The organism is Mucilaginibacter sediminis (assembly GCF_051903035.1).
In the GTDB taxonomy this organism is placed as follows: domain Bacteria; phylum Bacteroidota; class Bacteroidia; order Sphingobacteriales; family Sphingobacteriaceae; genus Mucilaginibacter.
Genome location: NZ_CP170602.1, coordinates 3,457,369 through 3,572,711 on the forward strand (window position 1 = coordinate 3,457,369; position 115,343 = coordinate 3,572,711).

Annotated in this window: 123 protein-coding genes and 1 pseudogene (2 of these 124 only partly in view); 46 read left to right on the forward strand and 78 right to left on the reverse strand. The window is 42.5% G+C overall.

Features of this window, described 5'->3' with window-relative positions; translation table 11 throughout:
* The 11 genes from ACFGVS_RS13895 to ACFGVS_RS13945 form a co-directional block, all read left to right on the forward strand.
* Positions 1-2,887 carry the 3' portion of a tetratricopeptide repeat protein gene (locus tag ACFGVS_RS13895; RefSeq protein WP_274211905.1) on the forward strand. It extends 233 nt beyond the left edge of the window, so 2,887 of the gene's 3,120 nt are visible here — the last part of the coding sequence; its start codon lies off the left edge, out of view; the stop codon is at positions 2,885-2,887.
* 36 nt (positions 2,888-2,923) lie between these two features.
* Positions 2,924-4,798, forward strand: a complete 1,875-nt coding sequence (locus ACFGVS_RS13900; protein WP_274211904.1) for a TonB-dependent receptor — start codon at positions 2,924-2,926, stop codon at positions 4,796-4,798.
* Positions 4,799-4,832: 34 nt separating this feature from the next.
* Positions 4,833-5,966, forward strand: a complete 1,134-nt coding sequence (locus tag ACFGVS_RS13905; protein ID WP_439699082.1) for an SPOR domain-containing protein — start codon at positions 4,833-4,835, stop codon at positions 5,964-5,966.
* Positions 5,963-6,673 carry a MotA/TolQ/ExbB proton channel family protein gene (locus ACFGVS_RS13910; protein ID WP_090643596.1) on the forward strand — a complete coding sequence of 237 codons (711 nt, stop codon included), beginning with the start codon at positions 5,963-5,965 and terminating at the stop codon, positions 6,671-6,673. The genes ACFGVS_RS13905 and ACFGVS_RS13910 overlap by 4 nt, the downstream gene beginning before the upstream one ends.
* Positions 6,670-7,071 (forward strand): ExbD/TolR family protein, encoded by a 402-nt coding sequence (locus tag ACFGVS_RS13915; RefSeq protein WP_439699083.1) that lies wholly within the window; start codon positions 6,670-6,672, stop codon positions 7,069-7,071. The genes ACFGVS_RS13910 and ACFGVS_RS13915 overlap by 4 nt, the downstream gene beginning before the upstream one ends.
* A gap of 108 nt (positions 7,072-7,179) precedes the next feature.
* Positions 7,180-7,998: an energy transducer TonB gene (locus ACFGVS_RS13920; protein ID WP_090644035.1), complete on the forward strand. Its 819-nt coding sequence runs from the start codon at positions 7,180-7,182 to the stop codon at positions 7,996-7,998.
* 79 nt (positions 7,999-8,077) lie between these two features.
* Entirely contained in the window at positions 8,078-9,406 is a 1,329-nt protein-coding gene (locus tag ACFGVS_RS13925; RefSeq protein WP_439699084.1) for a bifunctional folylpolyglutamate synthase/dihydrofolate synthase, read from the forward strand.
* 164 nt (positions 9,407-9,570) lie between these two features.
* Complete coding sequence (gene mgrA / locus ACFGVS_RS13930) at positions 9,571-10,563, forward strand: L-glyceraldehyde 3-phosphate reductase (protein ID WP_274211900.1); 993 nt, start codon at positions 9,571-9,573, stop codon at positions 10,561-10,563.
* A 103-nt stretch (positions 10,564-10,666) separates the two neighbouring features.
* Positions 10,667-11,638 carry a Gfo/Idh/MocA family protein gene (locus ACFGVS_RS13935; protein WP_439699085.1) on the forward strand — a complete coding sequence of 324 codons (972 nt, stop codon included), beginning with the start codon at positions 10,667-10,669 and terminating at the stop codon, positions 11,636-11,638.
* Positions 11,635-13,737, forward strand: a complete 2,103-nt coding sequence (locus ACFGVS_RS13940; protein ID WP_439699086.1) for a M48 family metalloprotease — start codon at positions 11,635-11,637, stop codon at positions 13,735-13,737. Before ACFGVS_RS13935 ends, ACFGVS_RS13940 begins: the two co-directional genes overlap by 4 nt.
* Before the next feature lie 3 nt (positions 13,738-13,740).
* Positions 13,741-14,244, forward strand: a complete 504-nt coding sequence (locus ACFGVS_RS13945) for a hypothetical protein (RefSeq protein WP_439699087.1) — start codon at positions 13,741-13,743, stop codon at positions 14,242-14,244.
* 69 nt (positions 14,245-14,313) lie between these two features.
* Here the strand turns inward: ACFGVS_RS13945 and ACFGVS_RS13950 are convergent, their stop codons facing one another.
* Positions 14,314-14,490, reverse strand: coding sequence for a DUF6496 domain-containing protein (locus ACFGVS_RS13950; RefSeq protein ID WP_167516215.1), 177 nt, complete (start codon positions 14,488-14,490; stop codon positions 14,314-14,316).
* 260 nt (positions 14,491-14,750) lie between these two features.
* Between ACFGVS_RS13950 and ACFGVS_RS13955 the strand changes: the two genes are divergently transcribed.
* Positions 14,751-15,056: a VOC family protein gene (locus tag ACFGVS_RS13955; RefSeq protein ID WP_274211896.1), complete on the forward strand. Its 306-nt coding sequence runs from the start codon at positions 14,751-14,753 to the stop codon at positions 15,054-15,056.
* A 214-nt stretch (positions 15,057-15,270) separates the two neighbouring features.
* Here the strand turns inward: ACFGVS_RS13955 and ACFGVS_RS13960 are convergent, their stop codons facing one another.
* From ACFGVS_RS13960 to ACFGVS_RS14015, 12 genes are all read right to left on the reverse strand, one after another.
* Positions 15,271-15,603, reverse strand: coding sequence for an MGMT family protein (locus ACFGVS_RS13960; RefSeq protein ID WP_439699088.1), 333 nt, complete (start codon positions 15,601-15,603; stop codon positions 15,271-15,273).
* A gap of 120 nt (positions 15,604-15,723) precedes the next feature.
* Complete coding sequence (gene trmB / locus ACFGVS_RS13965) at positions 15,724-16,374, reverse strand: tRNA (guanosine(46)-N7)-methyltransferase TrmB (RefSeq protein ID WP_439699089.1); 651 nt, start codon at positions 16,372-16,374, stop codon at positions 15,724-15,726.
* Positions 16,375-16,439: 65 nt separating this feature from the next.
* Entirely contained in the window at positions 16,440-16,886 is a 447-nt protein-coding gene (locus tag ACFGVS_RS13970) for a hypothetical protein (protein ID WP_439699091.1), read from the reverse strand.
* 5 nt (positions 16,887-16,891) lie between these two features.
* Positions 16,892-17,242: a phage holin family protein gene (locus tag ACFGVS_RS13975; RefSeq protein WP_090643554.1), complete on the reverse strand. Its 351-nt coding sequence runs from the start codon at positions 17,240-17,242 to the stop codon at positions 16,892-16,894.
* 69 nt (positions 17,243-17,311) lie between these two features.
* A complete protein-coding gene (locus ACFGVS_RS13980; RefSeq protein ID WP_090643549.1) occupies positions 17,312-17,578 on the reverse strand; it encodes a YtxH domain-containing protein in 267 nt (88 codons plus the stop codon).
* A gap of 152 nt (positions 17,579-17,730) precedes the next feature.
* Positions 17,731-18,774 (reverse strand): AI-2E family transporter, encoded by a 1,044-nt coding sequence (locus ACFGVS_RS13985; RefSeq protein WP_090643544.1) that lies wholly within the window; start codon positions 18,772-18,774, stop codon positions 17,731-17,733.
* A 153-nt stretch (positions 18,775-18,927) separates the two neighbouring features.
* On the reverse strand, positions 18,928-19,137 hold the full coding sequence (locus ACFGVS_RS13990; RefSeq protein ID WP_090643540.1) for a hypothetical protein: 210 nt from the start codon (positions 19,135-19,137) through the stop codon (positions 18,928-18,930).
* 4 nt (positions 19,138-19,141) lie between these two features.
* Complete coding sequence (locus tag ACFGVS_RS13995; protein WP_439699092.1) at positions 19,142-20,575, reverse strand: sigma-54-dependent transcriptional regulator; 1,434 nt, start codon at positions 20,573-20,575, stop codon at positions 19,142-19,144.
* Between the two features lie 180 nt (positions 20,576-20,755).
* Positions 20,756-21,361: a hypothetical protein gene (locus ACFGVS_RS14000; protein WP_090644027.1), complete on the reverse strand. Its 606-nt coding sequence runs from the start codon at positions 21,359-21,361 to the stop codon at positions 20,756-20,758.
* 560 nt (positions 21,362-21,921) lie between these two features.
* Positions 21,922-22,704 (reverse strand): enoyl-CoA hydratase/isomerase family protein, encoded by a 783-nt coding sequence (locus tag ACFGVS_RS14005; RefSeq protein ID WP_090643533.1) that lies wholly within the window; start codon positions 22,702-22,704, stop codon positions 21,922-21,924.
* Between the two features lie 12 nt (positions 22,705-22,716).
* A complete protein-coding gene (locus ACFGVS_RS14010) occupies positions 22,717-23,136 on the reverse strand; it encodes a cobalamin B12-binding domain-containing protein (RefSeq protein WP_090643530.1) in 420 nt (139 codons plus the stop codon).
* A 126-nt stretch (positions 23,137-23,262) separates the two neighbouring features.
* On the reverse strand, positions 23,263-23,670 hold the full coding sequence (locus tag ACFGVS_RS14015; RefSeq protein ID WP_090643526.1) for a hypothetical protein: 408 nt from the start codon (positions 23,668-23,670) through the stop codon (positions 23,263-23,265).
* 396 nt (positions 23,671-24,066) lie between these two features.
* On the opposite strand from ACFGVS_RS14015, the gene pdeM reads away from it, so the two are divergent.
* The 4 genes from pdeM (at position 24,067) to ACFGVS_RS14035 (ending at position 28,685) form a co-directional block, all read left to right on the forward strand.
* The gene (pdeM, locus tag ACFGVS_RS14020) at positions 24,067-24,732 is read left to right on the forward strand and encodes a ligase-associated DNA damage response endonuclease PdeM (protein WP_439699094.1); all 666 of its coding nucleotides are present in this window, start codon (positions 24,067-24,069) and stop codon (positions 24,730-24,732) included.
* A gap of 159 nt (positions 24,733-24,891) precedes the next feature.
* Positions 24,892-25,674, forward strand: coding sequence for a succinate dehydrogenase cytochrome b subunit (locus ACFGVS_RS14025; protein ID WP_439699095.1), 783 nt, complete (start codon positions 24,892-24,894; stop codon positions 25,672-25,674).
* Between the two features lie 181 nt (positions 25,675-25,855).
* A complete protein-coding gene (locus tag ACFGVS_RS14030) occupies positions 25,856-27,790 on the forward strand; it encodes a fumarate reductase/succinate dehydrogenase flavoprotein subunit (RefSeq protein ID WP_090643517.1) in 1,935 nt (644 codons plus the stop codon).
* A 109-nt stretch (positions 27,791-27,899) separates the two neighbouring features.
* On the forward strand, positions 27,900-28,685 hold the full coding sequence (locus tag ACFGVS_RS14035) for a succinate dehydrogenase/fumarate reductase iron-sulfur subunit (RefSeq protein ID WP_090643512.1): 786 nt from the start codon (positions 27,900-27,902) through the stop codon (positions 28,683-28,685).
* A 126-nt stretch (positions 28,686-28,811) separates the two neighbouring features.
* Here the strand turns inward: ACFGVS_RS14035 and ACFGVS_RS14040 are convergent, their stop codons facing one another.
* The gene (locus tag ACFGVS_RS14040; RefSeq protein WP_439699097.1) at positions 28,812-29,576 is read right to left on the reverse strand and encodes a hypothetical protein; all 765 of its coding nucleotides are present in this window, start codon (positions 29,574-29,576) and stop codon (positions 28,812-28,814) included.
* A 234-nt stretch (positions 29,577-29,810) separates the two neighbouring features.
* Positions 29,811-30,269 (reverse strand): hypothetical protein, encoded by a 459-nt coding sequence (locus tag ACFGVS_RS14045; protein ID WP_439699098.1) that lies wholly within the window; start codon positions 30,267-30,269, stop codon positions 29,811-29,813.
* Positions 30,270-30,521: 252 nt separating this feature from the next.
* Between ACFGVS_RS14045 and ACFGVS_RS14050 the strand changes: the two genes are divergently transcribed.
* From ACFGVS_RS14050 to ACFGVS_RS14060, 3 genes are all read left to right on the forward strand, one after another.
* Positions 30,522-31,970: a circularly permuted type 2 ATP-grasp protein gene (locus ACFGVS_RS14050; RefSeq protein WP_090643501.1), complete on the forward strand. Its 1,449-nt coding sequence runs from the start codon at positions 30,522-30,524 to the stop codon at positions 31,968-31,970.
* 181 nt (positions 31,971-32,151) lie between these two features.
* Positions 32,152-33,087, forward strand: a complete 936-nt coding sequence (locus ACFGVS_RS14055; protein WP_090643496.1) for an alpha-E domain-containing protein — start codon at positions 32,152-32,154, stop codon at positions 33,085-33,087.
* Positions 33,088-33,237: 150 nt separating this feature from the next.
* Positions 33,238-34,212, forward strand: coding sequence for a transglutaminase family protein (locus ACFGVS_RS14060; RefSeq protein WP_439699099.1), 975 nt, complete (start codon positions 33,238-33,240; stop codon positions 34,210-34,212).
* A 234-nt stretch (positions 34,213-34,446) separates the two neighbouring features.
* On the opposite strand, the gene ACFGVS_RS14065 is transcribed toward ACFGVS_RS14060, so the two are convergent.
* Positions 34,447-34,935, reverse strand: coding sequence for a TlpA family protein disulfide reductase (locus ACFGVS_RS14065; RefSeq protein ID WP_439699101.1), 489 nt, complete (start codon positions 34,933-34,935; stop codon positions 34,447-34,449).
* A 42-nt stretch (positions 34,936-34,977) separates the two neighbouring features.
* Complete coding sequence (locus ACFGVS_RS14070) at positions 34,978-35,997, reverse strand: Gfo/Idh/MocA family oxidoreductase (protein ID WP_439699102.1); 1,020 nt, start codon at positions 35,995-35,997, stop codon at positions 34,978-34,980.
* A 282-nt stretch (positions 35,998-36,279) separates the two neighbouring features.
* Here ACFGVS_RS14070 and ACFGVS_RS14075 point away from each other — a divergent pair, with 282 nt between their 5' ends.
* Complete coding sequence (locus ACFGVS_RS14075; protein WP_274209026.1) at positions 36,280-37,578, forward strand: IS110 family transposase; 1,299 nt, start codon at positions 36,280-36,282, stop codon at positions 37,576-37,578.
* A gap of 224 nt (positions 37,579-37,802) precedes the next feature.
* Here the strand turns inward: ACFGVS_RS14075 and dnaK are convergent, their stop codons facing one another.
* Entirely contained in the window at positions 37,803-39,704 is a 1,902-nt protein-coding gene (dnaK, locus tag ACFGVS_RS14080) for a molecular chaperone DnaK (protein WP_090643479.1), read from the reverse strand.
* Between the two features lie 544 nt (positions 39,705-40,248).
* Here dnaK and ACFGVS_RS14085 point away from each other — a divergent pair.
* Positions 40,249-40,785, forward strand: coding sequence for a GNAT family N-acetyltransferase (locus tag ACFGVS_RS14085; protein ID WP_274211877.1), 537 nt, complete (start codon positions 40,249-40,251; stop codon positions 40,783-40,785).
* Positions 40,786-40,874: 89 nt separating this feature from the next.
* Here the strand turns inward: ACFGVS_RS14085 and rplQ are convergent, their stop codons facing one another.
* The 29 genes from rplQ to rplC all read right to left on the reverse strand — a co-directional run bounded on the left by rplQ (position 40,875) and on the right by rplC (position 56,237).
* A complete protein-coding gene (gene rplQ, locus ACFGVS_RS14090; protein WP_090643470.1) occupies positions 40,875-41,420 on the reverse strand; it encodes a 50S ribosomal protein L17 in 546 nt (181 codons plus the stop codon).
* Between the two features lie 197 nt (positions 41,421-41,617).
* Complete coding sequence (locus tag ACFGVS_RS14095; RefSeq protein WP_090643464.1) at positions 41,618-42,610, reverse strand: DNA-directed RNA polymerase subunit alpha; 993 nt, start codon at positions 42,608-42,610, stop codon at positions 41,618-41,620.
* 95 nt (positions 42,611-42,705) lie between these two features.
* On the reverse strand, positions 42,706-43,314 hold the full coding sequence (rpsD, locus tag ACFGVS_RS14100) for a 30S ribosomal protein S4 (RefSeq protein ID WP_090643461.1): 609 nt from the start codon (positions 43,312-43,314) through the stop codon (positions 42,706-42,708).
* A 64-nt stretch (positions 43,315-43,378) separates the two neighbouring features.
* The gene (gene rpsK / locus ACFGVS_RS14105; RefSeq protein ID WP_090643458.1) at positions 43,379-43,768 is read right to left on the reverse strand and encodes a 30S ribosomal protein S11; all 390 of its coding nucleotides are present in this window, start codon (positions 43,766-43,768) and stop codon (positions 43,379-43,381) included.
* A 128-nt stretch (positions 43,769-43,896) separates the two neighbouring features.
* Positions 43,897-44,274, reverse strand: coding sequence for a 30S ribosomal protein S13 (gene rpsM / locus ACFGVS_RS14110; RefSeq protein WP_090643454.1), 378 nt, complete (start codon positions 44,272-44,274; stop codon positions 43,897-43,899).
* 93 nt (positions 44,275-44,367) lie between these two features.
* Positions 44,368-44,484, reverse strand: coding sequence for a 50S ribosomal protein L36 (gene rpmJ / locus ACFGVS_RS14115; RefSeq protein ID WP_074487407.1), 117 nt, complete (start codon positions 44,482-44,484; stop codon positions 44,368-44,370).
* 7 nt (positions 44,485-44,491) lie between these two features.
* Complete coding sequence (gene infA / locus ACFGVS_RS14120; protein WP_090643449.1) at positions 44,492-44,710, reverse strand: translation initiation factor IF-1; 219 nt, start codon at positions 44,708-44,710, stop codon at positions 44,492-44,494.
* Positions 44,711-44,773: 63 nt separating this feature from the next.
* On the reverse strand, positions 44,774-45,565 hold the full coding sequence (map, locus tag ACFGVS_RS14125) for a type I methionyl aminopeptidase (protein ID WP_090643445.1): 792 nt from the start codon (positions 45,563-45,565) through the stop codon (positions 44,774-44,776).
* 6 nt (positions 45,566-45,571) lie between these two features.
* The gene (secY, locus tag ACFGVS_RS14130) at positions 45,572-46,912 is read right to left on the reverse strand and encodes a preprotein translocase subunit SecY (RefSeq protein WP_090643441.1); all 1,341 of its coding nucleotides are present in this window, start codon (positions 46,910-46,912) and stop codon (positions 45,572-45,574) included.
* Positions 46,913-46,919: 7 nt separating this feature from the next.
* A complete protein-coding gene (gene rplO, locus ACFGVS_RS14135; RefSeq protein ID WP_090643436.1) occupies positions 46,920-47,366 on the reverse strand; it encodes a 50S ribosomal protein L15 in 447 nt (148 codons plus the stop codon).
* A gap of 4 nt (positions 47,367-47,370) precedes the next feature.
* Positions 47,371-47,550, reverse strand: a complete 180-nt coding sequence (gene rpmD / locus ACFGVS_RS14140) for a 50S ribosomal protein L30 (RefSeq protein ID WP_090643431.1) — start codon at positions 47,548-47,550, stop codon at positions 47,371-47,373.
* A gap of 6 nt (positions 47,551-47,556) precedes the next feature.
* Positions 47,557-48,075, reverse strand: coding sequence for a 30S ribosomal protein S5 (rpsE, locus tag ACFGVS_RS14145; protein WP_090643427.1), 519 nt, complete (start codon positions 48,073-48,075; stop codon positions 47,557-47,559).
* A gap of 12 nt (positions 48,076-48,087) precedes the next feature.
* Complete coding sequence (gene rplR, locus ACFGVS_RS14150) at positions 48,088-48,438, reverse strand: 50S ribosomal protein L18 (RefSeq protein WP_090643423.1); 351 nt, start codon at positions 48,436-48,438, stop codon at positions 48,088-48,090.
* A 5-nt stretch (positions 48,439-48,443) separates the two neighbouring features.
* Entirely contained in the window at positions 48,444-49,001 is a 558-nt protein-coding gene (gene rplF / locus ACFGVS_RS14155; RefSeq protein WP_090643419.1) for a 50S ribosomal protein L6, read from the reverse strand.
* 16 nt (positions 49,002-49,017) lie between these two features.
* Complete coding sequence (rpsH, locus tag ACFGVS_RS14160; RefSeq protein ID WP_090643415.1) at positions 49,018-49,416, reverse strand: 30S ribosomal protein S8; 399 nt, start codon at positions 49,414-49,416, stop codon at positions 49,018-49,020.
* A gap of 198 nt (positions 49,417-49,614) precedes the next feature.
* Complete coding sequence (gene rpsN / locus ACFGVS_RS14165; RefSeq protein WP_090643411.1) at positions 49,615-49,884, reverse strand: 30S ribosomal protein S14; 270 nt, start codon at positions 49,882-49,884, stop codon at positions 49,615-49,617.
* Complete coding sequence (gene rplE, locus ACFGVS_RS14170) at positions 49,877-50,440, reverse strand: 50S ribosomal protein L5 (RefSeq protein WP_090643407.1); 564 nt, start codon at positions 50,438-50,440, stop codon at positions 49,877-49,879. The genes rpsN and rplE overlap by 8 nt, the downstream gene beginning before the upstream one ends.
* A complete protein-coding gene (gene rplX, locus ACFGVS_RS14175; RefSeq protein ID WP_147052923.1) occupies positions 50,440-50,784 on the reverse strand; it encodes a 50S ribosomal protein L24 in 345 nt (114 codons plus the stop codon). The genes rplE and rplX overlap by 1 nt, the downstream gene beginning before the upstream one ends.
* A gap of 2 nt (positions 50,785-50,786) precedes the next feature.
* Positions 50,787-51,155, reverse strand: coding sequence for a 50S ribosomal protein L14 (gene rplN / locus ACFGVS_RS14180; RefSeq protein ID WP_073405786.1), 369 nt, complete (start codon positions 51,153-51,155; stop codon positions 50,787-50,789).
* A gap of 1 nt (position 51,156) precedes the next feature.
* Entirely contained in the window at positions 51,157-51,411 is a 255-nt protein-coding gene (gene rpsQ / locus ACFGVS_RS14185; protein ID WP_008506277.1) for a 30S ribosomal protein S17, read from the reverse strand.
* A 20-nt stretch (positions 51,412-51,431) separates the two neighbouring features.
* A complete protein-coding gene (rpmC, locus tag ACFGVS_RS14190; protein WP_090643399.1) occupies positions 51,432-51,641 on the reverse strand; it encodes a 50S ribosomal protein L29 in 210 nt (69 codons plus the stop codon).
* A gap of 125 nt (positions 51,642-51,766) precedes the next feature.
* A complete protein-coding gene (gene rplP / locus ACFGVS_RS14195; RefSeq protein ID WP_090643396.1) occupies positions 51,767-52,189 on the reverse strand; it encodes a 50S ribosomal protein L16 in 423 nt (140 codons plus the stop codon).
* 48 nt (positions 52,190-52,237) lie between these two features.
* Positions 52,238-53,149, reverse strand: a complete 912-nt coding sequence (gene rpsC / locus ACFGVS_RS14200) for a 30S ribosomal protein S3 (protein ID WP_090643390.1) — start codon at positions 53,147-53,149, stop codon at positions 52,238-52,240.
* A 6-nt stretch (positions 53,150-53,155) separates the two neighbouring features.
* The gene (gene rplV, locus ACFGVS_RS14205) at positions 53,156-53,584 is read right to left on the reverse strand and encodes a 50S ribosomal protein L22 (RefSeq protein ID WP_337993755.1); all 429 of its coding nucleotides are present in this window, start codon (positions 53,582-53,584) and stop codon (positions 53,156-53,158) included.
* Between the two features lie 6 nt (positions 53,585-53,590).
* Entirely contained in the window at positions 53,591-53,857 is a 267-nt protein-coding gene (gene rpsS / locus ACFGVS_RS14210; protein WP_076377419.1) for a 30S ribosomal protein S19, read from the reverse strand.
* Entirely contained in the window at positions 53,857-54,684 is an 828-nt protein-coding gene (gene rplB, locus ACFGVS_RS14215) for a 50S ribosomal protein L2 (protein ID WP_090643381.1), read from the reverse strand. Before rplB ends, rpsS begins: the two co-directional genes overlap by 1 nt.
* Positions 54,685-54,692: 8 nt before the next feature.
* On the reverse strand, positions 54,693-54,983 hold the full coding sequence (gene rplW, locus ACFGVS_RS14220) for a 50S ribosomal protein L23 (protein ID WP_090643376.1): 291 nt from the start codon (positions 54,981-54,983) through the stop codon (positions 54,693-54,695).
* Between the two features lie 2 nt (positions 54,984-54,985).
* Positions 54,986-55,618: a 50S ribosomal protein L4 gene (rplD, locus tag ACFGVS_RS14225; RefSeq protein WP_090643371.1), complete on the reverse strand. Its 633-nt coding sequence runs from the start codon at positions 55,616-55,618 to the stop codon at positions 54,986-54,988.
* Position 55,619: 1 nt separating this feature from the next.
* Positions 55,620-56,237 (reverse strand): 50S ribosomal protein L3, encoded by a 618-nt coding sequence (gene rplC / locus ACFGVS_RS14230; RefSeq protein WP_090643368.1) that lies wholly within the window; start codon positions 56,235-56,237, stop codon positions 55,620-55,622.
* A 554-nt stretch (positions 56,238-56,791) separates the two neighbouring features.
* Here rplC and ACFGVS_RS14235 point away from each other — a divergent pair.
* Entirely contained in the window at positions 56,792-58,213 is a 1,422-nt protein-coding gene (locus ACFGVS_RS14235; RefSeq protein WP_439699104.1) for a C45 family autoproteolytic acyltransferase/hydolase, read from the forward strand.
* A 78-nt stretch (positions 58,214-58,291) separates the two neighbouring features.
* On the opposite strand, the gene ACFGVS_RS14240 is transcribed toward ACFGVS_RS14235, so the two are convergent.
* A complete protein-coding gene (locus tag ACFGVS_RS14240) occupies positions 58,292-58,552 on the reverse strand; it encodes a Txe/YoeB family addiction module toxin (protein WP_439699105.1) in 261 nt (86 codons plus the stop codon).
* A 1-nt stretch (position 58,553) separates the two neighbouring features.
* Positions 58,554-58,808 carry a type II toxin-antitoxin system Phd/YefM family antitoxin gene (locus ACFGVS_RS14245; protein WP_274211874.1) on the reverse strand — a complete coding sequence of 85 codons (255 nt, stop codon included), beginning with the start codon at positions 58,806-58,808 and terminating at the stop codon, positions 58,554-58,556.
* A gap of 164 nt (positions 58,809-58,972) precedes the next feature.
* On the opposite strand from ACFGVS_RS14245, the gene ACFGVS_RS14250 reads away from it, so the two are divergent.
* Positions 58,973-61,441, forward strand: a complete 2,469-nt coding sequence (locus ACFGVS_RS14250) for a M1 family aminopeptidase (RefSeq protein ID WP_439699106.1) — start codon at positions 58,973-58,975, stop codon at positions 61,439-61,441.
* A gap of 111 nt (positions 61,442-61,552) precedes the next feature.
* Here the strand turns inward: ACFGVS_RS14250 and ACFGVS_RS14255 are convergent, their stop codons facing one another.
* Positions 61,553-62,773, reverse strand: a complete 1,221-nt coding sequence (locus tag ACFGVS_RS14255) for a serpin family protein (RefSeq protein ID WP_439699107.1) — start codon at positions 62,771-62,773, stop codon at positions 61,553-61,555.
* 56 nt (positions 62,774-62,829) lie between these two features.
* Positions 62,830-64,569 (reverse strand): ArnT family glycosyltransferase, encoded by a 1,740-nt coding sequence (locus ACFGVS_RS14260; RefSeq protein WP_439699108.1) that lies wholly within the window; start codon positions 64,567-64,569, stop codon positions 62,830-62,832.
* Positions 64,570-64,629: 60 nt separating this feature from the next.
* On the opposite strand from ACFGVS_RS14260, the gene ACFGVS_RS14265 reads away from it, so the two are divergent.
* Positions 64,630-65,871, forward strand: a complete 1,242-nt coding sequence (locus tag ACFGVS_RS14265) for an alkaline phosphatase family protein (RefSeq protein ID WP_439699109.1) — start codon at positions 64,630-64,632, stop codon at positions 65,869-65,871.
* Positions 65,872-65,923: 52 nt separating this feature from the next.
* Positions 65,924-66,772: a metallophosphoesterase family protein gene (locus tag ACFGVS_RS14270; RefSeq protein WP_090643338.1), complete on the forward strand. Its 849-nt coding sequence runs from the start codon at positions 65,924-65,926 to the stop codon at positions 66,770-66,772.
* Between the two features lie 521 nt (positions 66,773-67,293).
* Here ACFGVS_RS14270 and ACFGVS_RS14275 read toward each other — a convergent pair.
* The 6 genes and pseudogenes from ACFGVS_RS14275 to ACFGVS_RS14300 all read right to left on the reverse strand — a co-directional run bounded on the left by ACFGVS_RS14275 (position 67,294) and on the right by ACFGVS_RS14300 (position 72,729).
* Positions 67,294-68,259: a Gfo/Idh/MocA family protein gene (locus ACFGVS_RS14275; protein ID WP_439699110.1), complete on the reverse strand. Its 966-nt coding sequence runs from the start codon at positions 68,257-68,259 to the stop codon at positions 67,294-67,296.
* A 168-nt stretch (positions 68,260-68,427) separates the two neighbouring features.
* Positions 68,428-69,495, reverse strand: a complete 1,068-nt coding sequence (locus ACFGVS_RS14280; protein ID WP_439699111.1) for a hypothetical protein — start codon at positions 69,493-69,495, stop codon at positions 68,428-68,430.
* A 124-nt stretch (positions 69,496-69,619) separates the two neighbouring features.
* Positions 69,620-70,510, reverse strand: coding sequence for a class I SAM-dependent methyltransferase (locus tag ACFGVS_RS14285; RefSeq protein ID WP_439699112.1), 891 nt, complete (start codon positions 70,508-70,510; stop codon positions 69,620-69,622).
* A 260-nt stretch (positions 70,511-70,770) separates the two neighbouring features.
* Positions 70,771-71,122: pseudogene (locus tag ACFGVS_RS14290) on the reverse strand (four helix bundle protein).
* A gap of 126 nt (positions 71,123-71,248) precedes the next feature.
* Positions 71,249-72,001: an ABC transporter ATP-binding protein gene (locus tag ACFGVS_RS14295; protein WP_090643324.1), complete on the reverse strand. Its 753-nt coding sequence runs from the start codon at positions 71,999-72,001 to the stop codon at positions 71,249-71,251.
* Positions 71,998-72,729, reverse strand: a complete 732-nt coding sequence (locus ACFGVS_RS14300; protein ID WP_090643317.1) for an MlaE family ABC transporter permease — start codon at positions 72,727-72,729, stop codon at positions 71,998-72,000. Before ACFGVS_RS14300 ends, ACFGVS_RS14295 begins: the two co-directional genes overlap by 4 nt.
* A 214-nt stretch (positions 72,730-72,943) precedes the next feature.
* Between ACFGVS_RS14300 and ACFGVS_RS14305 the strand changes: the two genes are divergently transcribed.
* The 3 genes from ACFGVS_RS14305 (at position 72,944) to ACFGVS_RS14315 (ending at position 75,469) form a co-directional block, all read left to right on the forward strand.
* The gene (locus ACFGVS_RS14305) at positions 72,944-73,648 is read left to right on the forward strand and encodes an SDR family oxidoreductase (protein WP_090643312.1); all 705 of its coding nucleotides are present in this window, start codon (positions 72,944-72,946) and stop codon (positions 73,646-73,648) included.
* A gap of 232 nt (positions 73,649-73,880) precedes the next feature.
* Entirely contained in the window at positions 73,881-74,474 is a 594-nt protein-coding gene (locus ACFGVS_RS14310) for a PspC domain-containing protein (protein ID WP_274211864.1), read from the forward strand.
* A 2-nt stretch (positions 74,475-74,476) separates the two neighbouring features.
* Complete coding sequence (locus ACFGVS_RS14315) at positions 74,477-75,469, forward strand: LiaI-LiaF-like domain-containing protein (protein ID WP_090643304.1); 993 nt, start codon at positions 74,477-74,479, stop codon at positions 75,467-75,469.
* Between the two features lie 88 nt (positions 75,470-75,557).
* On the opposite strand, the gene ACFGVS_RS14320 is transcribed toward ACFGVS_RS14315, so the two are convergent.
* Positions 75,558-75,869, reverse strand: coding sequence for a HigA family addiction module antitoxin (locus tag ACFGVS_RS14320; RefSeq protein ID WP_090643300.1), 312 nt, complete (start codon positions 75,867-75,869; stop codon positions 75,558-75,560).
* Positions 75,870-75,883: 14 nt separating this feature from the next.
* Positions 75,884-76,162, reverse strand: coding sequence for a type II toxin-antitoxin system RelE/ParE family toxin (locus ACFGVS_RS14325; protein ID WP_439699113.1), 279 nt, complete (start codon positions 76,160-76,162; stop codon positions 75,884-75,886).
* A gap of 159 nt (positions 76,163-76,321) precedes the next feature.
* On the opposite strand from ACFGVS_RS14325, the gene ACFGVS_RS14330 reads away from it, so the two are divergent.
* On the forward strand, positions 76,322-77,023 hold the full coding sequence (locus ACFGVS_RS14330) for a carboxypeptidase-like regulatory domain-containing protein (protein ID WP_274211862.1): 702 nt from the start codon (positions 76,322-76,324) through the stop codon (positions 77,021-77,023).
* A 79-nt stretch (positions 77,024-77,102) separates the two neighbouring features.
* On the opposite strand, the gene ACFGVS_RS14335 is transcribed toward ACFGVS_RS14330, so the two are convergent.
* Both ACFGVS_RS14335 and ACFGVS_RS14340 read right to left on the reverse strand, forming a co-directional pair.
* Entirely contained in the window at positions 77,103-77,726 is a 624-nt protein-coding gene (locus ACFGVS_RS14335; protein WP_274211861.1) for an NUDIX hydrolase, read from the reverse strand.
* A 188-nt stretch (positions 77,727-77,914) separates the two neighbouring features.
* Complete coding sequence (locus ACFGVS_RS14340; protein ID WP_439699114.1) at positions 77,915-78,667, reverse strand: hypothetical protein; 753 nt, start codon at positions 78,665-78,667, stop codon at positions 77,915-77,917.
* A 127-nt stretch (positions 78,668-78,794) separates the two neighbouring features.
* On the opposite strand from ACFGVS_RS14340, the gene ACFGVS_RS14345 reads away from it, so the two are divergent.
* From ACFGVS_RS14345 to ACFGVS_RS14355, 3 genes are all read left to right on the forward strand, one after another.
* Positions 78,795-80,054: an NAD(P)-binding domain-containing protein gene (locus tag ACFGVS_RS14345; protein ID WP_439699115.1), complete on the forward strand. Its 1,260-nt coding sequence runs from the start codon at positions 78,795-78,797 to the stop codon at positions 80,052-80,054.
* 167 nt (positions 80,055-80,221) lie between these two features.
* A complete protein-coding gene (locus ACFGVS_RS14350) occupies positions 80,222-81,589 on the forward strand; it encodes a right-handed parallel beta-helix repeat-containing protein (RefSeq protein ID WP_439699116.1) in 1,368 nt (455 codons plus the stop codon).
* A 94-nt stretch (positions 81,590-81,683) separates the two neighbouring features.
* Entirely contained in the window at positions 81,684-81,815 is a 132-nt protein-coding gene (locus ACFGVS_RS14355; protein WP_439699117.1) for a hypothetical protein, read from the forward strand.
* A 155-nt stretch (positions 81,816-81,970) separates the two neighbouring features.
* Here the strand turns inward: ACFGVS_RS14355 and ACFGVS_RS14360 are convergent, their stop codons facing one another.
* Complete coding sequence (locus ACFGVS_RS14360; protein ID WP_439699118.1) at positions 81,971-82,504, reverse strand: hypothetical protein; 534 nt, start codon at positions 82,502-82,504, stop codon at positions 81,971-81,973.
* 219 nt (positions 82,505-82,723) lie between these two features.
* On the opposite strand from ACFGVS_RS14360, the gene ACFGVS_RS14365 reads away from it, so the two are divergent.
* From ACFGVS_RS14365 to ACFGVS_RS14385, 5 genes are all read left to right on the forward strand, one after another.
* Positions 82,724-83,029 (forward strand): hypothetical protein, encoded by a 306-nt coding sequence (locus ACFGVS_RS14365; protein WP_439699119.1) that lies wholly within the window; start codon positions 82,724-82,726, stop codon positions 83,027-83,029.
* A 32-nt stretch (positions 83,030-83,061) separates the two neighbouring features.
* Positions 83,062-83,601 (forward strand): hypothetical protein, encoded by a 540-nt coding sequence (locus ACFGVS_RS14370; RefSeq protein ID WP_439699120.1) that lies wholly within the window; start codon positions 83,062-83,064, stop codon positions 83,599-83,601.
* Between the two features lie 3 nt (positions 83,602-83,604).
* On the forward strand, positions 83,605-83,748 hold the full coding sequence (locus tag ACFGVS_RS14375; protein ID WP_439699121.1) for a hypothetical protein: 144 nt from the start codon (positions 83,605-83,607) through the stop codon (positions 83,746-83,748).
* 302 nt (positions 83,749-84,050) lie between these two features.
* A complete protein-coding gene (locus ACFGVS_RS14380) occupies positions 84,051-84,935 on the forward strand; it encodes a hypothetical protein (RefSeq protein ID WP_439699122.1) in 885 nt (294 codons plus the stop codon).
* Between the two features lie 6 nt (positions 84,936-84,941).
* A complete protein-coding gene (locus tag ACFGVS_RS14385; RefSeq protein WP_439699123.1) occupies positions 84,942-85,403 on the forward strand; it encodes a hypothetical protein in 462 nt (153 codons plus the stop codon).
* A gap of 44 nt (positions 85,404-85,447) precedes the next feature.
* On the opposite strand, the gene ACFGVS_RS14390 is transcribed toward ACFGVS_RS14385, so the two are convergent.
* Positions 85,448-86,041 (reverse strand): MltR family transcriptional regulator, encoded by a 594-nt coding sequence (locus tag ACFGVS_RS14390; RefSeq protein ID WP_439699124.1) that lies wholly within the window; start codon positions 86,039-86,041, stop codon positions 85,448-85,450.
* 379 nt (positions 86,042-86,420) lie between these two features.
* Between ACFGVS_RS14390 and ACFGVS_RS14395 the strand changes: the two genes are divergently transcribed.
* A complete protein-coding gene (locus tag ACFGVS_RS14395; RefSeq protein WP_439699125.1) occupies positions 86,421-88,328 on the forward strand; it encodes a hypothetical protein in 1,908 nt (635 codons plus the stop codon).
* An 878-nt stretch (positions 88,329-89,206) separates the two neighbouring features.
* Here ACFGVS_RS14395 and ilvA read toward each other — a convergent pair.
* The 14 genes from ilvA to atpD all read right to left on the reverse strand — a co-directional run bounded on the left by ilvA (position 89,207) and on the right by atpD (position 105,264).
* Positions 89,207-90,457: a threonine ammonia-lyase IlvA gene (gene ilvA / locus ACFGVS_RS14400; RefSeq protein ID WP_090643225.1), complete on the reverse strand. Its 1,251-nt coding sequence runs from the start codon at positions 90,455-90,457 to the stop codon at positions 89,207-89,209.
* 2 nt (positions 90,458-90,459) lie between these two features.
* Positions 90,460-91,626: a 2-isopropylmalate synthase gene (locus ACFGVS_RS14405; RefSeq protein WP_090643220.1), complete on the reverse strand. Its 1,167-nt coding sequence runs from the start codon at positions 91,624-91,626 to the stop codon at positions 90,460-90,462.
* A 172-nt stretch (positions 91,627-91,798) separates the two neighbouring features.
* On the reverse strand, positions 91,799-92,557 hold the full coding sequence (locus ACFGVS_RS14410) for a class I SAM-dependent methyltransferase (protein ID WP_439699126.1): 759 nt from the start codon (positions 92,555-92,557) through the stop codon (positions 91,799-91,801).
* Between the two features lie 87 nt (positions 92,558-92,644).
* Positions 92,645-93,718, reverse strand: a complete 1,074-nt coding sequence (gene leuB / locus ACFGVS_RS14415; RefSeq protein WP_439699248.1) for a 3-isopropylmalate dehydrogenase — start codon at positions 93,716-93,718, stop codon at positions 92,645-92,647.
* A gap of 49 nt (positions 93,719-93,767) precedes the next feature.
* Entirely contained in the window at positions 93,768-94,553 is a 786-nt protein-coding gene (locus ACFGVS_RS14420) for a methyltransferase domain-containing protein (RefSeq protein WP_439699127.1), read from the reverse strand.
* 67 nt (positions 94,554-94,620) lie between these two features.
* A complete protein-coding gene (gene leuD / locus ACFGVS_RS14425) occupies positions 94,621-95,211 on the reverse strand; it encodes a 3-isopropylmalate dehydratase small subunit (protein WP_439699128.1) in 591 nt (196 codons plus the stop codon).
* 71 nt (positions 95,212-95,282) lie between these two features.
* Positions 95,283-95,669 carry a GxxExxY protein gene (locus tag ACFGVS_RS14430; protein WP_439699129.1) on the reverse strand — a complete coding sequence of 129 codons (387 nt, stop codon included), beginning with the start codon at positions 95,667-95,669 and terminating at the stop codon, positions 95,283-95,285.
* 55 nt (positions 95,670-95,724) lie between these two features.
* Entirely contained in the window at positions 95,725-97,152 is a 1,428-nt protein-coding gene (gene leuC, locus ACFGVS_RS14435) for a 3-isopropylmalate dehydratase large subunit (RefSeq protein WP_439699130.1), read from the reverse strand.
* A 227-nt stretch (positions 97,153-97,379) separates the two neighbouring features.
* The gene (gene ilvC / locus ACFGVS_RS14440; RefSeq protein ID WP_090644004.1) at positions 97,380-98,438 is read right to left on the reverse strand and encodes a ketol-acid reductoisomerase; all 1,059 of its coding nucleotides are present in this window, start codon (positions 98,436-98,438) and stop codon (positions 97,380-97,382) included.
* Positions 98,439-98,662: 224 nt separating this feature from the next.
* A complete protein-coding gene (gene ilvN / locus ACFGVS_RS14445; RefSeq protein WP_090643201.1) occupies positions 98,663-99,265 on the reverse strand; it encodes an acetolactate synthase small subunit in 603 nt (200 codons plus the stop codon).
* Positions 99,266-99,317: 52 nt separating this feature from the next.
* Positions 99,318-101,072 (reverse strand): biosynthetic-type acetolactate synthase large subunit, encoded by a 1,755-nt coding sequence (gene ilvB, locus ACFGVS_RS14450; RefSeq protein WP_439699131.1) that lies wholly within the window; start codon positions 101,070-101,072, stop codon positions 99,318-99,320.
* Between the two features lie 105 nt (positions 101,073-101,177).
* A complete protein-coding gene (gene ilvD / locus ACFGVS_RS14455; RefSeq protein ID WP_439699132.1) occupies positions 101,178-102,887 on the reverse strand; it encodes a dihydroxy-acid dehydratase in 1,710 nt (569 codons plus the stop codon).
* Positions 102,888-103,399: 512 nt separating this feature from the next.
* The gene (atpC, locus tag ACFGVS_RS14460) at positions 103,400-103,654 is read right to left on the reverse strand and encodes an ATP synthase F1 subunit epsilon (protein ID WP_090643187.1); all 255 of its coding nucleotides are present in this window, start codon (positions 103,652-103,654) and stop codon (positions 103,400-103,402) included.
* A 104-nt stretch (positions 103,655-103,758) separates the two neighbouring features.
* Positions 103,759-105,264 carry a F0F1 ATP synthase subunit beta gene (atpD, locus tag ACFGVS_RS14465; RefSeq protein ID WP_090643183.1) on the reverse strand — a complete coding sequence of 502 codons (1,506 nt, stop codon included), beginning with the start codon at positions 105,262-105,264 and terminating at the stop codon, positions 103,759-103,761.
* Between the two features lie 275 nt (positions 105,265-105,539).
* Here atpD and ACFGVS_RS14470 point away from each other — a divergent pair, with 275 nt between their 5' ends.
* Positions 105,540-106,877, forward strand: coding sequence for an SGNH/GDSL hydrolase family protein (locus ACFGVS_RS14470; protein WP_439699133.1), 1,338 nt, complete (start codon positions 105,540-105,542; stop codon positions 106,875-106,877).
* On the opposite strand, the gene ACFGVS_RS14475 is transcribed toward ACFGVS_RS14470, so the two are convergent.
* Positions 106,862-107,860, reverse strand: coding sequence for an NAD(P)H-quinone oxidoreductase (locus tag ACFGVS_RS14475; RefSeq protein WP_439699134.1), 999 nt, complete (start codon positions 107,858-107,860; stop codon positions 106,862-106,864). The genes ACFGVS_RS14470 and ACFGVS_RS14475 overlap by 16 nt on opposite strands.
* Positions 107,861-108,154: 294 nt before the next feature.
* Here ACFGVS_RS14475 and hemC point away from each other — a divergent pair, with 294 nt between their 5' ends.
* From hemC to hemE, 7 genes are all read left to right on the forward strand, one after another.
* Positions 108,155-109,750 carry a hydroxymethylbilane synthase gene (gene hemC / locus ACFGVS_RS14480; protein WP_439699249.1) on the forward strand — a complete coding sequence of 532 codons (1,596 nt, stop codon included), beginning with the start codon at positions 108,155-108,157 and terminating at the stop codon, positions 109,748-109,750.
* A gap of 558 nt (positions 109,751-110,308) precedes the next feature.
* Positions 110,309-111,280 carry a porphobilinogen synthase gene (gene hemB, locus ACFGVS_RS14485; protein ID WP_439699135.1) on the forward strand — a complete coding sequence of 324 codons (972 nt, stop codon included), beginning with the start codon at positions 110,309-110,311 and terminating at the stop codon, positions 111,278-111,280.
* Between the two features lie 81 nt (positions 111,281-111,361).
* Positions 111,362-112,732 carry a glutamate-1-semialdehyde 2,1-aminomutase gene (gene hemL / locus ACFGVS_RS14490; RefSeq protein WP_439699136.1) on the forward strand — a complete coding sequence of 457 codons (1,371 nt, stop codon included), beginning with the start codon at positions 111,362-111,364 and terminating at the stop codon, positions 112,730-112,732.
* 113 nt (positions 112,733-112,845) lie between these two features.
* On the forward strand, positions 112,846-113,715 hold the full coding sequence (locus ACFGVS_RS14495; protein WP_090643168.1) for a sensor histidine kinase: 870 nt from the start codon (positions 112,846-112,848) through the stop codon (positions 113,713-113,715).
* Positions 113,716-113,867: 152 nt separating this feature from the next.
* Complete coding sequence (locus ACFGVS_RS14500; protein ID WP_090643161.1) at positions 113,868-114,575, forward strand: response regulator transcription factor; 708 nt, start codon at positions 113,868-113,870, stop codon at positions 114,573-114,575.
* 3 nt (positions 114,576-114,578) lie between these two features.
* Positions 114,579-115,103, forward strand: a complete 525-nt coding sequence (locus ACFGVS_RS14505) for a tetratricopeptide repeat protein (protein WP_439699137.1) — start codon at positions 114,579-114,581, stop codon at positions 115,101-115,103.
* 119 nt (positions 115,104-115,222) lie between these two features.
* Positions 115,223-115,343, forward strand: the 5' portion of a protein-coding gene (gene hemE, locus ACFGVS_RS14510) for a uroporphyrinogen decarboxylase (RefSeq protein WP_439699138.1). Its footprint extends 905 nt past the window's final position; only the first 121 of its 1,026 coding nucleotides appear in the window; its start codon is at positions 115,223-115,225; the stop codon falls past the right edge of the window.

The window sequence follows — 115,343 nt, forward strand, 5'->3', positions numbered from 1 at the left end:
CAGCCAGTATTACGAAGCCTTTTGCGCTCTTAACCTTAATAATGACGATGCCGAAAGCATGTTTCTGCGTTTCATTAAAGAACATCCTGAAAATCCGCTTACTAAACTGGCTTATTTCCAGATAGGCAAATCATATTTTAAGCAGGGCAACTACGAAAAATCAATTGAATGGTTTGATAAAGTACAGGCCGGCGAACTTAACGGCCATGATAATACCGAGTATAAATTTCGCAAAGGCTACGCTTATTTTTCGTTAGGTAATTATAAAGAAGCCCAATTGCTTTTTGCGGAAGTAAAAGCCAAAAAAACCGAATTTACCGAGGATGCAACTTATTACTTTGCCTACATAGCCTACCTCAACAAAGATTACCACCTGGCATTGGTAAACTTTGAGCGGTTAAAAAAATCAAAAAAATACGAAAACAGCTACCCTTATTACATTTCGGCAGTTTACTTTTTAGATAAACGCTATGACGATGTAATAAACTACGCGGTACCTATTGTTAATAACACCCACCAGCAAAACGAAACCGAAATGCTGCGCATCATTGCCGCATCGTACTTTGCCAAAGGCAATTTTGACAATGCTGTTAAGTACTACGGCCGTTTCCAGGACCGTGACCAGGGGCGTACCCAAAACACACAGGATAGCTATCAGATAGGTTACACCTTTTACAAGGTGGGCAACTACGCCCAGGCGGCCAGCGAACTTGAAAAACTGGTGGAGCAAAAAGATGTATACAGCCAAAATGGCAACTACACCTTAGGCGATGTTTTCCTGAAAATGAACAACAAGCAAAGTGCACGTAACGCTTTCCTTAATGCATCAAAGCTTAATTACGACAAGCAATTACAGGAAGATGCCTTGTATGAGTACGCCAAGCTATCATACGAACTGGATTTTAATACCGAAGCCCTTGCCGCCACGCGTTTATATCTTAAAAACTATCCGCGCTCGCGCCGTAATGATGAGATGAAGGTTTTATTAGGCGAAGAACTGCTAAACTCCCGTAATTATAAAGAAGCGGTTGACATCCTGGAACCCATCCCCAATAAATCAGAAAGTGCTCAGATAGCTTATCAAAAGGTTACCTATTACCGTGGATTGGAGTTTTATAACGAGCGCGCCTTTGAAAACGCCATAGGTATTTTTCTTCGGTCGCTAAAAAACCCTATCGACCCAAAAACCGCAGCCCTTACCACTTACTGGATGGCCGAAGCCATGTACGAGGTACGTAAATATGCCGAGTCGGTTGAAACCTTTGAGCGGTTTTTAGATATGCCCGAGGCTAAGGAAACCGAAGTGGCCAACTATGCCAACTACGCCGTGGGTTACGCTGCCTTTTATGGCGAGCAATACAAAAAAGCAGCTAACTATTTTGAAAAGTTCCTGGCCGGCGACGTAAAAGACGAAAGTACCCAAAACGACGCGGTAACCCGTATTGGCGATAGCTACTTTGTGCTTAAAAGCTACGGCAAAGCGCTTGATTACTACAACCGCATTATTGCCAGGCATAGCCAGGGCGAAGATTACGCATTGTTTCAGCGTGGCATGATCCAGGGATTGCAGGGCTCGTTGGATACCAAGATAAGCACGTTGAACGATGTGCTGAACAAATTCCCAAATTCTGATTATGCCGATGATGCGTCGTTCGAGATAGCCTACACTTATTTCCTGAAAACAAACGGCGATAAAGCCAAAACAGATTTGCAGGCCATGATTCAGAAATACCCGCGCAGCAGCTACATCCCGCGTGCGCTGGTTACTATTGGTTTAATTGATTACAATGCCGGTAATGATGATGTGGCCGTTGAATCATTCAAAAAAGTGATCCAGGATTACTCATCAACCGATGAGGCTAAACAGGCGCTTAAACAGATAGAAAAAATTTATACAGACAAAGGTGATGCCCAAACATTTATTAGCTATGCGGCTACCACACCAATAGGTAACTACACCGCTGCCGACCAGGAAAGCATTATGATAACTGCTGCCAACAACCTTTATTTAAAAAACGACTGGCAAGGCGCGTTAGGTGCCGTAAACGCTTACTTTGATAAGTTCCCGGGCAAGCAGATTTACGAAAAACAAGCAAGGTTTATAAGGGCGCAAAGCTTAACCAACCTGAACAGGACACAGGAAGCAGTAGTGGACTATAATTTGATATTAAACGACTGGACAAGCGCCTACAGCGAAAAATCATTAATAGCGATGGCCAAGCTTTACATTAGCCAGCAAAAATATAACGAAGCAGTGGTATTTCTGAAACGGTTGGAAACCAATTCAGAATATAAGGCCGATTATACCTTTGCCATTAATAACCTGTTGCTTTGCTATGCCGAAATGAAAATGCCGGACGACGCGCTGAACTATGTAAAACTGGTTAGAGAAAACGATAAAACCGCGCAGGAAGATAAATTCCGCACAGGTTTATATGCAGGTAAGGCTTATTTGCAAAGGGGCGATACAACCACCGCAATTAAGGAATTAAACTACACCATAACCAACACCAAAACAGTTGCCGCAGCCGAAGCAAAATACAATGTAGCACAGGTGGAGTATTTAAAAGGCCGGTACAAAACATCGCAAAAAATGTGTTTTGACCTGGCTAAGGAGATGCCAAACTACGATTATTGGGTAGCCAAAACATATATTTTATTAGCCGACAACTACCGGGCCCTGAAAGACAATTTCCAGGCTAAAGCAACCCTGCAAAGTATTATTGATAACTATAAAGCCGATGATGATATACTGCCAACGGCCAAACAAAAACTGGATGTGTTAAACGGTGGCAAATCAAGCAAAAATGCCGCACCTGTAGTACCTGATACCGGCGACAATAAAGCAGCGCCTGCGGATACCACCAAAACCCCAGCCCAAAACTAACAGGATAACGAAGAGTAATATAAAAGAAGACAAGCAATGAAATTAAGATACACCTATACGCTGCTTACCTTAATAATAGCATTATACTTTGTTCCTGCACAAGCGCAAACAAAGAAACATGCAAAAAAGGCAACAGTAAAAACAGTTAAAGCCAAAACGCCGGCCAAGGCACCCGCAAAACCTGCAACAAAAACTACTGTTAAGAAAACCGATGCCGGTGCAAAAAAACTGGGTGATGTAGTTAGCAAAACCAGCCAGGATACTACTAAAAAGGGTGGGGCCAACGGCAACAATCCCGCAAACGGCGGAAGTTTATCAGAAGAGATTGTGGTAACTACTGCCTATAAACCGGTTTTAGCCGATGCGGTAAAAATTCGCCGTAATCCTGACCTGGAAGATAAAGTACCTTTTAAGGCGCCGTTGGCCTATGCCCCGTTGGATAAAAAACTGGAGCAGGATTCGGAAATTAAACGCCTTGATGCCCAAAAACGGCCTGCCGAGCAGGACTCGGTATTGCTTAACAACTATGTTAAAGCAGGCGTGGGTAGCATGAAAACCTTGTTTGGCGAAGCGTATTTTGGTAACGGCCGCGACCAGGCTTTACAGGTTGGCGGTTTCCTGAAACACCTTTCGCAATCGGGTTCATGGGATAAGCAAACCGAAAGTAAAGACGAAGTTGGAGTATTTATCAAAAGCATCAATTCAGAAAACACCATTAGCGGCCGTATTAATTACAAACGCCGTGGAGTTTACTTTTACGGCCATCCGGATTCAATTCCTTTAACCTTTACCCCGCAAAAGCAATATTTTAATGATATCAGCGGCGAAGTTGAACTGGCCAAAAACTTTAAGAATGTTGAAAACGACTTTACCTACTCGGTAAAACTAAACGGTTATTCTTTTAGCAATGCGTTTAAAGCGCGTGAGAGTAATATTGTGCTTTCGGGCTTCGTAAACCAAACTATTAAACAGTTTTACACCGGCCTTGGCGCTTCAATTGATGTTGCCAATCCAAAAGATAGTGCTTATAACTTAAACAACAGCATTCTGCGGTTAAACCCTTATATTAAATTCCAGGGTACCAACTATAAAATAGACGCGGGCGTAACCATCGCTAAAGAATTTGGCGATTATGACCGCTTTTTTGTTTTCCCTGCAGCAAAACTCGAGTACCAGGTAATTCCTAAATATGTACGCCTTTTTGTTGAGGCCAAGGGTGATGTAAACAGGGCATCTATTCGCGATTTTGCAAATGTAAACCCATATATCAATCAAAATATAAAGCTTCAAAACTCCGTTGATCAATTGGATATCAGCGCCGGCTTAAAAGGCACGCTGGCACCCGGGCTTAGCTTTAAAGCTGCAGTGTTTCGCAACAGCGTAAAAGATATGGCCTTATTTGTAAGTACCCAAACCACTCAGGGTTACAAGTTTGATGTGATATATGATAAAGGACGGTCGCGTGTAAGCGGTTTTAATGGCGAGCTTGATTTTAAGGCAACTGAAGATGTAAACATTTTTGGCCGCGTGGAGTTTAAGGACTATAAAATGGCCACAGAAGCGCAAGCCTGGAACTTGCCTAAGTTTTTGTTAACAGCAGGTACTGCCATTCATATTAACAACAAAGTAAGCATTACCGGCTCATTATTGATAAGGGGAACCGCCTATGACAGGCCATTCGGCATAACACCGGGGCCGTTGGGAACGCCGACACCAAATACAACCCTGTTAATGAAAAACCGCGAAATTACGTCATTTGCCGATTTGAATGGCGGTGTTGAATACCGGGTTACACCCGTTATTACAGTATTTGCGCAGGCAAATAACATTTTAAACTCAGGTTATCAAAACTGGGTATACTATCCTAACTATGGATTTAATATCTTTGGCGGCGTTGGTTTCTCATTTTAAGATATCAACTTTGTAGTAAACCGTATTTTAGCAAATGGATATAGCCAATTACTTAAGCGAACTATTGGGCCAGCACGGCGAAATAAGCGTGCCTGGGCTGGGCCATTTTGTGCATGTTCGTGTAAGCGCATGGTATAACGATGCCGAACGCAAATTTTACCCGCCAGGCTATAAAATACAGTTCAATCCGCAAATAGTTGATGGTGATGACACTTTAACAAGGTACATCGCCGAAAAGAAAAAAATTTCCCTTGCGTCATCTAAGTACTTCACCGATAAATACATAAACTCCTTAAAACAAGAGGCTGCTTTGCAGGAAGTTCCGTTTGCCGATCTGGGTTGGTTTTTTATGGATAAAGGCAAAATTGCCTTTAAATCAAAGATAAGCAATGCTGATAATGCATCGTTTTACGGGTACGCGCCCGTCGGCATAAAAAAACTAAACCAGCCCGCTGCGCCAGAGGTAACAGTTGAAACGGGCACTGCCGCGCCAGAAGCTGTTGGCACGCCCCAGGCAACAACGGCCGCTGTACAATCGCCGGAGCCTTTGCCATTACCGCCACCAATCAGGGAAATCCTGTCAGAGGAAACTGTTAATCAACCCGAAGAATATTTTGATGCAGAGCCAGAACCAAGGCACAGTATAAGCACCTGGGCAATTGTATTAATAGCTATAATAATTTTGGCCAGCGCCGGTTTAACCATTTACAAATTTAAACCGCAATGGCTGCGCCTGAACAAAGGCCAGGAAATGCAGTTGCCGCCCGAGCCCAAAGCTACACCTGTTACAAAAAGCGATACCGACTCCGTAAAAAAAGCGGCACAGCCTACTGATACCATCAAAAAGGCAATTTTAAAGCCCGATTCTGCGTTAAAGACAGCAAGTGCTGCCACCCCGCCTGCCGATTCATCAACCGGCCCTGTTTTCGCCGTTATCCTGGGGTCGTTTAAAACGGTAAAAAAAGCCCAGGCAGAAGCAGATAATTACCAGAGAAAAGGGGTTGATGCCCGCGTTTACAGCGGCCCAGGTACCGGTAAGCTTATTAAGGTTGTAACCGGCAGCTTTGCAACTTATGATGAAGCAAAAGCCCAAAAAGATAGGCTGGTAAAAGAAAAGAAAATAGAAATAACATCGTATCCATATCAACTCGTTAAACATCAGAAATGACTTTATTATTAATACAGGCAGTAACAGATACAGCAAAGCATTTAGCAGATACCGCTAACCATGCAGCCACTCAATTAGCACCCGCAGAAGATTTACGTTTTGGCGACCTGCTGATAAAAGGCGGCTGGGTAATGATACCTATTGGCATACTTGCTGTACTGGGGCTTGTGATATTTTTTGAACGCTATTTTACTATCCGCAAGGCATCCCGTAATGAGTCGAACCTGATGGTACAGGTACGTGCAAGTATCCATTCGGGCAACCTGGAATCGGCCATCGCCATTTGCCGTAACAGCAATACGCCATTGGGCCGTATGCTTCAAAAAGGCCTGTTGCGCATTGGCCGCCCGATAAAAGATATTGAAGGCGCGATAGAAAACATTGGCAAGCTGGAAGTATCCAAACTCGAAAAAAACATTGGTATTCTGGGTATTGTTGCCGGTATTGCGCCGATGTTTGGTTTCCTGGGTACTATTGCGGGTGTAATCAAGATTTTTTACGATATTTCTAAAACAGATAACATCAGTATGGGTGTTATATCCGGTGGTTTATATGTAAAAATGGTAACATCGGCCGCCGGCTTATTTGTGGGTATTGTGGCCTATGTATGCTACCATATTTTAAATATGATGGTTGATAAGGTGATCCTGAAACTGGAAACTGATGCCATTGAATTTATTGACCTGTTAGAGGAGCCAAGCAAATGAATTTAAGAAAAAGACATAAAAGTGCATCTGCCGAGGTACATACCTCAGCTATGAACGATATCATGTTCTTCCTGCTTTTGTTTTTCCTCATCGCATCTACGGTAACCAACCCAAACGTGGTTAAGCTGGTTTTGCCAAAATCGTCAAGCGGGCAGTCTATCTCCAAAAAAACAATCAACGTAGCAATTACTAAAGATCTGGTGTACACCGTTGATAAAAAGGTTGTGCCTGTAGATAAACTCATGGACGAACTATCAACCTACAAGTCGGTGGCTAAAGAATTAACCATTGTTTTATCGGTAGATAAAACCGTAGCCATACAGGATGTGGTACAGGTATTGGATATAGCACAAAAATTGAACATTAAACTGGTTTTAGCAACGGAACCGAAGGGATAGTATCAAGTAGTAAGTATCAAGTATCAAGATTTATTGGCCTAAAATTGTTTGCAGCTATCTTGATACTTGATACTTGATACTTGATACCAACTACTACTTGATACTAAAATGGAATACAGGGAAGAGCAAAATAACTATCCAAAGGCGTTTTTAGCAACAGGCATTATCATGACCTTGCTGATAGCGGCATGTTATTTTATCGTGTTTAAAAACCCGCCTAAGCAGGAGGAAGGTACAGGTGGTATCCTGGTGAATTATGGCACCGTTGATGAAGGCATGGGTAACGATTATATGAGTACAGAAGAACCTTCGGTTGCCGAGAAAGCTAATCATACCAAACCCGACAAAGTTACCCCTGCCCCGCCGTCGGAGGACAAACCAACACCGCAGGCCAGCGAGAAAACCGTTGTTACCCAAAATACCGAAGATGCGCCCGAAGTGGCGGCCCCAACAAAAAAACCAACAACTGCAGTAGCTACGCCACAACCTACTAAAGCGGTTGCAAAACCCGTTGTGAATCAAAACGCCCTTTATAAAGGCAAAGCCACAACCGGAACGGGAGAGGGTGACGGAACGGGTAATAAACCGGGAAACCAGGGCAAAACTACAGGCACTACGCTAACTAACAATTATAACGGAACAGGATCTGGTAACGGAGGCAACCTTAACATGGCCCAGCGTAATTTTGTAAGCCGCCCCTCTGTTAGCGACGACAACCGCCAAACAGGCAAAATAATGGTTGATATAAGAGTTGATAAAGATGGCAACGTAGTATACGCGCGTGCCGGTGCCCGTGGAACCACTATAACCGATGCAGCGTTGTTGCAAAAATGTGAAGATGCTGTAAAAAACTCTAAGCTAAATCCCCTCGATTCGGCACCTGATACCCAGGTTGGTACTGTGGTATTTGTGTTTAAGGTAAATTAATCTTTTAGTTCATGGTCAATGGACAATAGACCATGGCAAAAGTTTATTTCATAAATTTTCATCCAAATTCACCATAGCTATGGACTATGGACCATGGACCATGGACTACAACGAAACCATCCAATACCTATATACCCAACTCCCCATGTTTATGCGCGATGGGGCTTCTGCTTATAAAGCTAACCTCGATAATACCGTCGAGCTTTGCAAACGCCTTGATAATCCCCAGCATAAATTTAAAAGCGTGCATGTTGGCGGCACCAATGGCAAAGGTTCTACGTCGCACATGCTGGCGGCGGTATTGCAAACGGCAGGTTACAAAACAGGCTTATACACGTCTCCCCACCTAAAAGATTTTCGCGAACGCATCCGCATAAACGGGCAAATGATCAGTGAGCAAACGGTGATTGATTTTGTTGAAGATCATCTTAAAGATTTTGATGAGATCCGTCCCTCGTTTTTTGAAATGACTGTTGGCCTTGCTTTTGATGTTTTTGCAAAAGAGAAAGTAGATATAGCCATCACTGAAGTTGGGTTAGGGGGCCGATTGGACTCTACCAATATCATCAATCCGCTACTTTCCATTATCACCAATATCGGCTGGGACCATATGAATATCCTGGGCGATACTTTACAACTTATAGCCGGCGAAAAAGCGGGCATCATTAAGCCCGGCGTCCCGGTTATTATTGGCGAAAACCAGCCGGAAACAGCTCACGTATTTGTTGACAAAGCGACAAAAGAACATGCCAACCTTTCATTTGCATCAGATACGTGGGAAATTCAAAATTCAAAATTCAAAATTCAAAAAGAAAACCAACTTGATTTAACCGCCACAAAAAACTCACAACTCACAACTCACAACTCACAACTCGCCATCCGGCTTGATCTTACCGGCTCATATCAGCTCAAAAATGTAAAAACGGTGTTAACCGCCATTGACGAACTACGTATTCAGGGTTTCAATATTAGTGACGATGATATCCGCACAGGCTTATCGCAAGTAAAAACCCTCACCGGTTTACATGGCCGCTGGGAAACATTAACAGAAAAACCCCTGACCATTTGCGATACCGGCCACAATCCTGACGGTATACAGGAGGTTTTACAAAACATTGCATCTGTTAATTACAAACACCTCCATTTTGTAATTGGTATGGTGAACGATAAGGATATTACCAAAGTTTTAAGCATGCTCCCCAAGGATGCTACCTACTATTTTTGCAAACCCGATATCCCAAGGGGTTTGGAGGCCGAGAGCTTAAGGCTGAAGGCTGAAAGCATTGGTTTGCAGGGATCGGCATATACATCGGTTAAACAGGCATTACAGGCAGCTCAAAACGCAGCTGGGGATAACGACCTGGTTTTTGTTGGTGGCAGTACTTTTGTGGTGGCCGAGGTTGTCTGAATCAGAATTCACAGAATTATACGATTAACAGAATTATAGGAGTGTATCCTGCTTAGATTCTGAAAATTCTAAAATCCTGTAAATTCTGATTCAGACAAAATATTCTGATTAAAATTCTATTTTTACTTCCGATACAATACACCCAATCCATACCTTTTATAAATATGACATATCTACCATCTGCAGACAGATACAAAAAAATGCAATACCGCCGCTGCGGTAATAGCGGCATTAAATTACCGGCTATTTCACTGGGATTGTGGCACAATTTCGGGCACGTTGATGTTACCGAAAACTACCGCAAAATTTTGCACCTGGCATTTGATAGCGGCATTACCCATTTTGATCTGGCCAACAACTACGGCCCGCCGCCGGGTTCGGCTGAAGAGAATTTTGGTCGCATTTTAAAAGAAGATTTTCGCGGTTACCGCGATGAGATGATCATCAGCAGCAAAGCCGGCTATACTATGTGGGATGGCCCTTATGGCGATTGGGGTTCAAAAAAGTACCTGGTTGCCAGCCTTGACCAAAGCCTTAAACGTATGGGCCTGGAGTATGTAGATATATTTTACCACCATCGCCCTGATCCTGAAACGCCGCTGGAAGAAACCATGGCAGCGCTTGATCTCATCGTTCGCCAGGGGAAAGCTTTATATGCGGGCATTTCCAACTACCCTGCCGATCTTGCAGCTAAAGCCATTAAAATATTAAAAGAATTGGGCACGCCATGCCTTATCCACCAGCCAAAATACTCCATGTTTGAGCGTTGGGTTGAAGGTGGCTTAATGGATGTGCTGGGCAACGAGGGTGTGGGCTGTATCCCTTTTTCGCCATTGGCCCAGGGTATGTTAACCAACAAATATTTACACGGCATCCCCGAAGATTCAAGGGCAGCAAAATCAACCGGCTTTCTACAGGCTTCGCAATTAACTGAAGAACGCCTGAGCCAGATAAAAAGACTTAACAACCTTGCCCTGCAACGCGGCCAAACACTGGCACAAATGGCATTGGCATGGTTGCTTAAAGATACCCGCGTTACATCGGTACTAATAGGCGCAAGCCGTGCCGAGCAACTGGCCGATTCATTAAAGGCGCTGGATAATATTATTTTTTCGGCCGATGAACTGGCGCAGATAGAGGCGATATTAGCCCCCTAACCCCCTGAAGGGGGAATAATAGTTAGATTATCAATTAATTAAAAATACAAGTTTCTTAAAAGTCTCCCCTTTAGGGGAGATTTAGAGGGGCAGAGGGGGCAATATGATCAATTGGGGCATAATTGGTTGCGGCAATGTAACCGAACTTAAAAGCGGGCCGGCATTTAAAAAAGTGGCCGACAGCGATCTGATAGCCGTTATGCGGCGCGATGCAGTTAAAGCAGCCGACTATGCCAGCCGCCACCTGGTGAGCAAATGGTACAGCGACGCTGATAAAATGATGGCCGAAGCCGGCGTAAATGCCATTTATATTGCTACTCCCCCATCATCACACCTGGAGTATGCTTTAGCTGCCTTAGAAAAGGGTTTTAATGTATATGTGGAGAAACCTGTTACCCGTAATGCCGATGAAGCCAGGGCTATGGCTGCGGCCGTAAAACAAAGCAATGCAAAACTCACTGTAGCACATTACCGCAGGGCCGTACCTATGTTTTTAATGGTGAAGGATTTGCTGGACAAACAAAAAATTGGCGAAGTGCGCACAGTACAAATCAGGATGTGGCAAAGCCGTAAGCCAAAATTGATTGCTGAAAGCGAAGCTAATTGGAGAGTGCTGCCTGAATTTTCGGGCGGTGGCTATTTTCATGATCTTGCCCCGCACCAACTGGACCTGATGTTATATTATTTTGGCGAACCTGAAAAATATCACGGCTTCTCACTCAACCAATCGGCATCAACACAGGCCGATGACCATGTTTGCGGCCAAATTCAGTTTAAAAACAAAGTGGTAGTTAATGGCTCCTGGTGCTTTAATGTTGCCGAAAGTTTAACCACTGATACCTGCGAGATCATCGGCACTAAAGGAAAAATAACTTTCCCGTTTTTTGGCAATTATGTGAGCTGGAAAACGGATACCGAAGATGAAACCGTAACTTTTAAACACCCGCAGCACATACAGCAACCCATGATCGAAAAAATTGTGGCTTACTTTAAAAACGAGGGCCCTAACCCCTGCTCCATTGACGAGGCCGTTGTTTTAATGGATATTATGGATTCATTTACTAAAACTAAATGAGCACAAGTGCCTTTACCTTTCCGCCGATGCCTGTACATGCCGATAAAGGTATTTTAAAGCCTTCGCGGGCTTTTACCAAACAGGTTTACAAATCCATCGGGGCAATATTTCTTTTTATACTCACCTACCTTTTACTACTCCTGGGTGCCGTTGCCATTGCAGGGGCATTTATCGCTTTGGGCGTAGTTATCATATCCGGGCTGTCGTCATTTATGGGATTGATAGCCGGAGTTGCTTTAATGGGATCGGGGTTGATGCTGGTATTTTTTACCATCAAGTTTCTTTTTAAAAGTACGCCTGCCGACCATTCAGATATGATGGAGATAACTCCGGACGATCAGCCTGCGCTTTTTGCATTTATTAAACAACTAACGGACGAGGCGCAGGCGCCTTTTCCAAAACGGATATTTATCTCGGCCGACGTAAACGCCGGTGTATTTTACGATTCCAGCTTTTGGAGCATGTTTTTTCCGGTTAAAAAGAACCTTAAAATTGGCCTCGGGTTGGTAAACTCCATTAACTTATCGGAGTTTAAGGCAATTATGGCGCATGAGTTTGGCCATTTTTCGCAACGAAGCATGAAGTTTGGCAGCTACGTATATAACCTTAACAAGGTTATTCACAACATGCTGTATGACAATGATGGTTACGGCAAGCTTTTAAACGGCTTTGCCCGCGTTCACAGCATATTCCGGCTGTTTGCCTGGATCAATATCCAACTGGTGATGGGCATGCAAAACATCCTTAAAAAGATATATGTGGTGCTTAATAAAACATATATGGGCTTATCGCGCGAAATGGAATTTCATGCCGATGCCATGGCAGCCTACGTAAGCGGTTCAAACCATGCCATATCATCGTTAAAACGGATTGAAGTTGGGCAGCTATGTTACAGCGGCCTGTTAAATTACTGGAATAGCCAATTGGCAGAAAACAAACGGTCACAAAATTTTTATCCGCAACAGTTGGAAATGATCAGTCATTATGCGGCCAACCATGGGCTTAAAGCCGATAGCATAGGGCTGCCAATAATTGATAAGCATACCAACATTGGCGAAACCAGCGAGGTGATTATTAATGACCAATGGTCGTCGCATCCGTCAAACGAGGACCGGGGAGCTGCATTAACAATTATCAACCTGAATGCTCCTGTAGTTAACGAGCCCGCCTGGGTGATATTTAATAACCCCGAACAGCTGCAGATACTGCTTACCGACGAGATTTATGCCGGGGCAAAACTAAACAAGGATTTTTCCGTTATCAACCTGGAAGGTTTTAAAGCTGATTTTTATAACGCTATTAGCCAAAACTCATTTAACGAGGCATATAAAGGCTACTATGATGGTCGTGGGATAACCCGGTTTGACGTGGAAGATGCAATTAACATGGTTACAGATACAACTTTTACTTTTGAGGAATTGTTTACCGATGCCAATTGCAGCCTGCCAAAAAAAATCGAAAGAATGGAGCAGGATATTAGCACATTAAATACACTTATAACTGCCCAAAACGACATTAAAACCTTTGATTACAAAGGCAATAAATACATAAAGAACGAGGCGCAAACAGTAAGCGGCCTTATTGATCATGAACGGCACGAATCCGTTAAAAAGCTGGAAAGTTTGGACAAAAATATTTTCATCTTCTTTTACAACAAAAGCAATACCGGCGAAGCCCGCGATTTACTTGCCGTTAAATACAACAGGCTATTTAAATACCAGGCCGATGCCGTACAGGATTATGATTTGTACAATAAAACCATGTTGGTTTTTAACCGGGTGTACAACACCATGACAGCCGACAATATTAACGCTACTTTAACCGAAGTTTATAATTTTGAACGCACACTGAAGCCAAGGATAGCGGTTGTAATAGCCGATGAAGAAACCCGCGCCTTTATGGATGAGGAGCAACTTGAAGCTGCAGATAAATACCTGGCATCAAAGTGGATTTATTATTATGAACCTAAATACGATAATGAGGCCATCGGCATTTTTAACAAAGGGGTAGGTGCATATATATCGGCAGTAGCCAAAAGGAATTTCGAAATAAAAAAAGACTTGCTGAACTTTCAGTATAGCCTGCTTAATAACAAATAACACATGAAATACATTTTAACACTTAGTATAACATTAACTATCTTTTGCCTTACGGCAACCGCACAAAAATATGATGTGCCCATGCATTACGAACTGCAAACCGATGCCGACTTTGACATGTACGAGCAGCAGGTAATAAACACAGCCGACTGGCTGCAACAAACCGGCTGGAAAGACAAACGCGAAAAAAGGCAGGCCGCCCGCTTATTTATCTTAGCCTGGGTACAAGGCTCGCACAGCGTTTCGGTATCCATCAATAAAGCCATAAATGACCTCAGCGATCTTAATCCCGAGCTGTTGTTTACCTATACTTCACAGTACGCCAAATTTGCATTACAACATAAAACCGATTTTGATAAAAACACGGCCAATCTGGTAGCATTAAGAGCCATGCTATCCAAATACAGCATGGAAGAATCTCATAAAAAGGATGATGAAGTTGAAAAACTGATAGAGATTAATAAAGAAGGCAACCTGGCCAGTTGGATAGCTACCGATTTTAAGTAGATATTTTTATCAATTAAAAGTAACAAAGCCATCGATTATTACAGCCGGTGGCTTTGTTACTTTTAAATATCAGCTTTTCTTTTTAGGCACCTTTGCGCCTTCCTTACGGGCTTCTGATAAACCAATAGCTACGGCCTGTTTCTTGCTGGTCACTTTTTTACCGCTGCCGCTTTTAAGTTTCCCCTCTTTCATTTCGTGCATGGTTTTCTCAACTTTTTCACCTGCTTTTTCTGAATACTTTGCCATAATATTTAGTTTTAAGTAGATATTTTAACCAAAGCAAAATAAAGGCCATTTTTTTTAAGGCCATTTGTTGTTTGCAATTTTTAGCCGACTTTTGATTGTTTTTCGTAACGCCACATCGATAAGCATATACCAATTAATAAGGTGAGGCAGGAACTGCCCATATCGCCGTGCTGTGTTGAATAAGTAGTTTTGTTTCTGAATATCCGATGATTAACTTTAAACGTGCCGACCATTTCCAGATTGTTGTACCTGCCGAGTGATTGGAGGAAGCACGGATTTTTTATGCCGATATTATAGGTCTTGAGCAAATTGAGCGGCCTAAGTTCAGGTCGAAAGGTTATTGGTTTAATATTGCCAATATCCAGCTGCATTTGAGTACCGAGGAGGCCATGCCACGCACCTCAAGGCACAATGCCTTTGAGGTGACCAATATTGCAGCAGCACGTGAACATTTAAAAAGTTATGAAGTAGAATTTATGGAAGAACCCGTAATCCCCGGCAGGGAACGGTTTTCTTTTATCGACCCATTTGGTAACAGGATAGAATTATTAGAGATGCTTAAATAATATTGTTATGAGTCACAGTTTCAGACAAGCCAAATTCGATTTCACACTGATCATGTTTGCCTTTATATTTAGCATCATTATTCCAGTCGGAATTTGCTGGTTAACTTACAAATGGTTGAGGGGTAAAAACCATCCTGTAATGGCAATTATAATACCTTTTATAGAGCTTTTTACCATACTGTATCTCTATTACACTATAATTCAAACCATTAACCTATAACGCCAACTCAATATTGGGGTCCCAATACACGGTTTTAAAATCCTGCACCTGGTCATCAGTTACTTTTACACCTTCGCTTTCCAACATCTCCTGCATGGTATTACCCCCGAAATGAAACTTGGCGGTAAGCAAGCCCTGCCTGTTTACAACCCGGTGCGCGGGTACCGGCGGATTGGCCCTGCCTGCCGCCTGCATAGCATAGCCCACCATACGCGATGATCCTTTGGTACCTAAATAAGCGGCGATAGCCCCATATGATGTTACTCTGCCTTTAGGTATTAGCCTTGCAACCTGGTATACTTTATCAAAAAAGTTAATATCATCCATTTTAAAAGCTTAGGGCCGGATGCTTAAGGCTAAAAGCTTTAAATCACCTGGTGTTATTATTGACAGATTTTGGCTTTCAAGGCTTTAGGCCTTCCGCTTTAAGCTTTTAGCCTTCATGCGTTACTCAAACGAAAACTTAAGATAATTAATGTTCTTGTTATCCTTCAAATATTTTTTTTCGTAATAGGTTTTTATCGATAGCACATCATCGGCATAAGGCGAATGATAAAGATCTTCGGTGCGGATGTGTAGTTTTAGTTTCAGCTCTTCAATCTTTTCGGCCGTGTAAGCATGCAGGCCATCGTTATCGGTTTTAAGGTTTACGCAGCCGGATGGTTTCAGGATCCTGATATATTTATCTAAAAACCGCGGAGAGGTTAACCGTTTTTTCTCGCGGCTTAGTTGCGGCTGTGGGTCGGGAAAGGTAATCCAGATTTCGTCTACTTCGCCATCGGCAAAATAATCAAGCAGGTTTTCTATCTGGATGCGTAAGAAAGCAACATTAGAAACGCCATCTTCGATAGCCGTTTTTGCACCACGCCAAATGCGGTTGCCTTTATAATCAATACCAATAAAATTTTTATTAGGAAAAAGCTGGGCCAGGTTTACCGTGTATTCGCCTTTGCCGCAGGCCAGCTCTAAAACTACCGGGTTGTCATTATTAAAAAAACCTTTGCTCCACTCTCCTTTAAAAGGTTTGCCCGCATCCAATTGTAATACATTGCTAAAGGTATCAATCTCTGCAAATCGTTTTAACTTATCTTTTCCCACTTTATAAAATAAAGTGCAAAAATAACTTTTTCTGCTAATTGAGCAGGGTGGGGTTTAAAATAGCATTAAACTACCGGCCCGGCGACTGGCTTTTTATAGGGTTCGGGCTTGTACTCATCCTTGCTTTTCTTTTTGGTAAACTTTTCAAAAAGACCTTTTACAGTACCCCAAATACCCGAAACAGAATCTTCATTAACATAGTTGGATGCCTTTTGCGACACCAGCCCCACCAATGTTTTAACCAGGAAATTTGAATTTCTAAACAGCGTTTTATTTAAAGTAAGCGGAATTACAAACCTTGATACCAGGTTTATAATATCCGGATGAAAAAGGCCGGAACTACGAACACCATCGCTATCAACCGAACGCGGAAACAACGACATAACAGATGAAAATATGGCAGAGGGGCTGCTCACCCGCGCCTTTAAAGCCGCGCTTTGATGGCTCTCCAGTGTCTTGAGCCTGAATATCTCTTCCTGCAAATCGTTTATACTTCTTATCTGGTAGCTCATGATGTTTACCTTTTAAATATTTTTTGAATAAAAATATTGGCCAGTGGTTTTTCTATACGGCTTTTATTCAACTTAATAATGATGGCAATAATTAAATAAATAAGGGCAACGCATCCAAAGCCCATCCAATTGGAGTTCCATAAATCGGCCAGGTAAAACGCTAAAGTAAGGCTGGCGAATATGAAGAAGAGCACCATACCTAATACCACAACAACATCGGTAATAACACTTGCCAAAATGGAAGTGCCATTTTCAATAGCCTCATATTTTAAAAGCTTAAACCGTGTTTCGGCGTATTCCCTTAACTGATCAATAATTGGTGGTAATGGTGGTGGTGTTTCTTTTTCGGCTTCCATAGGTTGTTTGTTTACTAATTTTATAATCCCGGATAACTCAATAATATGAATTATCCGGGCTATTTAAAATTATGCATGTTCCAAATCGTCCTGGTACTCTTCTTCGGCACCGCGGATTTTTGATTTAATGTTTCCAACCACTTTGTCTTTCAGGCCAACCAGGTTGTCAATTTCGGCCGCGGCGGTTTCTTTAATCGAATCGCCAAGGTTTTTTAATGATTCCGTAAGCTTATCGCGAGTTTCGTCACCTTTATCGGGTGCAAATAAAATGCCTAAAGCTGCCCCTGCTGCCAAGCCCGCAAGCAATGCAACAACTACTTTTGTGTTATCATTCATTGTAATATAAATTTAAAGTTGAACATTTGATTCATTAATACCAATACCTTGCCAAATATCATTAATTGTGTTATTTGTATACTAATTGCGTGTAAATGGCTTTTTTGTCAGTTATTTTTTTGTTCTGTGTTTACAAAACTGTTCAATGGCTGTCAGTTTTCTGCTGCTGTGTTAATCCGTTCAAGCCTGTCGGCAGCCATACGGTTAGTTTCATATATCTCCAGCAATAATAAAAAATAAGATAATAAAAGCGGACCAAAAACCAGGCCTAATATTCCAAAAAGCGGCAACCCTATAAACACGCCAATGATGGATATAATGGGGTGCGTATTGGCCACCCGCTTGTTGATAATCATCCTTAAAAAATTATCAACGTTGCCTATAAATAATAAACCATAAGCCAGCAATGCAACACCCTGCCAGTTATGCCCCTGTGCAAATAACAAAATACTTGCCGGTATACATAATGTTGGCGCACCTACTACCGGCAAAAATGAAATAAATATGGCTATAACCCCCCAAAAAACCGGGTCGGGAATGCCGAATATTAAAAAACCGTTGGCCAGCAGCGCACCCTGTGTAACAGCTATGATCCCTTGTCCTAAAACGTTCGAATAGGTAGAATCGCGTAGGGCGGCTGCAAATTTTAATGCGTGCTGTTCTCTGAATGGCGCGTATTTTAACAAACCCGCTTCAAACTCGCGCATTTGTGTAAGCATAAAATACAAAATAAAATACAAAACCAACAAGGTAAGTATAATGCTTGCCGCGCTGCTAAGTATAGATGGGAACAGGCTGGTACCAAATGAGCCTAATTTTTGCAGCGTTTCTTCGGCAAAATGGGGCTGATTAAGGTTGGCGGCAGCAAACGCGTCAATTTTTGTAGTCCATTGATCAATGGGTAAGTCTTTAATATTAATGCTGGATATTTTCCCTACTACCATAATGCTTAGGATAAGGAAGGGAATAACAATAATGATTAATGAAGTAAAAATAATGAGAAGCGCCACCAGCGATTTGGGCCATTCACGCTTCTCGGCCAGGTTCACATACAGCGGCCTGAAAATAACATACAATACAATAGCGCCAAGTATACTACTGAATAAGCCACTAAGCGCATACAGCAAAAAACACCCCAGTACTATAATACTGGCCAGGATAATATTGTTGCGTTGTTTGTAGTTAAAAATTGACATTGGTGATAAGAATCAAGATATTAGCATCAAGAAAACGAAATCGCAAACTGTGTCATTTCCGACTCCTGGGTTCTTGATTCTCTTCCCATTTCTGAGACAAAAAAAACGCTAAAAAGTTTCAGCGTTTTGAAAAGTAATTTGGCTGTAATTTGCCTACTCCGCACCATTTAACAATTCGTTTATCTTTTTGGCACTTGTGTCAATCATTTCTATATAAAACAAACACTCCTCGTTTATATCCGGCAATTCGTACTTTAGTTGTTCCAATGCCAGGTGCACGTTTGAAAGCTGGTTTCTAATATCGTGTTTCAGCTTGCGCAGCTGGTCATCTTCGCTATCCTTTTCCTGTTCATGCAAATCCATCGTATTACTTTAGGTTGATAGCCTTCATTTTATTATACAGGGTTTTCCTGTCAATCTTTAATATCTCGGCTGCCCTGGTTTTATTAAAGTTTACTTCCCGTAAAACGCGGATGATGGTCTCATACTCGGCCTCAAGTGCGGCATTTTTTAAATCATGCCTGTTTTCTTTAGCCTCTGGCGCATCAAAAGTCGACGGCACAGAATGAGCCGGGTACTCAAACGACGGCATTTTAAAGTTGGAGATTTCCAGCGGCAGGGCCTTCATGGTAATCTCGTTGTCCTCGGCCAGTAACGCGGCCCGCCTGATCACGTTTTTAAGCTCGCGGATATTACCTGGCCAGCGGTAGTTCATAAAGCAATCAATAACTTCGGGCGCAAATGACTCCACATTACGGCCCAATTCATTGGCGGCTATCCTTAAAAAATGCTCGGCCAACAACATGATATCAGCACCGCGATCCCGCAGTGGCGGCATGTAAATGGTAAACTCGTTAAAGCGGTGATATAAATCTTCCCTGAATTTACCCTTGCTTATACCATCCTGCAGGTTTTCATTAGTGGCTATAATGATGCGCACATCAAGATCAATCTCCTTTGTGCTGCCAATCCGTTTAACCTTGCGCTCCTGTACTGTGCGCAACAGGGCGGCCTGTATCTCGTATGATAAGTTGCCTACCTCATCCAAAAACAAAGTGCCACCGTTTGCCATTTCAAAGTGGCCTATTTTAGTATACAAAGCGCCGGTGAACGAACCCTTTTCGTGCCCAAAAAATTCGCTGGCTGCCAGTTCTTTGGTTAACGAACCGCAATCCATAGCAATAAAAGGCTGATTATGGCGCGGACTATTCAGGTGGATACTTTTAGCAACCGATTCTTTACCGGTACCGCTTTCGCCTAAAATAATTACACTATAATTAGTTGGCGCCACCAACTCAATTTGCCTCAGCAATTCTTTTGATGCCTTGCTGGTACCGGCCACAAATTCGCTGGCGAATACTTGTTTTTTAGCCTCTTTGCTTTTTGATTTGTCGGCGTTAACAGTTCCTGTAGTATTTTCGGTGGCCTCAACTAAAGCATAATGTGTTTCAAACGCTTTGTTGATGGTATTTAAAATTTCATCAGGATATAGGGGCTTGGTAATATAATCATAGGCACCCATTTTTATAAGCTCAACAGCCATTTTTATATCCGAGTAGCCGGTTATAATAATTACGCCGGTTTTTGGATATTGTGTTTTAATATTGCGGAGCATTTCCCGCCCATCGGTATCTTCCAGCCTGAAATCGCACAGTACCAGGTTATAATCGCCAACTTTAAGGGCTTCCATTCCGCCTGTACCGCTTGATGCAGTGCTTACATCAAAGCCGTTGCGGATTAAAAATTTAGATAGCAGTAAGGCTACATTAACTTCATCATCAATGATGAGGATTTTTTTCATATCGGTTACTACAGTGGTAAAATGTATTAAAGGCGTTAAATTACAAACAATGTAGCTATTTGTACGATTTTATTGAATTATAGTTGTCACATTGGTTAAAAAAATATCCACAAAAAGCAAAAAGAGGCGACCATAACCGGCCGCCTCTTTTTGCTTTTTTAGGTAAAAGTAGAGTCGATATTAAAAACCGTATGCTACCCGTACACCTATAAAATTCACTTTGCTTGCATCAACACCAGTGGCATATTTGGTGGTTGCTTCGTAACGCACGCCAGCATCAATAAAGCTGGTTTTGCTTACCGGGAACTGAACACCAATTTGTGGAGCATAAACAAAAGCGGTTGATTTGTTGGCGCCAAGATCAGATTTGTTTAGCAAAAAAGCCGCACCTGCTTCACCCTGTACATAAAAATTTTCGATAGGGAAGAATTTTAAACCGGCTTTTACTGGTAGCAATTTAAAATCGGTAACATCATTGGCAGCAACACCACCAACATTCTTTTTGCCAAAAACATTGTTGTATCCTGCGTTAATAGTTACAAATAACTGTTGTTTGTAAACCGGAATATCTGCCTGTACCGATCCGCCTAAGTTCCATTTGTAATTATCTTTAAAGTTGCCTACAGGAATACCCGCATCAACGCCAATGCTGTAACGAATGCCACCCGGGGTGGTTGTTGTAGTAGAAGTTGTTGTGGTAGTAGGTGTTGTTGTTTGAGCTGATGCGCCAAGACCTAAGCCGGCAAAAGCTAAAATTAAAGCTGAAATTTTGAATGAATTTTTCATAACCATTGTTGTGTTTTGATTTTGTTTTGTTTTAAACACAGGGCAAATTAAAGCACCAAAACACATATGATTTTTCATCCAAAAGTCATGAGTATTTAACCGTTTGATTGACAATAATTTATTTTTTGACCAATACAGTACAATGGTCAGGACACTGTAAAATAGCTTGACAATTGCTGTTTCAATGTCAGAATTAACACTGGCTTAACATCGGATTTAGGACTATCGAAAGGTATTTTCTGCGTAAAATGCCGCAATTGCGAAAAAAATCAAATTAAACTGCGTTCTTAATTCTGATTCTAACCGCTCGATTCTTTTTCCGGGCATTGCCTACGGCCGGGCTCTGTGCTCATACTACACAGGCCTTAGCCACTTTGGCCGGTATCCGCGACGATCCCTAATGCACTTGTCTGAACCGCGATTCGTCGGATTTATCAGATTTTTTTGGATTTTGATTTTTAGGATCTGATAATTCAATAATTCAATAATTCAATAATTCAATAATTCAATAATTCAATAATTCAATAATTCAATAATTCAATAATTCAATAATTCAATAATTATCTTCCCTTAAACTCCGCTTTACGTTTCTGTAAAAATGCGGCTACCCCTTCTTTAAAATCTTCGGTGCCAAAGCATTTGCCAAACTCTTCTATCTCTGTTTCATAGCCGTTAATACCATCGGTTAATCCTGAATTTACGGCGTGAATAGCAGACGCAAGGGCCAGCGGAGCCCTTGATATAATTTTCAACATCAACTCTTCGGCTTTTGCTAATAAAGCTTCCTGGCTAACTACATGGGTAACCAGGCCATATTGCAATGCATCGGCAGCGGTAATCATTTCGGCGGTTAATATCATCTCCAGCGCTTTGCCTTTGCCTATTAATTGAGTAAGGCGCTGCGTACCACCATAGCCGGGTATAAGGCCAAGCGTTACTTCGGGCAAACCCATTTTGGCAGTCTCGGCAGCTATCCTAATGTGGCAAGCCATAGCCAGTTCCAATCCGCCGCCCAAGGCAAATCCATTTATAGCCGCAATAACAGGTTTGTTGCCATTGGCTATCAAATCAAAAACCAGGGTTTGGTTATCACGGGCAAGAGCGGTTCCATTGGCAACATTCAAATCGGCAAATTCGCTAATATCGGCACCGGCAACAAAGGCTTTAGCCCCGGCACCGGTTATAATAATACCGCCGACAGCAGGCTCATTAAAAGCATCAAAAAACGCGGCATGCAGTTCGGCGAGGGTAGCCTTATTAAGGGCATTGAGCTTACTTTCACGATTGATTGTAATATATAGTATCCTATCTTTCGTTTCTGTTAATATGTTTTCAAATCCCATTGGTATAATTATTTAAAAATTGCGGTGCTGATGCACCCAATCGGTTATATATTTTACAATATCCTGCGTGCTTGTTCCGGGCGGAAAAAGCTCGCCTACCCCCTGCTCTTTCAGCGCAATCATATCGTCGTTTGGGATAATGCCTCCGCCGGTAACCAGCACATCATCCATCTGTTTTTCTTTAATCAGCTTTAATATCTTTGGAAAAACCGTCATGTGCGCGCCGGATAATATAGAGATACCGATAGCATCAACATCTTCCTGCAGGGCGGTGTTCACCACCATCTCGGGCGTTTGGCGCAAACCGGTATAAATTACTTCCATGCCGGCATCGCGCAGCGAAGTAGCTATGATGCGTGCGCCGCGGTCGTGGCCGTCGAGCCCTACTTTGGCAACAAGAACTCGGATGGGGCGGTTAAAGGTATTACTCATGTAAACCGTATTGGTTGCGGTAAAAGTAGTAAGAAAGAAGGGAATGTAATATCGAATAACGAATTTTGAATATCCAACATCGAAGTTTTTCCTTCATCATTCGATAAATCAATAATGCCGCCGAGGTTATTGTTTTTTAAGGGTGTAAATATAATTGTAAGTGCCCAGCGTTTTAGTCCATACCAGGCTATCGCCTTTGTTGCTTTGTTTAAACGTGCCGTTTAGGAGCAAACTCCAGTTAAAATCGGCAGTATGCATAAGGCTATCTGTAAAGGTTATTTCATTACCTGCTACTACATACCCCCCCTTGCTTTGTTGCACGGCTGCGCAACCACCCTGGTAATTATTACCGCTGATAACAATTTCGGCGCTGCCATTAAGCAAGCCCGCCCTATCGGTCATGGATGCCGTATTTACACTCCTGAATGACCCTTTGTATGTTCCCTGTAATTGTTGGGGTATAACCTTGTCATCCTTACAGGCGGCTATCATAAAACAAGCAAATGAAAAAACTAAAAAATGATGCGCTTTCATATAATTGGGTTTGATGTATTTACGGTCAATTATCGGGTTGTGTTACAAGTGGTTAAAAATATATAAGAAAAACCGTACGCTTTCATATTCAATTAAGCCAGGGAAGCTTTTAAAGATTTGACATCGAAATATAGGTAGCCCCTAACGGGGCAAAGATTTTTTTCTTTCCATTTCTACAAATATGTAGCCTCTACGAGGCAGAAAAATATGCTGATATGCCTCGTAGAGGCCACATATTTGTAGAAGTATCCATCTAATCTTTATTTTGCCTCGTAGAGGCTACCTGCCTTTTTTAAGTCGTGTATTTTCTTTATCTAAGAAAAGTTAAAAGTGATTTCTCTGATTACGCAAGCTTACCAGGTTGGCCCCAAATAAAATTTTTAACTTTGCTTTGTTATGATGATCGGTGTGGCTACTCCCTTTAATTTACTCAACCAGGATCTCTTATTGCTGCCTCAAAAAGCTATTTACTGGCAACAGCAAAAAGCTTTAATTGTTGCCGACGTGCACTTTGGTAAAGTGGGCCATTTCCGCAAGGCGGGTATTGCTGTACCCCGCGATATGGAACAAAGTGACCTGGCCACCTTATCCGACCTGATTCACGAATATAAACCCGAAAAACTTATTTTCCTTGGCGATTTGTTTCATAGCGACATGAATAATGATTGGGGTTGGTTTATCCTCTGGCGCAGCCAGTTTCCAGGGCTGGAAATCATCCTGATAAGAGGAAACCATGATATTATAGCCGATAGCAACTATCAAAAACTCGACATCGAACTGCATGACGAGTTATTGATTGGCCCATTCCTGATGCTGCACCACCCTTTGCCTGACGATAAACTGCAAAACGCGGGGGGCTATGTTTTTTGCGGGCACATCCATCCTGGTGTAAACCTGAGTGGCAAAGGCAGGCAAAGTGTTACCTTACCTTGCTTTGCATTTGGCAGCAGGCAGGCTATCTTTCCGTCATTTGGTAAGTTTACCGGCAAAATAGCCATCCATAGCCGGCAAGCAGATAAAATTTTCGCTGTATTGAAAGATAAAGTAGTAGCTATAGCCTGATATTTCTGGTTCAACCCGTATTTAAAGCCCAGATTTTGTGTAATTACATTGCAATTTCTTAGATTGATTCTAAATAACTTTTTCGCGGTTAATAAGCCGGATGCATTTATATCTTTTGGCATATAATAGATACTTTTGCCAAAATAAATCTAATTCATAATGAGCGAAATTAAACAAACCTTTAACTCATCGCTGGGCAAAAAGCTAATTATGGCTTTAACAGGCTTGTTTTTGTGTACTTTTATTATTGTACACCTTGGGGGCAACCTGCTGCTATTCAGCAACGATAATGGTTTTGGTTTTAATGTGTATGCCAACTTTCTTACACATTTTGCACCAATTGAAGTAATTGCGTATATCCTATACCTGTCTATAGCGGTACATGCGCTTTACGCATTAATTATTACGGTTAAAAACCGCAAATCACGTCCGGTAGGCTATGCTATCCAGCCAAAATCTGATGCTACCTGGTCTTCAAAAAACATGGGCCTTTTGGGTTCTATCCTGTTGTTATTTATCGTTATCCACATGGGCGATTTTTGGTTCAAGTATAAATACACCAACGATATTGCTTTTAAGGAGTACCGTACTGATCTGGCAACGGGTAAAACAACCGAGGCTGTTTACACACCGGTTTCAGAAGATTTTAACCATTCGGTATCGGTAGAAAACAATGTAGAAATTGTGCGCGTGAAAGATTTGCATGCACGCGTTGTATACAGCTTTAGCCAGTGGTGGTATGTTATCCTTTACGTTATAGCCATGGGGGCTTTATCATTCCACCTGTTGCATGGTTTCCAGAGCGCTTTCCGCACACTGGGCTGGGTACACCGTAAATACACGCCTATTGTATATGCTATCGGCACCTGGTTTTTTGCGGTTATTATCCCGCTGGGCTTTGCCGCTATGCCGGTATGGTACTATTTTGTAGTTAAAGGTTGATTAAGTTAATATTGAGTTGATTAAGTTAGATTGAGTTGAATGAGTTAGATTGGGTTGAACGGGTTAGCTTGAGTTGCATAGTATGGTTTTAAGACCAACTTAACTTAATCAACCACTTAACTTAATCAACTTAATCCAACCACTCACCTAATCAACTACTCAAACATAAAATATAAAAGAAATGAGTTTAGATGCTAAAATTCCAGAAGGCCCATTAGCCCAAAAATGGAGCAAGCATAAATTTGACCTGAAGCTGGTTAATCCGGCCAACAAGCGTAAATACGATATCATCGTTGTAGGAACCGGTTTGGCAGGCGCATCAGCAGCAGCCTCATTGGCCGAGCTTGGTTATAACGTAAAGGCTTTTTGTTTCCAGGATAGCCCGCGCCGTGCGCACTCTATTGCAGCACAAGGTGGTATTAATGCTGCAAAAAACTATCAGAACGACGGCGACAGTGTGTTCCGTTTGTTTTATGACACTATAAAAGGTGGCGATTACCGCGCCCGTGAAGGTAACGTGTACCGCCTTGCCGAAGTATCGGTAAATATCATTGACCAGTGTGTTGCACAGGGTGTTCCTTTTGCCCGCGAGTACGGCGGCTTGCTTGATAACCGTTCATTCGGTGGTTCGCAGGTATCACGTACTTTTTATGCACGTGGCCAAACCGGGCAGCAATTACTTTTAGGCGCATATTCGGCATTAAACCGCCAGATACATGCCGGTAAGGTAAAAATGTACACCCGTACCGAAATGCTTGATGTGGTTACTATTGATGGCCATGCCAAAGGTATTGTTACCCGTAACATGATAACCGGTTCTATTGATACTCACGCCGGTCACGCAGTATTGTTGTGTACAGGTGGATACAGCAACGTTTTCTATCTGTCAACCAACGCAATCGGCTCAAACGTAACGGCCGCCTGGAGGGCCCACAAACGCGGTGCATTCTTCGGAAACCCTTGTTATACCCAAATTCACCCAACCTGTATCCCGGTAACCGGCGATCATCAGTCAAAGCTTACGCTGATGTCTGAGTCGTTACGTAACGATGGTCGTGTTTGGGCGCCAAAAACTGTAGAAATTGCCGAACAATTGCGCAAAGGAACCATCAAAGCCGACCAGGTAAAAGAGGACGACCGCGATTATTTCCTTGAACGTAAATACCCTGCTTTTGGTAACCTTGTACCACGCGACGTAGCTTCACGCAACGCCAAAGAGATGGTTGCAGAAGGTAAGGGCGTAGGTGGTTCGGGTTTTGCGGTGTTCCTTGATTTTGCCGATGCCATCAAACGTTTAGGCGAAGATACCGTAAGGGCAAAATATGGCAACCTGTTTGATATGTACATCCAGATAACGGATGAAAACCCATACAAACAACCTATGCGTATTTACCCGGCGGTACACTATACTATGGGCGGCCTTTGGGTTGATTATAACCTGAGCACAACCGTACCTGGCCTATATGCTTTGGGCGAATGTAACTTCAGCGATCACGGGGCTAACCGTTTGGGTGCTTCTGCTTTGATGCAGGGTTTATCCGATGGTTATTTTGTGATCCCTTATACCCTTGGCGATTACCTGGCTAAAATTGGCCCTAAAAAGGTTGATACATCGCACCCTGCTTTTGAAGCTACAAAAAAGGATGTGATCACCTATATCAATAAGTTATTGGCTTTAAAAGGCAATAAAACTGTAAACGAGTATCACCGCGAGCTTGGCCACATTATGTGGGAATATTGCGGCATGGCCCGTACGGCAGAAGGTTTAACAAAAGCCAAAGGTTTGATTCAGGCGCTGAAAGCGGATTTCTGGAAAAACGCTATTGTAACCGGCGAAAATGAGGAAGTAAACGCTTCATTAGAAAGGGCCGGCCGCATAGCCGACTTTATCGAACTTGGCGAACTAATGGTTGATGATGCGTTGATGCGTAACGAATCATGTGGTGGCCACTTTAGGGTTGAATCGCAAACAGCAGATGGTGAGGCATTGCGCGACGATGAAAACTTTGCGTTTGTTGCCGCCTGGGAATTTAAAGGCGAAAACCAACCGGAAGAATTACACAAAGAACAACTGGTATTTGAAGCAGTTCATTTATCGCAACGAAATTACGCTTAGTAGCAAGTAGTTAGTATCAAGTATCAAGACAGAAAAAAAATCTTGATAACTGATACCGCCAACCTACTTGATACTTGATACTTACTACTTGATACAAAATCTTAAAGAGATGAGTAACGGAAATATGAACCTGACGCTGAAAGTATGGCGTCAAAAAAATGCTCAGACATCGGGCAAATTCGTGACTTACAAGGCCGAAAATATTTCGCCTGATATGTCATTTTTGGAAATGCTTGACGTTGTTAACGAAAGTTTGACCCATAAAGGCGATGAGCCTATTAACTTTGATCATGATTGCCGCGAAGGTATTTGCGGCATGTGCTCATTATATATCAACGGCCACCCGCACGGGCCAAAGCGTGGTGTTACCACCTGCCAGCTGCACATGCGTACCTTTCATGATGGAGAAACCATCACGATTGAACCATGGAGGGCTTCGGCATTCCCCGTTGTGAAGGATTTGGCAGTTGACCGTTCGGCTTTCGACAGAATTCAGCAGGCCGGCGGTTATGTTTCGGTAAATACCGGTGTAACTACCGATGGTAATGCTATCCTTATCCCTAAAGTTATTGCCGACGAAGCATTTAACTCAGCTACCTGTATTGGTTGCGGCGCCTGCGTTGCGGCATGTAAAAATGCTTCGGCAATGCTGTTTGTATCGGCAAAAGTTACTCAACTGGGCTTATTGCCGCAAGGCCAGCCAGAGCGTTACAGCCGCGTACAATCAATGGTAGCCCAAATGGACGAAGAAGGATTTGGCAGCTGTACCAACACCGGCGCCTGTGAAGCCGAATGCCCTAAAGAAATTAAGCTGACCAACATTGCCCGCATGAACAATGATTTCTTTAGCGCTAAATTGTTCAGGGAAGAAGAAGTTCATGATGTAAAACACTAAGCTATTTTAGCTTGAATATTTAAAATGCCCGTGGTTTCTTCCGGGCATTTTTTGTTGCCGGATAGCTACCACGCCCGGGACTTTTATTTGGTAAATTCAACAACAACAGGTTCGTTGGTTCATTGATTATTTGCTAACCAATGCGCCCTTCAACGGCCATGTAGGTTGGGAATCCAAACCTATAAAGGCAGATGATTGCTCCCTTTTTAAAGTTTGCCCGGTTAAAGTTTGAAGGTAGTTATTTAGAAGATTGCCTGCCTTTATAATCGCATTTTCACGACCATCTGCCTGATAATGATTATCGGTAAGCCAAATAGTCTGCACCCTGGTGCTTTGCCACCTGGTAATGCTGATCCTCATAAACCAGGAATAATAAAAAGTATAATTTATTCGAAGTAATTCCCACTGCGTGTTATACTGATTGGTGTCTCCGCCAAGTTCAAGCGTATATAACTGAAACTGCTGATCTGTTATTGTTTGTAAAACCAACGATGAATTATCGCCCCCGCAATCATTATACTTATCTTCATATTCCTTTTTAAGATCATTAAAGTCAATAAGATAATCATTATAAAGGTCATGGTATAGCTGTTTTGTTGCAACCAGGGCACGGCGGTTATGGGTGGCGCCATCGCGGATGTGCTGACTAAAACTTAAATGGGCACGTTCTTCAATTTCGCTCTTGGTGCGGCCGCATTCGCTGCAAAACAGGCCGTCCTTGTATTCCTGCACATTAAATTCGTATCTTTTTCGCCTGGCATCAATTTTTGATTTAATCTTTTCGAACTTTATTTTACAGCCGTCATCGGGATTATCAGCCAAAACAGAAGTCTGCGCCGATACATAGCGGTAACTTACCAGGAAAATGATAATACCTAAAATAGTTTTCATGTTTAAAAACCGAAAAGCTTGAAATAGGATGGTTTAAATATGGCAGGCTTTATTGTAAGCCTACTACCAAAGTAAGCAGAATATTTTTGATATGCTCAAAATAGGAATATTATTTAAAAAAGAAGGAAGACAACCTCGAAATCAACAACTTAAATGTTAGTATTGAAATGCCGGGTGCGCGGAGAGATATGTGAGTAAAGGCCTGTGGGGACTTGGGTGAAACGCTGTAAAACTTCAATCGGATTCATCTCTAATTGAAGTCATCCACCATTTTCCTCTCCTGCTGACAAATTGATAATAAACCGAAACGCCCGTATCTTCAATAAAAAAGTGAATATTGGCCATGCCTTTGCCCGTTTGAGCCGGCTTGGTGATTATTTTTTTCTCAGGCTGCGCATGCGCGAATGACCAATCTTTTTTTTGGAGAAATTTTGAGGTATCACTTTCACCTTCGCCGCCAATTATCGTTAACTTTAGCGGGAACTCGATCCTTGATATTTGAAACGCAGAATCGGTGCTAAACCTATTGAAGAATACATTAAAACTTTCTGACGCGGTATCAACTGCGTTGAACTTAACCGTTGCTTTAGCAGGCAATAAGCCTTTCGCTCGTTTGTTATTGTCGCAAGCCGGATGCAACAGCAATAGTGCTCCGCACAACAGGCCATACTTTTTAATGATTTGAGATAACATGAATAGTTGTATAAGGTTTATGCAAAGATACATCACTGACGATTGATATTTTAGGCGAAGACGACGAGACCTTTAAAACAACTTTTGCCTTCATAAATTACCATATCAATACATAAACTTTGTTAAAAATGAAAAATCAATTAAAATAATCGCAAAAAATTCAAAATAATTTGCTTTTTTATCAAAAACACTTCATAAATTACATTTTTAAAAAATAACTGATTAGTAATCTTCAAATCTTCACAATTTCATATGCAGGAATCAGCTTATTTTGATAAATATAACCCAATAAGTGGTGTTTGGGACGAAATGTATGGCCTGGACAGCAATGTTCGTGAACATTATCGTAAGGTAATAGAATATATTTCGCAGGAATCGGCCGACGATCTGAACAAAAAAGAGGAACTGGCCAAACGTCTTTTTATGAGTCAGGGTATCACCTTTACCGTGTACAACAGCGGCGAGGGCATTGAAAAGATTTTTCCATTTGACATTATCCCGCGTATTATTACCGCAAGCGAATGGGCTTTTGTAGAAAAAGGTATTAAGCAGCGTCTTACCGCATTAAACCATTTTCTGAAAGATATATACAATAACCAGTTTATTGTAAAGGATGGTATTGTGCCTATTGATATCATTTATTCGTGCCCGCACTTTTTGCGCGAGATGTACCAATTGAAGGTACCTTACGATATCTATGTACATATTTCGGGCATCGACCTGATCCGCGATGAGGACGGTACTTTTTATGTACTGGAAGATAATTTGCGCACCCCATCGGGCGTAAGCTATATGCTGGAAAACCGCGAAATAACCAAACGCTTATTCCCCGATTTGCTACCTCAGTGCGGTGTAAGGAGTGTTACAGAGTACCCAACGATACTGTATAAAAACTTGCTGGCGTTATCGCCAAGGCAAATTTCCAATCCTACTATCGTGCTGTTAAGCCCGGGAATTTATAACTCAGCTTATTTTGAACACACTACATTGGCCCGCCTGATGGGCGTTGAACTTGTGGAGGGACGCGACCTGGTGGTAAATAACCATAAGGTTTATATGAAAACCACAACAGGCCTGCAGCAGGTAGATGTAATTTATCGCCGGGTGGATGATGAATACCTTGATCCGCTGGTATTTAACCCCGCGAGTATGCTGGGTGTAGCGGGTATTATGGGAGCTTACCGCAAAGGCAACGTAGCTATTGTAAACGCTATTGGTACCGGAGTGGCCGATGACAAAGCGGTGTATGTATACGTACCGGACATGATAAGGTATTACCTGAACGAAGAACCGATACTTAAAAACGTGCCCACCCACCAGCTGGGCAACCCCGACGAGCGTGAGCATGTGTTTAAAAACCTGAATAAAATGGTAGTTAAAAAAACCAATGGCAGCGGCGGTTATGGCATGCTGATGGGGCACGCGGCATCTGAAGAGGAAATTGAAGAGTATAAAAAAGAAATCCTGAAAGATCCCCGTAATTTTATAGCGCAGCCTACCATCAGCCTTTCGGCAGCGCCATGTTACATGCAGGGCTCATTAAAACCCCGCCGTATTGATTTAAGGCCCTACGCATTGTACGGACCTGATGGCATTGAGATTGTGCCAGGCGGACTAACCCGCGTGGCGCTAAAAGAAGGCTCATTGGTGGTAAACAGCTCACAAGGTGGTGGCAGTAAGGATACGTGGGTGCTGGCGTAGGTTAGGATGAAGTATAAAAAGACAACGAAAAAAAGACTATTAACACCGAACATCGAATTTTGAATAATGAACATCGAAGTAAAACCTATCTTCATTAATAATTTAATTCATCATTCGATATTGGACATTCGATATTCATTATTAAAAAATCATTCCCCCTTCAGGGGGTTAGGGGGCTAATATGTTAAGCAGGGTTGCAGCAAGTTTTTATTGGTTAAGCCGTTACATTGAGCGCAGCGATGGTATGCTGCGGATGCTCAAAATTAATTATGCCTCATCGCAGGATACTGTACAGGAATTTACGTGGGAGCCGGTGATCAGAATTTTTGCCGGAATTAAAGAGGCAGAAGTTGATAAACTGGAAAATGATAGCCGGGCAGTTTTAAAATACATGGTTACGGGTAAAAACAATCCTAACTCGATATTGAACATTATAACCCTGGCAAGGGAGAACGCACGTGGGGTGCAGGAACACATCTCCAAGGATCTTTGGCAATGCCTTAACGAGTATTACCATACCGTAAAAGATCCGCGCCTGGAGCGTTCCTTACAGCGTGAGGACCCTATCGGCGTACTTGATATACTGATAAAACAAGTAATGCTTTACTACGGTACGGCCGAGATCACTATGGAGCGTGGCGAAGGGCGCAGCTTTATGAATATCGGCAAGTACCTGGAGCGGGCCATTCAATCGGTAGATATTTTGGATACCAAATTCAGTTCGGTAAGTGATAATCCGGACCTGCTGACAGACACCACCTATTGGAAACATCTTTTGCTTTCATTAGGCGGATATGAGCTGTACCTGAAAACATACCGCGAGGGTTTTGAGGCGGAGAATGTACTGGAACAGGTAGCATTGAATAACGACTTCCCCCGCTCGGTTATCTATTCGGTAAATAACATACACCGATATTTTGACAGGTTGAAAAATGACAGCAATGTAGATACCTTCCGCGAAATGTCATTCCAGATAGGCAGGTTGCAAAGCCGGATCAAATACAGTTCGGTAAAGAGCATCCGTGATGAGGGCCTGCATTTGTTTTTAACACAAACCAGGAAAGAACTTTATGGAATTGGTAACTCATTAAACGAATATTACTTTGCAAACTCATAATTTTAATTTGAGAATTTGAAGATTTGAGAATTTGAAAATTGCTTGTTTAAAAGATTACAAATGATGATTTACATCAAAGTCATTTTCAAATCTTCAAATTCTCAAATTTTCAAATTGTATCAGTCCTCAAATTAATTAATTCAAAAAAACATGCCCGACTTTAAGATACAGCATATTACCAAATACAGTTACGAAGGGATGGTACGTGACAGTGCTAACCAAATTGTACTTTACCCGATAAAGGACGAGTACCAGGATGTAACACAACATGAGTTATCAATAACCGGCAGCCCTGTTGTTGATACCCATATTGATTATTATGGAAATGAGATAGGTAGTTTCACCTACAGCGAACCGCATTCGGTGATGGTTATCAATTCAAAATTAAATGTAACCACCAGGCAACGACCACTACCTGTTACAGATATTTTTCCCGATCAGCAGTGGGAATATCTTAAACACATCCAATACATGGTGCCCTATATCGACTTTTTGAAGCAGGAATATTTTGAAGGCCTTCCCGAGCTACAAGTTATTGTTGAGCAGGAAAGAGCATTGGATGATACCCCGTTCCAGATAGCATTGCGCTTTTGCGGCTATGTGTACCAAAATTTTGAATATATTAAAGGAGTAACCACTGTTGAAACCACACTTGATGAGGTTTGGAAACTAAAGGCCGGTGTTTGCCAGGATTTTGCGCACATTTTAATGGTGATGCTGCGCCTGCTAAAAATACCGGCACGCTACGTAAGTGGCTATATATGCACCAATAGCAGCACCATGCGCGGTGAAGGCGCCACCCACGCCTGGGCCGAAGCCTATATCCCGGATTATGGCTGGCTGGGTATCGACCCTACCAATAACTGCATCGCTAATGAAACCCATGTGCGTTTGGCAGTTGGCCGTAATTTTTCAGATTGTTCGCCGGTAAAGGGCGTTTATAAAGGCACATCCGGCCATAAACTGGAAGTAGCTGTTAGCGTAGATGATAATGAGAATACGTTCAGAAGCATAGACGATAAAGCCCATCACGACAATTTGTATCAACCAACTACCGGCGCCCCCAAAAATAGCTACCAAAGACATTTGGAAATCATTCAGCAGCAACAACAGCAGCAACAGTAGATGTGCAGATGTGCAAATTTCAGATGTGCAGATGATGATCGGGTTTGATAGACGTTTTGATTTTTATAAATGGCTAATTTATTATACCTATGCCGTTGACAATAACAAAGCCTTACGAGTTTTAACATTGTAAGGCTTTGTTGTTTGCAGTAGAAGCAGACTTTTCGATATTGAAATCTATCACATCAAAAAATCATCTGCACATCTGAAATTTGCATATCTGCACATCTAAGTTTACACTTTCTTAATTGCATCCATCAGCACCGGAATTTTTGGCACTTTGTCATAAGCCTGGGCAAGTTTACCGTTTTTATCATAAATGGCAATGTATGGCGTGGTTTGTACGTGGTAATAACGCTGCACTACGTAAGTATACCCTTCGGTACCTATAATGATATTGTGATATTTAGCCAAATCAAAATCGCGCTGAAATACCTGTATGGCCTTTAGCTGGTTCACAAAGGTTATCATTACAATCTGCACCCCTTTAAGCTTATCCAATTCGGGTTTTAAATCATACATCAGGTGTTGGCAGTGACTGCAGTCCGGCGAGAAGTAAATCACCATCACCGGCTTGTTCTTTTTCAGGTCGGCAGGCGTAACATAAACACTGTCGGTGGTTAATATATGATATGGGGCAATTTTGCTATTTACGGGCATGGTTTGGGCCTGGCTGCAGCCAGCGGCTACAATAAGGCAAAGCAACAAACATATTCTTTTCATTATGTTGATATAATATTTCATTAAAGCATAGTTACGATATTTTTAGCTCTCCAGCAATTCCATCTGCCAGGCTATTTGTTCCTCAGTTATCGGGAATAACGCATTTTCACGCACAGTATGATACACGGCATCAAATAAACCATTATAATTACCCTTGTCTGACGGAACCCACTCTACAGTTTTCTCATTGTCAGGCCCCATCAGTACCAATTTACCCTCGCTTCCTTCAGGCTCAACTCCAAAACCTGCTGCATCCGGCATCATTCCTGCATCTAATTGTGCCTCTTGCACATCTGTACGCAACTTTACAAAACTGCCCAATGTGCCATGTACAACAAAGCCCGGCAGATGCTCGGCAATCAACAAGCCCGACGTTAAATACACATTTAATTGGTTGGGATAACTTAAATGAATGTGAAAATAATCATCAACCTGCGACCCGGGACGATGTGTGGCTGTAGTTTTCACATAACTTAACGGCCGGCCAAAAATACTGATGGCGTTGTCAACCAGGTGCGCGCCCAAATCGTACGTTAAGCCGTTACCCGGCGTTTCTTTAGTTTCCTTAAACTGCTTTGCCCCGATAGCCATACGGTACCTGTCGAGCCTGAAATTCACTTCTATCAGTTCGCCAAGCCGGCCGCTTTCAATAACTTTTTTTACCGAAATGAAACCACTATCGTACCGGCGGTTTTGGTAAATCATTACTTTCAAATCAAGTTGCCTGCCCAAATCAAATAATGCCTTTACTTCGGCAGAAGTAACTGCGGCAGGTTTTTCTATCAGCACATGTTTACCGGCATTAAGCGCCCGCATGGCATAGTCAAAATGAGTATCATTTGGCGTATTAACAACAATCAATTCAATTTCAGTGTCATTCAGCAATTCGTCTATAGTGTTATAGCTAATTACATCCGGGTATACTTTGCCGGCCTTTTTTTCATGGCGTTCCACAATAGCTTTAAAAGTAAAGCCAGGATTGGTTGATAAAAATGGGGCGTGAAAAATACGGCCCGACATACCGTAGGCCATCAGGCCTGCTACAATTGGTTTTGTTGACATTGAAATTTATTTGCCTTTTGTTATGGAGTAAAAATAAGAAAAATACTCTTGTCATTCTGAGTGTTAAAATTTCGCGAAATTCTGAAGGTGAAATGACATACTTTTGTTAACGCTGTGCAGTGTGGCCGGTCGAGTTATAGTGCTTCGTGCCTGTGTCTGAGTATGGTTCCGAAGATAGAGTCTGAAGGTATGGTACGATCCTGTTTACAGTGATTTGTCCGATGGGTAGCCTGTTTTTTCCTTATACTCCTTCGGGCACAGCTTATTTAAAACAAGCTTGATATGGAAAAAATGCGTACACATGCAGCCGGTATAGATATTGGCTCCCGTCATGTTTTCGTTGGCCTGGAAAGCGGCCCTGTCCGTAGCTTTGAAACCTTTACCGGCGATCTGGTAGCACTTAGTAAATATTTACTGGAGAACCGGGTAACTACAGTGGCGATGGAAGCTACAGGTGTTTACTGGTATGTACTTCATGATATCCTGTCAGATGCAGGGTTAGATGTGTGGCTGGTCGACGGCCGCCAAACCAAACAGTTGCCTGGAAGAAAGACAGATGTGAAAGACTGCCAGTGGATCCAGCAGTTACATAGTTATGGTTTACTGAACCGTTGCTACGTTTCTGAGGGGCTGCTCAAGGAGCTACGTAGTTACCAGCGATTACGTGAAGACCACCTCCGGAGTGCCTCGATGCATATTCAGCATATGCAAAAGGCCCTGATCGAAATGAATATCCGTTTACCGGAAGTATTAAGTCAGATACATGGGGCCAGTGGAAAAGCCCTTATAACAGCAATCCTTTCCGGTGAAAGAGACCGTTATAAGCTGCTTGCTCTCTGCCACAAAAAAATCAAAGATAAAAAGAGCGAAGAAGTATTAAAGGCTTTGGAGGGCCATTACACGCCACATGGGCTTTTTGCCCTGGAGCAGGCTTATAAGGCATATCTTTTTTATCAAGGCCAGATCTTGGAGTGTGACCGGAAAATAGATAGCACCTTGCAACAGATTAATAAAGACAAACAACTACCGCCCGGTACAAATACCGGAAATAGAAAACCGATCAGGCACAATAAGCCCCAGGTTAAAGACCTTGGCGGGCATTTGCTGAAAATATTTGGTGGCCGGGATGCCACCAGACTTCCCGGCTTTACAGATTATAACTGGTTACAGTTATATACAGAAATTGGAGCCGATTTAAGCCAGTGGTCGACGGAAAAACGGTTTGCCAATTGGCTTGGGGTATCTCCCGGTCAGAACCGTTCGGGCAAGAAAAACAAAAGTAAGAGCAAAGGAAAACCTACCGCCGGCCAGATATTCAAGGAGATGGCGTGCGGCTTGCTAAACAGCAAATACATTGGATGGGGAGCATTCGCCAGGCGGTTAAGAGGAAGAAAAGGTCCGGCGATAGCCATCAAAGCAACTGCCAGAAAATTGGCTATTCAATATTGGCGTTTAATGGTTAAAGGGAGCGATTTTGTAGAAAAAGGCATAGAGGCATATGATAACATGCTTAAAGAGCAGAAGCAAAGGTATTTACAAAAGCTCGCTATCGAATTTAATGTGGACTTAGTACCTATATAATTCGATATGTCATGGGTAGGTACGAAGAATCTATTCGCGAACTTTCCTATCGGCCGTGCATGGCGTAAAATAGATTCTTCGTACCTCAGAATGACAGGAGGAACAAGATTAAATGATGCACCTCTCGTCATGCTATGAAAGGACAAAAATTATCGCCCAAAAAAGCCCGGCTGAATTTCTTCAACCGGGCCCTTGTATTGTATTTAATTTAACGAAATTTAATATTATTTCTCGTCTTTTACTTCTTCAAAGTCAACGTCAGTTACGGTGTCGCCATGATCTTGTGCGCCTGCGTTAGCTTCCGGCTGAGGCTGACCACCATCTGCAGCACCTTTGTACATCTCTTCAGATGCGGTTGCCCATGCAGCGTTCAGTTCAGTTTGAGCGGCTTCAATAGCATCAAAGTTTTTAGCAGCGTAAGCTTCTTTTAACTTAGCTAAACCAGCTTCGATTGGAGCTTTTTTATCAGCGCCAATTTTATCGCCATACTCTTTCAGTTGTTTTTCTGTCGAGAAGATCAGGGCATCAGCACCGTTAAGTTTTTCAACTTCTTCACGTGCTTTTTTATCGGCATCTGCGTTAGCTTCAGCTTCATCCTTCATCTTTTTGATCTCGGCGTCAGTTAAACCTGAAGAAGCTTCGATACGGATTTTTTGCTCTTTACCTGTTGCTTTATCTTTAGCAGATACATGCAATATACCGTTGGCATCAATATCAAATGTTACTTCGATTTGAGGCACACCGCGAGGTGCTGGTGGAATGCCATCCAGGTGGAAACGGCCTATAGTACGGTTACCCGCAGCCATTGGGCGCTCACCCTGTAATATGTGGATCTCAACAGATGGCTGGCTATCGCTGGCAGTTGAGAAAGTTTCAGATTTTTTAGTTGGGATAGTTGTGTTCGACTCAATTAATTTGGTCATTACACCACCCATAGTTTCTATACCTAATGAAAGCGGGGTAACATCTAACAACAACACATCCTTAACTTCACCTGTTAATACACCTCCTTGAATAGCAGCACCGATAGCTACAACTTCATCAGGGTTAACACCTTTTGATGGAGTTTTTCCAAAGAATTTCTGAACAGCTTCCTGAATAGCAGGGATACGGGTTGAACCACCTACCAGGATAACTTCGTCGATATCTGATGTGCTGTAACCGGCATTTTTCAATGCTGTTTTGCAAGGCTCAATAGTACGTTTAATCAGGCTATCTGCCAGTTGCTCAAATTTAGCACGGGTTAAAGTTTTAACCAGGTGTTTAGGCATACCATCGGCAGCGGTAATGTATGGCAAGTTAATTTCTGTTTGTGCAGAACTTGACAACTCAATTTTAGCTTTTTCGGCCGATTCTTTTAAACGTTGCAAAGCCATTGGATCTTTACGCAGATCGATACCTTCGTCGCTTTTAAACTCGTCAGCTAACCAGTCAATAATTACCTGGTCAAAGTCGTCACCACCTAAGTGCGTATCACCATCGGTTGATTTTACTTCAAATACACCATCACCTAATTCAAGGATTGATACGTCATGCGTACCACCACCGCAGTCAAATACCGCAATTTTCATATCCTTGTGTGCTTTATCAAAGCCATAAGCTAAGGCAGCAGCAGTAGGTTCGTTAATAATACGGCGAACTTTTAAACCTGCAATTTCACCGGCTTCTTTAGTTGCCTGGCGTTGTGCATCGTTAAAGTAAGCAGGTACAGTAATAACGGCTTCAGTAACTTCAGTTCCTAAAAAGTCTTCGGCAGTTTTCTTCATTTTTTGAAGAATCATGGCCGAAATCTCTTGTGGAGTGTATTTACGGTCGCCAATTTCAACACGTGGGGTGTTGTTATCACCTTTAACCACTTTGTAAGGTACGCGTGCAGCCTCGCTGGTAACTTCGTTAAACTGGTTACCCATAAAGCGTTTGATAGACGAAATGGTTTTTGTAGGGTTAGTGATTGCCTGACGTTTAGCCGGATCACCAACTTTACGCTCGCCGTTATCAATAAAAGCTACAACGGATGGCGTAGTACGTTTTCCCTCGCTATTTGCTATAACTACAGGTTCGTTACCTTCCATTACAGACACGCAGGAGTTGGTTGTTCCTAAGTCGATTCCAATTATTTTAGACATATGATTGTTTTTTCTTGATTTTATTAATTTACTACAACTCCTATTTATCAACGTTTGTGCCAAACCCGTTTGGCAGGGCATATGGTCAGGATGACAATTATTGCGTCAGAAAAGTCATAAACTGTGGTGACAGGTTGGCAGAAATCGCTTCGTTGGAGGTGAAAGGAGAAAGGTAAAAGGCGAAAGGTGGTAAGTGAATAACATTTGAGTGTATAAACAATCCCTCATCATTCAACCAACAATGGCGTTGCCTACGGCCGGGTCATCCGCTCATACGCACACACGGCCTTAGGCTCGGGGCCGGTATCCGCTACTACCCCTAACGCAAATTCTGCGTCGCCAACAACGTTTCCATTATTAGTTATTTACAAACTAAATTCCCATCTTTATCCCAACAAACAAGACGCCTCTGTTACTCACAAATCAAATCAGGCTAATCACTACGCCTGGAATTGTATAACAAAAGCTTTGCCCGCAAAGCTTAACCTTCACTTTAAAAAAGAGAACCGGTTTACTATTGTTATTTAATTCCTAAACAAATCAAATGTTTTATTTAGAATCTGAACGGTTAACACTGATACCGTTAACACATCAGCAACTTTTATTGCTACGCCAGGACCGCACGCTGATGGAAATTTCCATGGGACTGACACCGTCCTTTATGCTCGTTGATCCATTTTATTATGCCGAAATCATTGATGCATTGGACAACTTCTGGCTGCCCAATACCCTCGCCTATCCCGACAAATACCTATGGTATACCGATTGGGAACTGGTGCTTAAAAGCACAAACACATCCGTCGGTGGCATGGGCTTTGCGGGCTATCCAAACGAAAACGGCGAAGCAGAAATAGGCTACATGATTGATGCCAACCAGCACAACAAGGGCTTCGCTACAGAGGCCATACAGGCGATGATTAAATGGGCATTTACGCATCCGTTTGTAAAAGCCATTATTGTGCATACTTATGCCGATAACCTGCCATCGCGCAGGCTAATGGACAAGTGTGGCCTTGAGCAGATGGAGGAGATAGAAGGATTGCTGACATACAAACTCACCAAACCGCCATCTGGTTTATAAATCCGTCATCCACGCATTCCAATTATCATGTCAAAAAAAACGCCCTGCTCAAATGAACAGGGCGTTTTTATATCTAAAAAAAAGAATAATTATTCTCCTTTTTCTTCAGTTTCCGGAGCGTCGGCTGCAGGCGCTTCAGCAACTGGTGCTTCTTTAGCTTCTTCAACAACTACTGCTTCTTCAGCTGCAACTGGTGCTGCTGTTTTAGCTTTTGCTGAACCACCACGACGACGTGTTGATTTTTTAGCAGTTGCGGCAGTATCAACACCGTAAACAGTGTTATAATCTACTAACTCGATGATCGCCATTTCGGCGTTGTCACCTAAACGGTTTTCTAACTTGATGATACGGGTGTAACCACCTGGGCGGTTAGCAATCTTCTCAGCAATCTCGCGGAAAAGGATAGTTGTAGCATCTTTATCTTGCAGGTAGCTAAACACTGTACGACGAGAGTGAGTAGTATCGCTTTTTGATTTAGTTAAAAGTGGTTCGATATAACCGCGCAAAACTTTTGCTTTAGCTAATGTTGTAGTAATACGCTTGTGTAGGATAAGCGAAGTTGCCATGTTTGACAGCATCGCCTTGCGATGGCTGGTAGTACGGCCTAAGTGATTGTTTTTGTTTCCGTGTCTCATTGTTTTAAATTATTTCACGTGCATACCGTCCGGCGATTTACTCAAGCCTTCGGAATTATGCCTTCGCTATTTAATAGTATTGAGTTTTAAGTGATGAGTAGTGAGTTTAAAACCCTAAAAAACCAACTACCCTATAAATGACTTGAGTCCCGAGTGACAGAGATAAACTCAACACTCAGAACTCAAGATTTAACGACTTATTCTTCGTCTAACTTAAATTTAGACAGGTTCATACCAAAAGATAAACCTTTTGATTTAACCAGGTCCTGGATTTCAGTCAGTGATTTTTTACCAAAGTTCCTGAACTTTAACATATCAGCAACATCGTACGATACTAAATCGGCCAGGCTGCGGATATCTGCAGCTTTAAGGCAATTTAATGCACGTACAGAAAGGTCAAGATCAACCAATTCAGTTTTAAGAATCTTGCGCATGTGCAAAATTTCCTCGTCAACTTCTTTAGTTTCTTCTTTAGCCTGCGCTTCTAACATCATGTTTTCATCGCTGAACAACATAAAGTGCTGGATAAGGATCTTTGCAGCTTCCTTCAAAGCATCTTCAGGATGAACAGAACCATCGGTAGCAATATCTAATACTAATTTTTCATAGTCGGTTTTTTGCTCAACACGATAGTTTTCGATGGTATATTTAACGTTCTTTATCGGCGTATAGATAGAATCGATAGCGATAACGCCAACATTTGCATCAGGGTTTTTGTTTTCTTCACTCGGCACGTAACCACGGCCTTTACCAACAGTAAGCTCAATTTCAAGCGTTACTGATGAGTCCATGTTACATAAAACCAGATCAGGGTTTAATACTGTAAAGTTGTTGGAGAATTTAGTAATGTCTCCGGCTTTAAAAGCATCCTGGCCATTTATAATAACAAATATTTTCTCGCTGTCGCCAGATTCACCAGTCTTTTTAAAACGAACCTGTTTAAGGTTCAAGATGATCTCGGTTACGTCTTCAACAACACCTTTGATGGTTGAAAACTCATGCGTTACTCCCGAAAAACGTACTGAAGTAATTGCATAACCTTCGAGTGATGAAAGTAAGATACGACGCAGAGCATTACCAATGGTTACACCAAAACCTGGTTCTAACGGACGAAATTCAAACGTACCATCAAAATCATTTGCTTTTTGCATGATAACCTTGTCTGGTTTTTGAAATGCTAAAATTGCCATTTATATCCTTTATTTATTGTTTACTAATTGAAATGATTTTAACCACGAAAATGATTGACAGAATATGCCAACCATCCCATGGATAATTATTTTTATTATTTTGAATACAACTCGACGATTAGGTTCTCCTTAATGTTTTCAGGAATTTCATCGCGGTTAGGATAGTTAAGGAATTTACCTGTTAAGGTATTTGCATCCCACTCCAACCAGCTGTATTTGTTGATTCTTCTGCCTGCTACTGATGTAGTAATAGCTTCTAATGATTTAGATTTTTCACGTACAGAGATAACGTCACCAGCTTTTAATGCATATGATGCGATGTTTACAACAGCACCGTTAACATTAATGTGTTTGTGGTTAACCAACTGACGGGCGCCTGAACGTGTAGGTGATATACCCAAACGATAAACAGCGTTATCTAAACGGGCTTCTAAGAATTTCAGCAAGTTTTCACCTGTGATACCTTCTTTAGCCGAAGCGCGGTGAAACAAGTTTTCGAACTGACGCTCTAATACACCATAAGTGTATTTAACTTTTTGTTTCTCCATTAACTGAGTTGAATACTCAGATTGTTTTCCACGACGTTTTGAAGCGCCATGCATTCCCGGTGGATAGTTTTTACGTTCTAACGCTTTATCCGGACCGAAGATCGGCTCACGGAAACGACGTGCAATTTTGGACTTAGGTCCTGTATATCTGGCCATTTTGTGTATTTTTAAAGTATCTTACAGCCTGTAGCTGTAGAATCTTAGCTTTAAAATCTGTTAATTAAACTCTTCTTCTTTTTGACGGACGGCAACCATTGTGTGGAAGCGGTGTAATGTCTTTTATAGTGGTAACTTCGATACCTGCAGTTTGCAAAGTACGGATAGCCGACTCACGACCAGCACCAGGGCCTTTTACAAACACCTCTACTTTACGCAAACCAAAGTCATAAGCAACTTTACCGCAATCGGCAGCAGCCTGACCGGCAGCATAAGGAGTGTTCTTTTTTGAACCTTTGAAACCCATTTTACCTGCAGATGACCATGAAATAGCCTGTCCGGTTTTGTTGGTAAGGGTAATGATGATGTTGTTAAAAGTAGCATTGATGTGTGCTTCGCCAACAGGCTCAACAATCACAATGCGCTTTTTGGTAACTTTTTTACTTTTAGCCATTTTTTTAATTATTGAATTAATGAATTACTGGGTTATAGAATAACCCTGACCCACTAATCGTGATTATAATTTTTATTCCTGGTAAGCTTAAAGTATATAACTACCCGCCGCTAACCAATCGTTATTTACTACTTAGTAGCTTTCTTTTTGTTAGCAACTGTTTTACGTTTTCCTTTACGGGTACGTGAGTTGTTTTTAGTACGCTGACCACGTAATGGTAAACCTTTACGGTGACGTGTACCACGGTAGCAACCAATGTCCATCAAACGTTTAATGTTCAATTGCACTTCTGAACGAAGTGAACCTTCCACTTTAATCTGATCGTTGATGATTCCACGGATTGAGGCTAACTGCTCATCGGTCCAGTCCTGTACTTTTGTATTAAAATCGATACCTGCCTCAGTCAAAATCTTTTGAGCTGTTGAGCGGCCTATACCGAAAATGTAAGTAAGTCCGATTTCTCCTCTTTTATTCTTTGGTAAATCAATACCTGATATCCTTGCCATATTCTTTATTTAGTGATTTAGTGATTTAGTGATTGTGCGAGATGATTTTTAATTCAATAACTCACTAATTCACTAATTCAAAATTAATTGTTCTTAGCCCTGGCGTTGTTTGTACTTAGGATTCTTCTTGTTAATAACGTAAAGTTTCCCGTTACGGCGAATGATCTTACAATCTGCGCTGCGTTTTTTAATGGATGCTCTAACTTTCATCTCTTTTTTATTTATATCTATAGGTTATTCTACCCTTACTCAAATCGTACGGACTCATTTCTAATTTTACTCTGTCGCCAGGTAAAATTTTGATATAGTGCATACGCATCTTGCCCGAAATATGGGCTATAATCTCATGACCGTTCTCCAGCTCAACCCTGAACATTGCATTTGACAATGCCTCTCTAATTGTACCGTCCTGTTCGATCGAAGATTGTTTAGCCATATTTTGTTGATTTTTACTTAATTATCCGCCCTAAAACCGGGATGCAAAATTAATAAAAATTATTTAATTATTATTCTTTTCTTTTAAAACATTATCAACATACTCAAACGTTGATAAAATGTCAGGTTTTCCTTTACCTATAGCAACAGTATGCTCATAATGAGCAGATGCTTTCTTATCTACAGTTGATACAGTCCATCCATCATCCCAAAACTTAACACCGGCGCGGCCGGCGTTTATCATCGGTTCAATGGCAATCACCATCCCCTCTTCAAGCTTAATACCCGATCCACGTTTACCGTAATTAGGCACCTCGGGCTTTTCGTGAAGTTTAACCCCCACACCATGCCCTACCAGCTCTTTAACAACTCCAAAGCCATTTTTCTCGGCGTGTTCCTGTATCGCGTAGCCTATATCACCTATCCGCATGCCTGCAACAGCTTTAGCAACTCCAAGGTCCAAACACTCACGGGTTACCCGCATGAGTTTTTTTACTGTGTCGCTTACTTCGCCAATAGCAAAAGTATAAGCCGAGTCGCCTACAAAACCGTTTAATATAGCACCGCAATCAACAGAAACTAAATCACCTTCTACCAGTACATGTTTTCCGGGGAAACCATGAACTACCTGGTCATTTAATGATATGCAGAGGGAGTAGGGAAACCCGCCGTAGTTTAAAAAAGCGGGGATACCGCCGTTATCACGTATAAAGGTTTCAGCAAGTCTGTCGAGTTCGATAGTAGTAACACCCGGGCCTATTACTTTAGCAACCTCTGCATGTGTTCTGGACACCAGCAGCGCGCTTTCCCGGATCAACTCTATTTCCTCGGCAGACTTGTAAATTATTTTTGACATTCCTTATTAGATCGCTGTCGGACTTGTTCCGGCAGCAGCAGGCATTGCTGTACGTCCTTTAATCCGTCCGGTTTTCATTAAACCATCGTAATGGCGCATCAACAGGTGACTTTCTATTTGTTGCAAGGTATCCAACACAACACCTACCAGGATAATTAACGATGTGCCGCCAAAAAATCTTGCGAAGATTGGAGATACACCAACCAAACTGGCAATTGCCGGTATAATTGCTATCATAGCCAGGAAAATAGACCCTGGTAAGGTAATTTTTGATATTACACCATCTATATAATCGGCAGTTGATTTACCTGGTTTAACACCCGGAATAAACCCGCCGTTCTTCTTCATATCGTCAGCCATCTGGTTAGGGTTAACCGTAATAGCAGTATAGAAGTAAGTAAACAGGATGATCAACACGCCAAACAGCGTATTATGCTGCCATGAATTATAATTTGATAACGCAATTAGTATACCGTTTGATGAAATGCTTGGCATGAACTGTTGTACAGTTTGCGGTATAAACATTAATGCCTGCGCAAATATAATAGGCATTACACCGGCAGCATTTACCTTTAACGGTATATACTGGCGCACGCCACCATATTGTTTATTGCCCACTATACGCTTAGCATACTGCACCGCAATTTTACGGGTACCCTGTACAATAAGGATAGTAAACATTACAACACCAATTAAACCCACAATTTCAACAATGAATGTAATTAAACCGCCTGTACCACTGGTACGCGAGTTAAATTCTGTTAAAAATGCGCCGGGCAACTGGGCAATGATACCCACCATGATGATAAGCGATATACCGTTACCAATACCTTTGTCTGTAATTTTTTCGCCCAGCCACATTACAAATAATGTACCTGCCGTTAAAACAAACATGTTAAGAACAGTAAAGAATGGGTTACTGATCATCATCGCATCAGCAGAGATCTGCGATTTTAAATAACCTATAGCCTGCAGGGCAGTTATACCTATGGTTAGGTAACGTGTCCACTGGTTTAGCTTATTACGGCCGCTTTCGCCCTCTTTTTGCAATTTGGTAAAATAAGGTACCGCGATGCCTAATAATTGCACCACAATTGAAGCCGAGATATAAGGCATTACACCCAATGCAAAAATAGACGAATGTGAAAACGCCCCTCCTGCAAACATATTCAGCAATCCTACTAATCCTTCTGCTTTCTGGTTAGCTACTAATGCAGGATTAACCCCTGGCAAAACAACGAAAGTACCAACGCGATATATTGCAAGAAATAAGAGTGTGTTTATAATACGCACTCTTAAATCTTCGATTTTCCAGATATTGGATAATGTGGTGAAAAATTTCTTCATCCTAAAATTATAGCTTAACTATGGTACCACCAGCTGCTTCAATAGCTTTTTGAGCTGTAGCAGTAAATGCATGTGCCTTAACTTCTAATTTGGCAGTTAATTCGCCACGGCCCAGAATTTTAACCAGGTCGTTACGTGATACCAAACCATGTAATTTCAAAGTATCAAAATCAACAACATCAAGTGTGTATTTTGTTACTAATTCTTGCAATACATCAAGGTTTACACCAGTATACTCTACGCGGTTAGGGTTTTTAAAACCAACCTTAGGCACACGGCGTTGTAAAGGCATCTGACCGCCTTCAAAACCTACCTTGCTGCTTGTACCTGAACGTGAACCGGCGCCTTTGTGGCCACGGGTTGACGTACCGCCACGGCCAGAACCTGTACCACGGCCAATTCTTTTCCTATTTTTAGTAGAACCTTCTGCAGGTTTTAAATTACTTAAATTCATGATATTAAATATTTTCTACCGCTACCAGGTGGTTAACTTTTCTAACCATACCAATTATAGCTGCAGTTGCCTCAACTTCCACACTGTGGTTAATTTTACGCAAGCCTAATGCTTCGATAGTCTTTTTTTGGCGCTCACTTCTGTCGATCACGCTCTTAATCTGTGTTATTTTGATTTTGGCCATGACTGATTATCCGTTAAATACTTTACCTAAACTAACGCCACGTTGCTGTGCTACGGTATGGGCATCACGTAATTGTGATAACGCAGATACAGTTGCTTTAACCACGTTGTGCGGATTTGATGAACCTTTTGATTTAGCTAACACGTTGTGGATACCTGCAGACTCTAACACTGCACGCATTGCACCACCCGCGATAACACCGGTACCGTTTGCTGCTGGTTTCAGGAAAACAAAACCACCGCTGAATTTGCCAATTTGCTCGTGAGGGATTGTGTTGTTGATAATAGGAACTTTAACTAAGTTCTTTTTAGCATCATCAATACCTTTTGCAATGGCTTCGGTAACCTCTTTTGCTTTGCCTAATCCGTAACCTACAACACCGTTTTCGTCGCCTACTACCACAATGGCAGAAAAGCTGAAAGTACGGCCACCTTTGGTTACTTTGGCAACACGCTGTATGCTTACCAAGCGGTCTTTTAATTCGATCTCGCTTGTTTTTACTCTTTTTATGTTGATTGTTGACATTTCTCTGTTCGATTAAAAGTTTAAACCACCTTCACGTGCACCTTCGGCCAGTGACTTAACACGACCATGGTACAAATAACCGTTCCTGTCGAAAACCACATCTTTAATACCTGCTGCGATAGCTTTCTGAGCTACCAGTTTGCCTACGGCTACTGATTGATCAGATTTTGTGCCATCAGCGGTAAAATCTTTTGACAAAGATGATGCTGATACGATAGTTTTACCGGTTAAATCGTCAATGATCTGCGCGTAAATACCTTTATTGCTCCTGTATACTGACAGGCGAGGACGCTCTGTTGATCCTGAAAGGCGTTTTCTGATACCTTTTTTAATCCTGTCTCTTCTTGATAATTTAGCTCCCATGACGATTATTTTTTAGATGCTGATTTACCTGCTTTTCTTCTCAATATCTCGCCTACAAACTTAATACCTTTACCTTTGTAAGGCTCTGGAGTACGTAACGAACGTATTTTTGCAGCTACCTGGCCAATTAACTGTTTGTCAATTGATTCAAGTATGATAGTTGGGTTTTTACCCTTATCAGCAGTGGTTGTAACTTTAATTTCTGTTGGCAATTCAAATACATAGTGGTGAGAGTAACCCAACACTAAATCTAATGTATTACCGGTATTGGTAGCACGGTAACCTACACCAACCAATTCCTGTTGGATTTTGTAACCTTCGGTTACGCCTACTACCATGTTGTTGATAAGCGCACGGTATAAACCATGTAATGCTTTGTGACGTTTTTGATCAGACGGGCGTTGAACCAGTAACTGACCATCTTCCTGTGCAATGGTGATATCGCTATCAACCGCTTGCTGCAATTGACCTTTAGGGCCTTTTACTGTAACAACATTATCTGCTGATACGGTAACAGTTACTCCTGCTGGCATTGCTATCGGTGCTTTTCCTACTCTTGACATTGCTTAATTTCTCCTATTAATAAACGTAGCATAAAACTTCGCCACCTACATTTTGCTGACGGGCCTCTTTATCAGACATTACGCCTTTAGAAGTTGACAGGATGGCGATACCTAAACCATTTAATACTCTTGGCATTTTTTCCATGCCTGCGTATTTCCTCAAACCTGGTTTACTGATGCGCGTAATGCTACGGATAGCAGAAATTTTAGTTATCGGGTGGTACTTTAAAGCAACTTTGATGCTGCCTTGCGGACCATTTTCCTCAAACTTGTAATTGGCAATGTAACCTTTGTCGAAAAGCACCTTAGTGATTTCCTTCTTCAGATTTGATGCAGGAATTTCAACAACCCTATGGTTGGCTTTAATAGCATTCCTTACTCTTGTAAGATAATCTGCGATTGGATCTGTATTCATTTTATTGGGTTATGATGGTGGTTTCCTTCCCGTAACATCCGGGGCGACCTTCCATCGGTTAATTCTTTTTTATAGTATCAAGTAGTTAGTATCAAGTATCAAGATTTTGTCTTGTTTTCTGATGCTAACTACCTCTACTCTTCAATACCGTTCGCAAGGTATGTCTTGCTACTTGATACTATATACTTGCTACTGAAATTACCAGCTTGCTTTCTTTACTCCCGGGATTTTGCCATCAAGAGCCATTTCACGGAATGTTACGCGTGAAATACCAAACTGACGCATATAACCACGTGGGCGGCCGGTTAATTTACAACGGTTGTGTAATTTTACCGGAGATGATGCCTTAGGTAATTTATCTAAACCAACGTAATCGCCGGCTTCTTTAAGGGCTGCTCTTTTCTCTGCGTATTTAGCAACCAATTTAGCGCGCTTTACTTCACGAGCTTTTACACCTTCTTTAGCCATTGCTATTTTGATTTTTAAATGGTAATCCAAATTGTTTCAACAACTCCAATGCTTCAACATCGTTTGTTGCGGAGGTTACAAAGGTAATATCCATACCTTGGATTTTATTGATTTTGTCAATATTTATCTCAGGGAATATAATTTGCTCTGTAATACCTAAAGTATAGTTACCTCTGCCGTCAAAACCTTTGTCGTTGATGCCTTTAAAGTCACGGATACGTGGCAGGGCAACAGCGATTAAACGATCTAAAAACTCATACATTGTGTTGTCACGCAAGGTAACACGTACGCCAACCGGCATATTTTTACGCAATTTAAAGTTCGAGATATCTTTTTTAGATTTTGAAGATACTGCCTGCTGGCCAGTGATGGTTGTTAACTCGGTGATGGTGTTCTCGATCAGTTTTTTATCGGTAGTAGCACCGCCAACACCCTGGTTAATGGCAATTTTTTCCAGTTTAGGAACCTGCATTACGCTTTTGTACTGAAATTTATCTTTCAGTGCGGTACGAATTTCGTCCTTGTATTTTGTTTTTAATCTTGGTACGTAAGTCATTACTTAATTTCCTCCCCTGATTTTTTTGCTACCCTTACTAATTTGCCGGCATCGTTCAATTTACGGCCAACACGGGTTGTATTACCTGATTTAGGGTCAACCAGCGCAAGGTTTGAAATATGTATAGCAGCTTCTTGTTTAACAATTCCGCCGTTAGGGTTAGCAGCATTAGGTTTGGTATGTTTTGATACCATATTGGCACCTTCAACAACAGCCCTGTTTTTTGCTATTATCACCTCAACTACTTTACCTTGCGATCCTTTTGAATCGCCGGCTATAACTTTTACCAGGTCGCCTTTGCGAATTTTCAGTTTGCCTGGTGTTGCAACTTTTTTCTTTTCCATGATTACAATACCTCCGGTGCTAATGATACAATTTTCATAAATTGTTTCTCACGCAGTTCTCTTGCAACAGGGCCAAAGATACGTGTGCCTCTTGGCTCATCCTGGTTATTTAACAAAACAGCTGCGTTATCGTCGAAACGGATGTATGAACCATCTTTTCTGCGGATCTCTTTTTTGGTGCGTACTACTACGGCTTTTGATACAGTACCTTTTTTCACGTTACCTGAAGGTAAAGCGCTTTTTACGGTTACTACTATCTTATCGCCTATAGATGCATACCTTTTGCCGGTACCACCTAACACGCGGATCACTAAAACTTCTTTAGCGCCACTGTTATCGGCTACGTTTAATCTTGATTCCTGTTGTACCATCTTATTTAGCCCTTTCTAAAATTTGAACTAATCTCCAGTTTTTGCTCTTGCTCAGCGGGCGGGTTTCCATAATCAATACGGTATCGCCAATGCCACAAGTGTTGGTCTCATCATGAGCCATAAATTTTGTGGTTTTTTTCACGAATTTACCGTAGATAGGGTGTTTCACTTTACGCTCAACAGCCACTACAATAGATTTTTCCATCTTATTGCTAACCACCAGGCCGGTACGTGTTTTTCTTAAATTTCTTTCCATTTTTCTGAATGCTTAAAAAATTAATTCTTTTCAGAAGCCGACGCCGCTTTGCGTTTTGTTAATTCAGTATTTAACTGAGCAATTCCCTTGCGTACCTTTGTTATACGGGATGGATTCTCGATAGCCGATACTGCGTGAGCAAATTTCAATTTGGTAAGGGTTGACCTTTCCTCGCCGATTTTTGCTACCAGTTCTTCTGTAGATAGTCCCAAAATTTCTGAGTTCTTCATCTTCTTGTGTTATTTGTTGTAATAGTAGAAAGTTTCAACGTTGTATTGTTTTGGTTTGATGGTTGAAAGTTCGGCATCTAACTTTACAACTTGTGAAAACTTTACAACTTTTCAACTCTTCCAATTTATGCTTCTACGTAATCCCTACGTACAATAAATCTTGTTTGTACCGGAAGTTTTTGTGCTGCAAGGCGCAAAGCCTCTTTAGCAACTTCCATAGGCACACCTTCGGCCTCAAAAATGATCCTTCCGGGGCGTACTACCGCTACCCAGTACTCAGGAGCACCTTTACCTTTACCCATACGTACCTCTGCTGGTTTCTTGGTTACAGGCTTGTCAGGGAAAATCCTGATCCACACCTGGCCTTCACGTTTCATAAAACGTGTTACAGCAATACGTGCAGCCTCGATCTGGCGGCTGGTAATCCATGCCGCTTCGAGTGATTTTACACCGAAAGATCCGAATGAAAGTTCAGCACCACGAGTGGCTAAACCTTTCATCCTGCCTTTTTGCATCTTTCTGAACTTCGTTCTTTTTGGCTGTAGCATTTTCTTAAGCTTTTATATCGTTACGATATTTGTCTTTCTATTTTATAATTATCTCTTTCCTGGGCCACCTGGACGGTTACCGCCACCTTGACCACCTGGACGGCTGCCACCTTGACCACCCGGACGGCTACCGCCACCACGAGGACCACCTTGACCACCTGCTCCAGGACCGCCTCTGCGATCGCCGCCACCTGGTTTCCTGTCATTTCTGCGTTCGCCACCACGTTCGCCACCGCGAGCGTTATCACGACCACCGAATGCCGGTGCACCATCTGGCCTGCCACCTTTACCGCTTGCGCTGCTTGCACCACCTATGTTTGGCGATAAATCGCGTTTGCCGTAAACTTCGCCTTTACAGATCCATACTTTAACACCTATTTTACCATAAGTAGTTAATGCTTCTGCTAATGCGTAGTCAATATCAGCACGGAAAGTGTGCAAAGGAATTCTTCCTTCTTTATATTGTTCGCTACGTGCCATCTCGGCGCCACCTAAACGGCCTGATGTCATGATCTTAATACCTTCGGCACCCATTCTCATGGTTGAAGCTATAGTAGTTTTCATGGCACGGCGGAAAGAGATACGTGCTTCTAATTGTTTTGCAATACCTTCTGCCACTAATTGTGCATCAAGCTCGGGGCGTTTGATTTCAAAGATGTTGATCTGAACTTCCTTTTTGGTAAGTTTTTTCAACTCTTCTTTAATCTTATCAACTTCGGCACCGCCTTTACCAATCACAATACCCGGACGGGCAGTGTGTATAGTTACAGTGATGCGTTTTAATGTGCGTTCGATAACCACTTTTGATACACCACCTTTAGCGATACGTGCTGAAAGGTATTTGCGGATTTTTTCGTCTTCAACTAATTTGTCGGCATAATGATTGCCACCGAACCAATTAGAATCCCAACCTCTGATGATTCCTAATCTGTTACCTATTGGATGTGCTTTCTGTCCCATTTCAAATTAATTGTTTTCGTTTTTACTATCCACAACCAGTGTTACATGGTTTGAGCGTTTACGGATACGGTATCCCCTTCCTTGCGGAGCAGGGCGTAACCTTTTTAGCTGACGGCCACCGCCTACCGAGATTTCTTTAATAAACAAGCCATGATCTTCGGCTTTTTTACCTTCGTTTTTTGCTTCCCAGTTAGTAATTGCCGATACTAATAATTTCTCTACACGGATGGCAGCTTCTTTATTAGTAAACTTTAAGATACTTAAAGCTGAAAATACATTTTTACCACGAACCAGGTCAACTACCAAACGCATCTTGCGTGGTGAAGTTGGGCAGTCCTGTAACTTGGCAACTGCAGGGCCGCCAACGATGGCTTTAGCCGCTTTTTTTTGCTGCTCTACTCGTACAGACTTTTTAATTTTTGTTGTTGCTTCCATTGCCTGTTATTTTTTCTTCTCTGCGTGACCGCGGAATGTACGGGTTGGAGCAAATTCTCCCAACTTGTGACCAACCATGTTTTCTGTTACATACACCGGGATAAACTTGTTACCATTGTGTACTGCGAATGTGTGACCAACGAAATCAGGAGAGATCATGGAACGACGTGACCATGTTTTTACAACTGATTTTTTGCTTGATTCATTCAAGGTCAGAACTTTTCTTTCCAGGTTATGATCAATATAAGGTCCTTTTTTAATTGAACGTGCCATTATTTTTTCCTTCTTTCAATGATATAACGATCCGACCCTTTTTTCTTATCACGAGTTTTGTAGCCTTTAGCTAACAAACCTTTACGTGAACGTGGATGACCACCTGAGGCTCTACCCTCACCACCACCCATAGGGTGATCTACCGGGTTCATGGCAACACCACGAACACGCGGCCTGCGGCCTAACCAACGTTTGCGGCCTGCTTTACCTAACACCGCGTTTGCTCTTTCGCCATTTGAAACGGTACCGATAGTTGCCAAACAAGTTGACAATATCATACGGGTTTCGCCTGAAGGCAATTTGATGATGGCATATTTACCATCGCGCGCCGAAAGCTGGGCATAAGTACCGGCACTGCGGGCAATTACACCACCCTGGCCTGGGTTTAACTCAATGTTGTGGATGATAGAACCTAACGGGATGTTCTTCAAAGGCATGGTGTTACCAACCTCTGGAGTAGCTGTCTCGCCGGCTACAACTACCGTTCCAACTGTTAAGCCTTCCGGAGCTATCATGTATCGTTTTTCACCATCAACAAAATGTAACAGTGCTATACGTGCCGAACGGTTAGGATCGTACTCGATAGTTGCAACTTTTGCAGGGATGTCAAATTTATTACGTTTGAAATCAATCAACCTGTATGCTTGCTTATGACCACCACCTAAGTAGCGCATAGTCATTTTACCGGTGTTGTTACGTCCGCCCGATCTTGTGTTGGATGATACAACCAACGACTTTTCAGGAACGTTTGTTGTAATATCTGAGTTAGATACGTCAACTCTGAAACGGGTACCGGGGGTAACCGGTTTAAATCTCTTTACTGCCATCTCTATAATTATATATTGCTGTAAAAATCAATTGTTTGACCGTCATTCAAAGTAATGATCGCTTTTTTATACGTAGCAGCACGGCCAGATACGGCGCCTGCCTTAGTATTGCGAGTTTTAAGTTTGCCGACGTATTTCATAGTGTTTACCGCCTTAACGTTAACACCGTACATTGCCTCAATGGCGCCTTTAATCTGAATTTTGTTTGCTCTGTGATCAACTTTGAAAGCATAACGGTTAAGTTTCTCGGTTAATTGAGTTACTTTTTCAGTAAGTAGGGGTTTCTTTAAAATTTCCATAATTACTTAGCTAATGCTTCCTCCAAAGTTTTTACAGCGCCTGTAGTTAATAACAGTTTACCAGCGTTTAACACATCATAAGTGTTTAGCTGCTCAACCGAAATTACTTTCGTTTTCTTCAGGTTTCTGCTTGATAAATACACATTGTTATTTTCGGCGCCTGCTACTACTAATAATGTTTTGTCATTAGTAACATTCAGGTCGGCCTCCATTTTAATGTAGTTTTTAGTTTTGATGCTATCAAAATTAAAATCTTCCAATACTAAAATGTTGTTATCTTTTGCTTTGTATGATAAAGCCGATTTACGGGCCAGTGATTTTAACTTCTTGTTTAATTTGAAGCTGTAATCGCGTGGTTGCGGACCGAAAACGCGACCACCACCATTAAATAATGGAGATTTAACGCTACCTGCACGGGCACCACCTGTACCTTTTTGTTTATATAATTTGCGGGTTGAACCTGCAATTTCGTTACGCTGTTTTGATTTGTGTGTACCCTGACGTTGGTTAGCTAAAAATTGCTTAACATCAAGATAAATCGCGTGATCGTTTGGCTCAATACCGAATACCGACTCAGGAAGCTGCACCTTGGCACCTGTTTCTTTACCTGATACGTTTAATACGTTTACTTCCATCTTATTTATCCACTATTACGAATGAACCCTTAGCTCCGGGGATGGAACCTTTAACAACCAACAGGTTTTGCTCAGCGTAAACCTTAATCACTTGTAAGTTCTGTGTTTTAACACGAACGTTACCGGTTTGACCTGCCATGCGCATGCCTTTAAATACACGCGATGGCCATGATGACGCACCTAAGGAACCTGGCGCACGTAAACGATTGTGCTGACCGTGAGTTTGCATACCCACACCACCAAAACCGTGACGTTTTACCACACCCTGAAATCCTTTACCTTTTGAAGTACCAACCACATCAACAAAATCTCCCGCGGCAAAAATATCAACGGTAACAGTGTCACCTAATGATTTTTCATCCTCGAAAGTTTTGAATTCAACAAGCTTACGCTTTGGAGTTGTACCGGCTTTTTGGAAGTGTCCTTTTAACGGACCGGAGGTGTTTTTTTCCTTTTTGTCGCCATATGCCAGCTGTACAGCTGCATATCCGTCTGTATCAACAGACTTAACTTGTGTTACCACGCAAGGGCCAGCTTCGATTACGGTGCAAGGAATATTCTTCCCTGTTTCGTCGAAAATGCTGGTCATTCCTACTTTTTTACCAATAATTCCTGACATTTCTTTAATTTATTTGTGTCCATCGAAGCAGTAGGGCTTCGTTCAAGACATATTATTCCCCCCGAAAGGGACGGCAAAGATAGAAACTTTACAGTAATAATCAAATAGTTAGTGAGTTATTTTTTTATAAATTTTATGTAGTTGTTTTAACGGAAGGTTTCGGGGTATTTAGTTGGGGGTTAAGCGATTTAATTGGAGTGTTACTTCCATCTCCGAAACACCAATGCAGGGCGCAGGAAAATGACCGTTTAACGGTCGGCGTAAATTTGCCTGAGCCTGATTTTTTTATTAGGGAATTACTCCCCCAGCGGGGGAAAAGCTTTGTAGTAAAAAACCCGGGATGGAGCTCCGTGCCAGAGGTACGTCACCTAAGGTTCCGTACCTCTGGCACGCAAAAACGTTAATCCATTTATGCTACAAAGCTTTTGCTCCTCTGGAGCATCCTGTCAATTGCTTAACTTAAAGTAATTTCCCCATTGGCAAAATAAGTTCTGTTGCTAAGCCCATTTTCTTTCCCTATATTCATCCATCTAACAATTAAGCAGTTAAACACGATGAAACAATTTGCTCAAACGCTTTCTATCATCTTTATCACCACCCTATTATTTGCCTGCAAGCAAAAAACCACAGAAAAAACAACCGTAGTACATGACCGCATGGGCAAAGCCTCCCGCGAAGACAAAAACGGATGGATTTACGTGCACCTGGCGGGTTCGCCTGCCGATATTGGCTATCAGCATGGTTACCTCCTCTCAAAAGAGATTGACACCTTAATAAAGGTGATGCAATATTACCTGCCTAATACCAGCAAAAAAGACTGGGCATTTTACCGTAAGGCATCAGCCCGGTTTATGTGGAATAAGATTGGCAAAGAATACCAGGACGAGATTCGTGGTATTACCGAAGGCCTACAGGCCAAAGGGATGAAATACGATACCCTGGATATCACCGCGCTTAACGCAAATATCGAGCTTGCCCAATATTATGTGCCGGGCCTGATGAATAAAGTAAAACCCGGTAGCGGCGATAACAAAGCGCCCGGTAATTGCAGTGCCTTTATAGCTACAGGAAAATATACCAAAGATGGCAAAATAGTAATAGGCCATAATAACTGGACAGATTATATTGTGGGCGAACGCTGGAATGTGATTGCCGATATCGTACCCGAAAAAGGCAACCATATATTAATGGATACAGCGCCAGGCTTTATCCATAGCGGCGATGATTTTGTAGAAACCAGCAGCGGCATTGTAATAACCGAAACTACCATCACCGGTTTTAAAGGTTTTGATACCACCCGTACTCCCGAGTTTGTACGCGCCCGCAAAGCGGCCCAGTATAGTAATAGCATTGATGACGTAATAAAAATAATGACTACCGACAATAATGGCGGCTATGCCAACGACTGGCTTATTGGCGATACCAAAACAAACGAAGTGGCCAAACTGGAGCTGGGCCTTAAAACCATGAAAGTATGGCGATCAAAAGATACCGCCATGATAGGCTCAAACTTCCCTGCCGACCCGAACCTGATTAAACAGGAAACCACTTTTAACGTAAACGATAAAACCAATTCGCCAAACGCACGTAAGCTGAGGATGGAAAAACTGGTTTGCGTGAATTACAAAGGCAAACTGGATGCTGCAAACGGTAAAACAATTGAAGGCGATACCTTTGATGCGCTTAACAATAAAACCGCGCTAAACCGTTGCGTTATTGATGGCCATATTGATAAAGACCCTAAAGGCTGCCCCGAGTGGAGCGAAGGCCCCTACTACCCCATGGGCGCCGTACAAGGCAAAGTTGCCACTGCCGATATGGTTAGCAAACTCCAGCTATGGGCACATATGGGCCACCCAAGCGGCGATGATTTCCTGGCAGCACCATTCCTGAAGCAACATCCCGAATATAACTACCAGGCCAAATATTTGCGCGATATGAAAGCCTATCCGTGGACGTTGTTTGCGGCACAATAAAATCAGAATTTGTAGAATTCAAAATGACTGAAAACAAAAAAGCCTTGCAGGTTTGAAACTTTGCAAGGCCTTTTTGTTTTAAATATGGTAATGGTACCGGCATTGCAAAATATGCAATCTGCCATCTTTAATTTTATAAATCAAACGGTGTTCGTCGGTTATCCTGCGGCTCCAGCAGCCAGCAAAGTTTCCTTTTAGCGGCTCAGGTTTTCCTATTCCCTTAAATGGCGAACGCAAGCATTCTTTAATAAGAGCGTTAATTCGCTCCAGCACCTTTTTATCGGCTTGCTGCCAATGCAAGTAATCGTCCCAGCCTTGGGTTTGCCAAACCAATTCCAAGTTAATCCTCTATTAATTTGTGCTGATAAAAGGCTCCGCTATCCATTTCGTCAATAGCATCCTGTAAACGTTTCCTGTTAGCTTCACTTTTAACAATATGTAATGTTTCGGTTATGGCATTGTATTCATCCAAACCAATAACCACAACGTTTTTCCCTTTGCTGCGCGATACAATAACAACCTCGGCATCGTCATTCACTTTATCCAAATTCCGGGCAAGGTTTTTCCGAAACTCTGTATAATTTAAAACCTCCATAGTTTAAGTACTTAATTAAGTACAAATTTAAGTGTTTTAAATTGAATTTACCAACCATTTATGTTACCGCAATAACATAATGAGTTAAATTACTAATAAATAGTACTATGTTATAAATAGTACTATACAATATCATATATTTGTTCGTATCAAATCGAATGAATATGAAAAAGCTTTTTGTAACCTTGCTGTTTTGCGCCGGTTTAGCTAACGTTGGCGCTTTTAACCGGGTATTTGCCCAGGAAAAGTCTGCAAACCCAATAGCAAATACCTACCAGGAAACCCCGGCTAAGATCAATGACATGGTACATACCAAACTGGCTGTAAGTTTTGATTATAAAAAACGCTACCTATACGGTAAAGAGTGGCTTACGCTAAAACCTCACTTTTACCCAACCGATACATTAAGGCTGGATGCCAAGGGGATGGATTTGAAGAATATTTCGGTTGCAAAAAATGGCAAAAACTATCCTCTTAAATTTAGTTACGACAGCCTTACCGTTGCCATTAAATTAGATAGGGTTTACCATAACAACGAAAGCTACACGCTATTCATAGACTACACCGCTAAACCAAACGAGTTAAAAACCTCGCGTAAACACGGGAAAGGCCTGTACTTTATTAACCCCGATGGAACAGAAAAAAATAAGCCAACCCAAGTATGGACAGAAGGCGAGCCGGAAAGCTCATCGGTCTGGTTCCCTACCATTGATAAACCCAATCAAAAAACAACCAGCGAAATAGCCATGACCGTTCCTGCAAAATATGTCACCCTATCAAATGGCAGGCTTGCATCACAAAAAATCAACGCCGACAAAACCCGCACCGATACCTGGAAAATGGAACTGCCCAATGCACCTTACCTGTTTATGATGGCCGTGGGCGATTTCGCGATTTACAAAGACAGTTGGCACGGCAAAGAGGTAAGCTACTATGTTGAGCCTAAGTATGCGCCTTACGCAAAAGATATTTTTGGCTTTACGCCGGATGCCATGAGCTTTTTTTCGAAAATTACCGGGGTGGATTATCCCTGGAATAAATACGCGCAAATTACCGTGCGCGACTATGTAAGCGGAGCCATGGAAAACACAACGGCAATGGTGACCGGCGAAGGCGCCCAGGCCACCAAACGCGAACTGGTTGACCGGATTCATAACGATTTTGGCAGCATCCACGAACTGTTTCACCAATGGTTTGGCGATTATGTAACTACCGAAAGCTGGAGCAACCTCACCCTCAATGAATCATTTGCCGACCTGGGCGAAATACTTTGGGCCGAACACCGCTACGGACAGGATGCTGCCGACGAACATATCCAGGAGGGTTTACAGGGCTACCTGGGCAGCACGCAAAATGCCACAAAAAACCTGGTGCGTTTTTATTACAACGATAGCCAGGATGTATTTGATGGCGTTACCTACCAAAAAGGTGGCCGTATACTGAATATGCTGCGCCATTATTTGGGGAACGATGCTTTTTACAAGGGACTGAACATTTACCTGACAACAAATGCATTTAAAAGTGCAGAAGCCCAACAACTTCGCCTGGCTATGGAGGAGGCCAGCGGACTTGATTTGAACTGTTTTTTTAACCAATGGTATTACGGCGCCGGGCACCCCGAACTAAACATTAGCTATAGTTGGGATGAAACCAGTAAAAAACAAAGCATATACCTGCAACAAACCCAAAGCGGGCAAATTTTCACATTTCCGTTTGCGGTAGATATTTACGTAGCTGGCAAAAAAGAACGTCACCAGGTTTGGATGCGCAGTAAGGCAGATACCTTAACTTTCACCCTACCGTTAAAACCCGACCTGGTAAACGTTGATGGCGACAAGCTGTTGCTTGCCAAAAAAACCGATCATAAAACACTGGAAGAGTATGCATTTCAATACCAACAGGCTCCTTTATATCTTGATCGTTACGAGGCTATTGAAGCGGCAACATCGTCGCAAAAAACACCGTTAGGCCAAAAGATATTACTTGGTGCTTTAAAAGACAAATACTTTGGTTTACGCCTTAAAGCCCTGCGGGCTTTAAACATGGACAACGATACCATCCGCACTGCGGCGTACCCATTGATTGCTGACATTGCCCAAAAAGACGACAACCCGTTGGCACAGGCACAAGCCATTGTGCTTTTGGGGAAATATAGAAAACCCACCGACCTTGAACTATTAAAGCAAGCGTTAAAAAGCCAGTCGTACACCGTACAGGGTGCCGCTTTGTGGGCGATAAACCAGATAAACCCCACCGAGGCTATGACGTTGGCACCACTGTATGAAAAAGATAATGAAGGAGATTTAACCAACGCCCTGTTCACCGTTTATACAGCAAATGCCGGGGACGACAAATGGGACTATATATTCACGTTTTATATGAGTCGTTTCCAGGAATCACGGTATAAGCTTACCGACAAATTTGCTGCTTACATAGGCAGGATAAAAAGCCAGGAACATGCACTGCAGGGGATTACCGAGATAAAAAAACTGGGCGTTGAATTTAAAAAGTACGTTGGCCCTCAAATTATAGCTGTATTAACCAAGTTAAAAACACAAAGGGCTGGGTTAAACGATACAGCATCGGCAAGCGCAATTGATGATGCAATCGCCGAAATTAATAAGGCAAAGTAATTGGTTATACTCTGTTTTAGATACTTTTAAGTTAATAGTACTAAGTCTTGAGTCAAAAGTTAAATTCCTTGTCTTTTTTGGCTTAGAACCTGAGACTAAGTACTTGTGACTCTATTTTGTAGGGTCATTTATAACTCCCGTAAACAATACCAGTCCGGTTTTCATTTCGCGAATAGCAAAAATAAAGGGGTGATCTAATTTAAAGTTGTAAGGCAAAACAGCAGTAGGGCCAATAGTTACCGAAGTTACGGCAGCAGCAGTTGTGCCTTCTTCATCTACTTCAATATAAGCTTTATGTTTTACTTCGGTAATGGTGAGGCCACCGCCAGCATTTATCCGGGTAAAATCGGCAAGGTCGCTAAATGCATTGGCCATACCCAGCGTTGATAAAACATCCTTTAGCTCCTTATCATAACTAAACTTAAATTTGGGCATGCTTACATCAACATAACTTCCGGACAAACCAGTCATCAGGCTTTGCCATTTGGCAGAATCGAGGCCGGCTGCATATTCCTGTACCGACTGAGAAGTTGGTGTTACTATTACCATACTAAATTTCTTATTGTTATAAGGTAATTCCAACACCCGGGCATCGTTAACAATATTGGTATTTAAAGGCACATCAGTTTGATTCATGAAATCGGCCTGCACAGTGCTGCCTGAAGGCAGGTAAAAAACACTTTTCTGGGTTTTAGCCGCATCAAATTTGTTTGCCCAGCTACCTTTGAAATAAATGGCGTTGATAAGGTACATTATTGCACCATCCGTCGATTTATCTATAATCTTAGCTATCTTACCGTCGGTGGCGTTACTTACCCAATTATTGATAATATCTTTTGTGCCTGCATTCTTAAAATCGACAGACTCTATCCTGGCGTTGTAATTAGCAGAATTTGTTTGCAAAAATGCAGGCACCGGGGTAAAGTTATTGGCATACCAAATGGAGTTGGCAAATTTCAATGTGGTTTTTGAGTCGAGTTGCGGCAGCTCGGTTATCATTTTGTGGTAATAACTATTTACTTGGTCTTCCGTAAAATTGTTAAAATCCATCGTGTTGCGGATATCATGCAGGGTTTGACCAGCTGCGCCGCTACTGGTCATACCTATGGCCATGCTCACGCTTAACGGAGATATAAAAAGGTTATCATTGCCGTTAATATTTAAAGCAGCCTTAAATAATTTAAGGGTAAAAGCATTATCCGCAGCAACCTTTTGCTGCTCTGTAGCGGTCAATACAAGGTCTTTACCGTTGTCGGGTTTGCTGTCAATTTTCTTACAGCCGGTAATTACAACGAGTGATAAGCTTAGGATGGTAAGTGTTTTACGGATCATAATGATAGGTTTATATCTACATTACGATAAACTATCCCCTAAACGTTACACCTGCTTTATTTTTTTGGCGATTGAATGATGGCTACCTCCATATCGTATAATTCCTTATCGCGGGTTGCCTTGTTTAAAAATGCCGGGGCCAGGTGGGTAATTGCGTAACTTTTAAAGATCTTTAGTGGCTTTACATTAAACCCTTTCTTAACATACTCTTTCAACAAGCCTGCATCGGCATACAGTATTGCCTGATTAGGGAGGTTAACCATATTTTCCGGGTTGGTTTCTTTAAAAGAAGCGTCCAGGTAAAAGTTGAAATCATCATGAAACTGGCCGGCAGCTACATATACGGGCAGTTTGTCCGGGTTATTATGGTTGATGTAGATAGCCGCCTCGCTGCCGCCCTGGTAAAGCAGTAAGGCAGGGTAAAAGCACAGGTTTAAAAATAGGTTTACAATAAATGATGCCAGTGCTGTTTTAAAAATGGTTTGCTGCATGCCTGTGGAAATGCGGCCGGGCAAAAACAATAGTAACAGCACAAACATCAAAATAATAGCCCCAGTTAGCCAGTTAAAGGCCGATGGCCTAAAAAAGTAGCCTAAAGCGCTTATAATAATCAGCATGATTGTTATAACCACCGTTTGGGTGACTTGTACAGCCTTAGTGTTTTTAGGTGATGCGAGGCCATAAAGATATTGGGCGGTAATGATGGCAAAAAAAGGGAATACAATATTCAGGTAATGCGGTAGCTGGAATTGTGATGCCGAAAATAGTAAAAACGTAAGTAAAGCCCCACAGATACAATACCACTCGTGTGCCTGCACATTTTTTGCCCCTTTTTTGATGAACTGGAATACAGCTACAAACAGCAAGAGCGACCAGGGCAAAAAGGCCCAAAGCGTTGTATGAATAAAAAACGATGGATCGCCACTTCCTTTAATCGGCCCGGTATTAAAAAACCTACCAAACTGGCTATCCCAAAAAAAGAACTTAACTCCCGATACACCGGTATGGCCAAATACAACCTTTTCGGGATGCAGGTCAAACTGTTGGTACAGGCACCATATCTCGGGCAAAATAAAAATAAGCACGAGCACTATCGCCAACAACCATCGCCAGTGAAACAGCTGTTTCCATTGCCGGGTAATAAGCAGATGCCCAACAATAGCGCCACCAATGGTGATTAGGGCAAACATCCCTTTTGTCATCACCGCGCAGGCTGTAAACAAACAGGCCAGCAGCAGGTGCCAGATGCTATTGCCGCTTTGTGCCTTATAAAAATGATATACAGATGCAATAATGAGCCCGGTTAAATAAGCTTCGGCCCGTACATCGGTATTGGATAGGATGATATGCTGCGCGGTAAGTAATATCGGCACCGCCCACAACGCAATCTGTTTATTGTATAATGCTTTTGCCAAATAGTAGGTATAAACTGCTCCCATCATCATAAACAATATGGCAGGTAACTTATAGGCCCATGTTTTAAAACCAAAACATTTAAAAAAAAGAGCAATTATCCAAAACGGAAAATGCGGCTTATCCAGCCAGTCGGTACCCCAGGCATACAGGTCAGCGTAATCATTACGTAGCACCATATTTTTGGCGATGGTTGCATAAAGGCTTGGGTCGGGGCCCATGATAGTGGTAAACAGCCCGGTAAAATTCATAGCAACTGCTGTACCTATAAACAGGTAAAGCCATTTTGTTTGGGTTGTGCTATTGCCGGGGGTCATTGATGACGTAAAGGTAAAGAAAAAGGCAATTGTACCATGCCAGGCGTTTATGTTGAGCCAAAACATAACAATTTATTAACTCAGCGGTTTTTTCTTCATCTTAGCTTAGCACATTAATATATTATAATGCAAAAGCGTACTCCAATATTATTCCTCAGCCTGCTTTGCCTGGCAACCATTACTTTAAACGCCCAAACGCGTGTTAAAAAAGCTGTATTTATTATTGCTGATGGCATTCCGGCCGATGTTATCGAAAAACTAAACACACCCAATCTTAAACTAATAGCCGCGCAGGGGGCTTATTTACGGGCTCATGTTGGAGGCGAAAAAGGCGGCTATTCACAAACGCCAACCATATCTGCCAACGGCTATAACAGCCTGCTTACCGCTACGTGGGTTAATAAACACAATGTTTGGGGCAACGATATTAAAGCGCCCAACTACAATTACTGGGACATTTTCCGGATGTTTAAAAACGCATATCCCAGTAAAAAAACCGCCATATTTTCAAGCTGGACAGATAACCGCACCAAACTCATTGGTGATAACCTGCCCGCCGCCGGCAACATCCACCCGGATTACGCTTACGATGGCTACGAATTGGATACCGTTAAATTCCCGCACGATAAAGCCGGTAATTACATGCACCTGATAGACGAGCAGGTAGCATCATCGGCAGCAACTTGTATTAAAGATAAAGCGCCCGATTTGTCATGGGTATACCTGGAATACACCGATGATATGGGCCACCGTTATGGCGATAGCCCGCAATATTATGACGCGATAGAAAAAATGGATGCCCAGGTTGGCCGCATTTGGCAGGCTATGCAATATCGCCAAAAAAACTTTAAAGAGGACTGGGTGATATTTGTAACTACCGACCATGGCCGCGATGAGCAAACCGGTAAAGGCCATGGCGGCCAAAGCACCCGCCAGCGCAGCACCTGGATGGTAACCAGCTACAGGCCTTTAAACAATTACGCTAAGTATTATACACCCGGTATTGTGGATATTACCCCATCCATCAATAGCTTTTTAAATGTAAAAGTCCCTGAAGCACAATTGCGCGAGGCAGATGGAATTTCGCTCATCGGCGCGGTATCTGTGGCCCAGCCCGAAGCCAATTTAGTTCAGGGTTTGCTTGATGTAAGCTGGAAAGCCATGGACGGCAAAGGCAAAGTAAAAATATGGGTAGCCGCCGCCAATAATTATAAAGAAGGCAAAGCCGATGAATATAAATTATTGGCTGAAGTCCCGGTTACTACCGAACATGCTTTAATCGATGTAAAAAACATGCCGTCTAACTTCTACAAAGTTGCTATTGAAGGCGAATTGAATACGGTTAACCGTTGGGTGATTGTGAAATAGATTCAAGGGAGAACATCATTATCTAAAAATTTTCAAATTCAACATTCATTAAATGAGCACACGCAGAAACTTCATAGGCACAAGCCTTACAGGCATGGCGGCTTTAACTTTATTACCGGCCGTTAACTCATTCGCCAATACAGACGGCAGCTATCTGCGCAAGCGTAATAGCAAACTTAAACTGCGCTTCGCTCTCGTGTCCGACATTCACTACGGCCAGCCCGGCACTGATTTTGCCACCAACACGGGCAATATGGTTAGATGGCTAAACCAGGATCACGATAAAAATCATTTGGATATGGTGATTATAAACGGCGATTTGGTGCATAACCGACCCGACCTGCTGCCCGAAATTAAATCACAATATTTTGATAAATTGAGTGTGCCCTATCATACCATCCCGGGCAACCATGATTTTGCCGATGCCTCGGTTTGGAAAAACAGTTTTGGTTACGAGGATAAGTACACCATTGAGTTTGGCGATATTGGTTTTGTACTGGCCAATACTGCCGATACTAAGGGAACCTACATTTGCCCCGACAACGTATTTATAAAAGCCGCCCTTGATAAGTTTACCGATAAAAAAATTGTGCTGGTGGTGCTACATATCCCGCCGATAAACTGGAATAAAAACGATGTGTTTGTGGATTGCCCCGAAACTATCGAATTACTTCATAAATATCCCAACGTAAAAGCCGCTTTTCACGGGCACGATCATTTACTGGATGGCGTGCGTTACACGGGCAACAAATTCCCGCATTTTTTCGACTCCCATATTGGCGGCAACTGGGGTACCGACTATAAGGGATACCGGATAGTGGAGATTGATGAGCAAAACGCTATTTATACCTACCAGGTAAATGCCAGCCAAAACCCGGTGCTGAATTCAAATAAATTTTAATCTCCCGCGAGGTTAGCGCAGCGTAACTCGTGGGTAAATCTGGCCGAAGCCTGTGGCTTCGCGGTTCAGCTGAAAGCTGAAACAATCTTGGTCACGGGTTACCCTCCACGACAGTTAGCGCTAACGGAATAAGCTTATAGCGTCGGGAATATATAAGCATCAAACGATACATTGTTTTTATTGCATGATACTTGTTAAATGATTGAGGTATCAAACGTACCCGTGTTGGCCAACAACCCGCACAAATAGTTGGATGCGCCTAAGTTGCGCGATCAGTACAGTGTTAACCATGATAAAATACAAAATATTGATTATCAATTATTTATAAAAAATACATCTAAAATGTGTTAAGTTATGTTAACCTTATCTCCCGCGAGGTTAGCGTAGCGTAACTCGTGGGTAAACCTGGCCGAAGCCTGTGGCTTCGCGGTTCAGCTGAAAGCTGAAACCAGGTTGGTCACGGTTTAAAACCCCGCGACAGTTGGGACACGGCTTAAAGTCTTCATTCTTAACTCTTGACTCTATTTTTCACAAGGATATTTCAACCCCACCTGCGCCCTTGCCTTATTTATCATATCAATCATCTGGCGCGACACTTGATGTGGGATGATCGGGCTTTCTGTTAGTCCGCTCCGTATCAAATTACAAAAGTGTTCCAGTTCGTAGTTCAAACCTCCCGCAGTAAAAGGTTCATTAATTTCAACCGAACGGCCATCCAAATAATCAATGGTAGCCCTCGCCGGGTTCCACCAGTTTTTGTGAATGGTTACGTGGCCAAGCGGACCAGCTATCAGCGCATCGCCCTTACCATGCAAATCGAAACCCGCATACAACTGTGAATACCCGCCTTTATGCATCGTCTGGAATATGGCAAACATATCAATACCCGTTTGCCCAAATCGCCCCATGGTTTGTACATCCTGCAAATCGCCAAGCCAGTCTATCGCCAAAAAAGCTTCATAAATACCTATACCCATCAAGCTGCCGCCAACAAGTTCGAGACTGTAATTTGGATGATCGGGCGGGCAATCGGCAACAGCCGACCCGGCTCTTACATAACCGGCCGCCCCAATGGGATCTGTTGCCAGGTATTCTTTCAGCTTGGTATATAAAGGATAGAAGGGCGGTTTCATTCCCTCCATAAATAATAAGCCTGTTGCCTTAACCACATCTAAAACCTCATCAAGTTCGGCTAAGTTTACAGTGGCTGGTTTCTCGCAAAGCACATGCTTCCCTGCCTTAAGGGCAGCAATGCTGTATGCTGCGTGGCTATCCGGCAGCGTTGCAATATAAACGGCATCGATATCACTTGCCAGCAAATCGTCAATACTATAACAGGCCACACCGCCATACTTGCTTACAAAGTCATCAACCGTAACAGCACGCCTTGAGTAAGATGCCATCAACGCCACGCCATCAACCGCCGCAAAGCCCTGCATAAACCGTTGGGCTATCCGTCCGCAGCCAATAATGCCCCATTTGATCATAATAGTTTAATAAGTAAAAAGTTGTACGTTTTATGTTGTACGTCGTACGTTATTAACAGCAAATATATATAATACAAAACCCGTAAACTGATGGGTTTACGGGTTTTGTATTGCTTACTGTGTAACGTACTACATAAAACGTACAACGTAAAACGTCACACTTACAACCTATTGATACTGAATATAAATAGGATACGGTTTATATCTTGATAAAACCTCCTCTGGTGTTAACATGTGGTGAGGGGCTTTTTTGATATCGTTTTTGTAAAACAATTTAAAGCCTGTAAACTGTACTGGCTCCTGGTTAATAAAATAACGGTACGTACCCGTTTTCAAATCAGGTTCGCCCCAGCCGTCCATATCCATTACCAGCTGCACTTCGGGATGTAACTTGATATTTTTGTAATTGGTCACCATCTTTTTGGTAAAGCGGTGAACTATTAAAATTTTTGCAGGCAGGCCGTTTTTCTTCACAATTTTTGCCAGGTGGTCTGATACGAAGTTGATATCTGCCGCGTCATAAGTCCCGATTTTACGGCCAGGCTTGCTGCCATCTTTCATCGAAAACTCAGGGTCCATACCAAAATGAACCTGTGGCATAGCCAGGTATTTATCTAATAAAGGCAACTCGGCCTGTATATTGCTTAAAGCAACCTGCACATCTAAAAATACAATGGCATGGGCTTTTTTTGCCAATACCAACACACTGTCAATTTGTTTAAACGGCATCCGGTAGCGGAATTTACCATCTTTACCTCCATCGCCCTGTGCTACTACTGCGATGTAGTGTAAAGCTGGCTGCACCGGTGTTTTAGGATCGGCCTTTTCCCAATGTTTTACTTCACCTTTTAATTTGGCAAGCATTTCATTTGGAGGTAATTCGCCCAAAATACCCATCTTTTTGCTATATAAGTTGCCATAAAAAGCTACTACACGTTTAAATGGCAAAATAGCACCGCCTATAGGGTATGGTGTGTTTTTTACCGGCCACCTGCCTGTAGTATCGCCATGAGCATTGAATTTCATTAGCGAATCGTACAATTTTTTATCAATCGGCGGATAATCTGATTTTTTTATGCTGAGGGTATCCGCAGCCTCGGCTTTGGCCGCATCGGTTTTAGCGGCGGCTTTCTTACTATCGGTTTTTCCGGTTTTGTCGTTTTGCGAACAGCCCGGTAATAGTATAATAGACGATAAGAGCAGGGTGGCAGATAGTAGGACGTTTTTTAATTTCATGTGTCTTTTGAAGTTCGGTAAATGGCAGGTGTATGTAAGATGTATTGTAAATGCAAACTAATTTTCAGCTACTTATAAAGCAATAAAAGCCGCTTTAGTTTGCGGCAAATATAAATATTGATAATTAATTACCTTTAAGTTTATGAAACTTTCCAAAAACTCCAAGTGGTAGTTTTGCCCCAGCGGTGGCCTGCAGGTAAAGCTCACCAATTTCAAGGTTTTGAACTTTGGGAAAAGCACTTTTGATCAGGTTTTCTATAATTACTGATGAAAAACCAAGCGAATAAGTATTCAGGATCAGGAAATGCTCTTCAGGATCAAGTAACTGCATCACATCGGCCATCATCTCATTTATGTTATCTTCCAGTTTCCACTTTTCGCCGTTAGGGCCATTGCCGTAAGCAGGCGGGTCAAGGATAATGCCATTGTATTTTTTGCCACGTTTTAACTCGCGCTTTACAAATTTAAGTGCATCCTCAACCACCCAGCGGATATTGCTCAAGCCCGATATTTCCTGGTTTTCATTGGCCCAGGTAACTACCTGTTTAATTGAGTCCACGTGTGTGGTATCCGCACCGGCAGCCTGCGCTATCAGCGAAGCCCCGCCTGTATAAGCAAACAGGTTAAGTACTTTGGGCTGCGGGGTTTTAAAACGCTTAATGTTTTGGGTTATGTAATCCCAGTTAACCGCCTGCTCAGGAAAAATACCCAAATGTTTAAACGAGGTTAAACCCAGGCGGAATTTAATGGCTGCATCATTGTTCTTATATTCAATGTGCCAGCGGTCGGGCGTTTTCTGGTCTTTTTTCACCCAGTCGCCTGCGGTTGCCGACCGACCTTTAAATTTGATATGGTGTAAGCGCTGCCACTCAGAAGCAGGCAAGCCTTTGCTCCAAACCGCCTGCGGCTCGGGGCGTATTAATATAATATTCCCAAAACGCTCCAGCTTTTCAAAATCGCCGCAATCAATCAGCTCGTAATCTTTCCAGTGCGTTGGGGTAAGTAGTTGAATCATTCTTTTTTAGTATCAAGTAGTTAGTATCAAGTATCAAGACCGCTGCACTTGTGTGGCGAAAATTATCTTTTTTAGTATCAAGTAGTTAGTATCAAGTATCAAGACTACTGCACTCGTCTGGCGCAAATTACTTTTTTAGTATCAAGACAGCTACACTTGTTTGGCGCAAATTTAGTATCTTTTTTTGGATAAGAGATTTGAATACTGAATCGCTTCATGGCCAATCCGATCAAAATCTTGTACTTGCGGCTCGATACTAACTAAACGTTGAGGCTTTTTTGAAAACCGTATATCATCTTTTGAATCTCGGTGATCTGAATACAGACAGCATCTAATGTTTCTTGGGTGATATAACCAAATTCTTTGGCAACTATAAATTGTGTTTCCAATTCAAAGGATGAACCTAAGGCAATACTTAAAAACTGATATAATTCCTTATTTGATTTTCTGCCGCATCCTTCGGCAATTTGAGGGGATAGAAATGCCTGCACGAACCATTTGTGAAATCAACCCATATTTTTCTTCGGATGGAAACGCTCTACACAATTGAAAGGTAATCTTCGATATCTCTATGCCTGCTTTCCAAACCTTTAGTTCTTTAAAATTGTGCATATCTTTTCTATTATCAAGTATCAACGCACCTGCGCTTGTATCGTTTTTAAAGATTGTATATTGGCAATTAATTCGAACTAACCATCAAAAAATCTTGATACTTGATACTAACTACTTGATACTCGCTTATAATTTCGCCTTCGCTGCCCGCATAAACCGGCTGGCAAATACAAAGTCGTTAAGTTCTTTGTTGTCGGTGTGGGCAATTTCCTTGTTGCTTCCCTCCCACCATTTTTTACCCTGGTGCAGGAAAACAATATGGTCGCCTATACCCATTACAGAGTTCATGTCGTGGGTTACTACAACCGTGGTCATGTTATACTCTACGGTAAGCTCGCTTATCAGGTCATCTATCAGGATAGAAGTTACCGGGTCGAGGCCCGAGTTTGGCTCATCAACAAAAAGGTATTTGGGTTGCATGGATATAGCGCGGGCAATACCCACACGCTTTTTCATACCGCCCGAAAGTTCGGATGGGTAAAGCTTGTTTTTACCGGCAAGATTAACACGCTCCAGGCAAAAATTGGCGCGGTCGCGTTTTTCGGCCTTTGATTGATTGGTGAACAGATTAAGGGGGAACATGATGTTTTGCTCCACAGTCATACTATCAAACAAAGCCGAGTTTTGAAAAAGCATGCCTATGTGTGTGCGGATTGGCACACGCTGCTCAAAACCCATATCGGTAAAGTTTTCGCCGTTAAAAAGCACATCGCCCTTGCTTGGTTCGTGCAGACCGACTATACATTTCAATAGTGTTGTTTTCCCCGATCCCGATCCGCCTATTATAAGGTTATTAATGCCAGGTTCAAAAGTGGAGCTGATGCCTTTAAGTACTTCATTTTCTCCGAATTTTTTATAGATGTCTTGTATTTCTATCATAAGAAGAGGCGGGAGATAATTAAATCGAACATGAGTATCATTACGCAGCTAAATACAACCCCGCGAGTTGCAGCCTGGCCTACCTCAAGCGCGCCGCCCGATGTATAAAAGCCCTGGTAACTGCATATGGTAGTAATAATAAAGCCAAACACAACTGCCTTAACCATGCATACGGTAATAATTACCGTGTTAAAGCCATCAGGCAAACCAATCAGGAAATCATCAGTAGTCACCTCGCTTGATGTAAAGCAGGCAACGTAACCACCAATAAAGCCCAATAATATAGATACAATTACCAATAATGGAAACATGGTAACACCCGCAATTACCTTGGGCGATATCAGATAACCGGGAGCATTTACCCCCATGATCTCTAAAGCGTCTATCTGTTCGGTAACGCGCATGGTACCTATTTGCGATGCCATGCTTGAGCCAATGCGGCCGGCCAGTACCAGCGATGATATAGTAGGGCTAAATTCCAAAATCATACTATCGCGGGTGATACCCCCCACAACCGATTTGGGGATTAAAGGGCTGATTAATTGAAAAGCAGTTTGAATAGTTACAGCTGCACCAATAAAAACCGAGATGATCATGATGATGCCCAAAGAACCGATGCCGGCCGAAACCATTTCGCGCATTACTTCGGCCCAGTACACCGAAAATTTTTCGGGTTTTCGAAAACTTAAACGTAATAAAAGTATATATCTGCCTAAACTTTGAATCATAGGTATATGTTAAAAATTGGATAAAATTACATTTTTAAATTTAGCATCCCAGCCGCTATTGTTTAATTGCCTAAAATAGGCGCTTTTTGCAAGCTATTAATATGGCTTACGTAAATTAGCGCCGTAAAGCTTTAACAAAAGCAAATAAAAGCGGTGCCACTAACCCGGACGCTGCAATAACGAACATTTAACTAAAAAAATATAGTACGCCATCATGAAAAATGCCCTCATCACCGGTTCAACAAAAGGCATGGGCCGCGCCATTGCCGTAGCCTTCGCCAATGAAGGATTAAACGTGGCAATTTGTTCACGAAATGAAAAAGAATTATTTGAATTCGCAGACCTGCTTAACAGGTCAAACCCTGGTATTAAAGTTTTTGCAAAGGTTGCAGATGGAAGCAATAAGGCCCAATTATTAGCCTTCGCCACCGCCGCGCAGCAGGAACTCGGTTTTATTGATGTGGTGGTAAACAACCTGGGCACTTTTATCCCATCGAGCATATTGGACGATGCAGATGACACATTTGATAAACAGCTAAAAACCAACCTGATGCCAACTTATGAACTTTATCGTTTTTTTGGCAAAACCATGATAACGGCACATAAGGGACATTTTTTTAACATCTGCTCGGTAGCTGCATTAAACCCCGTTGTACAGGCCGGCAGCTATAGCATAACCAAATACGCGCTACTGGGTTTAACAAAAATAATGAGGCTTGAAACGCAGGAGCATGGCGTAAAAGTAACGGCAATAATTCCCGGATCAACCCTGACAGATTCATGGAAGGATGCCGTGGTGGATAAAAATACCATGGTTTTGCCCGAAGACATATCATCGGCAATCATCAATATTTACAGGATGAGCCCCGGGGCCAATGTGGATGAGATTATCATTAAACCTGCGCCAGGCCAATTGTAGCTCTTAAGTCTGAAGTTTTGAGTTGAAGGTTAAAAGTTCTTCTCCCTGATTTAAGACTTAGAGCTTGAGACTTACGACTCAAGACTTCGGACTTAGAACTTTTTCACCGCTGAAACACGGCAGTTCACCGACTTGTTGACCCTGCTAACCTATAATATATAGGCGTTTTGAGCCACCATATATACCTTTATATCATCAAACAATCACAACTGAACGATATTTAAATAAAATTATGGAAAAGAAACTTTACCGGGATGAATACCGGAAGAAAATAGGCGGCGTTTGCGCCGGCCTGGCCGAGTACTTTGATATGGATGTTGCTATTATACGCGCACTATTTGTACTCACCTTTATATTTATGGGAACCGGCTTTATGGCTTATATTGTATTGTGGATAGTTATACCGAACAAAGGTGCAGGCTACTTTAACCCCAATGTTGATTATCGGGTACCGCCGCAACAGCCTTTTACCCCTTTTGACGCCAACGCACCTGCAAATCCGGGCACTCCTTTTGAACCTGCGTTCCCTAAAAAAACGTCAACACCAGCCGGTATCATTTTTGGCTGCATCCTTATATTTTTTGGGGCAGTTTTCCTGTTTCATGAATTGGGCATCTTTCGTTTCTGGCACGTGGCAAGGCTATGGCCCGCAATCCTGGTAGTTGGCGGCTTAGCGATGATAGTATCCGGACAAAAAAGGCAGCCATGGGAAAAAGAAGGCTGGCAGAATACAACTGCTGAGCCCGAAGTAAATGCAACTGAACAACCGCTGAATACAGAAGAGAAAAAAGACGATAATTTTAATAACACTCCTCCAACTATATAACCATGAAAACCGACAGACTTATTCCCGGAACAATCCTGGTATGCATAGGAGCTATATTCCTGCTCCATAACTTCCATATCTTCCATTTTCAATGGATGAATATACTTTACCTATGGCCTATATTTTTAATTATAGGCGGCGTAAACCTGGTATTTGCAGGTAACCGGTCGCCTTTGGCGACTGTAGTAAAACTGGCCGTAATAATTGGTGGATTCTCGCTGCTACTGTTTGGCAACTTTGGTAACCGCTATCATTTTTGGCCCAGCACTTTTATCAACTTTGACGACGACCATGATAACGACAACAACGACAGTAACGATGACAGCGACAGCACCAACACCGATCATGGCGTGACAAAAATTGAAGGCAGCAGTGTTTTTAATAAAGATTACACCGCCGATGCTAAATTTGCCCGCTTGAATATCAATGGAGGTGCTACTACTTATACTTTAAATGATACCACCAGCCAGCTATTTAAAGCAGAAACAAAAGAATTTTACGGCAAATATGAATTTAATGCCAACAAAGAAGATTCTGTGTATGTGTTGAACTTTAAAATGAAGGGCAATAAGGGCTGGCATTTTGACTCTGATAACAACAAATCGAACCTGGCAGATATCAAACTAAACCCGAACCCCATCTGGGACATTTATGTTGAAACAGGTGCAACAAAATTAGATTTCGATTTAAGTAAATTTAAAATAAAAAGTGTAACTTTAAAAGGTGGTGCAGCCTCATTTGAAGTAAAGCTTGGCGCACCGCTGGCAAGCACCAACGTAGAGGTATCTACAGGTGTATCAGAGGTTATTATTAATGTGCCTAAAGATGCCGCTTGCAGTATAAATGCCAACACAGGTTTATCATCAAATGAATTTGAGGGCTTTACCAAAAAGAATGATAACAGCTATGAAACCCCAGGTTTTGATGCTGCCAAAAACAAGATATACATCCACATGAATGGTGGCATATCTGATTTTAAAGTGAACCGTTATTAAACCTGCCCAACCATTACCGGGACAGAACTAATATATATTCTATTAACCGCTTCATGAAAATGAGGCGGTTTTTTTTTGGCAGAAATTTTTAAGCGACCTGCGGATGCCAAAAAACAGTAACCTTTTTTATGTCGAACTTTTTGCGGGCCTGGGCCAGATCATAATTTTCCTGCGCGTGCAGCCAAAACTCAGGTGTTGTATTAAAGGCTGCGCTCAGGCGCAATGCCATATCTGAACTAATACTCTGTTTGCCATTAATTATAGCCGACAATGTTTTACGGGTTGTTCCCAGGCCGGTGGCAACCTGCTCAACTGTTAATTTTTTTCCTGTTTCTTCCCTTATCCCTTCAAGGGTTTCACGGATTAATTCGCCCGGGTGGGCTGGGTCAAACATCTGCATTTTTTTTCTCCTTGTTAATGACAATCTAAATAATCAACTTCAAAAGCGTCTTCAGCAATAAACTGAAATATAATCCGGTAATTTTTATCAACTTTTACAGCCCAAAAGCCTTTCAATTCGCCGCTTAGCTGATGTAGTCCATATCCCGGAACATTCATATCGGCTATAGTTTTTGCAGCGTTTAAACGGGTAAGGATTAATCTGATCTTACTTACGTGTTGAGCATTTAACCTTGATGCATCCCCTTTTTCAAAAAATAGCCGCAACCCTTTATGCCGAATGCTAATGATCATTTACAAATGTAACGAGAAACGTTTCAGGTGTCAATATTTTGATAATAAATATTTATCTCTCACCCCTTTGTCATTAAACCACCATCCATATTTAAATATGTTAAATTGAAAACCATATGCTCAAAAAATAAGTTTATTTTACGGCATAATTCAACTACCATGAAACCGAACTACCTAATATTGATAATTGGCCTATTTGTATCTGCACATATACAAGCCCAGGATGTGTTAAAAGGATCGGTTTACGAAAAAAGCAAAAATGAAAAACTGGCTAACGTTTTTGTAAAAGATGTCACCAACAAACAGATCACAATTACTGATAACAACGGCAATTTCAGCATCCGCACGGCAACTGGCCATACACTGATATTTAATGCACCTGGCTATGTATCAGACACTTTGTACATTACAGATATGAGACCAAAACGGATAGATATGATATCGCAAACCATATCTTTAAGGCAGGTAAATGTAAGTGCCACCAGGGAAGCTTTCGATCCGCGTAAAGAATACCCCGAGGTTTACACCAAAAGCAGGGTATCTGTAATGTCTCCGTCAACCTGGTTCAGTAAAGAGGGTAAAGATGCGCGACGTTTAAAAAGATATTTTAAACGCGAAGAAGAAGAAAGGCAAATTGATGAAGCATTTAATGTAGATTATGTAAAAAGCGTAATACCGCTACGGGGTGCCGAGTTGGAAAACTTCATGTCGTTATATCGTCCAAGCTATGCTTTCCTTAAAAACAACAATGCCCCAAGCATGACGGCTTACATTAATGACGCTTATAAAAAATACCAGGCTTTGCCTGCTAACAAAAAGGTTTTACCTAAACTGGCACCGGCACCGGGCAGTTTGCAGTAAGCGGTTTGCAGTCGGCAGTTTATAGTCGATCATAGACTTACGAAGTTTTTGAAACTTCGTAAGTCTTAATAATCCGGAATCAATCAACCTCCGCCGCCAAATCCCCGTTGATGATCTTTTGATAAAGCAATTCTATCTGGCTTTTCAATATCCTGTCTTCTGACAGTTCGGGTAAGTTATCGACGTCAAAATATTCAACATCCAGCATGTCGAATCCTTGTTTTACGGCATTGGTTACCGCTTTGCAATGAAACACCATTTTGTAAACGTAAAAGGGCTGCGGTGGGTGAGGGTGCATTTTTTTGTCAAATACGGCCAATAATCTATCGGCAACTACCGTTAAACCAGTTTCTTCTTCAAATTCTTTAACAATTACCTCTTTGGCGCTATAGCCTACATCGGCCCAGCCACCCGGCAGGCTCCACTTGCCGTCGGCGCTTTCCTTAGCCAGCAATATTTTACCCTCGGCATTTAATAACATCCCGCGTACATCAACCTTAGCTGTAGGGTAATCATCCGGCATCGGGAAGTTAAACTTAATATCATCTTCGCCCCAACCGGTAACATTATCCAGCATTTCAATTGCTATATGCTGTAACTCGGCATAGCGTTCAATATCATATTCGTTTTTGGCATACAGCAAGCCCACATCGGCCACCGACCGCAGGCGGGTGATAAGTGTTAAAAGTTGGGTATTGTTCATCAAAGGAAATTATAAGAAAAGGTCATCCTGAATTTATTTCAGCATCCCATATGAAAGGTTGCCTACTTAATGAGTGTTTAGCACGTGGGATTCCAAAACAAGTTCGACGTAACAATGAGAAAACATCTGCACATCTGAAACGGCGCAGCCCTTAACGCAGTTAATTTGAAATCTGCACATCTAAAGGCCTATCCCCTTCCCAGCAACTCATCCAGCTTATTGCGTTCGGTTTGCAACTCGCGGGCCAGTTTCTTTTCTTTTTCGTTGGATTTCACTTTGTAGGCTTTGTATTCCTCATCAAGCTCGTTGTACAATTTTATGCGGTACTTTGCTTCGCGGCTGTGTGCGCCCGACCGGGCTATTACGATGGCTGCCGTTAGCCCAAAAACAATTACCAGGCCCCACATCATTAAATTATAGGTGGCTTTGGTAAAGCTTATGCCCGCGAGTTTTATCTCATCGCGTTTGGCGTTTGATTCGGAAAGGGTTTGGCTTTTAGTTGCCACATCGGTTTTAAGGCCGGTAATATCCTGTGTTTGCGCGGCCAATTTAGCCTGGGCTTCTTTCAGGTTACGGCGTTCCGTTTTTAAAGTATCCTGTAAGTTTTTCCATAAAGCCGATACCAATGGCTGTTGGTAATGGTATAATTTACTTAACAGGTATTGATATTGTCCGTTCAGGCTTTTGTCTTTGGCCAGGGCCGAATCGGCAGCTGTAGGGCGGGGTTGATAGTTGTATTTTGGGGGAGTGATGGCAGGTTTAGCAGTACCTGCGGGTGTGGCCGCGCCATATTTCACCACCGGTTTTACAATGGCAGGTTTGACGGCAGGTGGTTTAGCAGCAGCTTTTTTAACAGTATCCTGGGCAAAGCCCATACAACTGATGCCTAAAATTATGACCATTAAAACAGAGATACGGAATATAGAATGCTTGTTCATCATGTAAAATTAGGTACCTGTTATTAACAAAACAGGATTTTAATGGTTTTTATTTTATTATCCTGTACGTTTCTGATCGCTAATGTAAGGTTTCATACGGAATTTTGCTACTCATACTTATATTAGCAGCATGAATATAGGTATCATTGGGTTGGGCGATATGGGGCGTTTGTACGCAAAGGCTTTTGCAAAAGCAGGTTACACCGTTTGCGGCTGCGATTTACCCGAAAACCGCGACAAGCTGGAACAGGAACTTAGCCCCTTTGGCATCACTGTAATGGATAGCGCGCGCGATGTATCCCGCACAAACGACCTGGTTATTTACTCGGTTGAGGCCGACAAACTGGAACAGGTAGTAGCCGAGTGCGGCCCGCTCACCAAGTACGGGGCTATTGTGGCCGGCCAAACGTCGGTAAAACACCCCGAAATAGCCATATTTGAAAAATACCTGCCCGCCGATGTGCAAATCATTACTTTTCATGCCATGCACGGGCCGGGTTTTGAACCCAAAGGGCAAACACTTATTCTGATTCCGCACCGGGCCAAAGCGGATGCGTACCAGCGTATGTACGATTTATTTACAGCTATTGGGAGCGACATTGTGGAGATTGCCGATTACCACGAGCACGATAAAATTGTAGCCGATACCCAGGCTGTTACGCACGTAGGTTTTGAAAGTATGGGCACCGCCTGGAAAGCTGCGGGCTTTTTCCCCTGGGAAAACGCATCGTACCTGGGCGGTATAGACAATGTGAAGATACTGACCACCCTGCGTATTTTTAGCTATAAGGCGCACGTATACGCAGGCCTGGCCATTTTAAACCCGTACGCCCGCCAGCAGGTAAAACGCTACTCGGAGTCAGAGTCGGAATTATTTAAGTTGATGATCAAAGAAGAAGCGCAAACCTTCAGGGAGCGGCTGTATAAGGCACGCGATTTTGTTTTTCATGAAAGCCGCAAACCTATTATGCTGAGTGATACCGTGATGAAAGAGTTTTCGCTATCGCAACATGCCGATCACCAGAAACCCAACTCGCACCTGAGTATCCTGAGTATGGTTGATGCCTGGTACCACCTGGGGGTAAACCCTTATGATAACCTCATTTGCCAAACCCCGCCCTTCCGGCTGAGGCTTGGCATTGCCGAATACCTGTTTAAAAACGAAGAACTGTTAGAAGAATCCATCGAAACCGCCCTTTACGATAAAACCATCCGCGGCGATGACCTGGAGTTCCACTCGGCAGTAAGGGAATGGTCGGCCATTATTGGTTACGGCGATATGGAGGGCTACAAAAAACACTTCAACGAAGTACAATCCTTTTTCAGCCACAGGCTGGAAGAAGGCAAAGCCCAAAGTGCCGAATTGATCAGAAGACTAATGATGGAGTAGGTTTAGCTTCGTTAAGTCCTTTGCCGTTATGGATATCCCGATGCCCGCATCCAGGTAACTATTCACGAAATGTCACGTATAAGAACTTTCTTTTGAAAGCCAGGAATGCCTAAAATAGGATGATTCTTTGAATCTGGTATATTTTAAGCCCCATTTTTAATTTATACATGAAAAATAAAAGTTACCTGATACGTGCCATCGCCGGTATGTTAGTTGTGTCATCGTTCGCGATGTGTACCAAAAATAAAATTGACGGGCCGCTGAGCACGCCTTCGGTTACGAACGCCAAATTTTCGTCTTTAGCTATTACCGACTGCACCTATACCATTCAGCCCTCTGAATGGATGGTTGACGGCACTAACATACCAGCGGGATCAACCGTGTGTATCCCCGCCGGTAAAAGAGGCGCTTTACTGCTTAAAAACTTTAAAGGGACTGCGGCTGCCCCCATCGTTATTATTAATAAGGGCGGTAAAGTAACTTTTTCAACCGCTGTTACTGCTTCATATGGTTTTAAAACACAAAATTGCCAGTATTTTAAGATACTGGGAAATGGCGATCCCGATACCGAGTATGGGTTTGATATCAATGGCGGCAACATCGGCATGACGATGGATAACCTGAGCTCAGATTTTGAAATCGCGAATGTGGAGGTGCGTAATAGTGGCTTTGCAGGCATTATGGCCAAAACAGATCCAACTTGTGATGAAACAACATGGCGCGGCCATTTCACTATGCAAAACGTAATTCTTCATGACAATTATGTTCACAAAACAGGTGGCGAAGGATTTTATGTTGGTAATTCGTTTTATGCCAACGGCGTGTCGCTTTCCTGCGGTAAGGTTTGGCCGGGCGATGTGGTGAATGTTAAGTTATACAAAAATATAACCGATTCTACCGGCGCCGAAGGGATCCAGGTTGGCAGTGCTATTTTAGGCTGCGAAATTTATAACAATACGGTTAAAACACCTGGGGTAAGCCCTTTTGCCTCCTATCAAAATAACGGTATACAAATTGGCGAAGGTACCGGAGGAAAATGTTATAACAACGTGATTAAGGATGCACCCGGCAACGGAATTATTGTACTGGGACTTGGGGATAACCTGGTGTTTAATAACTACATCATTAATTCAAAAGCTTATGGCATTTTTGCAGATTCCAGATACACGCCGGGGCCCAATTTCCAGTTTATTAATAATACCATCATTGGTTCGGCGTTGGGTGGTATAAAATTAAATTCCGAAACTATCCCGATGAACACCGTAATCAACAACGCAATTATCCAGTCGGACCTGGTACTTCCAATAATTAAAAAAAGCAGCTATGTTAAGCTTACGGCTTCAAATAATTATGTAGCCAACGATGTAAGCGCATGTCAATTTGTAAATTATGCTGACGATGATTTCCATTTACTGTCTTCCTCTCCGCTTATTAATGCCGGGGCAAACGTTTTATCATATGGCGTAGAATTTGACTATTATGGCACCCAACGCCCATCTGCCGATGCTTTTGCCATTGGGGCCACCGAGTATTGATATATTCCGCGATAAACTAAAGGGATTTACTATCGCCTAAGCGGGAAGGATTGGGGGCGTTTTTTTAGCAGCAAGGTGTGTGTACCGGTACGGGATGAAACACCCTGGTACGCCATGGTGCACCCTGAAACGCCCTGGTACACCCTGGTACGCCCTGGTACACCCTGGTACGGGGTGGTACACCCTGGTACGGGGTGGTACACAACTGGTAGTTAACATTTTTTAAGTAAAACAAAATATTACGGCAATAAGTCGACAGTACTAAGTGGTAAATCTAAAGTTGTTGTTTTTTTCTTTTTTTGACTTAGAACTTAAGACTTTGGGCTAAAGACTACCCATCAATTTATCGTTGACACGTACGCCAGGTTAGCAGCAAATCAATTAACTCTTGATTCCTGGCTCTTGGTTCATTTCCGGAATGGATAACCTGTCAAAGCAAATCCCGCCCCTGGTTTTCAGCCCGATTTTTTGCTCGCGGATAAGAATTGGCGCCTGCCTAACATATTGCTTAAAGCCTGCCGACTTAAAGGTCATCTCCCCGTTAACCATCACCATATCCCAATCATATTCAAATTCCCTGCCCAGGTATTCGGCAGCTATGGTTGCTTGAGGGTTTTCCCTTTGGATAAAATCTATAATGGGCTGTCCGCCGTCCAATTCAAACTCAACCTGTTGAACGTTTTCGAAGATTAAGGTGCAGGGAGCAATCCAAAACTTATAATATTTACTTCCCTTTTTTGGTTGTACCCATTCAAACATATAGTCGATATCCAGCAATAGTTCATCATCGTCATTGAAACAGAATGAATGGACATGGCAGTCGTGCCAGTTCATCGTGTCAAAGTCGGCATCTGTGAACAGGTATTTTTCTAATTGATAGGCTCCCGGCATAGTTGAATAAGGTTGGTGCAACATGATGATTGATGTTTGCCAAGATAAGCAATAAGTTGGTTATGAATTTAACGACTGGCCGTGGTATGAGGGAAGCACCTTTTATCAGTATCTGTGACATTCTGCCTCGTAGAGACTACCTGTAAACAGGATTTCCCGTTATATCAGTTCGAAGTAGAACGGATCGCCGTTGAAAACAAACATTCGAAAAAAAAGAACCGTAGGTACGGGTTCTAACATTATTTGTTTGTAACCGACAACATTGGCCCGCTCAATTGCCGCGGGAGGGCTGTTACTTTTGTCGCCACAAAAGTAACCAAAAAGGCTGTCAGCAGAAAGGCTTTTGCCGCACGGGCCTTTGCCCTGCAAAACGGCCAAAACCTGGGCTGGATTTATTTTGCCCTTAAGCTCACGCCCCCCAACCGCAAAAACTTCCTATGCCCTGCAACCGCACATGCCACCATCGTTTTGGCCGTTTTCGCCCGAAGCTGCTCTGCTGACGGGAAGGGAACACGAGAACTTTGTTTTTTTTACCTTACCCCAAAATAACAATTCTTATATTGGTTTAAATTTAAACCCTCATGAGCGATAACAGTACCTCCATAGTTCCTAAACTTACCCAATATCCCGATAGATTGATAAAAGCCAAAACAATTGTCGACTGGCTCATTGGTATCGGGGCTGTGGAACCGGTAAAAACCGACTGTATTTTGGGCAAGGGCCTTGGCTATCCTATTGGCAAAAACGCCAAAGCTGTGGTTGACGAGCCCGGAGACCTCCCCTACGGCCTGATTGTTTGCGGCCTTGAAGTAATTACCGAAAATACCGTTTTTCATGCCGGTGCAAATGGCCTCGATAGCTTTGTTTGCCCCAATTGCGGCGATGATATTTTAGAAGCTGGCTGGGACCTTAATGATTTTCACGACCAAGGCAACCCCAGCCTAACCTGCCCGCTATGTAACCAGGTTGCCGACCTTAACGACTATGACATTGAACCAACCTGGGGCTTTAGCAACCTGGGCTTTACCTTCTGGAACTGGCCCGAATTAAAAGATAGCGTTATAGCCGAATTTGAAGACCGCCTTGGTTGCGAAGTAAAAATTGTGGATTGTCATATTTAAAAAATGATCCTACTCAGAAAAGAAGTAATTACGCTATCGTCCAAAGCCGTTCCCAAGCCGTTGTTGGAGTTGTCTCTAACAACTTCGGTTCCGGCGGCGTACTTGTGGAAACGTGCGCTTATAAAAACGCCTTTTGATAATGACTGACTTGTTGGTAACCTTATCAAAAAGGATTGGCGAATTTGGACAACACAATAAAATAACACTTCACGAGTTTGTTGGAGACAACTCCAACAAAGTGCGGGGAGAACACCAACAAGGGCGGAACGGAGGAGAACACCAACAAGGGCGAGCGGGAAGATCCAATTTCGAACAATGAATGAAAACTTCTGTGTTGGATATTCGAAATTCAGTGTTCGATATTATTTTTCATTCTGTTTCTGTTAACTTAATAGCTGTATATTGGCATAACAAACCCAACCTTTACACCCAAAACTGTATCACCCAATATGAGTTACGATTTATTTTTCTATAAACAAAAAGACAAAGAAATTTCAACCGATAAAATTTCTGATTATTTATCAAACAATTTAGTTGCGGCAAATGAAGGGAACACGCAATGGTTTTTTGAAAATAAAGACACCGAGGTATATTTTTCATTTGATTATAACGAGCCCGATGCAGATAATCAGCCGGAAGAAGAGGACATTACACCTATTGATGATTTTGACGATACGAATTTTTCATTCAACCTCAATTTTATGCGGCCGGCATTTTTTGGGACTGAAGCTTTCAAATTTGTTGAAAAGTTTTGTGCGGACCTGGGTTTATTTGTTTTAAATCCTCAAGCCGATTCTGACCCATATAAACCAAATGCGCATGAAGAAATCAGTATTTGGAATAAAACAAACTTATGGGCAAGTAAAGATCATTTTGACCCCATGCAAACCTGTTACCTGAGCGAGGAAGAATGTTATAAGGTTTGGGAATACAATTTTAACAGGCGGCAGCTGCAGGAAAAACTTGGCGATGGCTATTTTGTTCCAAAGATCTTCTTTTTCAAAAAGAAACAAAATAATGAACCGTTTACGTTAACTATCTGGACCGAGCATTTACCCATTGTGCTGCCAGCTACAGATTATATTTTGTTAACCAGGCAATACAAAAAGTTTTTCAGGAATATTAAAGACACCGTTTTGGTTTCGCGGGAAAAACTGTTAAATGAATTTGGCAACTACTTTGTTGAATTTGATTTTCCGGATTGCAAAATAATACATCCAAACAACGCCAACCAAGCTAAAAACAAATTCAACGCTATAAAGCCGGAAAAAGAACTTGCTGAATTTGCTGAAAGATTGGCCGTGGAAAATTTATTCAATGCAAAACCTATTTAAAAGCAAATGATCAGCGATACTGAACAGATGGGTTACGATTTTGATTGGTTTTTTACCAATGGCGAACATATTGGTCACGTGGCGTCGGGTGGTGGGCCATTACCGGCATCGGTAGCTATGTCTGCCGAAAATTTGGCGAAGCTTTGGGATTACTTCAGCGGCCTATTTTACAGATGTGCCGTAAACGTAAACCCCGAATTAAAAACCATAGAAAACCTAAAAACCAATCCTGATGTAACCGATCCATCCATATCCTCCTTCACCGGAATGGCCAGCCGGGGACTGTTTTCTTTTGATAAAACCACGGTTAACAATTTTAATAACCCTTATTACCATTTGGTAGCGTCACCGGTTGAACCTTCGACAATTGCGGAACTACCCGCCGAAATCCGGGATATTCTATCTGCTACTAAGTATGATGGTGAAATTAGCAGGTTTGGGAATGTTGGGGAAGTGGGGTTGTCTTAGTATGGGGGCCCAACATGCAGATTGCACCGATAACACGAAGTTTTTTATTGTGAAGACTCTGAATCGGTTTTATCCTTTATAATTTGATTCAATTGACTCAATATGTCATTTTTAATATCATCGCTTATTGGAGTATCAAAATGTTCGTCAAATTTTTTTGTTAGGCTTTTTTGGCTTTGAATTTTACCAACGATTCCTGAAGCAACATTTATAAAAACCCTTCTTGGAGAAACTTTAAGATCCATAAACATATGTTCTTTCAAATTTTTGCTTAGAGCAGCGATAGAAGTTGATTCGAAGGAAATAGGAGTGTACTGATGTCCAAACTCATTTCTAATTTTCCTTATTAGGTCCAAATCTGATTTGGTTTCCTTACTAATTAGGCCAATACTATATGCTATTTTAATTTTTGCTGAGAACGTACCTAAAGGGCCATTAAACTCAAACAAATCCTTTAGAAAGGATGATGTTCCGAGCATCTTTGTTTTAATTAGCAATTCTAGCTCATAATCTAATAGAGCTGCTGCCATTAGTGCAACTCCACGATCGGTTTCTTTAGATAACTCGCTTCTAAATTTTATGAACTCGTCATAGGATTTTTCGAAATTGGCAAGTTGCTCTTTTTTTAAGTCATCCATTATTGTATTCTATTTTAGAACCCTAATATTAGGATAAATATTATAATCCAATACCTTTATTAGTAGTTATTTTGAATGACTTCTGCAAAATATTGATCGATGAGCCTTTTATGCATTAATAAGCATGAAGGATATCTGACAAACTCAAGGACATCGTTAGCGCAAGTCCTGCGTGGAGGGGGGAGGGGGACTTGTGATCGACAAAGTAATGTGGGCTATAAGTCACAAGTCCGCCATCGCTCTATAACATAAGACTTGTGCCAAAGGGGGAGCAAAGTTATAATCAAATCAACTAATGATAGTTTTATTAACATATTTAAGTTACTCACTAATATGTTAGTTATGATAATTACCTTTGCAATAAAACCTAACCCAAATTATGCCTAAAAGCAAAAATAGACAAAAAAAGAAACCACATCCAATTCAAAGAGCTCCCAAAGCGAAAAAAACGCAATCATTTCGGGATGCGCTTATTGGCAAGTTTCGTGATAAACGCATTCCTTCGGCCTTAATATACAATTATCACACCCGTGCCTTTAACTATTTCCACAAAAAGATTGGCCATTTGTTAAAGCCATCCAATACTTATCGAAAGCTGTTTTGGTCATCTGTTACAAACGGGAGATATGATTCAAATCAAGGACAAGAATTGATCAAGAAATACAAGAACTTTCTCGAAGATAACTTTCAGAAGTTTATCAAACCGTATTCAGTTGAATTTTGGATTCACGTCAGTCGCAGAATCGCACCAGGAACAATGGGCATCGACGACCGACCTGAGACAATCATGATTTGCAGGAATATCATTACTGCTGCTATTCAAAAGTATGGAATTTTAGACCACTGCGGGAATCTCCGTAGATCCGATGAATTAACTATTGGGGATGTTTTCAATGGGTTATTCTTGCTGCCAGAATTCGCAAGCGACCTGAAGTTTCTCGCAGAAGCCCCTCCTCAGCTAGTATTAACGAACTTCGACGAAAATAACCTGCTTGAATATTACGAACTGGAGAGACTAGCCTACGAGATGTGGCTTGCCGGATCAAAAAGCCGGATTCTGGCCAAAGGAGCAAACCTAATTGTTAACAACGGAAATCAGGAGATTTTATTTGATGACAGAACTCAAGAATTAGGCTGGTTAATCAATAATTATGACAACCGGGAAATGTCCATGTCCGCCTCTGCAACTGGTGCTGTTTTTTTGCTGCCGGACATTAAGGCACCAAGTACCATTCTTTTGGTTCAAATTCTCTCCAAAAGGCTTGGAAAAGCTTTTAGTGATCCGATTACCGAGCACCTTGAATTGACATTTATGGAAGGTCAATTCCCCAATTACGAATTTTGTCAATTCGATATCAAAACCTATTTAACAGTACACCAGGAATTTGCCATCGATTTTGAAAATAAATGGAAAGTGAATTTAAATTATGTAGTCGCGGTATTAACAAATTTGTTACTGGACCTAATGGTTTCAGTGATTCATGACAAGGATACTATAGTTGCCTGCAATGCCATGTTTCGGGCCTACCGTATATTTAAAAAACAGGAACTAAAGGATGGTATTTTAGAAAATTGGAAGACTACGACTGATCATCTCGGCGTTTATTTAAAAGGTGACTCTGTCGAAATTGAAAAAGCAATTGCTTTTTTATCATTAACCAAAGAAAGGCAGACAGAAATTTTTATAGATAGTTTCGGTCCTTTGAAGGTTTTTCTACCCGCGACTAACGACGATGATGTGCTGGTGGATCATTCTATTATTGGTGACATTTTATATAACTTATTTGCAGGCCTGCCACTAAAAGACCGTGGGGCTAAAGGTGAATTACTGGAATGGGCATTAAAAAGTATTCCTAGTTACCTGCCGACAACCGAGTCCAAAGGATTGGATGGAACGGCTAAGCAAGTTGATTATTCAGTAGCTAAGGGCGACATTTTAGTTTTGGCTGAATGTAAAGCGATTGCCCGTTCATTTGGAATTTTCGGTGGGCAGGCAAAAGCTATTGATCACCGTTTGAAAAATGTGATTAATAAAGGACTGGACGATGTGGACGCTAAGGTTCAATGGTTTCTTACACACAAACAAGGAACAAACTATGATATCAGCGGCTTTAAGTTCATAGTAGGAATTGCCGTTTCAGCGTTTACTGAATTTATCCCATCAAAAGATGCCAAGTATTGGCTTAACGATAACGTTCCTAGGGTATTGACGATTGATGAATTTGAAAAATTAATGAACTCAAACTTGCACCAGACTATAACGAAAAATCTTATCCCACTGTCATGATCATAACTACTGAATTGATTTTCGTCAAAGCGAAACATTCTTCAAACCCCAATCCTCCATGTAGGGGTTGCAGCAGATACCTGCCAAGCGCCTAAGGCCTGTGCAGTATAAGCGAAAAACCCGGCCCGCAGGGAACGCCAGAAAAAGAGTTAAGAGATTAGAATTAAGACAGCTGCCCCCCCGCTGCCGCAGGCCTCCAGGCCTGTGCGCCCGTATGCAAATCACGATGCCATTCTAAAACGAAAAAGCCCACATTTACCTCCAATCTCCTCGTTACGGGGTGCAGCGGATACCTGCCCCGCGCCTAAGGCCATGTGCGCGTATGAGCGGAAAACCCGGCCCGCAGGGAACGCCCGTGTTAAATTCAAAAGGAAAAACTGCGAAGCACTCTTGAACACCTTAAAAAAACAATTTATTGGTGAAAAATTCAAAAGTCAAAATGATTTGCAGGTGGCTTACCTTTCCTGTGGTGTGCCGAAACAAGCATGACTTGGGTAAACAAAAAGCCTCCCGGAGTTTTTGGCTTCGGGAGGCTTTGATATTTTGGGGTAAGCAACTGGCTTGAGCGGCATGCGAGGAGGTTGCTTCGTGCCTTATAATGACATGATTGTAAGCTGTTGATTATCAGGGTTGTTTTTTTTTTAATGTAGAGACGCAATACTTTGCGTCTCCCCCAGGACATTCAAAATTTACAGGCTCAATTTGCATGTGTGATTTGCATGCGGGAGACGCAAAATGTTGCGTCTCTACAAAAGCCCCGTTTGCAATTATGTCATTACTGTTTTTTCAAGCATAGGCTGATGGATACTCGCAATGACATGGTGGGAGACAAGATCAAGACAAATCCCGATCCCCGACCCTCGCAACCCGAACCCGCTTTACACCAAATACTCAAACAACGTTTGATCTTTATTCAGCTCGATAACGTCGAAACGGTGGGCGGCCATGCGGTTGAGCAGGGCTGGGTAGTCGCTGGCGGTTTTTAGTTCGATGCCTACCAGGGCGGGGCCGTTTTCTTTTTCGGTTTTTTTGATGAACTCGAAACGGGTGATATCATCATGAGGGCCTAAAACGTTGTTTACAAACAGCTTCAAGGCTCCCGGGCGTTGCGGGAAACGGACAATGAAGTAATGTTTCAAACCTTCGTACAGCAGGGATTTTTCTTTGATCTCCTGCATGCGGGCAATATCGTTGTTGCCCCCGCTGATAACGCAAACTACTTTTTTGCCTTTAATTTTATCCTTGCAGGCATCAAGCACGGCTACAGACAGGGCACCGGCAGGCTCCACTACAATGGCGTCTTCGTTGTACAGCTTCAATATAGTGGTGCACACTTTGCCTTCGGGTACCAGCAGCATTTCGTCTAACACCTGCTGGCAAAGGTTGTAGGTGAGCTTGCCTACGCATTTTACGGCGGCACCGTCAACAAAGCGGTTAATCTCTTTTAAGGTAGTTGGTCCGCCATGTTCAAAGGCCTCCAGCATAGATGGGGCGCCTTCGGGCTCTACCCCTACCAGGTAAATGCCTGGTACGTGTTGCTTAAGGTAGGTGCCTGTGCCGGCCGCTAAACCGCCACCACCTATGGGCATAATGATGGCTTCGATATCGGGCAGGTCCTGCAGTATCTCTACCCCTACTGTTCCCTGGCCTTCAATGATACGGTAATTATCAAAGGGCGGGATAAACGTCATCTGGTGGGCTTCGGTGTATATCAAAGCCTCGCGCAGGCAATCGTCAAAGGTATCGCCGGTTAAAATGATCTCGATATTGCCCTTGCCGTGCATTTCGGTTTGGGTAACTTTTTGTTTGGGGGTAATTTCGGGCATAAAAATTACGCCTTTGGTACCTAAGCGGCTGCAGCTAAAGGCTACGCCCTGCGCGTGGTTGCCCGCGCTGGCGCATACTACGCCGCGGTCAAGCTCGTCCTGCGTAAGCTGGCTTATCATGTTATAAGCGCCGCGCAGTTTGTAGGAGCGTACTATTTGTAAGTCTTCGCGTTTTAAATATAGTTCGCACTCGTATTTGGCCGATAAGCCGGCATTATACTCCAGTGGAGTGCGTTTAACAACCCCTTTCAATCGTTCGTAAGCCGAATCGAAATCGAGCAGGTTTTTAGTTTCGGTTTCCATTATTAATTTTTTACCAGCCTGTGGGCCATTAAGCCTTGCAGGTCTTCGTCATTTATATCCAGCTTGACATCGGCAAGCGTTAAAAACTTGTTGTATACCTGGGCAAGTTCATCTTTATCCAAACTAAAGCCAAGGCGTTCCAGGTGGAACTTCAGAGCATGCCTGCCGCTGCGCGCGGTTAGCACTATTGTGGCGCTCGGAAAGCCTACATCTTCAGGGCGAATGATCTCGTAATTTTCGCGCATTTTCAGGAAACCATCCTGGTGAATACCCGAGCTGTGCGCAAAGGCGTTGCTGCCTACAATAGCTTTATTAGGCTGTACCGGCATGCGCATTTGCGTGCGGATCATCTGGCTTAGTTCATAAAACCGTTTTGAATCGATATTGGTTTTTAAGCCCAACACCTGGTGCACTTTCAGGATCATGACCACTTCCTCGATAGAAGTATTGCCGGCGCGTTCGCCAATGCCGTTGATGGTGCCTTCTATCTGGCGGGCACCGTTTTGTAAGCCGGCGATGGAGTTGGCGGTGGCCAAACCCAAATCGTTATGGCAATGTACCGAGATGATGGCTTTATCGATGTTTTTAACGTTCTCTTTCAGGAATTTGATCTTGGCACCATACTGATCGGGCAGGCAATAGCCATTGGTATCGGGGATGTTTACCACCGTAGCACCGGCGGCAATAACAGCCTCGACCATTTGGGCCAGGTACACCACATCGGCGCGGCCGGCATCCTCGGCATAAAACTCGATATCTTCTACCGCGCGTTTGGCATATTTTACGGCTTCAACGGCACGCTCCAAAATCTCCTCGCGGGTGCTGTTGAATTTATGCTTGATGTGCATATCCGACGAGCCGATACCGGTATGGATACGCGGATGTTTGGCATATTTTAGTGATTCGATAGCAGCATCAATATCGCCCTTGTTGGCACGGGTAAGCGCGCAAACGGTAGGGTTGGTTACTGCCTTCGAAATCTCGACAACACTCTGAAAATCTCCCGGACTTGAAACCGGGAAACCGGCTTCAATAATATCCACGCCCAGTAGTTCCAGTTCTTTTGCTATCTCAATCTTTTCGGGGGTGGTTAACTGGCACCCTGGTACCTGCTCGCCATCGCGAAGCGTGGTATCAAAAACATAAACGCGGTTGGGATCGTGTAACATATTCTTCTTTTTAGTAGTAAGTAGTTGTTTTAGTACATAGTAGCAAGTATCAAGTATCAAGATTTTTTGCTCCGTGTGCCTATATAACTACCCTTCGTGTGTTTAATTAATCTATAAATATCGTTAATTCAAGAATCAATTAAAAGTCTTGATACTTGATACTAACTACTTGCTACTGTTCTTTAACTGCCACAAACCTTAGCCTTTTATAATCGGCGTACCATTGGCCGCCTTCGTTATAATAGGGCTCCAGCTTGTGGGTTATTTCTTTTAGTATTTGTTCTTTTTCTTCTTCGGGGATGCCTTCTAAAAACTGGGCGCCAAACATGGTTACCCATTTGGCTACGCCCTGGTCGCCGTCCTGCAACGGGGTTTTACGGTCGTAATGAGCCGTAAAAGTTACCCGGAAGCCGTGGTCTTCCAATAGTTTGGCGTATTCGGCTGTGGATGGAAAATACCATACTTTGGTTTCGGCTTTATCAGGATAGCCATGATTTTGGAGTACCAGGCGGATGGCCTCCAATAGTTTGGCCACGTTGCCTTTGCCGCCCATTTCGGCCACAAAACGGCCGCCGGGTTTAAGGGCATTGTAAACACTTTTGATAGCGCCATTGGCATCCAAAACCCAATGCAGGGCCGCGTTGCTAAAAACGGCATCGTACTTTTCCTCAGTATAAAAATCGGCAGCGTTCTCTACCGCGAAATCAACACCGGGGAACAGTTTTTTTGCCTGCGCAATCATATCCGGCGAATAGTCGGTACCTTTTACAATGGCACCTTTATCCTGTATCTGTTTGGTTAGGTGGCCTGTGCCGCAACCAATATCCAGGATATGTTCGCCGGGTTTAACATCCAGCAAAGCCAAAACATCCTCGCCGTATTGAAATACAAAGGCATGTTTCTGGTCGTATAAATCAGCGTTCCACTTCATTTTATTAGTCATTAGTCATTTCGCTTCGCTGTCATTAGTCATTAGTCTTAGCAGGTTTTTCTGCCTTTCGCCTTTGACCTTTTGCCTTTAACCTAAATACTCAAGCACTTTTTGCCCCATTGCTTTGGTGCCTAAAATTTTGCTCTTGTCGGTTTTTGCATCGGCAATATCGCCGGTGCGGTAGCCTTCTTTCAGCGTTTTATCAATGGCCGATGTGATGAGTTTGGCTTCGTCTTTAAGGCCGAAGCTGATCTCTAACATCAAAGCTACAGATAATATAGATGCCAATGGGTTAGCCTTATCCATGCCGGCAATGTCATGTGCCGAACCGTGGATAGGTTCAAAAAAGCCGGTGCCATCACCAATTGATGCCGATGCCAGCATACCCATTGATCCTGCAATCTGCGATGCTTCGTCGGTTAAGATATCACCAAAAAGGTTAGCGGTTAATACCACATCAAACTTTTTAGGGTTTTTAACCAACTGCATGGCGGCGTTGTCAATAAACATGTGTTCGGTTTCAACCTCGGGATAGTTTTTGGCTATCTCCTGCACCACCTCGCGCCACAGGCGTGAAGCCTCCAGCACGTTGGCTTTATCTACCGAACATAATCTTTTGCCACGAACCATGGCAGCTTCGTAGGCTTTAATGGCGATGCGCTCTACTTCGTAGCGGGAATAGATCATCAGATCCGACGCAGTATTGCGGTCCTCGCTGCGTTTTTTCTCGCCGAAGTAAACGTCGCCGGTAAGTTCCCGGAAGAAAAGTATGTCGGTACCTTTCAAAATCTCCGGTTTAAGGCTCGATGCATCCAGCAGCTCATCAAATAACATGATAGGGCGCAGGTTGGCATACAAGCCCAGTTCTTTACGGATCTTCAATAATCCCTGCTCGGGGCGAACCTTGGCAGATGGATCATTATCATATTTGATGTGACCGATGGCGCCAAACAAAATGGCGTCGCTGGCTTTTGCTTTTGCCAAAGTTTCGTCGGGCAGCGGGTTACCCGTAGCCTCGATACCGGCGTGGCCCATCAGGGCCTCGTCGAAGGTAAATTCATGGCCAAAATCCTGGCCAATTTTTTCTAAAACCGCTTTACCCCAGGTGGTAACCTCGGGACCTATCCCGTCGCCGGGTATTACTAAAATGTGTTTCTGAATTCCCATAAGCCCCCTAACCCCCTGAAGGGGGAATTTTTTGAGTTAATTATTACTTAGTTCCTCTTATTTCTTTTAGTTTCATTGTCATGCGCTCGGCATCGGTTGCTACCCATTCGGTATATTCATCGATGGCCAGCAGGCGCAGTTCGTCGTCAATATAACCTTCCTCTACCATTTGTTTAGACTGTGCTACACTTGCCCAGATGCCTGCTTTGCGTATAAAGTTTTCCTCGCCTTTTTGGTAAACCTCGTCGGCGTTAAACACCTCAATATCTTTGAAGCCGGCCTCGGTAAAATAAGCTGGCAGGTCTTCGGCTATGTGGTTGTTCATGCCGGCATCACCGCGCCATCTTAAAAAAGTAGCGTAAAACCGCAGCATACTTGGCGGCGGTTGCGGCTGCCATTCCAGCGCTTCGTGGTTATAATCCAATATGGACACCATGCCACCCGGTTTTAAAAGCGAGTACATTTTCTTTAAAGCTTCCACCGGATTATTTAGCCATTGTAAAACCCTTGCGGCTACAATCAGATCGAACTGTTCTTCCGGTTCGTATGCAAACAAGTCGGTATAAATCAGATCGAGGTTTTTAACATCAGCATAAGTTTCCTTTCCGCTTTGGATAAAGAACTCCGTATTATCAATGCCCGTAACATGACCGGTATCCCCAACTTTAGCGGCTATATCTTTAGATATCGCCCCCGTACCGCAACCCACATCCAACACCCTTAGGCCGGGTTTAAGGGCAGACGCGAGCGTTGCATAATCATTCGCCAAACTACGTTCGTCAAATAACTTTGCGGTGCCTTTGCCTTCTCGTTGGATTGTTTTGTTCATTGGTTTATTAGTTTTAGTCCATAGTCCATGGTGTTTTATCCATGGTCTATGGACTATTGACCATCAACTATTTCGCTTCCTCAAATTTCTGGATCAATTCCTTTTTGCTCAGGATGTAGTCTATATCATCGTAGCCGTTGGTCATGCAAGCTTTTTTGTAGGGGTTAACCTCAAAGCTTTCCTGCTCGCCGGTAGTTACCAGGCGGATGAACTGGTCTACCAGGTCAATCTCAACTACCGCGTGTTCATCGGCATAAACCGCGTCGAAGATCTTCTTTAAAAAATCTTCGCTCACCTGTACCGGCAGCAAGCCATTGTTAAGGGCGTTGCCTTTAAAAATATCGGCAAAAAAGCTGCTTACCACGGCATCAAAGCCATAATCGGCTATGGCCCAGGCCGCATGCTCGCGGCTACTGCCGCAACCGAAGTTTTTGCCTGCAACCAGGATCTTGCCGCTATAGTTTGGGTTGTTGAGCACGAAATCCTGTTTAGGGTTATCATTCTCATCAAAACGCCAATCGCGAAATAAGTTATTGCCAAAGCCCTCGCGGGTAGTGGCTTTCAAAAAACGCGCAGGGATAATCTGGTCTGTATCGATGTTCTCGATAGGCAGGGGCACCACGCTGGTTTGTATGTGTTTGAATATTTTGGTTGCCATCTGAATCAGAATTTACAGAATTTAAGAATTTACAGAATACCTGTCATTTTTTTAAATTCTGGCTGTTAATGTCAATTAAATTTTATGTTGTATTTGGGGTTGAAGATTAATTTATATTGTAAACTTTGACTACCAAAATTTATGAGTAAGCCTATTGGAAAATCATAAGCTACTGTGTAGTTTTTTGCTTGTGCTAAATGAACATCCTCTAAATTTATTATTGCCTTTAATTCAACGGATATTTTTCCTTCCACTATAAAATCCGCCCTCCTTGACCCAACGTTAACTCCCTCGTAAAATATGGTGTGCTCTTCTTCACGTACAAATTTGATATCCAGTTTTGCCAATTCAATCGCCAAACATCTTTGGTAAATTACTTCCTGAAAACCATTACCTAAAGTGTTATGAACCTTCATTGCACAGCCAATTATTTTATATGTCAATTCATCTTTTTGCACCTATGAATCAGTCTTAATAATTTCTGAATTAACCTTTTAATTAATTTTTATTCTGTTAATTTAAAAATTCTGCAAATTCTGATTCAGACAAAAAGCTCCGTATATCCGTCACCTTCCCTGTAATGGCACTTGCTGCCGCGGTTAGCGGGCTGGCCAGGAAGGTGCGGGAGTTAGGTCCCTGTCTTCCTTCGAAGTTACGGTTAGATGTGGATACGCAGTATTTACCTGCCGGGATCTTGTCCTCATTCATACCCAGGCATGCGCTGCAGCCTGGTTCGCGAAGCGGGAAGCCGGCGGCATCAAATATTTTGTCAAGTCCTTCGCGGATGGCTTGTTCCTGTACCTGTTTTGAGCCGGGGACTACCCATACGGTAACGTTATCTGCTTTGTGTTTGCCTTTTACAAATTCGGCCACCTGGCGCAGGTCTTCAATGCGCGAGTTGGTGCAGCTGCCGATGAAAACGTAATCAATAGGTTTACCCAATAATTGTTCATCATCATGCAGCCCCATGTATTCAAGGGCTTTTTTGTACGATCCCTGTTCTTTTGCTTCAAACGAAGCAGTTTCGGGAACGTGTTGTGTTACGCCAATGCCCATGCCGGGGTTTGTTCCGTAGGTAATCATTGGCTCAATATCTTCGGCTTTAAAGGATAATACTTCATCAAAGGCTGCATCCGCATCTGAGTATAAAGTTTTCCAGTAAGCTACTGCTTTGTCCCACTCTTCGCCTTTAGGGGCAAATTCGCGGCCCTTTACATATTCAATTGTGGTGTCATCGGGGGCTATCAATCCGCAACGGGCACCCATTTCGATGCTCATGTTACAGATGGTCATACGGCCTTCCATGCTTAAAGCGCGGATGGTATCGCCTGCATACTCCACTGCATAACCTGTACCGCCGGCGGCCGAGATTTTGGAGATGATATACAGGATAATATCTTTGGCGCCAACACCTTTTTGCAGCTTGCCGTTTACTTCAATTTTCATGCGTTTTGGGCGCGATTGCAGTAAACACTGGGTGGCCATTACCTGCTCAACCTGTGAGGTGCCTATACCAAACGCTATGGCACCAAAGGCGCCGTGTGTTGAAGTATGGCTATCGCCGCAAACATAAGTACCACCGGGACGGGTGATGCCCAGCTCGGGCCCTATTACGTGCACTATCCCCTGAAAAGGGTGACCTAAACCATAAAGCTCGATACCAAACTCTTTGCAGTTTTTGGTGAGCATATCAACCTGGTAACGGGAAAGTTCTTCTTTTATGGGGAGGTGCTGATTAATTGTAGGAACGTTATGATCAGCAGTGGCCACTGTTTGTTTTGGCCTGAAAACAGGTAAACCCCTGGTGCGCAAACCATCAAATGCCTGCGGACTGGTTACCTCGTGAATGAAGTGTGTGTCGATGTATAAAATATCCGGAAAACCCTCGTTGCTACTGACGACGTGCGCATCCCATATTTTATCAAATAATGTTTGTCCCATGGTGTTATAGTATCAAGTAGTAAGTATCAAGTATCAAGACCGCTGCGTAAGCTGTCAGCTTGATTTTGATACGGCATATAGTATCGAGTAGTAAGTATCAAGTGTCAAGACAGGTACACGAGAGTCGTTGAGTTGATTTTGACACAGTACTGGTATTATAGCAAGTAGTTAGTACCAGTTTCAAATCAAAAATCTTACTACTTGATACTAACTACTTACTACTAAACCTACGCTTCTACAACCTGGTTTTCAGGGCGTAAGCTGCGTACAGTTTTACCGGCAAGCCATAATTCGCTTTCGCGTAATTCTTTCAGCTCGGCGTCTAATTTTTCGCGGTAATCCGGCTGGCTGTTCAAATCAATTGAACGTTGTGATTCTTTGCCGGTTGCAACGCTTTTGTATAATTCTTCAAATACCGGTTTAGTGGCATCACGGAATTTTTTCCACCAATCTAAAGCACCACGTTGTGCTGTAGTTGAGCAATTGGCATACATCCAATCCATACCATTTTCTGCAACTAATGGCATTAATGATTGGGTTAACTCTTCAACAGTTTCGTTGAAAGCCTCAGATGGTGAGTGACCATTTGCACGCAATACATCGTACTGAGCGGCAAAAATACCCTGGATACAGCCCATCAGCGTACCACGCTCGCCGGTTAAATCGCTGTATACTTCTTTCTTGAAGTTGGTTTCAAATAAGTAACCGCTGCCTACAGCAATACCTAATGAAATTACACGATCAAACGCTTTGCCTGTAGCATCCTGGAAAATAGCGTAGCTTGAGTTCAAGCCACGGCCCTGCAGGAACATACGGCGTAATGAAGTACCCGAACCTTTAGGGGCAACCAAAAATACGTCAACATCTGCAGGCGGAACGATGCCTGTCTGCTCGTTAAAAGTGATACCAAAACCGTGAGAGAAGTATAATGCTTTACCCGGAGTAAGGTGTTTTTTTACGGTTGGCCATAAAGCAATTTGTGCAGCATCGCTTAGTAAGTAGCAAATTACTGTTCCTCTTTGCAAAGCTTCTTCAATTTCAAAAAGGGTTTCGCCCGGTACAAAGCCATCGCTTACAGCTTTATCCCATGTTTTTGTGCCTTTACGCTGACCAACAATAACATTGATGCCATTGTCTTTTTGGTTAAGCGCCTGACCCGGACCTTGAACGCCATAGCCAATTACTGCTACAACTTCATCTTTTAGTACTTCCTGAGCTTTTGATAAAGGGAACTCATCGCGGGTAACCACATTTTCTTCGGTACCGCCGAAATTTAATTTTGCCATTGTTTTATTGTTTGTTTTTTGGGATTTCACCGTTTTATAGGTGATTTCACCGATTTTGATTTTATAATTATTTTAGGTTATCTAATTTAACCGTCATTGCGAGGCACGAAGCAATCCCCGATTAGCATATCCGCCCTGTATAGTTCGGGATTGCTTCGTGCCTCGCAATGACGTTTTTGGGTGGCCGACCTTTCGCCTTTCAGCTTTAGCCTTTCACCTCCTCTTTACATCGTAAATACTTTTTGTCCCTGGTTTAAATATTCGTTCTCAATAACGTCTTCGCCCGGTTCAAGGCGCTCAAACTCGCGCAATTTACGGTTAAATCCGTCACTATCTTTAATAATTGCAACACGGGCGCTGCGCACAAACTCAATCAGGCCGTAAGGCTGCAAAATACTGATCAGGTTATCGGTTTCCTCGCGGTGGCCGGTAGTTTCAAACACGGTGTAATCTTTACGGATCACAACCGCACGGGCACCATTTTCGCGCAATAAACGCTCAACACTTACCTTCTCGGCAATTACATCTGTCGATACTTTATATAACGCCATTTCCTGCCAAATCACATCTTCGTTGGTATGGTAGTATACTTTTAATACCTCTACCTGTTTTTCAATCTGGCGGGTAAGTTTGCGTACCACATCTTCCGATTCGGTGATCACAATATTGAAACGGTGAATATGCTCTATCTCTGATGGAGACGTATTCAAACTATCAATATTAATTTTACGGCGTGTAAATATAATAGCTATCCGGTTTAATAAACCAATCTGGTTTTCCGTATAAACCGTGATATTAAATTCCTGTTTTTCTGTATCCTGGGTCATGATTTTAATTTTCAAGTCCTCTCCTTTGGAGAGGATTTAGGTGAGGCTTCGTTTATTTTAACCTGATTTCGCTTACACTGCAACCTTGCGGTACCATCGGGAATACGTTATTCTCTTTGGTAACCATTACTTCTAAAAGGAACGATCCTTTGTTGCTCAGCATTTCATTTAATGCCGATGGAAGATCCTTACGGTCATCAATACACTTGCCGGGGATGCGGTATGCTGCTGCCAGCGCCACAAAATCCGGGCTTTGAATATCAACAAACGAGTAACGGCGCGAGTTAAATAATTCCTGCCATTGCCTTACCATACCCAGGAAGCGGTTGTTCAGGATGATAATTTTTACATCGATACCGCTTTGCATGATCGTACCTAATTCCTGGCAGGTCATCTGGAAACCGCCGTCGCCGATGATAGCTACCACAGTGCGGTGCTGCGCGCCAAATTTAGCACCGATGGCTGCCGGCAAGGCAAAGCCCATAGTACCTAAACCGCCACTGGTAACGTTGCTACGGGTGTTGTTAAATTGGGCATAACGACAGGCCACCATCTGGTGCTGACCTACGTCGGTTACTATTACTGCTTCGCCTTTGGTAATTTCGTTAAGTTGTTTAATTACTTCGCCCATCGTCATTTCAACTGTAGTCGGGTTAAGTTCTTTTTCAATTACCTGCTCCACTTCCTGGCGGGTGTATTCATTGAATTTAGCAAGCCATTCGGTATGCTGTTTTTCATCTACCAAGGCGGTAAGCAACGGCAACGTTTCTTTACAATCGCCCCAAACAGGTACGGTCGATTTTACGTTTTTGTCAATCTCGGCCGGATCAATATCCAGGTGGATAACCTTTGCCTGTTTGGCATATTTATCAAGGCGGCCGGTTACACGGTCGTCAAAACGCATACCTATGGCAATTAACACATCGCATTCGTTGGTTAATACGTTTGGCCCGTAGTTGCCGTGCATGCCCAGCATACCCACATTTAAAGGGTGATCTGTTGGGATAGCGCCTGCACCTAAAACAGTCCATGCTGCCGGAATCCCGCTTTTTTCAACAAAAGCTTTAAATTCCTGCTCGGCACTGCCCAAAATTACGCCCTGGCCAAAAAGGATAAATGGTTTTTTTGCTTCGTTAATTAAAGCGGCAGCTTCCTGTATATACTGCGGCCTAACTATTGGCTTTGGCCTGTAACTGCGGATATGATTGCAGGGTGTATAACCTTTATAGTTAAACAGCTGGATCTGCGCGTTTTTTGTAATATCAATCAATACTGGTCCAGGGCGGCCGCTTCTGGCAATGTAAAATGCCTTGGCAATCACTTCAGGGATCTCGTTGGCATCTGTTACCTGGTAATTCCATTTGGTTACCGGGGTAGTAATGTTAATTACATCGGTTTCCTGGAAAGCATCGGTACCTAAAAGATGCGCGAAAACCTGGCCGGTGATACATACCAATGGTGTGCTATCAATTTGCGCATCAGCCAGGCCTGTTACCAGGTTAGTTGCACCAGGGCCACTGGTTGCAAACACAACACCCACTTTACCGGACGTACGCGCATAACCCTGCCCCGCATGGATACCACCCTGCTCATGGCGGACCAGGATATGGTTCAGCTTATCATTGTAATCAAACAAAGCATCATAAATGGGCATAATTGCACCACCCGGATAACCGAAGATGGTATCAACACCTTCAACAATCAATGCCTCCAATAATGCTACCGATCCTGAAACTTCAACTACAGGTGTTTTTGCGGCTTCTTCTGCTGTTTCACCTATTTCCTGAACTATTGTCTGCGTCTCCATATTTTTTGACCTCTATCCCCCCTAAAAGGGGAGTGTTAAGTGTATATTTTAATTATTTATCTTTTTCCCTTGCTCCTGTTCCCCCTTCAGGGGGTTAGGGGGCTACTACATTTCGTCTGTTACGCAACCTTCAGCAGCCGAGCTAACTGTTTTGGCGTAACGGTATAATAAACCTTTGGTTGCTTTTAAAGCGGGCTGTTTCCAGGCGGCTTTACGTGCTGCCATTTCTTCGTCTGATAGTATTACATTGATGGTATTTGTTGTTGCATCAATAATAATTTTATCATCGTCGTTAATTAAGCCAATGGCGCCCCCGTCAAAGGCTTCGGGGGTGATGTGGCCTACCACAAAACCGTGTGTACCGCCGCTAAAGCGTCCGTCGGTAATCAATGCTACTGAGCTGCCTAAACCAGCACCAAAAATGGCCGATGTTGGCTTAAGCATTTCGGGCATACCCGGGGCGCCTTTAGGGCCTACGTTGCGGATAACCACCACATCACCTTTTTTGACTCGGCCGCTCTGGATGCCGGCAATCAGTTCAAACTCGCCATCAAACACGCGGGCAGGGCCTTCAAAATGAGTACCTTCTTTACCGGTAATTTTGGCTACGCTACCACCTTCGGCAATATTGCCGTAAAGTATCTGCAAGTGACCGGTAGCTTTAACAGGCTTTTCAACCGGCCATATAATTTTTTGTGTATCAAACTCCAGTTCGGGTACATCTGCTAAGTTTTCGGTAATTGTTTTACCGGTAACGGTAAGGCAATCGCCATGTAACCAGCCTTGGGCCAAACAATACTTCATTACAGCCGGAACGCCGCCAATGTTGTGTAAATCCTCCATCATGTATTTACCGCTTGGTTTCATATCGGCCAATACCGGGATGCGGTTACTTACCGATTGGAAATCGTCCTGGGTTAATTTAACATCAACACTTTTGGCCATCGCAATCAGGTGCAATACTGCATTGGTTGAGCCGCCCAATACCATAATAATCACCATAGCATTTTCAAATGCCTCGCGGGTCATGATGTCTGATGGTTTGATGTCTTTCTCTAACAATATTTTGATAGCCTTTCCTGCTGCCAGGCACTCGGCTTTTTTCTCTTCGCTTAGCGCCGGGTTTGATGATGAATAAGGCAAACTCATGCCTAAAGCTTCAATAGCTGCGGCCATCGTATTAGCTGTATAAATACCACCGCATGCGCCCGCGCTTGGGCAGGCATTTTTAATGATGCCCATAAAATCAACATCTTCAATAGTACCGGCCATCCTTTTACCTAAAGCCTCAAATGCCGATACAATGTTCAGGTCTTCACCTTTCCAATGCCCCGGTTTAATAGTACCACCGTATACCATAATTGACGGACGGTTTAAACGCCCCATGGCCATAATAGAACCGGGCATGTTTTTATCGCAACCAGGCAAAGTAATTAAGCCATCATAATATTGGGCACCTGTAACAGCTTCAATCGAGTCGGCAATAATATCGCGGCTCACTAAAGAATAACGCATACCTTCGGTACCGTTGCTCATGCCATCACTTACGCCAATGGTATGAAATATCAGGCCTACCATATCCTCATCCCAGATACCTTGTTTAACTATCTTAGCCAAATCGTTCAGGTGCATGTTACAAGTGTTACCATCGTAACCCATACTTGCCACACCAACCTGGGCTTTGCGCATATCATCGTCTGTTAAACCAATACCATAAAGCATGGCCTGTGCAGCCGGCTGTGTTGGATCCTGGGTAAAAGTTTTGCTATACTTATTCAATTCTATAGCCGCCGTGGTATCTGATGATGAACTCATTTTATTTTTTTAGTAGACTAACTTTATAAATTATTCTTGTTGTTGACCAGGTTTATTTGATTGCTTGAATCAATAAACGTAAGGTAGATATAGCAACCGCGAATAACAATAGTCAGGATTTATTTTTTCAAAAAGTATAATATATCTTGATATCATACTTTAACAATATAAAATTACGTATTTATAATATTTAAAGGAACATAATTTTTAACAAAATAGACCAAAGTTCAAAACGGTATTCGGTACATATTTTATGCATGCATAGTAAATTGCCGATTTTCTTCCTAAAATGGGGTTGGTGGCTAAAAAAGTTTGTTAAATGTGCAGATTCCAGATGTGCAGATATGCAGATGATGATACTGCATTATTTTTTGAATTTGCCATTTGACATAAATATTTCTGCCTTTTTACTCCCTATAATTCATTCTCTAAAAACCCTATTAAAAAAACATTCAAAAAAAAACGTCCGGGTGCTATACCCGGACGTTTTTTCTGAAAAATAAGGGTATAGTTTATTTATGCAGAATTCCTTCGGCTAAAATAATGACCTTATTGTTTAATGCTTCAACTACGCCGCCTTTGATAAAAAACACTTCTTCTTTACCGGCGTTGCCTCCACGTACAACCAGCTTACCATCCTGTAAGGTTGATATGATAGGCGCGTGGTGGTTTAATATCTCAAATAATCCCAAAGTACCAGGTACGGTAACCGATGTGGCTTCGCCCTCGTAGATCTTTTTATCGGGAGTAAGAATTTCTAAAGTCATTTCTTTATAGTATCAAGTAGTTAGTATCAAGTATCAAGTACATTTATGAAGATCAAGTAGCAAGATTAAAATAAGTCTTGCTACTTGATACTATATACTTGCTACTAATTATTAGCTTCTGCCAATAATTTTTTACCTTTTTCAATGGCATCTTCAATGCTTCCAACCAAGTTGAATGCACCTTCAGGGTACTCATCAACTTCGCCATCCATGATCATGTTGAAACCTTTGATGGTGTCTTTAATGTCAACCAATACACCTTTTAAACCGGTGAACTGCTCGGCAACGTGGAATGGCTGAGAAAGGAAACGCTGAACACGACGGGCGCGTGATACAACCAGTTTATCTTCTTCAGATAACTCGTCCATACCTAAGATGGCGATGATATCCTGAAGTTCTTTGTAACGTTGTAAAGTTTCTTTAACACGTTGAGCGGTATTGTAATGCTCGTCGCCCAAAATAGCCGGGCTTAAGATACGTGATGTAGAATCCAAAGGATCCACAGCGGGGTAAATACCAAGCTCTGCAATTTTACGTGAAAGTACGGTTGTAGCATCCAGGTGGGCAAATGTTGTTGCCGGTGCAGGGTCGGTCAAGTCATCCGCAGGTACATAAACGGCCTGTACAGATGTGATTGAACCACGTTTGGTTGAAGTAATACGCTCTTGCATGGTACCCATCTCTGTTGCCAGTGTTGGCTGGTAACCTACCGCAGATGGCATACGGCCCAATAACGCCGATACTTCGGAACCTGCTTGTGTAAAGCGGAAAATGTTGTCGATAAAGAAAAGGATATCGCGGCCTTTACCATCCTCATCACCATCGCGGAAATACTCGGCAATGGTTAAGCCCGATAAAGCTACACGTGCACGTGCACCAGGAGGCTCGTTCATTTGACCGAACACGAAGGTTGCTTTTGAATCTTTCATCATTTCGGTATCTACTTTAGATAGATCCCAGCCACCTTCTTCCATTGAATGCATAAATGCATCACCATATTTTATAATGCCTGCTTCAAGCATCTCGCGCAAAAGGTCATTACCTTCACGTGTACGCTCGCCAACACCTGCAAATACAGATAAACCTGCATAAGCTTTCGCGATGTTGTTGATAAGCTCCTGAATTAATACTGTTTTACCTACACCGGCACCACCAAACAAACCAATTTTACCACCTTTTACATAAGGCTCCAGCAAATCGATTACTTTGATACCTGTAAACAATACTTCAGTTTCGGTAGACAAGTCTTCGAAACGCGGAGGAGTATTGTGAATAGGGCGGCCATTGGTTTTGTCAAGATCGGGTATACCATCGATAGCATCGCCTACTACGTTAAATACACGGCCTTTAATATTTTCTCCAATTGGCATTTTGATAGCCGATTCCAAATCCAAAACTTTCATGCCACGTAGCAATCCGTCTGTTGAATCCATCGCAATCGCGCGTACGCGATCTTCACCTAAATGCTGCTGAACTTCTAAAATGATTTTTTGGCCATTATCTTTCGTGATCTCTAACGCGTCATAAATTTTAGGGAGATGAGCGTCATCAGCGAAACTTACGTCAACTACCGGACCGATGATCCGTGATATTTTTCCAATGTTTGGCATATATAACCTGGTGTTTAAGAATTTTCCTTTTTAATAGTATCCTGCTTGTAAAATATAAGATGCTATTTCAGAGGCGCAAAGATAAAGTTTCTATCCCAATTTTAAAATAGAAAGTCAACATTTAGAAACTGATTTTTAAGTGGCATAGCTAAATAAAAAAAATCCCGCCGAATAATCGCCCAAATATTCGTCGTATTACGCAACAAAACAAATAATTGCCTCGTAAAAATAACTCCTAATTAAAAATATATACTATTAATTACCAAAAACAAATTATGCGCTTAATACACGTCCTGCTTATTACTACACTGCTGTTTTTTTCGGCATGCCGGCTTGAAACTTCCATCAACCCCGAAAAACAAATTAATACCCCGGTTAACACAAGTGTTGGCTTTTACACCCGGTATATCGCCATCGGGGATTCACAAACTGCCGGTTACGCCAATGATGGCTTATATAACTGGGCAATTTACAACTCTTTCCCCAATATTTTTGCAGGCAGCCTGGAAGGCGCGGGTTTAAAAGCATTTAATCAGCCGCTGTTTAGCATTGCGCAAATGAACGGCACCGGCTTTATGGAGCTAAAAGGAACCGACGCCAACGGCCAGCCCCTGATTGTAAGAGATACCTTAAAAACTGCTATTCGCGAAAGCATCAATATAAGTGGTTCGGGCACCATACAATTGCTAAGCAAGTTCAGCGGCGATAATGACAATTTTGGCGTTGCCGGACTAAAAGTGGCCGATGTAACCAATACACAAGCCGGAAACACCAACAGGTATTTTGAAAGATTGCTGCCACTTAACGCCCCGGCGAATAATACCAGCTATGTTGATTTTGTTACGAGCAAACCATTTGGCTTTTTCACCCTTAATTTGGGTATCAACGATGTTTTTGGTTACGCGGCAGGCGGCGGAGTAAATCTGAATTCCCTTACCGACAAAACAATATTTAACGCCGCTTATGCAGCACTGGTCAATAAATTAACAGGCAACGGTGCAAAAGGTGTACTAACTACCATTCCTGACGTAAGCACCCTGCCATTTTTTACAACCAACAGGCTTACCGATATATTAAACAAGGCAAAACTTATTAACCCTGCATTTGATAAATTATATATTGAAGCAAAACAAAGTACAGATGCCGGCCAGGATGATCATGAAACGCGCACAGCTACTGCGGCAGACCTATTATTGTTAAGCCTTAATGTTGCCCAGATAGGCAAACCGGTGCAAACACAACATGGGGTTCAATATTATGGGCTATCACTTTACGCGCCTATTGAAAACAAATGGGTGCTTGACGCTAACGAAATAGCTATTATTGAAGATTATACCAATGCCTATAACAAGTATATTAAAGCCACCGCGCTAAGTAAATCGATGGCATTATTTGATGCCTTTACTTTTTTTTACAATGTTAAAGGTGGCATGGTTATACAAGGAATACCTGTTTCATCAAATTATTTAACCGGTGGTTTATTTTCTTTAGATGGCGTGCATTTAAGCCCGCGCGGCAACGCCGTTTTGGCCAATATGTATGTTGCGGTTACCAACGCAAAGTATGGCACGGCTTTAAAAGAAGCCAAACTATCAGATTACAGCGCCAACTGATCGCCAAAGTCAAGCACTATTTTGCCAATATGCCCACAGCTTTCCATAAGTTGGTGGGCTTTTGCGGCTTCGGCAATAGGGAAAACAGCATTTACAATGGGTTTGATTTGGCCGGATGCCAACAGTGGCCAAATAACCGTTTTTAATTTGTGTGCAATAGCACCTTTAAATTCTACCTCGCGCGAGCGCAGCGCAGAGCCGGTAATAGTCAATCTCTTTCGCATCACCTGTGCCAAATCAATTTGAACATTATTGCCGTTCATGGTGTTAATAAGCACCAACCGGCCCTCAACAGCCAGCGATTTAATATTGCCCGCGGTATAATCGCCCCCTATCATATCCAGTATCACATCAACGCCCTTGCCTGCGGTTACATCATTAATAACGTCTGCAAAGTTTTCTGTTTTATAGTTAATTGCCTTTGCCGCACCCAAAGCCTCGCAAAACCGACATTTATCTTCCGATCCTGCTGTTACATAAACCGTATGCCCCAACGCTTTGGCCATTTGTATAGCGGCAACGCCAATACCACTTGAGCCCCCATGAACCAGTAATGTTTCGCCGTCCTTTAAACCTGCACGATCAAACACATTGCTCCAAACGGTAAAAAACGTTTCGGGCAACGAGGCTGCTTCTGTAAATGAAAGATTTTCGGGTATCGGCAGACATTGTTCTTCGGGAGCATTACAATATTCGGCATAACCGCCGCCTGAAACCAGGGCGCAAACTTTATCGCCAACCATCAGATGGGTTACCGTTGTACCAATAGCCACAACGATACCGGCAATTTCTAAGCCCGGGATATCCTGTGGTGCGCCGGCGGGAGGCGGATAATTACCCTTGCGCTGAAAAACATCCGGCCGGTTAATACCCGCGGCCATAACCTTAACTAATACTTCGTTATCGGCATAAGCTGGCTGGGGCCGTTCCTGTACCTGTAAAACCGATGGTTCGCCGGGGCGGGTTATAATAACTGCTTTCATTTTGATGAAATGATGTATTCCTGTTTTAGTCTTAAGTGCTAAGTCTGAAGCCTGAAGCCAAAAGTGATAATTCACATGGAAAATTCAATACTTCGGACTTGCGACTTAGTTCTTAAGACTTAGACTCAAAGATAACTTTAATCAATGCAGGAATGTTTAATAAAAAAATGGCGTTAAAAGGTATTAATCGCACACTTAACCGTCATATTGTTGCAATCAGAAAAAATTCGTGATGTTGTTGTACCTTTTCATGCTGATAAAAAATTAAATTTGCAGCTGCAAACAATCATTCTTTTGGACAGAAAACTGATAATAGGAACACGTGGCAGCGAATTGGCGCTGTGGCAGGCCAATTTTGTAAAAGATAGCCTTGCTGCCATCAACATTACCGCCGAGTTAAAGATCATTAAAACACAGGGCGACCGTATCCTCAACCTCAGCTTTGATAAGCTGGAAGGCAAAGGTTTTTTCACCAAAGAATTAGAAGAAGAATTATTAGCCGGCACTATTGACCTTGCGGTACATTCGCATAAAGATTTGCCGACCGAAAACCCTCCGGGACTCATCATCGCAGCAGTTTCAGAACGGGAAGATCCATCTGAACTGTTGCTGATATTGAAAGATTGTGTAGATGTGCATCAAAAGCTATCTGTTAAATACGGAGCTATTGTTGGCACATCATCAAACAGGCGCAAGGCCCAGTTACTGGCCTACCGCCCCGACCTGGAGATAGAAGAATTACGTGGCAACGTACCTACCCGCATAGGTAAACTACGCGATGAAAAGTATGATGCCATTATGCTGGCCAAGGCCGGTGTAAGCCGCTTGAATATCGATTTAAGCGAATTTCACGTAGAGGAATTAACCCCTGCCGAGCTGATCCCTGCACCTGCACAGGGCGCTTTGGCCATACAGATACGTGAAGCCGACCAGGAACTTTTTGAAGCCCTGCAAGCACTGCACCACCCGGATGTAGCCGAGGAATTGGCTGTTGAACGTACCGTATTAAAGCTGTTTGGCGGTGGCTGTCACCTGCCCCTGGGCTGCTATTGCCGCAAGGAGGATGACGTGTACCAGGTATTTACCTCAAAAGCCGATGAAGGTGATGAATTCCCGGATAGGGTATTCCTGAAATCGGATACAACTGATGGCCTTGCCCAAAAGGTTGTCGCCATGTTTGATACCAACCGTAAACTGGCCCAAAGCGTATTTATCACCCGCGATCTTTCCGAGCAAAGCTATTTCCGCAAGGCGATGGAAAAACATGGCATTAATATAGATGCCCGTTCGCTTATCCGCACCGTACCTGTTATCAATAAGCTTGATCCTTATATTTTAAGAGATATCAACTGGATATTTTTCAGCAGTAAAAATGCGGTAGAGTATTTCTTTGCGCTGAAACCGCAGCTGTCTAATAAAGTAAAATTTGGTGTAATGGGCTCAGGATCTGAAGATACCTTGCGCCGTAACGGCCACTTTGCAGCCTACGTTGGCGAAAGCGGCGATACAGCCGAAGTTGCGGCTGATTTTGCAACATTAGCCAACGGCACTAAAGTATTGTTTCCCGGCGCCGAAGGTTCTTTACGCAGCATACAACAAGGCTTATCCGCCGAAACCAAAATAATCGATCTTACTGTTTACGAAACTGTAATTGAAGAGCAGGTAGAAGGGACCGGTGCTGATGTACTGGTTTTTACCAGCCCATCTAACGTAGAGGCCTATTTCCAGGATAACCTGTTAGAGCCCAACCAGCAGGTAATAGCCATTGGTAAATCAACTGGCAAAAAATTCGACGAAATGGGCACCAGGTACACATTACCCTTTTCGCCCGACGAAGTAGGCTTAGCCGAAGCCGTTTTTGGAACAACCTGTTTAACCAACAGGTGTTAAAAGCTTAATATGTTTCACTGGCAATGTAGGTAGTGTCATGTCAGGCATGAATTGACAAATGGTATTGCAGCAGCAACTTTAAGTTTATATCGGAAGAATACGAAAAACGCAAAAAATCATGGTTAACACATGTCAACCATGATTTTTTGTTAAAATACTAATTATAAGCTATTTAAGTCAAAATAAATCAAAATTATGTTAACCTTTGTTAACCATGTTTGCTTACACTCCCGCTCATTTTAATAGTATGTTTTCATTGTCAATTTATACATGACACAACACTAATGTGTTTAAACACACCGCCGTGAAGCCGGAGCAGAATTTCCGGCTACTAACACCATTGTCATGATCAATTTATGGGTTTCCATTGCTTATCAAACAGTTAGATGGGATGAAGCCCTGAATATTTTGTTTGTATTATACAATTCTGTAAAATCATCCTTACGCCATAAATTACCTTTAATAGGTTTAGAGGGGCCATAATTGTTTGGGTTTATATAACTTTGCGTGCCTCCGGCCATAAAGGCAATTCCCGGAAACCGGAGCATTAACTATAACATGTTACAACGACCACGTAGAAACCGTAAGAGTGAAATAATCCGCCAAATGGTGCAGGAAACGCATATAAGTGCGGCCAATTTGATATTCCCCCTGTTTATTATTGATGGCGAGAATCAGAAAAGCGAAGTATCATCTATGCCGGGTATTTACCGGTATTCTGTAGATAATTTATTGCGCGAAATTGAAAGCTGCATGAAGCTGGGTTTAAAATCATTTGATTTGTTCCCCAATATTGACGAAGCCCTGAAGGATACCATGGCGACCGAAAGCTACCGCGAAGAAAGCTTGTACCTGCGCGCTATCCGCGAGGTAAAAAAGAACTTTCCCGAGGCATGCGTTGTTACCGATGTAGCGATGGATCCTTATAGCAGCGATGGCCATGATGGCATTGTTAAAAACGGCGAAATATTGAATGACGAAACGCTGGAAGTTTTAGGTAAAATGGCGCTGGCACACGCACAATGCGGTGCCGATATTATTGCCCCATCAGACATGATGGATGGCCGTGTAGGATATATCAGAAATGTGTTGGACCAAAATGGCTTTACCAACGTTTCTATCATGTCGTACTCGGCCAAGTATGCAAGCGCTTTTTATGGTCCGTTCAGAGATGCCTTAAATTCGGCGCCCAAGTTTGGTGATAAAAAAACTTACCAGATGAACCCGGCCAACCAGCGCGAGGCATTGATAGAGGCTAACTTAGACGAGTTGGAAGGAGCCGACTTTTTAATGGTAAAACCGGCCCTGCCCTACCTGGATGTGATAAAACTAATAAAAGATAATACCGAACTACCCGTAGCCGCTTACAATGTAAGCGGCGAATACGCCATGATAAAAGCCGCTGTGCAACGCGGCTGGCTCAACGAGCAGCGCGCCATAACCGAGGTGCTTACCAGCATCCGCCGGGCAGGTGCCACAGCTATATTGACATATCATGCCAAGGAAGTTTTGGAGAATAAATGGCTTTAAAATAAGTCAAAATTCAAAAGTCAAAATTCAAAACAAACGCTGAATTTTTGACTTTTGAATTTTGATTTTTGACTTATAAAAATGTTAGATTCAATAAAAAAGATGTTTTCGGGCGAGGCTAATGAACCGGTGAATACTACGGGGAAGCCTGATATTAGCAGGGAGAAAAGTGCCGAGCTTTATGCCAAGGCTAAAACTTACTTTCCGGGTGGGGTTAACTCGCCGGTGAGGGCGTTTAAATCGGTATATGGTACGCCCTTGTTTATTCAAAAAGGCGATGGCAGTCACATTTGGGATGCCGACGGCAACGAGTTTATTGACTACTGCTGCTCCTGGGGCCCGCTCATCCTTGGTCATAACAATACCAAAGTACGGGAGAAGGTTATAGAGGTAATGCAAAACGGCATGTCGTTTGGTGCACCAACCGCCCTCGAAAATGAACTTGCCGAACTGATTCTGAAGAACAATAAATTTATTGAAAAACTACGCTTTGTAAGCTCGGGTACCGAAGCGGTTATGTCGGCCATCAGGTTGGCAAGGGGTTATACCAAACGCGATAAGATCCTGAAATTTGAAGGTTGTTATCACGGCCATACCGATGCTTTATTGGTAAAGGCGGGATCGGGCCTGGTTACCTTTGGCGAAACCTCATCTGCAGGCGTACCAAAGGCCTTTGTTGACGAAACCATCGTAGTATCCCTGAACGATAAGGAAGCCCTTACCCTGGCTTTTAATGAATTTAAAGACCAGATTGCAGCCATCATCATCGAACCTATCCCGGCCAATAACGGTTTGCTGTTACAGGAAAAAGAATACCTGCAGTTTTTGCGCGACATATGTACCCAAAACGGCACGCTGCTTATATTTGATGAAGTAATCTCGGGTTTCCGCGTTGGTTTCGAAGGCGCGGCAGGCTATTACCAGATTAAGCCGGATATTATTACCTATGGCAAAATCATTGGCGGTGGTTTGCCTGTTGGCTGTTATGGCGCATCGGCCGAAATTATGGGCAATGTATCGCCCGATGGCGGCGTTTACCAGGCCGGTACATTATCTGGCAACCCGGTAGCCATGGCTGCAGGTATCGCCCAACTGACCGAGCTTTTGCGCATGGGTTTTTACCGCGACCTGAATAATAAAAGAGAAGAATTTACCGAGGCCATCCAGCGTTTTGCTACAGCCCGTAACTATAAATTTAAGGTGTTTGGTATCGGATCGATATTCTGGTTTGCTTTTACAGATAAAGAGTATATTCGTAAAGCCGAAGATATTGATGCAGCAAGCATGGAAAAATTCAAAAAATTTCACCGCGAACTGATAAACCGGGGCATTTACCTGGGCCCATCAGGTTATGAAGTTGGCTTTATATCATCGGTACATACAAAAATTGATTTAGAAAAAACCAAACGCGCTATTTTTGATAGCTTAGATTTGGTATTTAACGGAAAATAAGTTGGCAGTTTTTAGTTGACAGTTAGCATTAAAAAAAAGCATAACTGCAAACTTACAACCGCCCAAGTTTAAACTGATAACTGCAAACTGGCAACTGCCCACTGATAACTGAAATGAAAAGGACATTTGTAATTTTTTATGCGCTCATCATCTATGCCGTTGCTCAACTGGTATGGTGGGGGTATATGCTGGTAACGCCTCACGCAAGGCCTATCAGTATGGTACTATGCGAGGGATCCATGTTTATATTGGTATTTACGTTGGGGGCCGTTAGTCTGCATAAAACCATTAATAAGGAACGTAAGCTGCAGGAGCAAAAAAAGAATTTTTTACTATCGGTGACACATGAGTTGAAATCGCCGCTGGCATCTATCAAAATATTACTGCAAACTATCCAGAAACGTAGCCTGACCAGAGAACAGGTGTTGGATTTTATCGATAAATCGCTTAACGATGTTGAGCGACTGGATGATATGGTTGAGAATATGTTGCTGGCCTCCAAAATAGAAAACCAGTCGTACACGTTCCCTAAAGCCAGCTTCAACCTTTCGGTTTTGGTAGATAGCATTGTAAACCGTTTGCAAATCAGCAAATGCGATTGCAACCAAATGATTATCGATGCCGAGATTGAACCCAAAATTGAAATCACCGGCGATAAGTTTGCGCTTACATCTGTGGTAACCAATTTAATCGAGAATGCTGTAAAATATTCCAGCCCGTGCTCGGCAGTGGTTGTTAAGTTATTTTCAAAAGATGATAAGGTATACCTGGAGGTAGCCGACCAGGGCATTGGCATAGCCGATAACGAAAAAGCCCGTATTTTTGACCGTTTTTACCGTGTAGGCAGCGAGGAAACCCGCAATACCAAAGGAACCGGCCTGGGCCTGTATATAGTAAAAGAGGTGCTGGATAAGCACCATGCCAGTATTAAGGTGAAAGACAACCGCCCTGCTGGTAGCATTTTTGAAGTTGTATTTGGATAACACCAATTGCACAAATTATATCAAATTTCACTAATCTGCTTATATAGTTTGAATAGTAAAATGGGTAAATAACTTGAACAGTAATTCGTGTAATTCGATTTAATGAGTGAATTAGCTTATCAAATTAGTGTATTAAAATTATGAGTCAGACGATGCCTAACAAAAAAAGAATTCTATTAGCCGAAGACGAAGAGCATTTGTTGGAAGCCATTAAACTTAACCTGGAGCTGGAGGGTTATAAAGTTTCGACAGCTAAAAATGGTAAAAAGGCTTTGCAATTATTTAAAGAAGAGCGCTTTAACCTGGTTATATTAGATGTAATGATGCCCGAAATTGACGGCTTCGTGGTTGCAGAAACCATCCGCCTTGAAAATACCGAGGTACCTATCATGTTCCTGACAGCCAAAAACACCAATGAGGATAAAATTTCGGGCCTTAAAAAAGGTGCCGACGATTATTTAACCAAACCGTTTAACCTGGAAGAGCTTATTTTACGGGTGAACAACCTGGTAAAACGCAGCCTGAAAGGCGATGACCTTAAGGAGTTTAACAGCTACAAAATAGGCGAAAAAACCATCCACTTTAACTCGTTTGAGCTGGTGAATGAAGATGGTTCTATTACTCCGCTTACCAAAAAAGAAACCATGTTACTGAAGCTTTTAATTGAGCGCCGTAATGATGCGGTATCGCGCGAGCAGATACTGGAAACTGTTTGGAACTATGATGTATACCCATCAACCCGTACTATCGATAACTTTATCCTAACCTTCCGTAAGTATTTTGAACCAGATCCTAAAAACCCGGTTTATTTTCACTCCATCCGTGGTGTAGGCTATAAATTTACCGATAATCAGCACTAATTAATGTTCAGTAACCGGGTGCGCATATTTATTGCATTTGTTTTCCTGCTATCGTTAGGCTTGTTGTTGTACCTGCACATTTATGAGCTTGCGGCTGTTGCTGTTTTGATGATTTTGTTACTAATATGGGATTACTTTAAACAGGGCACCCTGGTTGTTGCAGCCAAATATTTTCACCATAAAGAATTTGATAAGGCAGAGGCATCGTTAAAAGAAATCAGCAAACCCGAATGGCTCAGTAACAAGCGCCGGGGTTATTATGAATTTATTTACGGCGGTATTTGTGTGCAAAAACAGGATTTTAAAGCAGCCGAAAAACATTATGAGATTGCAGCCCAATACCCGCTGCGATCTGTAAATGACCATGTAGCCGCGTTGGTTACGGTGGCCAATATCAGTATAAGGCATAATGATTATGATAAAGCCCAAGCCTACCTGCAATTGGCCGAGCAGCATGCCGATAAAATTACAGCCAAAATGAAGGACGTTATAAACAAACTTCACAAGGAGATAAAAACAAAAAAATAGAGTCAAGAGTCAAGAATCAAGAATCAAGACAAGAACCTTGCACATGGCATCTAACTCTGCTATCTGCAATTCAAAAAGTCTTAACTCTTGACTCTTGATTCTTGACTCTCATATAAGATATGAGAGATTCGTTATTAATAAAAGCAGCTTTTTCCGAAAAAACAGAACGACCACCGGTATGGATGATGCGCCAGGCCGGCCGTTTCATGAAAGAATATTGGGATATTAAAAACAAGTATT

Excerpts from the sequence above, each read along its gene's own strand:
- rpsN (WP_090643411.1), bottom strand. The coding sequence starts at position 49,884 with ATGGCTAAAGAAGGTGTAAAAGCTCGTGAAGTAAAGCGCGCTAAATTG.
- ACFGVS_RS14280 (WP_439699111.1), bottom strand. The coding sequence starts at position 69,495 with ATGAAATTAAAAAACGTCCTACTATCTGCCACCCTGCTCTTATCGTCT.
- hemB (WP_439699135.1), top strand. The coding sequence starts at position 110,309 with ATGTTACAACGACCACGTAGAAACCGTAAGAGTGAAATAATCCGCCAA.
- ilvN (WP_090643201.1), bottom strand. The coding sequence starts at position 99,265 with ATGACCCAGGATACAGAAAAACAGGAATTTAATATCACGGTTTATACG.
- ACFGVS_RS14320 (WP_090643300.1), bottom strand. The coding sequence starts at position 75,869 with ATGCAGATGTTTGACCCAGCCCACCCGGGCGAATTAATCCGTGAAACC.
- ilvC (WP_090644004.1), bottom strand. The coding sequence starts at position 98,438 with ATGGCAAAATTAAATTTCGGCGGTACCGAAGAAAATGTGGTTACCCGC.
- ACFGVS_RS14060 (WP_439699099.1), top strand. The coding sequence starts at position 33,238 with ATGCCCGACTTTAAGATACAGCATATTACCAAATACAGTTACGAAGGG.
- ACFGVS_RS13920 (WP_090644035.1), top strand. The coding sequence starts at position 7,180 with ATGGAATACAGGGAAGAGCAAAATAACTATCCAAAGGCGTTTTTAGCA.
- ACFGVS_RS14305 (WP_090643312.1), top strand. The coding sequence starts at position 72,944 with ATGAAAAATGCCCTCATCACCGGTTCAACAAAAGGCATGGGCCGCGCC.
- ACFGVS_RS14310 (WP_274211864.1), top strand. The coding sequence starts at position 73,881 with ATGGAAAAGAAACTTTACCGGGATGAATACCGGAAGAAAATAGGCGGC.
- ACFGVS_RS14275 (WP_439699110.1), bottom strand. The coding sequence starts at position 68,259 with ATGATCAAATGGGGCATTATTGGCTGCGGACGGATAGCCCAACGGTTT.
- ACFGVS_RS13985 (WP_090643544.1), bottom strand. The coding sequence starts at position 18,774 with ATGTCAATTTTTAACTACAAACAACGCAACAATATTATCCTGGCCAGT.
- ACFGVS_RS13975 (WP_090643554.1), bottom strand. The coding sequence starts at position 17,242 with ATGGAAGCCGAAAAAGAAACACCACCACCATTACCACCAATTATTGAT.
- ACFGVS_RS14300 (WP_090643317.1), bottom strand. The coding sequence starts at position 72,729 with ATGATTCAAAGTTTAGGCAGATATATACTTTTATTACGTTTAAGTTTT.
- ACFGVS_RS14270 (WP_090643338.1), top strand. The coding sequence starts at position 65,924 with ATGAGCACACGCAGAAACTTCATAGGCACAAGCCTTACAGGCATGGCG.
- rplE (WP_090643407.1), bottom strand. The coding sequence starts at position 50,440 with ATGACTTACGTACCAAGATTAAAAACAAAATACAAGGACGAAATTCGT.
- ACFGVS_RS14085 (WP_274211877.1), top strand. The coding sequence starts at position 40,249 with ATGTTTTATTTAGAATCTGAACGGTTAACACTGATACCGTTAACACAT.
- rplB (WP_090643381.1), bottom strand. The coding sequence starts at position 54,684 with ATGGCAGTAAAGAGATTTAAACCGGTTACCCCCGGTACCCGTTTCAGA.
- rpsQ (WP_008506277.1), bottom strand. The coding sequence starts at position 51,411 with ATGGAAAGAAATTTAAGAAAAACACGTACCGGCCTGGTGGTTAGCAAT.
- ACFGVS_RS14245 (WP_274211874.1), bottom strand. The coding sequence starts at position 58,808 with ATGGAGGTTTTAAATTATACAGAGTTTCGGAAAAACCTTGCCCGGAAT.
- rpmJ (WP_074487407.1), bottom strand. The coding sequence starts at position 44,484 with ATGAAAGTTAGAGCATCCATTAAAAAACGCAGCGCAGATTGTAAGATC.
- ACFGVS_RS14070 (WP_439699102.1), bottom strand. The coding sequence starts at position 35,997 with ATGTCAACAAAACCAATTGTAGCAGGCCTGATGGCCTACGGTATGTCG.
- ACFGVS_RS14050 (WP_090643501.1), top strand. The coding sequence starts at position 30,522 with ATGCAGGAATCAGCTTATTTTGATAAATATAACCCAATAAGTGGTGTT.
- rplO (WP_090643436.1), bottom strand. The coding sequence starts at position 47,366 with ATGAATTTAAGTAATTTAAAACCTGCAGAAGGTTCTACTAAAAATAGG.
- ACFGVS_RS14315 (WP_090643304.1), top strand. The coding sequence starts at position 74,477 with ATGAAAACCGACAGACTTATTCCCGGAACAATCCTGGTATGCATAGGA.
- ACFGVS_RS14095 (WP_090643464.1), bottom strand. The coding sequence starts at position 42,610 with ATGGCAATTTTAGCATTTCAAAAACCAGACAAGGTTATCATGCAAAAA.
- ACFGVS_RS14035 (WP_090643512.1), top strand. The coding sequence starts at position 27,900 with ATGAGTAACGGAAATATGAACCTGACGCTGAAAGTATGGCGTCAAAAA.
- ACFGVS_RS14505 (WP_439699137.1), top strand. The coding sequence starts at position 114,579 with ATGTTCAGTAACCGGGTGCGCATATTTATTGCATTTGTTTTCCTGCTA.
- rplN (WP_073405786.1), bottom strand. The coding sequence starts at position 51,155 with ATGGTACAACAGGAATCAAGATTAAACGTAGCCGATAACAGTGGCGCT.
- ACFGVS_RS13990 (WP_090643540.1), bottom strand. The coding sequence starts at position 19,137 with ATGGATTTGCATGAACAGGAAAAGGATAGCGAAGATGACCAGCTGCGC.
- rpsS (WP_076377419.1), bottom strand. The coding sequence starts at position 53,857 with ATGGCACGTTCAATTAAAAAAGGACCTTATATTGATCATAACCTGGAA.
- ACFGVS_RS13945 (WP_439699087.1), top strand. The coding sequence starts at position 13,741 with ATGAAATACATTTTAACACTTAGTATAACATTAACTATCTTTTGCCTT.
- ACFGVS_RS14350 (WP_439699116.1), top strand. The coding sequence starts at position 80,222 with ATGAAAAATAAAAGTTACCTGATACGTGCCATCGCCGGTATGTTAGTT.
- ACFGVS_RS14340 (WP_439699114.1), bottom strand. The coding sequence starts at position 78,667 with ATGATGAACAAGCATTCTATATTCCGTATCTCTGTTTTAATGGTCATA.
- pdeM (WP_439699094.1), top strand. The coding sequence starts at position 24,067 with ATGATGATCGGTGTGGCTACTCCCTTTAATTTACTCAACCAGGATCTC.
- ACFGVS_RS14470 (WP_439699133.1), top strand. The coding sequence starts at position 105,540 with ATGCGCTTAATACACGTCCTGCTTATTACTACACTGCTGTTTTTTTCG.
- ACFGVS_RS14325 (WP_439699113.1), bottom strand. The coding sequence starts at position 76,162 with ATGATCATTAGCATTCGGCATAAAGGGTTGCGGCTATTTTTTGAAAAA.
- ACFGVS_RS14265 (WP_439699109.1), top strand. The coding sequence starts at position 64,630 with ATGCAAAAGCGTACTCCAATATTATTCCTCAGCCTGCTTTGCCTGGCA.
- ACFGVS_RS14075 (WP_274209026.1), top strand. The coding sequence starts at position 36,280 with ATGGAAAAAATGCGTACACATGCAGCCGGTATAGATATTGGCTCCCGT.
- ACFGVS_RS14360 (WP_439699118.1), bottom strand. The coding sequence starts at position 82,504 with ATGTTGCACCAACCTTATTCAACTATGCCGGGAGCCTATCAATTAGAA.
- ACFGVS_RS14475 (WP_439699134.1), bottom strand. The coding sequence starts at position 107,860 with ATGAAAGCAGTTATTATAACCCGCCCCGGCGAACCATCGGTTTTACAG.
- ACFGVS_RS14005 (WP_090643533.1), bottom strand. The coding sequence starts at position 22,704 with ATGGGATTTGAAAACATATTAACAGAAACGAAAGATAGGATACTATAT.
- ACFGVS_RS14030 (WP_090643517.1), top strand. The coding sequence starts at position 25,856 with ATGAGTTTAGATGCTAAAATTCCAGAAGGCCCATTAGCCCAAAAATGG.
- ACFGVS_RS14370 (WP_439699120.1), top strand. The coding sequence starts at position 83,062 with ATGAGCGATAACAGTACCTCCATAGTTCCTAAACTTACCCAATATCCC.
- ACFGVS_RS13905 (WP_439699082.1), top strand. The coding sequence starts at position 4,833 with ATGGATATAGCCAATTACTTAAGCGAACTATTGGGCCAGCACGGCGAA.
- ACFGVS_RS13940 (WP_439699086.1), top strand. The coding sequence starts at position 11,635 with ATGAGCACAAGTGCCTTTACCTTTCCGCCGATGCCTGTACATGCCGAT.
- leuD (WP_439699128.1), bottom strand. The coding sequence starts at position 95,211 with ATGGCAACCAAAATATTCAAACACATACAAACCAGCGTGGTGCCCCTG.
- ACFGVS_RS14250 (WP_439699106.1), top strand. The coding sequence starts at position 58,973 with ATGAAAAAGCTTTTTGTAACCTTGCTGTTTTGCGCCGGTTTAGCTAAC.
- ilvA (WP_090643225.1), bottom strand. The coding sequence starts at position 90,457 with ATGGAAACCGAAACTAAAAACCTGCTCGATTTCGATTCGGCTTACGAA.
- rplF (WP_090643419.1), bottom strand. The coding sequence starts at position 49,001 with ATGTCAAGAGTAGGAAAAGCACCGATAGCAATGCCAGCAGGAGTAACT.
- rpmD (WP_090643431.1), bottom strand. The coding sequence starts at position 47,550 with ATGGCCAAAATCAAAATAACACAGATTAAGAGCGTGATCGACAGAAGT.
- ACFGVS_RS14255 (WP_439699107.1), bottom strand. The coding sequence starts at position 62,773 with ATGATCCGTAAAACACTTACCATCCTAAGCTTATCACTCGTTGTAATT.
- ACFGVS_RS14055 (WP_090643496.1), top strand. The coding sequence starts at position 32,152 with ATGTTAAGCAGGGTTGCAGCAAGTTTTTATTGGTTAAGCCGTTACATT.
- ACFGVS_RS14260 (WP_439699108.1), bottom strand. The coding sequence starts at position 64,569 with ATGTTTTGGCTCAACATAAACGCCTGGCATGGTACAATTGCCTTTTTC.
- atpD (WP_090643183.1), bottom strand. The coding sequence starts at position 105,264 with ATGCCAAACATTGGAAAAATATCACGGATCATCGGTCCGGTAGTTGAC.
- ACFGVS_RS13910 (WP_090643596.1), top strand. The coding sequence starts at position 5,963 with ATGACTTTATTATTAATACAGGCAGTAACAGATACAGCAAAGCATTTA.
- infA (WP_090643449.1), bottom strand. The coding sequence starts at position 44,710 with ATGGCTAAACAATCTTCGATCGAACAGGACGGTACAATTAGAGAGGCA.
- ACFGVS_RS14285 (WP_439699112.1), bottom strand. The coding sequence starts at position 70,510 with ATGATTCAACTACTTACCCCAACGCACTGGAAAGATTACGAGCTGATT.
- rpsM (WP_090643454.1), bottom strand. The coding sequence starts at position 44,274 with ATGGCAAGGATATCAGGTATTGATTTACCAAAGAATAAAAGAGGAGAA.
- ACFGVS_RS14040 (WP_439699097.1), bottom strand. The coding sequence starts at position 29,576 with ATGAAAACTATTTTAGGTATTATCATTTTCCTGGTAAGTTACCGCTAT.
- rplP (WP_090643396.1), bottom strand. The coding sequence starts at position 52,189 with ATGCTACAGCCAAAAAGAACGAAGTTCAGAAAGATGCAAAAAGGCAGG.
- rplR (WP_090643423.1), bottom strand. The coding sequence starts at position 48,438 with ATGGGAGCTAAATTATCAAGAAGAGACAGGATTAAAAAAGGTATCAGA.
- ACFGVS_RS14420 (WP_439699127.1), bottom strand. The coding sequence starts at position 94,553 with ATGAACAAAACAATCCAACGAGAAGGCAAAGGCACCGCAAAGTTATTT.
- rplD (WP_090643371.1), bottom strand. The coding sequence starts at position 55,618 with ATGGAAGTAAACGTATTAAACGTATCAGGTAAAGAAACAGGTGCCAAG.
- ACFGVS_RS14330 (WP_274211862.1), top strand. The coding sequence starts at position 76,322 with ATGAAACCGAACTACCTAATATTGATAATTGGCCTATTTGTATCTGCA.
- ACFGVS_RS14345 (WP_439699115.1), top strand. The coding sequence starts at position 78,795 with ATGAATATAGGTATCATTGGGTTGGGCGATATGGGGCGTTTGTACGCA.
- ACFGVS_RS14335 (WP_274211861.1), bottom strand. The coding sequence starts at position 77,726 with ATGAACAATACCCAACTTTTAACACTTATCACCCGCCTGCGGTCGGTG.
- ACFGVS_RS13980 (WP_090643549.1), bottom strand. The coding sequence starts at position 17,578 with ATGAATGATAACACAAAAGTAGTTGTTGCATTGCTTGCGGGCTTGGCA.
- ACFGVS_RS13960 (WP_439699088.1), bottom strand. The coding sequence starts at position 15,603 with ATGGATGATATTAACTTTTTTGATAAAGTATACCAGGTTGCAAGGCTA.
- atpC (WP_090643187.1), bottom strand. The coding sequence starts at position 103,654 with ATGACTTTAGAAATTCTTACTCCCGATAAAAAGATCTACGAGGGCGAA.
- ACFGVS_RS13900 (WP_274211904.1), top strand. The coding sequence starts at position 2,924 with ATGAAATTAAGATACACCTATACGCTGCTTACCTTAATAATAGCATTA.
- ACFGVS_RS14015 (WP_090643526.1), bottom strand. The coding sequence starts at position 23,670 with ATGAAAGCGCATCATTTTTTAGTTTTTTCATTTGCTTGTTTTATGATA.
- ACFGVS_RS14025 (WP_439699095.1), top strand. The coding sequence starts at position 24,892 with ATGAGCGAAATTAAACAAACCTTTAACTCATCGCTGGGCAAAAAGCTA.
- ACFGVS_RS14405 (WP_090643220.1), bottom strand. The coding sequence starts at position 91,626 with ATGTTACACGATCCCAACCGCGTTTATGTTTTTGATACCACGCTTCGC.
- ACFGVS_RS14355 (WP_439699117.1), top strand. The coding sequence starts at position 81,684 with ATGAAACACCCTGGTACGCCATGGTGCACCCTGAAACGCCCTGGTACA.
- ACFGVS_RS13935 (WP_439699085.1), top strand. The coding sequence starts at position 10,667 with ATGATCAATTGGGGCATAATTGGTTGCGGCAATGTAACCGAACTTAAA.
- ACFGVS_RS14375 (WP_439699121.1), top strand. The coding sequence starts at position 83,605 with ATGATCCTACTCAGAAAAGAAGTAATTACGCTATCGTCCAAAGCCGTT.
- rplX (WP_147052923.1), bottom strand. The coding sequence starts at position 50,784 with ATGGAAAAGAAAAAAGTTGCAACACCAGGCAAACTGAAAATTCGCAAA.
- ACFGVS_RS14390 (WP_439699124.1), bottom strand. The coding sequence starts at position 86,041 with ATGGATGACTTAAAAAAAGAGCAACTTGCCAATTTCGAAAAATCCTAT.
- ACFGVS_RS14065 (WP_439699101.1), bottom strand. The coding sequence starts at position 34,935 with ATGAAAAGAATATGTTTGTTGCTTTGCCTTATTGTAGCCGCTGGCTGC.
- dnaK (WP_090643479.1), bottom strand. The coding sequence starts at position 39,704 with ATGTCTAAAATAATTGGAATCGACTTAGGAACAACCAACTCCTGCGTG.
- ACFGVS_RS14380 (WP_439699122.1), top strand. The coding sequence starts at position 84,051 with ATGAGTTACGATTTATTTTTCTATAAACAAAAAGACAAAGAAATTTCA.
- leuC (WP_439699130.1), bottom strand. The coding sequence starts at position 97,152 with ATGGGACAAACATTATTTGATAAAATATGGGATGCGCACGTCGTCAGT.
- ilvB (WP_439699131.1), bottom strand. The coding sequence starts at position 101,072 with ATGGAGACGCAGACAATAGTTCAGGAAATAGGTGAAACAGCAGAAGAA.
- rplV (WP_337993755.1), bottom strand. The coding sequence starts at position 53,584 with ATGGAAGCAACAACAAAAATTAAAAAGTCTGTACGAGTAGAGCAGCAA.
- ACFGVS_RS13970 (WP_439699091.1), bottom strand. The coding sequence starts at position 16,886 with ATGAGCTACCAGATAAGAAGTATAAACGATTTGCAGGAAGAGATATTC.
- rpsK (WP_090643458.1), bottom strand. The coding sequence starts at position 43,768 with ATGGCTAAAAGTAAAAAAGTTACCAAAAAGCGCATTGTGATTGTTGAG.
- ACFGVS_RS13915 (WP_439699083.1), top strand. The coding sequence starts at position 6,670 with ATGAATTTAAGAAAAAGACATAAAAGTGCATCTGCCGAGGTACATACC.
- ACFGVS_RS14500 (WP_090643161.1), top strand. The coding sequence starts at position 113,868 with ATGCCTAACAAAAAAAGAATTCTATTAGCCGAAGACGAAGAGCATTTG.
- ACFGVS_RS14410 (WP_439699126.1), bottom strand. The coding sequence starts at position 92,557 with ATGAAGTGGAACGCTGATTTATACGACCAGAAACATGCCTTTGTATTT.
- rplC (WP_090643368.1), bottom strand. The coding sequence starts at position 56,237 with ATGTCAGGAATTATTGGTAAAAAAGTAGGAATGACCAGCATTTTCGAC.
- rpsH (WP_090643415.1), bottom strand. The coding sequence starts at position 49,416 with ATGAATACAGATCCAATCGCAGATTATCTTACAAGAGTAAGGAATGCT.
- ACFGVS_RS13925 (WP_439699084.1), top strand. The coding sequence starts at position 8,078 with ATGGACTATGGACCATGGACCATGGACTACAACGAAACCATCCAATAC.
- rplQ (WP_090643470.1), bottom strand. The coding sequence starts at position 41,420 with ATGAGACACGGAAACAAAAACAATCACTTAGGCCGTACTACCAGCCAT.
- rpsE (WP_090643427.1), bottom strand. The coding sequence starts at position 48,075 with ATGTCAACAATCAACATAAAAAGAGTAAAAACAAGCGAGATCGAATTA.
- ACFGVS_RS13950 (WP_167516215.1), bottom strand. The coding sequence starts at position 14,490 with ATGGCAAAGTATTCAGAAAAAGCAGGTGAAAAAGTTGAGAAAACCATG.
- ACFGVS_RS14000 (WP_090644027.1), bottom strand. The coding sequence starts at position 21,361 with ATGAAAAATTCATTCAAAATTTCAGCTTTAATTTTAGCTTTTGCCGGC.
- ACFGVS_RS14495 (WP_090643168.1), top strand. The coding sequence starts at position 112,846 with ATGAAAAGGACATTTGTAATTTTTTATGCGCTCATCATCTATGCCGTT.
- ACFGVS_RS13995 (WP_439699092.1), bottom strand. The coding sequence starts at position 20,575 with ATGAAAAAAATCCTCATCATTGATGATGAAGTTAATGTAGCCTTACTG.
- ACFGVS_RS14235 (WP_439699104.1), top strand. The coding sequence starts at position 56,792 with ATGAAACAATTTGCTCAAACGCTTTCTATCATCTTTATCACCACCCTA.
- ACFGVS_RS14010 (WP_090643530.1), bottom strand. The coding sequence starts at position 23,136 with ATGAGTAATACCTTTAACCGCCCCATCCGAGTTCTTGTTGCCAAAGTA.
- rplW (WP_090643376.1), bottom strand. The coding sequence starts at position 54,983 with ATGGAAATTTTAAAGAAACCCCTACTTACTGAAAAAGTAACTCAATTA.
- hemL (WP_439699136.1), top strand. The coding sequence starts at position 111,362 with ATGTTAGATTCAATAAAAAAGATGTTTTCGGGCGAGGCTAATGAACCG.
- ACFGVS_RS14045 (WP_439699098.1), bottom strand. The coding sequence starts at position 30,269 with ATGTTATCTCAAATCATTAAAAAGTATGGCCTGTTGTGCGGAGCACTA.
- ACFGVS_RS14395 (WP_439699125.1), top strand. The coding sequence starts at position 86,421 with ATGCCTAAAAGCAAAAATAGACAAAAAAAGAAACCACATCCAATTCAA.
- rpsC (WP_090643390.1), bottom strand. The coding sequence starts at position 53,149 with ATGGGACAGAAAGCACATCCAATAGGTAACAGATTAGGAATCATCAGA.
- ACFGVS_RS14385 (WP_439699123.1), top strand. The coding sequence starts at position 84,942 with ATGATCAGCGATACTGAACAGATGGGTTACGATTTTGATTGGTTTTTT.
- map (WP_090643445.1), bottom strand. The coding sequence starts at position 45,565 with ATGTCAAAAATAATTTACAAGTCTGCCGAGGAAATAGAGTTGATCCGG.
- ACFGVS_RS14295 (WP_090643324.1), bottom strand. The coding sequence starts at position 72,001 with ATGATAGAAATACAAGACATCTATAAAAAATTCGGAGAAAATGAAGTA.
- ilvD (WP_439699132.1), bottom strand. The coding sequence starts at position 102,887 with ATGAGTTCATCATCAGATACCACGGCGGCTATAGAATTGAATAAGTAT.
- mgrA (WP_274211900.1), top strand. The coding sequence starts at position 9,571 with ATGACATATCTACCATCTGCAGACAGATACAAAAAAATGCAATACCGC.
- rpmC (WP_090643399.1), bottom strand. The coding sequence starts at position 51,641 with ATGAAGAACTCAGAAATTTTGGGACTATCTACAGAAGAACTGGTAGCA.
- secY (WP_090643441.1), bottom strand. The coding sequence starts at position 46,912 with ATGAAGAAATTTTTCACCACATTATCCAATATCTGGAAAATCGAAGAT.
- rpsD (WP_090643461.1), bottom strand. The coding sequence starts at position 43,314 with ATGGCCAGATATACAGGACCTAAGTCCAAAATTGCACGTCGTTTCCGT.